This is a genomic window from Candidatus Tisiphia endosymbiont of Ditula angustiorana (assembly GCF_964026425.1).
Classification (GTDB): Bacteria; Pseudomonadota; Alphaproteobacteria; order Rickettsiales; family Rickettsiaceae; genus Tisiphia.
Genome location: NZ_OZ032143.1, coordinates 230685 through 346027, shown reverse-complemented (window position 1 = coordinate 346027; position 115343 = coordinate 230685). Strand labels below are relative to the sequence as shown.

The 115343-nt window shown below is 32.8% G+C and carries 95 protein-coding genes and 8 pseudogenes (2 of these 103 cut by a window edge); 40 read left to right on the top strand and 63 right to left on the bottom strand.

The annotated features are described in order from the left end of the window. The 7 genes from AAGD29_RS01465 to thrS form a co-directional block, all read right to left on the bottom strand. A protein-coding gene (locus AAGD29_RS01465) for an Rpn family recombination-promoting nuclease/putative transposase (protein ID WP_341758239.1) crosses the window boundary here: on the bottom strand, nt 1-738 show its 5' portion. It extends 150 nt beyond the left edge of the window; the window shows 738 of its 888 coding nt (coding positions 1-738); its start codon is at nt 736-738; the stop codon falls past the left edge of the window. A gap of 80 nt (nt 739-818) precedes the next feature. Beyond that, nucleotides 819-1466 carry a dienelactone hydrolase family protein gene (locus AAGD29_RS01460; protein WP_341758238.1) on the bottom strand — a complete coding sequence of 216 codons (648 nt, stop codon included), beginning with the start codon at nt 1464-1466 and terminating at the stop codon, nt 819-821. A gap of 187 nt (nt 1467-1653) precedes the next feature. Continuing rightward, nucleotides 1654-2721, bottom strand: a complete 1068-nt coding sequence (prfA, locus tag AAGD29_RS01455) for a peptide chain release factor 1 (RefSeq protein ID WP_341758237.1) — start codon at nt 2719-2721, stop codon at nt 1654-1656. Nucleotides 2722-2778: 57 nt separating this feature from the next. Next, nucleotides 2779-4026 carry a pyruvate dehydrogenase complex dihydrolipoamide acetyltransferase gene (locus AAGD29_RS01450; RefSeq protein WP_341758236.1) on the bottom strand — a complete coding sequence of 416 codons (1248 nt, stop codon included), beginning with the start codon at nt 4024-4026 and terminating at the stop codon, nt 2779-2781. An 8-nt stretch (nt 4027-4034) separates the two neighbouring features. After that, nucleotides 4035-4577: a translation initiation factor IF-3 gene (infC, locus tag AAGD29_RS01445; RefSeq protein ID WP_410521220.1), complete on the bottom strand. Its 543-nt coding sequence runs from the start codon at nt 4575-4577 to the stop codon at nt 4035-4037. Between the two features lie 269 nt (nt 4578-4846). Beyond that, nucleotides 4847-5806 carry an IS110 family transposase gene (locus tag AAGD29_RS01440; protein WP_341758234.1) on the bottom strand — a complete coding sequence of 320 codons (960 nt, stop codon included), beginning with the start codon at nt 5804-5806 and terminating at the stop codon, nt 4847-4849. A gap of 346 nt (nt 5807-6152) precedes the next feature. After that, nucleotides 6153-8054, bottom strand: a complete 1902-nt coding sequence (gene thrS / locus AAGD29_RS01435; RefSeq protein WP_341758235.1) for a threonine--tRNA ligase — start codon at nt 8052-8054, stop codon at nt 6153-6155. Nucleotides 8055-8613: 559 nt separating this feature from the next. Here thrS and AAGD29_RS01430 point away from each other — a divergent pair. After that, nucleotides 8614-9573 carry an IS110 family transposase gene (locus AAGD29_RS01430; protein ID WP_341758234.1) on the top strand — a complete coding sequence of 320 codons (960 nt, stop codon included), beginning with the start codon at nt 8614-8616 and terminating at the stop codon, nt 9571-9573. A 223-nt stretch (nt 9574-9796) separates the two neighbouring features. Here the strand turns inward: AAGD29_RS01430 and obgE are convergent, their stop codons facing one another. The 4 genes from obgE to AAGD29_RS01410 all read right to left on the bottom strand — a co-directional run bounded on the left by obgE (nt 9797) and on the right by AAGD29_RS01410 (nt 13653). Continuing rightward, a complete protein-coding gene (gene obgE / locus AAGD29_RS01425) occupies nt 9797-10801 on the bottom strand; it encodes a GTPase ObgE (protein WP_341758233.1) in 1005 nt (334 codons plus the stop codon). A 416-nt stretch (nt 10802-11217) separates the two neighbouring features. Continuing rightward, the gene (locus AAGD29_RS01420) at nt 11218-12144 is read right to left on the bottom strand and encodes a S49 family peptidase (RefSeq protein WP_341758232.1); all 927 of its coding nucleotides are present in this window, start codon (nt 12142-12144) and stop codon (nt 11218-11220) included. Between the two features lie 3 nt (nt 12145-12147). Further along, entirely contained in the window at nt 12148-12843 is a 696-nt protein-coding gene (locus AAGD29_RS01415; RefSeq protein ID WP_341758818.1) for a TlpA disulfide reductase family protein, read from the bottom strand. A gap of 183 nt (nt 12844-13026) precedes the next feature. Further along, complete coding sequence (locus AAGD29_RS01410) at nt 13027-13653, bottom strand: dioxygenase (protein ID WP_341758231.1); 627 nt, start codon at nt 13651-13653, stop codon at nt 13027-13029. Nucleotides 13654-14124: 471 nt separating this feature from the next. Here AAGD29_RS01410 and AAGD29_RS01405 point away from each other — a divergent pair, with 471 nt between their 5' ends. From AAGD29_RS01405 to AAGD29_RS01385, 5 genes and pseudogenes are all read left to right on the top strand, one after another. Next, nucleotides 14125-14649, top strand: coding sequence for a DUF3576 domain-containing protein (locus tag AAGD29_RS01405; protein WP_410521163.1), 525 nt, complete (start codon nt 14125-14127; stop codon nt 14647-14649). A 39-nt stretch (nt 14650-14688) separates the two neighbouring features. After that, on the top strand, nt 14689-17259 hold the full coding sequence (gene leuS, locus AAGD29_RS01400; RefSeq protein ID WP_341758230.1) for a leucine--tRNA ligase: 2571 nt from the start codon (nt 14689-14691) through the stop codon (nt 17257-17259). Between the two features lie 6 nt (nt 17260-17265). Continuing rightward, nucleotides 17266-18294 (top strand): DNA cytosine methyltransferase, encoded by a 1029-nt coding sequence (locus tag AAGD29_RS01395; protein WP_341758229.1) that lies wholly within the window; start codon nt 17266-17268, stop codon nt 18292-18294. Continuing rightward, nucleotides 18295-19215 (top strand): annotated as a pseudogene (locus tag AAGD29_RS01390) (HaeIII family restriction endonuclease). Between the two features lie 222 nt (nt 19216-19437). Next, a complete protein-coding gene (locus tag AAGD29_RS01385; protein WP_341758228.1) occupies nt 19438-22404 on the top strand; it encodes a DEAD/DEAH box helicase in 2967 nt (988 codons plus the stop codon). Nucleotides 22405-22441: 37 nt separating this feature from the next. On the opposite strand, the gene AAGD29_RS01380 is transcribed toward AAGD29_RS01385, so the two are convergent. Then, nucleotides 22442-23638, bottom strand: a complete 1197-nt coding sequence (locus tag AAGD29_RS01380) for an MFS transporter (RefSeq protein WP_341758227.1) — start codon at nt 23636-23638, stop codon at nt 22442-22444. Nucleotides 23639-24035: 397 nt separating this feature from the next. Between AAGD29_RS01380 and AAGD29_RS01375 the strand changes: the two genes are divergently transcribed. Then, nucleotides 24036-25484 (top strand): UDP-N-acetylmuramoyl-L-alanyl-D-glutamate--2,6-diaminopimelate ligase, encoded by a 1449-nt coding sequence (locus AAGD29_RS01375; RefSeq protein ID WP_341758816.1) that lies wholly within the window; start codon nt 24036-24038, stop codon nt 25482-25484. Between the two features lie 236 nt (nt 25485-25720). Further along, the gene (locus AAGD29_RS01370; RefSeq protein WP_341758226.1) at nt 25721-25936 is read left to right on the top strand and encodes a hypothetical protein; all 216 of its coding nucleotides are present in this window, start codon (nt 25721-25723) and stop codon (nt 25934-25936) included. A 446-nt stretch (nt 25937-26382) separates the two neighbouring features. Here AAGD29_RS01370 and recF read toward each other — a convergent pair whose 3' ends face one another. The 6 genes and pseudogenes from recF to AAGD29_RS01335 form a co-directional block, all read right to left on the bottom strand. Next, on the bottom strand, nt 26383-27465 hold the full coding sequence (gene recF, locus AAGD29_RS01365; protein WP_341758225.1) for a DNA replication/repair protein RecF: 1083 nt from the start codon (nt 27463-27465) through the stop codon (nt 26383-26385). A gap of 612 nt (nt 27466-28077) precedes the next feature. After that, nucleotides 28078-28896: pseudogene (locus AAGD29_RS01360) on the bottom strand (magnesium chelatase domain-containing protein); the annotation flags it as partial. Further along, nucleotides 28896-29888 (bottom strand): annotated as a pseudogene (locus AAGD29_RS10195) (IS5 family transposase). The pseudogenes AAGD29_RS10195 and AAGD29_RS01360, both read right to left, overlap by 1 nt. Nucleotides 29889-29953: 65 nt before the next feature. After that, a pseudogene (locus tag AAGD29_RS01345) lies at nt 29954-30475 on the bottom strand (AAA family ATPase); the annotation flags it as partial. 231 nt (nt 30476-30706) lie between these two features. Continuing rightward, nucleotides 30707-34087 carry a transcription-repair coupling factor gene (mfd, locus tag AAGD29_RS01340; RefSeq protein ID WP_341758224.1) on the bottom strand — a complete coding sequence of 1127 codons (3381 nt, stop codon included), beginning with the start codon at nt 34085-34087 and terminating at the stop codon, nt 30707-30709. A 12-nt stretch (nt 34088-34099) separates the two neighbouring features. After that, a complete protein-coding gene (locus AAGD29_RS01335; protein ID WP_341758223.1) occupies nt 34100-34396 on the bottom strand; it encodes a succinate dehydrogenase assembly factor 2 in 297 nt (98 codons plus the stop codon). A 144-nt stretch (nt 34397-34540) separates the two neighbouring features. On the opposite strand from AAGD29_RS01335, the gene AAGD29_RS01330 reads away from it, so the two are divergent. From AAGD29_RS01330 to AAGD29_RS01300, 7 genes are all read left to right on the top strand, one after another. Beyond that, nucleotides 34541-34924: a rhodanese-like domain-containing protein gene (locus AAGD29_RS01330; protein WP_341758815.1), complete on the top strand. Its 384-nt coding sequence runs from the start codon at nt 34541-34543 to the stop codon at nt 34922-34924. Further along, nucleotides 34909-36318 carry a chromosomal replication initiator protein DnaA gene (gene dnaA, locus AAGD29_RS01325; RefSeq protein ID WP_410521162.1) on the top strand — a complete coding sequence of 470 codons (1410 nt, stop codon included), beginning with the start codon at nt 34909-34911 and terminating at the stop codon, nt 36316-36318. The genes AAGD29_RS01330 and dnaA overlap by 16 nt, the downstream gene beginning before the upstream one ends. A gap of 375 nt (nt 36319-36693) precedes the next feature. After that, the gene (clpX, locus tag AAGD29_RS01320) at nt 36694-37956 is read left to right on the top strand and encodes an ATP-dependent Clp protease ATP-binding subunit ClpX (RefSeq protein WP_341758222.1); all 1263 of its coding nucleotides are present in this window, start codon (nt 36694-36696) and stop codon (nt 37954-37956) included. A gap of 89 nt (nt 37957-38045) precedes the next feature. Next, entirely contained in the window at nt 38046-38534 is a 489-nt protein-coding gene (locus AAGD29_RS01315) for a hypothetical protein (RefSeq protein ID WP_341758221.1), read from the top strand. Continuing rightward, the gene (locus AAGD29_RS01310; protein ID WP_341758220.1) at nt 38506-38790 is read left to right on the top strand and encodes a hypothetical protein; all 285 of its coding nucleotides are present in this window, start codon (nt 38506-38508) and stop codon (nt 38788-38790) included. Before AAGD29_RS01315 ends, AAGD29_RS01310 begins: the two co-directional genes overlap by 29 nt. 107 nt (nt 38791-38897) lie before the next feature. Beyond that, nucleotides 38898-39188, top strand: coding sequence for a hypothetical protein (locus tag AAGD29_RS01305; protein WP_341758219.1), 291 nt, complete (start codon nt 38898-38900; stop codon nt 39186-39188). A gap of 96 nt (nt 39189-39284) precedes the next feature. Then, nucleotides 39285-39509, top strand: a complete 225-nt coding sequence (locus tag AAGD29_RS01300; protein WP_341758218.1) for a hypothetical protein — start codon at nt 39285-39287, stop codon at nt 39507-39509. Between the two features lie 278 nt (nt 39510-39787). Here AAGD29_RS01300 and AAGD29_RS01295 read toward each other — a convergent pair. The 3 genes and pseudogenes from AAGD29_RS01295 to mutS form a co-directional block, all read right to left on the bottom strand. After that, nucleotides 39788-41133 (bottom strand): annotated as a pseudogene (locus AAGD29_RS01295) (class I SAM-dependent methyltransferase). 66 nt (nt 41134-41199) lie between these two features. After that, a complete protein-coding gene (gene recJ / locus AAGD29_RS01290; RefSeq protein WP_341758217.1) occupies nt 41200-43008 on the bottom strand; it encodes a single-stranded-DNA-specific exonuclease RecJ in 1809 nt (602 codons plus the stop codon). Between the two features lie 374 nt (nt 43009-43382). After that, nucleotides 43383-46046 carry a DNA mismatch repair protein MutS gene (gene mutS / locus AAGD29_RS01285; protein WP_341758216.1) on the bottom strand — a complete coding sequence of 888 codons (2664 nt, stop codon included), beginning with the start codon at nt 46044-46046 and terminating at the stop codon, nt 43383-43385. Nucleotides 46047-46482: 436 nt separating this feature from the next. Here mutS and AAGD29_RS01280 point away from each other — a divergent pair, with 436 nt between their 5' ends. Next, entirely contained in the window at nt 46483-46764 is a 282-nt protein-coding gene (locus AAGD29_RS01280) for a hypothetical protein (protein ID WP_341758215.1), read from the top strand. A 283-nt stretch (nt 46765-47047) separates the two neighbouring features. Here the strand turns inward: AAGD29_RS01280 and AAGD29_RS01275 are convergent, their stop codons facing one another. The 5 genes from AAGD29_RS01275 to AAGD29_RS01255 form a co-directional block, all read right to left on the bottom strand. Next, nucleotides 47048-47275 carry an HU family DNA-binding protein gene (locus AAGD29_RS01275; protein WP_341753631.1) on the bottom strand — a complete coding sequence of 76 codons (228 nt, stop codon included), beginning with the start codon at nt 47273-47275 and terminating at the stop codon, nt 47048-47050. 3 nt (nt 47276-47278) lie between these two features. Next, nucleotides 47279-48193, bottom strand: a complete 915-nt coding sequence (gene sppA / locus AAGD29_RS01270) for a signal peptide peptidase SppA (RefSeq protein ID WP_341758214.1) — start codon at nt 48191-48193, stop codon at nt 47279-47281. A gap of 176 nt (nt 48194-48369) precedes the next feature. After that, on the bottom strand, nt 48370-48828 hold the full coding sequence (smpB, locus tag AAGD29_RS01265) for an SsrA-binding protein SmpB (protein WP_341758213.1): 459 nt from the start codon (nt 48826-48828) through the stop codon (nt 48370-48372). Next, a complete protein-coding gene (gene dapA, locus AAGD29_RS01260) occupies nt 48815-49711 on the bottom strand; it encodes a 4-hydroxy-tetrahydrodipicolinate synthase (protein ID WP_341758212.1) in 897 nt (298 codons plus the stop codon). The genes smpB and dapA overlap by 14 nt, the downstream gene beginning before the upstream one ends. Before the next feature lie 27 nt (nt 49712-49738). Then, nucleotides 49739-50641 carry a branched-chain amino acid transaminase gene (locus tag AAGD29_RS01255; protein WP_341758211.1) on the bottom strand — a complete coding sequence of 301 codons (903 nt, stop codon included), beginning with the start codon at nt 50639-50641 and terminating at the stop codon, nt 49739-49741. Between the two features lie 58 nt (nt 50642-50699). Here AAGD29_RS01255 and AAGD29_RS01250 point away from each other — a divergent pair, with 58 nt between their 5' ends. The 6 genes from AAGD29_RS01250 to AAGD29_RS01225 all read left to right on the top strand — a co-directional run bounded on the left by AAGD29_RS01250 (nt 50700) and on the right by AAGD29_RS01225 (nt 59084). Beyond that, nucleotides 50700-51380, top strand: a complete 681-nt coding sequence (locus tag AAGD29_RS01250; RefSeq protein ID WP_341758210.1) for a response regulator transcription factor — start codon at nt 50700-50702, stop codon at nt 51378-51380. Beyond that, complete coding sequence (locus AAGD29_RS01245; RefSeq protein WP_341753637.1) at nt 51364-52662, top strand: ATP-binding protein; 1299 nt, start codon at nt 51364-51366, stop codon at nt 52660-52662. The genes AAGD29_RS01250 and AAGD29_RS01245 overlap by 17 nt, the downstream gene beginning before the upstream one ends. 658 nt (nt 52663-53320) lie before the next feature. Next, complete coding sequence (locus AAGD29_RS01240; protein ID WP_341758209.1) at nt 53321-55201, top strand: LTA synthase family protein; 1881 nt, start codon at nt 53321-53323, stop codon at nt 55199-55201. 59 nt (nt 55202-55260) lie between these two features. Then, the gene (locus AAGD29_RS01235; RefSeq protein WP_341758208.1) at nt 55261-57276 is read left to right on the top strand and encodes a ComEC/Rec2 family competence protein; all 2016 of its coding nucleotides are present in this window, start codon (nt 55261-55263) and stop codon (nt 57274-57276) included. A 191-nt stretch (nt 57277-57467) separates the two neighbouring features. Next, nucleotides 57468-58340 carry a hypothetical protein gene (locus AAGD29_RS01230; protein WP_341758207.1) on the top strand — a complete coding sequence of 291 codons (873 nt, stop codon included), beginning with the start codon at nt 57468-57470 and terminating at the stop codon, nt 58338-58340. Between the two features lie 153 nt (nt 58341-58493). Continuing rightward, a complete protein-coding gene (locus tag AAGD29_RS01225; protein ID WP_341758813.1) occupies nt 58494-59084 on the top strand; it encodes a ribonuclease HII in 591 nt (196 codons plus the stop codon). Between the two features lie 164 nt (nt 59085-59248). On the opposite strand, the gene AAGD29_RS01220 is transcribed toward AAGD29_RS01225, so the two are convergent. The 3 genes from AAGD29_RS01220 to greA form a co-directional block, all read right to left on the bottom strand. Next, nucleotides 59249-60577, bottom strand: a complete 1329-nt coding sequence (locus AAGD29_RS01220; RefSeq protein WP_341758206.1) for a DUF2748 family protein — start codon at nt 60575-60577, stop codon at nt 59249-59251. Nucleotides 60578-60743: 166 nt separating this feature from the next. Beyond that, the gene (lipB, locus tag AAGD29_RS01215; RefSeq protein ID WP_341758205.1) at nt 60744-61367 is read right to left on the bottom strand and encodes a lipoyl(octanoyl) transferase LipB; all 624 of its coding nucleotides are present in this window, start codon (nt 61365-61367) and stop codon (nt 60744-60746) included. Between the two features lie 538 nt (nt 61368-61905). Continuing rightward, nucleotides 61906-62397, bottom strand: a complete 492-nt coding sequence (gene greA, locus AAGD29_RS01205; protein ID WP_341758812.1) for a transcription elongation factor GreA — start codon at nt 62395-62397, stop codon at nt 61906-61908. 76 nt (nt 62398-62473) lie between these two features. Here greA and AAGD29_RS01200 point away from each other — a divergent pair, with 76 nt between their 5' ends. From AAGD29_RS01200 to rpoD, 3 genes are read left to right on the top strand one after another with little or no spacing between them, the layout of a single operon-like run. Further along, nucleotides 62474-63094 (top strand): diacylglycerol/polyprenol kinase family protein, encoded by a 621-nt coding sequence (locus AAGD29_RS01200; RefSeq protein WP_341758203.1) that lies wholly within the window; start codon nt 62474-62476, stop codon nt 63092-63094. Continuing rightward, complete coding sequence (gene dnaG, locus AAGD29_RS01195; protein ID WP_341758202.1) at nt 63091-64863, top strand: DNA primase; 1773 nt, start codon at nt 63091-63093, stop codon at nt 64861-64863. Before AAGD29_RS01200 ends, dnaG begins: the two co-directional genes overlap by 4 nt. A gap of 17 nt (nt 64864-64880) precedes the next feature. Continuing rightward, nucleotides 64881-66788 carry an RNA polymerase sigma factor RpoD gene (gene rpoD / locus AAGD29_RS01190; RefSeq protein ID WP_341758201.1) on the top strand — a complete coding sequence of 636 codons (1908 nt, stop codon included), beginning with the start codon at nt 64881-64883 and terminating at the stop codon, nt 66786-66788. Between the two features lie 24 nt (nt 66789-66812). Here rpoD and recO read toward each other — a convergent pair whose 3' ends face one another. From recO to AAGD29_RS01150, 8 genes are all read right to left on the bottom strand, one after another. Further along, nucleotides 66813-67538 carry a DNA repair protein RecO gene (gene recO, locus AAGD29_RS01185; protein WP_341758200.1) on the bottom strand — a complete coding sequence of 242 codons (726 nt, stop codon included), beginning with the start codon at nt 67536-67538 and terminating at the stop codon, nt 66813-66815. 2 nt (nt 67539-67540) lie between these two features. Further along, entirely contained in the window at nt 67541-68431 is an 891-nt protein-coding gene (era, locus tag AAGD29_RS01180; protein WP_341758811.1) for a GTPase Era, read from the bottom strand. A 204-nt stretch (nt 68432-68635) separates the two neighbouring features. Then, nucleotides 68636-69349 (bottom strand): ribonuclease III, encoded by a 714-nt coding sequence (gene rnc / locus AAGD29_RS01175; RefSeq protein WP_341753780.1) that lies wholly within the window; start codon nt 69347-69349, stop codon nt 68636-68638. Between the two features lies 1 nt (nt 69350). Continuing rightward, nucleotides 69351-70139, bottom strand: a complete 789-nt coding sequence (gene lepB, locus AAGD29_RS01170) for a signal peptidase I (protein ID WP_341758199.1) — start codon at nt 70137-70139, stop codon at nt 69351-69353. A gap of 311 nt (nt 70140-70450) precedes the next feature. Next, the gene (gene truA, locus AAGD29_RS01165; RefSeq protein WP_341758198.1) at nt 70451-71206 is read right to left on the bottom strand and encodes a tRNA pseudouridine(38-40) synthase TruA; all 756 of its coding nucleotides are present in this window, start codon (nt 71204-71206) and stop codon (nt 70451-70453) included. Nucleotides 71207-71221: 15 nt separating this feature from the next. Further along, a complete protein-coding gene (locus AAGD29_RS01160) occupies nt 71222-71887 on the bottom strand; it encodes an ABC transporter ATP-binding protein (RefSeq protein WP_341758197.1) in 666 nt (221 codons plus the stop codon). Further along, nucleotides 71880-73127, bottom strand: a complete 1248-nt coding sequence (locus AAGD29_RS01155; protein ID WP_341758196.1) for a lipoprotein-releasing ABC transporter permease subunit — start codon at nt 73125-73127, stop codon at nt 71880-71882. The genes AAGD29_RS01160 and AAGD29_RS01155 overlap by 8 nt, the downstream gene beginning before the upstream one ends. Then, the gene (locus tag AAGD29_RS01150; protein WP_341758195.1) at nt 73124-73597 is read right to left on the bottom strand and encodes a hypothetical protein; all 474 of its coding nucleotides are present in this window, start codon (nt 73595-73597) and stop codon (nt 73124-73126) included. The genes AAGD29_RS01155 and AAGD29_RS01150 overlap by 4 nt, the downstream gene beginning before the upstream one ends. Before the next feature lie 82 nt (nt 73598-73679). Here AAGD29_RS01150 and AAGD29_RS01145 point away from each other — a divergent pair. Beyond that, a protein-coding gene (locus AAGD29_RS01145) for an IS5 family transposase (protein WP_341758194.1) occupies nt 73680-74443 on the top strand; the annotation gives its coding sequence in 2 pieces (ribosomal slippage) (nt 73680-74012 and nt 74015-74443; 762 coding nt in all). On the opposite strand, the pseudogene AAGD29_RS01140 reads toward AAGD29_RS01145, so the two are convergent. Continuing rightward, nucleotides 74442-75146: pseudogene (locus tag AAGD29_RS01140) on the bottom strand (MFS transporter); the annotation flags it as partial. The gene AAGD29_RS01145 and the pseudogene AAGD29_RS01140 sit on opposite strands and share 2 nt — an antisense overlap. A gap of 331 nt (nt 75147-75477) precedes the next feature. Between AAGD29_RS01140 and metK the strand changes: the two are divergent. From metK to htpG, 3 genes are read left to right on the top strand one after another with little or no spacing between them, the layout of a single operon-like run. After that, nucleotides 75478-76623: a methionine adenosyltransferase gene (gene metK / locus AAGD29_RS01135; RefSeq protein ID WP_341758193.1), complete on the top strand. Its 1146-nt coding sequence runs from the start codon at nt 75478-75480 to the stop codon at nt 76621-76623. Nucleotides 76624-76645: 22 nt separating this feature from the next. Then, the gene (locus AAGD29_RS01130) at nt 76646-76975 is read left to right on the top strand and encodes a DUF167 family protein (RefSeq protein WP_341758192.1); all 330 of its coding nucleotides are present in this window, start codon (nt 76646-76648) and stop codon (nt 76973-76975) included. 17 nt (nt 76976-76992) lie between these two features. Continuing rightward, complete coding sequence (htpG, locus tag AAGD29_RS01125; protein ID WP_341758191.1) at nt 76993-78852, top strand: molecular chaperone HtpG; 1860 nt, start codon at nt 76993-76995, stop codon at nt 78850-78852. 252 nt (nt 78853-79104) lie between these two features. Here the strand turns inward: htpG and AAGD29_RS01120 are convergent. The 4 genes and pseudogenes from AAGD29_RS01120 to AAGD29_RS01105 all read right to left on the bottom strand — a co-directional run. Further along, nucleotides 79105-79742: pseudogene (locus AAGD29_RS01120) on the bottom strand (IS5 family transposase); the annotation flags it as partial. A gap of 121 nt (nt 79743-79863) precedes the next feature. After that, on the bottom strand, nt 79864-80016 hold the full coding sequence (locus tag AAGD29_RS01115) for a transposase (protein ID WP_410521161.1): 153 nt from the start codon (nt 80014-80016) through the stop codon (nt 79864-79866). 86 nt (nt 80017-80102) lie between these two features. Continuing rightward, entirely contained in the window at nt 80103-80828 is a 726-nt protein-coding gene (locus AAGD29_RS01110; RefSeq protein ID WP_341758190.1) for a class I SAM-dependent methyltransferase, read from the bottom strand. Between the two features lie 36 nt (nt 80829-80864). After that, nucleotides 80865-81794 carry a queuosine precursor transporter gene (locus AAGD29_RS01105; protein WP_341758189.1) on the bottom strand — a complete coding sequence of 310 codons (930 nt, stop codon included), beginning with the start codon at nt 81792-81794 and terminating at the stop codon, nt 80865-80867. A gap of 126 nt (nt 81795-81920) precedes the next feature. Between AAGD29_RS01105 and AAGD29_RS01100 the strand changes: the two genes are divergently transcribed. Continuing rightward, a complete protein-coding gene (locus AAGD29_RS01100) occupies nt 81921-82811 on the top strand; it encodes an IS982 family transposase (RefSeq protein ID WP_341758188.1) in 891 nt (296 codons plus the stop codon). A gap of 382 nt (nt 82812-83193) precedes the next feature. Here AAGD29_RS01100 and AAGD29_RS01095 read toward each other — a convergent pair whose 3' ends face one another. From AAGD29_RS01095 to AAGD29_RS01065, 7 genes are all read right to left on the bottom strand, one after another. Then, nucleotides 83194-84423, bottom strand: coding sequence for a hypothetical protein (locus AAGD29_RS01095; RefSeq protein WP_341758187.1), 1230 nt, complete (start codon nt 84421-84423; stop codon nt 83194-83196). Between the two features lie 37 nt (nt 84424-84460). After that, nucleotides 84461-85432: a hypothetical protein gene (locus AAGD29_RS01090; RefSeq protein ID WP_341758186.1), complete on the bottom strand. Its 972-nt coding sequence runs from the start codon at nt 85430-85432 to the stop codon at nt 84461-84463. A gap of 83 nt (nt 85433-85515) precedes the next feature. Continuing rightward, nucleotides 85516-86295 carry a hypothetical protein gene (locus AAGD29_RS01085; protein ID WP_341758185.1) on the bottom strand — a complete coding sequence of 260 codons (780 nt, stop codon included), beginning with the start codon at nt 86293-86295 and terminating at the stop codon, nt 85516-85518. Then, nucleotides 86289-87194 (bottom strand): recombinase family protein, encoded by a 906-nt coding sequence (locus tag AAGD29_RS01080; protein ID WP_341758810.1) that lies wholly within the window; start codon nt 87192-87194, stop codon nt 86289-86291. Before AAGD29_RS01080 ends, AAGD29_RS01085 begins: the two co-directional genes overlap by 7 nt. A 34-nt stretch (nt 87195-87228) precedes the next feature. After that, nucleotides 87229-87417 carry a hypothetical protein gene (locus tag AAGD29_RS01075; RefSeq protein ID WP_341758184.1) on the bottom strand — a complete coding sequence of 63 codons (189 nt, stop codon included), beginning with the start codon at nt 87415-87417 and terminating at the stop codon, nt 87229-87231. Nucleotides 87418-87707: 290 nt separating this feature from the next. Continuing rightward, entirely contained in the window at nt 87708-87992 is a 285-nt protein-coding gene (locus AAGD29_RS01070) for an ATP-binding protein (protein WP_341758183.1), read from the bottom strand. A 5-nt stretch (nt 87993-87997) separates the two neighbouring features. Beyond that, nucleotides 87998-88900, bottom strand: a complete 903-nt coding sequence (locus AAGD29_RS01065) for an IS110 family transposase (RefSeq protein ID WP_410521160.1) — start codon at nt 88898-88900, stop codon at nt 87998-88000. A gap of 600 nt (nt 88901-89500) precedes the next feature. Between AAGD29_RS01065 and AAGD29_RS01060 the strand changes: the two genes are divergently transcribed. Next, a complete protein-coding gene (locus tag AAGD29_RS01060) occupies nt 89501-89827 on the top strand; it encodes a hypothetical protein (protein ID WP_341758182.1) in 327 nt (108 codons plus the stop codon). A 143-nt stretch (nt 89828-89970) separates the two neighbouring features. Here the strand turns inward: AAGD29_RS01060 and AAGD29_RS01055 are convergent, their stop codons facing one another. Next, a complete protein-coding gene (locus tag AAGD29_RS01055) occupies nt 89971-90888 on the bottom strand; it encodes an Rpn family recombination-promoting nuclease/putative transposase (RefSeq protein ID WP_341758181.1) in 918 nt (305 codons plus the stop codon). Nucleotides 90889-91130: 242 nt separating this feature from the next. Between AAGD29_RS01055 and AAGD29_RS01050 the strand changes: the two genes are divergently transcribed. The 4 genes from AAGD29_RS01050 to AAGD29_RS01035 all read left to right on the top strand — a co-directional run bounded on the left by AAGD29_RS01050 (nt 91131) and on the right by AAGD29_RS01035 (nt 93438). After that, complete coding sequence (locus AAGD29_RS01050; RefSeq protein ID WP_341758180.1) at nt 91131-91994, top strand: hypothetical protein; 864 nt, start codon at nt 91131-91133, stop codon at nt 91992-91994. Nucleotides 91995-92025: 31 nt separating this feature from the next. Next, nucleotides 92026-92553, top strand: a complete 528-nt coding sequence (locus AAGD29_RS01045) for a hypothetical protein (protein ID WP_341758179.1) — start codon at nt 92026-92028, stop codon at nt 92551-92553. Between the two features lie 18 nt (nt 92554-92571). Next, nucleotides 92572-93024: a lysozyme gene (locus AAGD29_RS01040; protein WP_341758178.1), complete on the top strand. Its 453-nt coding sequence runs from the start codon at nt 92572-92574 to the stop codon at nt 93022-93024. Nucleotides 93025-93174: 150 nt separating this feature from the next. Further along, on the top strand, nt 93175-93438 hold the full coding sequence (locus AAGD29_RS01035; RefSeq protein WP_341758177.1) for a hypothetical protein: 264 nt from the start codon (nt 93175-93177) through the stop codon (nt 93436-93438). 56 nt (nt 93439-93494) lie between these two features. On the opposite strand, the gene hemB is transcribed toward AAGD29_RS01035, so the two are convergent. The 7 genes from hemB to AAGD29_RS01000 form a co-directional block, all read right to left on the bottom strand. Then, nucleotides 93495-94475 carry a porphobilinogen synthase gene (gene hemB, locus AAGD29_RS01030; protein WP_341758176.1) on the bottom strand — a complete coding sequence of 327 codons (981 nt, stop codon included), beginning with the start codon at nt 94473-94475 and terminating at the stop codon, nt 93495-93497. Nucleotides 94476-95354: 879 nt separating this feature from the next. Next, nucleotides 95355-95561, bottom strand: coding sequence for a HEPN domain-containing protein (locus AAGD29_RS01025; protein ID WP_341758175.1), 207 nt, complete (start codon nt 95559-95561; stop codon nt 95355-95357). Further along, the gene (locus AAGD29_RS01020; RefSeq protein ID WP_341757979.1) at nt 95562-96602 is read right to left on the bottom strand and encodes an IS630 family transposase; all 1041 of its coding nucleotides are present in this window, start codon (nt 96600-96602) and stop codon (nt 95562-95564) included. It abuts the gene before it with no gap. Between the two features lie 220 nt (nt 96603-96822). Beyond that, nucleotides 96823-97359: a nucleotidyltransferase domain-containing protein gene (locus AAGD29_RS01015; RefSeq protein ID WP_341758174.1), complete on the bottom strand. Its 537-nt coding sequence runs from the start codon at nt 97357-97359 to the stop codon at nt 96823-96825. Nucleotides 97360-97582: 223 nt separating this feature from the next. Then, nucleotides 97583-98566 carry a DNA polymerase III subunit delta gene (gene holA / locus AAGD29_RS01010; RefSeq protein ID WP_341758173.1) on the bottom strand — a complete coding sequence of 328 codons (984 nt, stop codon included), beginning with the start codon at nt 98564-98566 and terminating at the stop codon, nt 97583-97585. A gap of 284 nt (nt 98567-98850) precedes the next feature. Beyond that, a complete protein-coding gene (locus AAGD29_RS01005) occupies nt 98851-99354 on the bottom strand; it encodes a hypothetical protein (RefSeq protein ID WP_341758172.1) in 504 nt (167 codons plus the stop codon). A gap of 16 nt (nt 99355-99370) precedes the next feature. Further along, on the bottom strand, nt 99371-101497 hold the full coding sequence (locus AAGD29_RS01000) for an Rne/Rng family ribonuclease (protein WP_341758171.1): 2127 nt from the start codon (nt 101495-101497) through the stop codon (nt 99371-99373). A gap of 629 nt (nt 101498-102126) precedes the next feature. Here AAGD29_RS01000 and AAGD29_RS00995 point away from each other — a divergent pair. Further along, nucleotides 102127-103284 (top strand): hypothetical protein, encoded by a 1158-nt coding sequence (locus tag AAGD29_RS00995; RefSeq protein ID WP_341758170.1) that lies wholly within the window; start codon nt 102127-102129, stop codon nt 103282-103284. On the opposite strand, the gene AAGD29_RS00990 is transcribed toward AAGD29_RS00995, so the two are convergent. Both AAGD29_RS00990 and nusB read right to left on the bottom strand, forming a co-directional pair. After that, nucleotides 103264-103956: an RlmE family RNA methyltransferase gene (locus tag AAGD29_RS00990; protein ID WP_341758169.1), complete on the bottom strand. Its 693-nt coding sequence runs from the start codon at nt 103954-103956 to the stop codon at nt 103264-103266. The genes AAGD29_RS00995 and AAGD29_RS00990 overlap by 21 nt on opposite strands. Beyond that, complete coding sequence (nusB, locus tag AAGD29_RS00985) at nt 103946-104443, bottom strand: transcription antitermination factor NusB (RefSeq protein ID WP_341758168.1); 498 nt, start codon at nt 104441-104443, stop codon at nt 103946-103948. The genes AAGD29_RS00990 and nusB overlap by 11 nt, the downstream gene beginning before the upstream one ends. 91 nt (nt 104444-104534) lie before the next feature. Between nusB and rseP the strand changes: the two genes are divergently transcribed. Together rseP and bamA are read left to right on the top strand one after the other, a co-directional pair. Further along, nucleotides 104535-105602, top strand: a complete 1068-nt coding sequence (gene rseP, locus AAGD29_RS00980) for an RIP metalloprotease RseP (RefSeq protein WP_341758167.1) — start codon at nt 104535-104537, stop codon at nt 105600-105602. A 65-nt stretch (nt 105603-105667) separates the two neighbouring features. After that, nucleotides 105668-108016 carry an outer membrane protein assembly factor BamA gene (bamA, locus tag AAGD29_RS00975; protein ID WP_341758166.1) on the top strand — a complete coding sequence of 783 codons (2349 nt, stop codon included), beginning with the start codon at nt 105668-105670 and terminating at the stop codon, nt 108014-108016. Nucleotides 108017-108346: 330 nt separating this feature from the next. On the opposite strand, the gene AAGD29_RS00970 is transcribed toward bamA, so the two are convergent. The 4 genes and pseudogenes from AAGD29_RS00970 to AAGD29_RS00955 form a co-directional block, all read right to left on the bottom strand. After that, complete coding sequence (locus tag AAGD29_RS00970; protein ID WP_341757292.1) at nt 108347-109798, bottom strand: IS4 family transposase; 1452 nt, start codon at nt 109796-109798, stop codon at nt 108347-108349. Between the two features lie 268 nt (nt 109799-110066). Next, nucleotides 110067-110676 (bottom strand): annotated as a pseudogene (locus AAGD29_RS00965) (IS982 family transposase); the annotation flags it as partial. A 276-nt stretch (nt 110677-110952) separates the two neighbouring features. Beyond that, nucleotides 110953-111720 (bottom strand): NAD kinase, encoded by a 768-nt coding sequence (locus tag AAGD29_RS00960; protein ID WP_341758809.1) that lies wholly within the window; start codon nt 111718-111720, stop codon nt 110953-110955. Beyond that, a complete protein-coding gene (locus tag AAGD29_RS00955; RefSeq protein WP_341758165.1) occupies nt 111711-112379 on the bottom strand; it encodes a phosphatase PAP2 family protein in 669 nt (222 codons plus the stop codon). Before AAGD29_RS00955 ends, AAGD29_RS00960 begins: the two co-directional genes overlap by 10 nt. Nucleotides 112380-112442: 63 nt before the next feature. Between AAGD29_RS00955 and AAGD29_RS00950 the strand changes: the two genes are divergently transcribed. Further along, a complete protein-coding gene (locus AAGD29_RS00950) occupies nt 112443-114122 on the top strand; it encodes a ribonuclease J (protein WP_341758164.1) in 1680 nt (559 codons plus the stop codon). Nucleotides 114123-114596: 474 nt separating this feature from the next. After that, nucleotides 114597-115343 carry the 5' portion of a hypothetical protein gene (locus AAGD29_RS00945; protein WP_341758163.1) on the top strand. 579 nt of this gene lie beyond the right edge of the window, so the window shows 747 of its 1326 coding nt (coding positions 1-747); it begins with the start codon at nt 114597-114599; its stop codon lies beyond the right edge, outside the window.

Sequence of the window (115343 nt, the reverse complement as noted above, 5' to 3'; positions counted from 1 at the left end):
GCCTTTTTCCAGTTGTTTTTTCAGAGTATTAGCTTCTATACGAAGCCATTTAAGATGGTCTTCATAGGCCTGCCGTTCTTCATCAGTAAAGTTCATAACATTTAGCACTGTTAGAGCTTTTTTTAAGGCAACATTGTCTAATTCTTTGGGTAAATTATCTTTGTTAAGTAGATCATGTCTTGTTAAAAAAGCTATCCACATATCTAGAGAGTTTTTTACTTTTTTCAGTATATCAGGTAATTCCTCATAAGAATTATCAGTAAACTTATTAAGCTCAATAGTATGTAATTCGAGATCCTTGAAATACAACAATCCACTATCTTTTTCTACTATATGAAAAACATTGTGATACTTAGTTACATTCGGAATAGAAGTAAAGTTTAGAATATGAATACCAATGGCTTTGCTTAGGGTAGAATAGTCCTGAGCTACCTTTAATTGCTCGGTATATAATTTAGCCCAGTAATATAAAGCTCGCTTATCATAATCAGCTTCGTCGCTAATTTGAATTTCAATATTGAACCTTTTGCCATCAACAGATTTGGCTTTAACGTCTAATATTGAGAGTTTATCGTTCTTAAAGTTTTTAGGATTATATGGATTAAGCAGCGTTACCTCTGCCACTTGATCCTCTTGTCCAACGATAGAATTAATCAAGGATATCAGCAAGTCCTTATTCTCTTCAACACCAAAGATCTTTTTGAAAGCTAAATCCACGCGAGGAGTTATTTTATCCATATATGTTGCTATTAGTAGTTATCAATTATAAAGCTAGTATAGCACAGAAATTATAAAGCACTAAGTTATAATGCAGAAATTTACTGTACTTTAGTATTTATAAACTTAACAGCAAATTGTAGTCCCCTATCATCAATAGAATGCATAAGATTTGGTATCTTGTAGTTACTATGAACAATATTATATTTCTGTAAATATTCTATTATCTCGTCCATGCTACTTACATCAACCACATCGTCTAATTCGCCATGTATTATGCAAACTGGCGTAGTTTTATTGATACATTCTAGTGGGGCAATTAATTTACCAGAAAAACCTACCATACAAGCAAAAGGCTCTTTTTGTACCAAATTTAAATATAGTCCCATCATAGTGCCTTGTGAAAAACCAATTATGATAGTATCTTTATTAGTTAAATTTAGTTCTGCTTGTTTTGTTTGAATTATCTTTGTAACTAAACCACTATTTTTAGCAACTAATTCCTCTATTACATGAGAGGTACGATCATTTAGACTAAACCATTGTCTACCATACGGTGCATTATCAAATTTTTCAATTCCATGCGGCGAAATAAAATGACAATCTAGCAATTCCTTAGATATAAAGGGAACTAAGCTTATTAAGTCATGCCCATCTGAACCAAGCCCATGTAACAATACAACAAGCTTTTTACATTGGTCATTCAAACTTTTTACTTCTGGGTAAGATAATATTTCATTTTTAATCATTTTTTAAGCTCTTAAAAAGTTTTCACAGGGGTAACACCCCGTTAACCTAGGCGATGCACACAAAATTCTTCAACGTCATTGCGATGAGCAACTTTAGTGGCGACGCGGCAATCCAAATTACTTATTATATTTTTTGTGGATTGCTTCGTTCGCCTTCGGCTCCTCGCAATGATGAGTAAGCTATAATTTAAACTTCTGAAAGTTTTCTTGCTTCATCAGCCGATATCAAAGCTTCAATAAAGTCATCTAATTGCCCGTTTTTTACTATATCCTCTATTCTGTAAAGGGTTAGATTGATTCTATGGTCAGAAACTCGGCCTTGTGGAAAGTTATAGGTGCGAATTCTTTCTGATCTATCACCAGAACCAACTTGGCCTTTGCGTACCTCGGCTCTTTCCATATCCTTTTTATATCGCTCTGCTTCATAAATTCTAGAACGAAGAATTTTCATAGCCTTAGCTTTGTTTTTATGCTGTGATTTTTCATCTTGTAATGCAACGACAATACCAGTTGGTAAATGGGTAATCCTTACCGCTGATTCTGTGGTATTTACGTGTTGTCCGCCGGCTCCCGATGCACGATATGTATCAATTCGTAAATCTTTGTCATCGATCTTAACATCTACATCTTCTGCTTCAGGCAAGACAGCAACAGTAGCTGCAGAAGTATGTATCCTACCACTTGACTCAGTCTCAGGAACTCTTTGCACCCGATGGACGCCTGATTCGAACTTAAGTTTAGAGAATACATCTCGTCCTTTAATTAGTGCTGATGCTTCTTTATATCCGCCAATACCAGTATCAGAGATTGATAATATTTCAAAACGCCAGTTTTTTAATTCTGCGTATCGGTGATACATATTAAATAAAGTTGCAGCAAATAACGCCGCTTCTTCTCCTCCGCTACCAGCTCTTACCTCAATAATAGCATTTTTTGTATCAGCTTCATCTTTTGGCAACAAAGAGAGTTTTACTGCCCTTTCTAATTTAGGCATCAGGATCTCTAAACGATGCACCTCATCATATATCATCGTCTGTGTATCATTGTCCAAATTTGCTTCTTGAGCCATCTCTTTGATGTCGTGCAATTCAGATACATATTTATTATATTCATTAATTGTTTGAACAATAGGCTCTAGCTCGGCATATTCCTTCGATGCTTTTATAAACTCATCTCCGACTATACCAGTGGCCAACTTTTTCGATAATTCTTCATGTTTATTCAAGATTTTTGCTAGATTATCGGAAAAACTCATAATTTATTCTATGATTTAAGTTTTAAGTTATGGTGAGGGTAGGATGCCAATCAAACGTTATATGAGCATTAACGCAGGACTCTCCATAAATTTTTTAAATGAAGCTAAAAATTTAGCTCCAACAGCACCATCAACAACTCTGTGATCAGAAGAAAGAGTAACATCCATGATAGTAGCGACTTTTATCTGATTATTTTCAACTATTGAACGTTTTGAGCTTGCTCCTACTGCTAGGATACAGCTTTGTGGCGGATTTATTATAGCACTAAAGTTCTTAACACCGTACATACCTAAGTTAGAAACGGAAAAACTTCCTCCCTGAAATTCTTCAGGAGTTAGTTTATTATCTCGAGCCTTTTTTATAAGAGTTTGTAATTCTTGCGATAATGTAATTATATCTTTTTGATCGGCATTTCTGACTATAGGCGTTATAAGACCATTATCAATTGCCACAGCAACTGATACATCAACATTATTATAATACCGAATAGCAGACTCATCCCAGCTAACATTTGCTTCCGGTACAGCTTTTAAAGCTTTTGCCACTGCTAAAATAATAAAATCATTAACAGTAATTTTAATTTTACTCTCTTCTATAAGTGATTTATTGATATCTTCTCTAATATCAAGTAACTTATCCATATTACATTCTATTGAGAGATAGAAATGCGGTATGGTTTGTTTAGATTCAAGCAAACGTTTAGCAATAATTTTACGAATATTATTATCGGGAACGCACCTGTACTCTTCTTTATTTCTGTTCACCGCCCTAATCTTACCACTATTTGTGGGTAGCACTAAGTATGATAACACATCTTTTTTTATTATTCTTCCATGAGGTCCACTACCTTGAATATTTGACAGATCGATATTATCAATAGCAGCTAGTCTTTTAGCCAAAGGCGAAGCATATATCCTGCCTAAAGCTTTCACATTCATTGTTTGCGGTTGCTGATCGTACTTAACCGGCTTAGTTTCTTCTATAGATATTATTGGTTCTGTAGATGGTTTAGCAGAATTATCACTACTTGCTATAAAACTATCCAATAAGCTGGCATCTTCACCATCTTCAAGTAATACAGCGATAAGCGAACTCACCGGCACATTGTCTGTACCTTGCGCTACAATTATTTTAGCAAGAATTCCCTCTTCTACAGCTTCCACTTCCATAGTAGCTTTATCTGTTTCTATTTCCGCTATAACATCTCCTGGAACAACTTTATCTCCTTCTTTTTTAAGCCATTTTGCAATATTTCCTTCAGTCATAGTTGGCGATAAAGCTGGCATTAGAATTTTAATTGGCATAAATAGTTCTAATTAGTTGGTATTTTGGTTGGATCAGGACTGACTAACATAATTATCTGTTTACCTTCCATTTTAGGAGCGGAATCAATTTTAGCTAAGCCCTCTAGTTCTAACGATATGCGGTCAAATAACTTCATACCAATATCATTATGAATAATCTCTCTGCCTTTAAACCATAGAGAAATTTTTACTTTGTCACCTTCCTTCAAAAAATCTTTGATCTTGCGAAGTTTCACATTAAAATCACCTTGACTAATGTTTGGCTTAAACTTCATTTCTTTAAGGACAACAACCCTTTGTTTTTTCCTACTGTCTTGGACACGCTTTTTACTCTCATATTTAAATTTACCAAAATCCAAAATCTTACAAACAGGTGGCTCGGCATTTGGTGAAATTTCTACCAAATCTAAAGCAACTTTTTCTGCACGTTCCAAAGCTTCTCTAATATTAACGATGCCAAGCATCTCACCATTTTCATCGACTAAACGAACTTGACTAGCCCTAATTTCCCTATTAGCCTTAGGAAAATTACTATTTTTAAATCCAGAAATAAAACTTCTCCATAATTATTGTTTAAATAAAAATCATCTTTAGCATAACCTTTCCTAGTACTACCTCAGTTTGATGTAATAAATTAATAGTGGCTCAGTATCATAGCCATTAGGGGTGATGTCATCAACTATGATTTTTAAAAAATTAAAAAAAAGTTTAAAATAAAAAACCAAATTGGTTTAGAGAAATAACAAAAAATCTCTAGCTTAACATTCACAGTAAACCACGACTTGATAAAAATTTAAATAAATATAGGTTTAAATTTTTATCAAGTCTTTGCCGATTTTAAATAATAATCTCTAACCCTTGCATTAGCAATGACAATAATTTTATGCATTAAAGCAGTAATGGCAACTATAGGCTTTTTACCTCTAGCAATTAGCTCTCTATAATATTCACCTAACTTGCTCTTTGATTTAGCTGCTGCCATTGCTGCAGTAAATAATTTGGTTCGTACATTTTGTCTACCACCACTAACTGAACGATACCCTTTATATTGTCCACTATCCTTAGGATGTGGGGCTACTCCGACTAAACTAGCTATTTGCCTCCGATCAACCTTACCAATCTCTGGTAAAAATGCTAATAAAACTTTACTAACAACCTTACCAATACCGGTTACTGTCTCCAATACCTCAAGCTGTTCTACAGTCTTTTCATCGGTTGTTAACTCGGCTATCTCTTCTTCTAATTTCTTTATAGCTTTGGATAAACATAACAATAAATCTTCTATACTATCTTTTATCATATCATTATTAGGTCCTGCCATCCTATTTTTCTCTTGAGTCTGCAATTTTACTAAATCATCACGACGAGATAAAAATATTTTTAGCTTGCTCATCTTTTGATCAGGTTTTTGTTGTAAAGATAATTCCTTATGCCTTTCTTGTCCATATTTTACTAAAGCTTGAGCATCTACAGAATCAGTTTTAGCACGAGTACCAAGTGATCTTATAAAGTACTTTACTTTTTGGGCATGTGCTCTATGAACAGCACATTTTTTGCTTAATAAAAAATTTACTAATTCAGTTTCATATCCACCTGTAGTCTCTAATACTATTAGGGAGTCAGTCAAAAAACTTTTATATTGCTTAAAAAATTCCTTAAATCCAATAGTGTTATTAGAAAAAGTCATAATTTTATTATTATTAGATATTGCTACTGCAAAAGTTGATTTTGCTATATCAATACCAATAAAATTGTTATATAATTTATCCGTTGGGGTCATAAAATCCTCGACATATTTACGATTGTAAGCGGGCGTTTCAGCCCAATGAACTATTTAAACGTTCGAGCTTATTAAGTAAGTGGTCTCTTGATGACAATGTTTGTATAAACTCACCCCTGACGAGTGCCACTTACTTTTTTCATTATATCATAGTTTTATCTTACAACCCCTGCGAAAGCAGGGGTCTAAAAATACTCAACAGTACCTCGATCTACTTTTTTTAGATTCCTACCTTCGCAGGGATAACACCCTAGGCTATTAAACCGATGTCTTACATCAAACTGAGGTTAGTACTACAACTGTAGTACTAGGTTTATGCTTTTTTAAATTGCCTTCCTTCTCCTACTTACGTTAAATAGCGGGTATTCTGATCTTTTACAAGCTTTACTAGATTTTGTAGAGAAATAATTTCCTGCTCATTTGATCCTAGTTGTCTTATAGTCACAGTATTATTTGCCAGTTCTTGTTTACCAACAACAGCTATTATAGGTACTTTATTATTAGAAAAACAACGTATTTTATAATTAATCTTTTCAGGTGAAATATCGACATCTGACCGTATTCCTTCACTAATCAACAATTTGTGTACTTCCAGTGCATAGTCATTTAAGTCACTTGTAATGGTGGCAATAGCCACCTGTACAGGGGCTAACCATAAAGGAAAACGTCCAGCATATTCTTCAATTAATATGCCAATAAACCGTTCAAAAGAACCAATTACAGCTCTATGCAACATTACTGGTCTTTTTTTCTCACCGCTTACAGTAATATAATGAGCGTCAAGACGTTCCGGTAAAACAAAATCAACTTGCAGAGTGCCGCACTGCCATTCTCTACCTATTGAATCTTTAAGACAAAAGTCTAGTTTTGGTCCATAAAAAGCACCATCACCCGAATTTAATATGTAAGAATAACCGGCTTCTTTTAGAGCATTTTCTGCTTTATCCCAAACTTCATCGCTGCCAGCCCGTATTTTAGGACGATCTGAGAATTTAATTTTAATATCAGAAAAACCAAAATCTTTATAAACCTCGGTTAAGAGGCTACAAAATTTTACTGTCTCACTATTAATTTGTTCCTCAGTACAAAAAATATGTGCATCATCTTGCCGAAAAGCCTTCACTCTCATCAGACCATGCAATGCACCAGATGCTTCGTTTCTATGACATAAACCAAATTCAGACATACGTAACGGTAAGTCTCGGTAACTCTTGATACCTTGTTTAAAAATTTGCACATGACATGGGCAGTTCATTGGCTTCATAGCTAGTGTTTTATCATCAGCGAGATTTAGAGCAAACATATCTTCCCTAAATTTTTCCCAGTGACCAGAAGCTTCCCACAGGCTTTTATCGACAAGCACAGGAGTTTTTACCTCGATATATCCAGTTTTTCTGATTTTATTTCTGATATATTGCTCGATAATGCGATATATACTCCAACCTTTATCATGCCAAAATACCATACCTTGAGCTTCTTCCTGAAAGTGAAACAATCCAAGCTCTCGACCTAATTTTCTGTGATCACGCTTTTCTGCCTCTTCAATCATATAAAGGTAATTGTCTAACTGTTCTTTTGTTGCCCAAGCTGTCCCATATATTCTTTGTAGCATAGGATTTTTACTATCACCACGCCAATACGCCCCAGCCACTTTCATTAATTTAAAATGTTTGATGAAACCAGTTGACGGAGCATGCGGACCACGGCAAAGATCAATAAAATTACCTTGCCGATATAATGTAATCTCCTCACTTGCCGGAATTTCCGAGATTATCTCGGCTTTATAATGCTCACCAATTGATTTAAAAAATTCTATGGCTTTATCACGATTCCATACTTCTCTAGTAATTTTTTCATTTCTTTTGACAATCTCATGCATCTTTGCTTCTATCTTAAGCAAATCCTCAGATGAAAAAGGTTTATCCTTAGCAAAATCATAAAAAAAGCCATTTTCAATAGCAGGGCCTATGGTAACTTGGATATCTGGGAATAATTCTTTAGCTGCCTCTGCTATTATATGAGCGGCATCATGACGTATTATCTCTAAACATTCAGGATCTTTATGGGTCAGAATCCTTACATTACAATCAGATTCTATAGGTAAACTTAAGTCCTTTAGTTCATTATTTATTTCAATAACCAAGGCATCTTTTGCTAGAGAAGTAGAGATTTTACTGGCTATCTCCAATCCCGTAATATTTTTTTCAAATTGTTTTTGCGTTCTATCTGGAAAAGTAATATTAATCATTTTATTTTATCTAATTTTAGCACCTTCATATTAGCTTGTTAATAGTTTATATTCAACTTAATTTTTAGGTTGTGAAGGTTTCTATTTAATCTCAATTCGATGTAAAACATCAGTTTAATAGCCTAGGGGTGTTATCCCTGCCCCTTAGGATGTCACCCCTGCGAAGGTAGCAGGATCTAAAAAAGTCTAATAGTTTTTTCTTGACTATTTTTTAGATCCCGCACCGAAGCAGGGATGACATATACGATCGAACAACCCCTGCGTAGGCAGGGATCTAAAGAAATAAACAGGAAGGGTGCTTTAGACATTCTAGATTCCCGCCTACGCGGGAATGACATAAAGAGAATCAGGGATACATAATGGCAAGTAGGGATGGCATAATGGCGGCAGGGGTTGTAAGATAAAACTATGATATAATGAAAAAAGTAAGTGGTGCTCGTCAGGGGTGAGTTTATACAAACATTGTCATCAAGAGACCACTTACTTAATAAGCTCGAACGTTTAAATAGTTCATTGGGCTGAAACGCCCGCTTACAATCGTAAATATGTCGAGGATTTTATGACCCCAACGGATAAATTATATAACAATTTTATTGGTATTGATATAGCAAAATCAACTTTTGCAGTAGCAATATCTAATAATAATAAAATTATGACTTTTTCTAATAACACTATTGGATTTAAGGAATTTTTTAAGCAATATAAAAGTTTTTTGACTGACTCCCTAATAGTATTAGAGACTACAGGTGGATATGAAACTGAATTAGTAAATTTTTTATTAAGCAAAAAATGTGCTGTTCATAGAGCACATGCCCAAAAAGTAAAGTACTTTATAAGATCACTTGGTACTCGTGCTAAAACTGATTCTGTAGATGCTCAAGCTTTAGTAAAATATGGACAAGAAAGGCATAAGGAATTATCTTTACAACAAAAACCTGATCAAAAGATGAGCAAGCTAAAAATATTTTTATCTCGTCGTGATGATTTAGTAAAATTGCAGACTCAAGAGAAAAATAGGATGGCAGGACCTAATAATGATATGATAAAAGATAGTATAGAAGATTTATTGTTATGTTTATCCAAAGCTATAAAGAAATTAGAAGAAGAGATAGCCGAGTTAACAACCGATGAAAAGACTGTAGAACAGCTTGAGGTATTGGAGACAGTAACCGGTATTGGTAAGGTTGTTAGTAAAGTTTTATTAGCATTTTTACCAGAGATTGGTAAGGTTGATCGGAGGCAAATAGCTAGTTTAGTCGGAGTAGCCCCACATCCTAAGGATAGTGGACAATATAAAGGGTATCGTTCAGTTAGTGGTGGTAGACAAAATGTACGAACCAAATTATTTACTGCAGCAATGGCAGCAGCTAAATCAAAGAGCAAGTTAGGTGAATATTATAGAGAGCTAATTGCTAGAGGTAAAAAGCCTATAGTTGCCATTACTGCTTTAATGCATAAAATTATTGTCATTGCTAATGCAAGGGTTAGAGATTATTATTTAAAATCGGCAAAGACTTGATAAAAATTTAAACCTATATTTATTTAAATTTTTATCAAGTCGTGGTTTACTGTGAATGTTAAGCTAGAGATTTTTTGTTATTTCTCTAAACCAATTTGGTTTTTTATTTTAAACTTTTTTTTAATTTTTTAAAAATCATAGTTGATGACATCACCCCTAATGGCTATGATACTGAGCCTACTATTAATTTATTACATCGATACTCGAGGTTATATATAATCAATCATGCAAACCTTTGATTTGTGTTTTTTACGTTTTCAAGAGCTTTTTTAATTACCCTATTTAATCCAGTTCTTGTATAGCTAGACACTACAAAAATTTCCTCACTAGTAATTTTTTGCAATTCTGTAATTTTATCTTTAATTTCTTCTTCTAACAAAACATCGCACTTATTCAAACAAATTATTTCGAGCTTATTTTTTAATAAGCTCGAATATGATTCAAGCTCGTTCCTAATAGTTCTATAATCAGCAATCAAATTATCACTTGTTGCTGATATCAAATGAATCAATAAATTACATCTCTCAATATGTTTTAGGAATTTATCACCGAGTCCATGTCCTAAGTGAGCCCCTTCTATTAAACCTGGGATATCAGCTATCACAAATTCTTCATCATCTACATAAACCACACCAAGATTAGGGCTTAGTGTGGTAAATGGATAATCAGCAATTTTAGGTTTTGCTGATGTCGTGGCTGCAAGGAAAGTCGATTTCCCTGCATTAGGTAGACCTATAAGACCAACATCTGAAAGTAGTTTGAGTTGTAAATTTACCCACATCTCTTCTCCCACAACACCTTCAGTCCTACGTCGCGGAGCTTGATTGGTAGATGACTTAAAATGGCTATTACCAAGCCCGCCTTTGCCTCCCTTAAGAATTTCAAAAGTTTGTTCATCGGAAGTGAAATCATATAGTAGAACATCGCCATGTTCTGAGAATATTTGTGTTCCTACTGGTACTTCTAGGAGTAAAGCAGGTTTAGACTTACCACTACGGTTTGAGCCTTTACCATTCTCACCATTTTCTGCTTTAAAATGCAGTTTATATCTAAAATTTACTAAAGTATTAAGATGAGAATTGCACTTAAAAATAATGCTACCACCACGACCACCATCGCCACCATCAGGTCCACCCATATCAATATATTTTTCTCGATGGAAACTAATCGCCCCATCACCACCATTACCGGCTTTTAAGTATATTTTAGCTTCATCGATAAAATTCATAATATATTATTGTAAGTTGAATTAGTATGTCATATATGGACAAAGTCCATGCAATCATACCTATTTCCTCTTATGTCATCCCAGCGTAGGCTGGGATCTAAAAAGGTTTAAATAGTCTTCTAGGCTATTTTTTTAGATCCTCGCCTACGCGAGGATGACATCGATGCAAGGATGATTGCATGGACTTCGTCCATATATGACATCGTTTTTGCCCTTGTTAAGTACCATTACTTATGTTGGCGGTTTTGATCCACGCTGGTATACTGCTATGATTTCAAGAGTTGGGTAGACGAAGGTCAACTTCAAGAAGAGCTAGGAGTGTCAAAGTCGAGCAGCGGAGCGTACATTAGTACGTGAGCAGCACAGATCTTTGACACGACGACGCCAATTCTTGAAGTTCACCGAGTATATTCCCATTACCGTATATTAAACCTATCATAACTAATCTTATTCTCTACCGATTCAATCAATGTATCAGAAAATTCTTGCACGAAATCTTGCCTTACTATACCAACCCTCTTCTTAAGCCACGATTGTTTAGCAGATATATATTTAATAGTTACATCACCATATTTCTGTTTTATGAAACTATACATATCATCTATACCATCAATTAAACCAAAATCAACAGCAGTTTCCCCAGACCAAAATGCTCCATTAAATAAAATATCATCTTCTTGTGTTAACTTACCAATACGACGCTCTTTAACATAATCTATAAAATGCCCGTGAATCTGTTTTTGTATATGCTTAATAATTTCAATATCCTCCTCTTGCACTGGTTGAAATGGATCGAGAATAGATTTATTTTTACCTTCTGCATAAACCCTCCTTTCTACTCCAAGCTTATTAATAGCAACAGGAAAACCAAAACCAGCCGAAACCACCCCTATACTACCAATAATTGAACTCTTAGATGCATATATTTGGTCACCAATGCAAGCAAGCCAATATCCACCAGATGCCGCTACATCTTCTACAAAACTATAAATTGGTATTTTCTTTTCCCCAGCTAATGATCTTATACGTTTGCTAATCAGTTCAGATTGTACAGGTGAACCACCTGGAGAATTGATAGTTAAACATAAAGCTTTAAGATTTTTGATCTCAAAAGCTTTGTCAATTAACTCATTTAGTGACTCAATGCTGAGTCCTGATTTTACTGAACTTACTTTACCTATAATCCCACTAAGTCGAAGAACAGCAATTACCGGCTTTGATGCCTTAGAACCTATTCCAGGTAGTAATGAAAGTAATTGTTCTAACTTACCTATTTGACGTTTAGCAATTACCTGATCAAATTTTGCCTCAGCAATTGAACTTTTATTATGTTCTATGTGCATTAGTTACTCCTTATTATCGTTTTTAGAAGCATTATTTTCCTCATTATTCTGTTGTATTTTTGGTTTTTCATCTTTGTTTTCCTGCTCTTCAGACTTTAACTGTTTATTAACCGGTTGATTAAGCGTTTGTTCCCGATAACTATTTTTAGGTTCTGGGTGGTTTCCAGGAATATTTGACAAAATAATATTGCGAATTTCTTCATCATACCAATTAATAGTACCAACAAAACTTACTAACATTTTTCCATCTGGATTAATTAGAATAGCAGTTGGTAGACCAACTATTGAAAAAGCTTTAAATAGTTGATTCTTAAAATCATGGTAAATTGGCAGATATCTTATATCATAATCTTTATAATATTTTTGGATAATTTCTATTCCTTGGTAGTCTTGTGATACAGGAATTATCGCAAATGGCAGCTTTCTAAAATCTTTTTGCAATACATCTAAATCCGGCATTTCTTTAATACAAGATGCACACCATGTTGCCCAAAATACCAATAATATCGTTTTTCCTTCAAAATTATCAAGAGAATATTTTTCTCCTTTATCATCAAAGAAAACCACCGTATCAGGAACACTAGATAAATCAAGCATTTTAACACCTGATTTGATCTGATCTAATGCAAAACTATTAGTGCTGATCAACAAATATGTTACAATTAAAAAAAATCGTTTACTATATTTTCTAATATGCATATAAATAACAAATATATTTCCAATTAATTTATTTATCATCATGAAAAACAATATTTTTTTATCTCTAATATTATTAAGCTGCTTAATCTTAACTTCTTGTGGATTAAAAAAACCATTAGAAAACCCACCTTCAGAAAATCCAGTTGCAGAAGATTGTTGCGGAGGGTGTGAACACTCAAAACATTAATATCTTTTGAAAGTTCGTCCCGGCATTACTACATCAAATTCATACGTTTTAATGCCATCTAGTGCAGTGGACAAAGCATGACTAACTTCTCCGCAATTTTCTAAATTAGCCCTTGAATTAGATAAATATAGCTTTGTTTGTAGCTGTCCAAGATATAGGTGACCGACTCTAATGTTTACATTAGGCGTTTCACGCGAAACTCCACTAGGATATATAGTAATAAAATAAAATTCCCCTTTATTATTAGTAGTAGCGATGCCAGATCCGGTAAAACTTGATTTACTTACAAGGTTTAGCATTTTTTTATTGATACGAGTACGAAGTGGTATGTATGGATATTTTCCGTCACTTCCAACCTGCCATAAATATATTTTTGCATCTGCTACTGGAACGCAATCTTGGTCTAATAATCTACCCTTTACTATAATTTTTATACCACGATAGACTGCTTGTTGTCCTGTCTTTCTAAGTAAGTTATTGGATAATTGGAATTCTTCCGGTTCGTAATCATTCATTGCACTCTTAGTGATCTTACAACAATTAAGCTTATTAGGATAAAACTTAGATTCACTGGCTATAGCAATAGTGGAATACAAACAGATTAAAAATAACAAGTTTTTCATTTTTTACCATTTATGTTTAATAACTTCTATTAGAAGATGGATATTCTACATTTTCTTATAGAGATTTAAATTATCGTATCCTTTATTCTTTTACAACTATATTATATTTATTTTGTTAATTAAAGAACGGGGCTATCCTTTACATCACATGGTTCTTATGGTACACTGAAGCTAAACTACTTGAAATAATACCATTTCCCATTATTAACTACGCTATTTAGTGCTACAGTTGTAGTACTAATGTCAAAACGATGTCATCCCAGCGAAAGCTGGGATCTAATAATGTTTAATAGTCTTTTAGGCTATTTTTTTAGATTCCGCTACCTGTGCGGGAATGACAGCTCTGGGTAGTAACTACAACTGTAGTATTAGCGTAGTTAATAATGGGAAATGGTATAACACGAATTCGGGATAAGAATTAGTTAATTCTTATCCCGAATTGGGGTAAATAGTAAAAAAATAAAATCATTTATGAAAACACACTTAAAACAAACTATTATTGGCATAATGTTAGCTTTATTTCTTTTTCCAACTTCTACAATTGCAAAGAATGGAGACTATCCCAAAACTGTGCAAGAAAGAAATATGGATGAAATGGGGTCGATAGTTGGAGGAGAAGGTTTGGTGTTTAGACCAAGTAGAATCAAAAATGAATCTACCAAAACTGTAGGCTGTAACGTTAATAAATATTTATGGCAAGCTTCTATAGAAACTTTAAGTTTTGTGCCTCTTGCTTCAACCGATTCAGCCGGCGGGGTCATTATTACTGAATGGTATAGTCCAAAAGGACAAACAAATTTTCGATTTAAAATAAATATTTTTATTAAAGATAACGTTATTAGCCCGGATGCCATCCAAGTAAAAATATTTGAACAAACACTTAAAAATGGTAATTGGCTAGACAATCATACTACTTCGGACCTAGCTAATAGCATAGAAGATAAAATTTTAAGAAAATCTAGAGAATTATATATTAGTGCTGAAAGAAAAGAATGATATACTTGCTACAATAAGGATAGTTTACAATACAAATTTATGAGAGATATTGAAAAGAAATGGCAAAAAATTTGGCTTGAGGAAAAAGCTTTTGCTGTAACAAACGATAGCGACAAGCCTAAATATTACGTACTTGAAATGTTACCCTACCCTTCTGGGAAGATTCATGTTGGACATTTACGTAACTATTCTATCGGAGATTGCATAGCTCGTTTTATGAAATCACAGGGCTATAACGTATTACACCCTATGGGTTGGGATGCTTTCGGCTTGCCAGCAGAGAATGCTGCCATCAATAATAACTCTAACCCTAAGGACTGGACTTACTCAAATATCGCAACTATGCGAGATCAGCTAAAATTAATTGGTTTTTCATATGATTGGTCGAGAGAAATAACAACTTGTAATCCGGATTATTATAAGCATGAACAGAAATTCTTTTTAGAACTTTATGAGAGAGGTTTAGCATACCAAAAAGAATCTTTAGTCAATTGGGATCCTGTAGATAACACTGTTTTAGCTAACGAACAAGTAGTAGATGGTCGTGGATGGCGTTCGGGTGCTTTAGTTGAAAAACGACAGCTAAAACAATGGTTTTTAAAAATCACTAATTACGCTGAAGAACTGTTAAATGAAATTGCAAAACTGGACTCTTGGCCTGATTCTGTTAAATCTATGCAGGAGAAATGGATAGGCAAATCAGAAGGAGTAAATTTTAGTTTTAAAATACGCTCCTCCTTATGTCATCCTCACGAAGGCGAGGATCTAGATTCCCGCCTCAGCTCGAATGACAGTGCGATAGAAGTGTTTTCTACTAGACCAGAAACTATCTTTGGAGCAAGCTTTGTTGCGATAGCCTATAACCACCCAATAATTGGGCAATTAGTAGATAAAAATGATGCTATAATATCTTTTATTGAAAAATGTTCGCAATTAGACACTAATGTTGTCGTAGATAAAGCTGAAAAAGAAGGGGTATGTACTAACCTTTTGGCCATTCATCCATTTGATCCTAGCATTACTATCCCTGTTATAATAACAAATTTCGTACTAATGGATTACGGTACTGGAGCGGTCTTTGGATGCCCAGCACATGATGAAAGAGATCATGAATTAGCCAAACAAATGGCATTACCAATAAAGCAGGTAGTAATTAATGAGGATATTCAAATAGACGTATGCTTAGGTGCTTATACAGGTGATGGCATCATGATCAATTCAGACTTTCTGAATGGTCTTGCTGTCCAAGATGCCAAGCAAAAATCTATAGAAGAACTTGAGAAACGTGGTTTAGGCAAACGTACCATTAACTACCGCTTGAAGGACTGGGGGGTGTCTAGACAAAGATATTGGGGCTGTCCTATTCCAATAATCCATTGTTTGACTTGTGGGATCACACCAGTACCTAAAGAACAATTACCAATAACCCTACCAAACGATGTTACATTTGATGGGCATGGCAATCCTCTTGATTCACACCCTACTTGGAAACATACTAATTGTCCAAAATGTCAGAAACCAGCTATTCGTGAAACTGACACGTTAGATACATTTTTTGAGTCTTCTTGGTATTTCACCCGCTATTGTAATGTAGATGCAAAAGATATGACTGACAAACAAGCCTGTGATTATTGGTTACCTGTTGATCAGTATATTGGTGGAATTGAACATGCAGTAATGCATCTTCTTTATGCAAGGTTTTTCACTAAAGTAATGAACGAACAAGGCTATCTTAATATTCGTGAACCCTTTACTAGTTTGCTGACTCAAGGTATGGTATTACATGCTACTTATAAAGATGCCAATAATAATTGGTTGTACCCAAATGAGGTAACAAAACAATCTAATAAATGGGTTCATAAAAATACAGGAGAAGAAGTATTTCAAGGACGAATAGAAAAAATGAGTAAATCCAAAAAGAATGTCGTGGATTTAGAATCAATATTAGCAAACCATAGTGCAGATGCTATCCGGCTATTTGTACTCTCTGATAGCCCACCGGAGAAAGATTGTGAATGGTCAGCAAATGGTCTTGAAGGGTGCAGCCGTTTTATTAGTAAGTTAGAAAATATGGCTGAAGTACTAATTAATAGTGAAATAACAGAAACTCCTAGAAATAGACTGAATAAACTAACAAAGCTTACTCATCACACTATTAAGCATGTTACCAGCGAGATAAGGGAGTTTAAGATAAATAAAGCCATAGCAAGGATGCGGGAACTATTTAATGCGTTGTCAGATGAAATATCTAAGGACAAGGAAGCTGATATTGATAGCATTAAAGAGGGTTTCAGCATCTTGATTATATTACTTAACCCATTTATTCCACATATTACAGAGGAAATTTGGCAAAAATTAGGTAAAAAGCAAAGATTATATCAAACCCCTTGGTCTTCTTTCAACGAATCATTTTTAGAACTAGAATCTTATACTATGACCATCCAAGTTAATGGTAGGCTGAGAGCTACGCATGAATTCGCTGTTGTGGCGAGCAATATTGAAATTCAGAACACAGTAATGCAATTACCCGAGGTGCAAAAATACCTAAGCGGTAAAGAACCCAAAAGAATTATCATAATACCCTCAAAAATAGTAAATATTGTGGTGTGAATAAGGATGAAAGACAATGTCAATAAAAATACTACAGTTAAAACAGCAAAACAAAAAGAATCTGCCTCAAACATTACTCTTATTTCATTATTTGCCGGTGCAGGTGGTATGGATATTGGTTTTGAAAAAGCTGGGTTCAAGACAATTTGGGCAAACGAGTATGATAAAACAATTGCCCCTTCTTATCAAAACTACTTTCCTGAATCAAAGTTTGATGGGCGTTCTATTTTGGATATTCCAGATGAAGATATTCCACTTGGTGCAACAGGTGTTATTGGTGGACCGCCATGTCAATCATGGTCAGAAGCTGGTGCCAAGCGTGGACTTGATGACTTAAGAGGTCAATTATTCCACGAATATATCAGGGTTATTAGGCATGTACAGCCAAAGTTTTGTGTTGCAGAAAATGTTCATGGAATAATCCATTCAAGAAATATTGAATCCTTTATGAATATCATAGATATGTTCAAAAAAGAAGACTATGAGGTTAGTTGGAAGTTGTTAAAAGCAAGTGACTACGGTGTAGCCCAAGATCGCGAGCGAGTTTTTATAATTGGTTATCACAAATCTTTGAACAAAAAATTTGAATTTCCTAAACCTTTGGGAAGCAAAACCACTTTAAAACAAGTGATAGGTGACCTAGCTAATCTAAAAGTTGGAACAACTAGAGAAGTTAAAAATCATGAGCTAATTGATTCAGGCTATTCCCCAATTTTTATGTCGAGAAATCGGGTGCGAGGTTGGGATGAACAATCATTTACTATTTTGGCAACAGATAGACATATTCCATTCCATCCACAAGCTCCTAAAATGATAAAAGTTGATGGACAAGAGTTAAGAAAATTCGCTCCTGGTCATGAAAACAAATATCGAAGATTAACAGTCCGAGAATGTGCACGAATTCAGACGTTTCCAGATGATTATGAGTTCATTTATACCAATATCAGAAACGGCTATAAAATGATTGGTAATGCTGTACCAGTAAATTTGGCGTACTGGGTAGCCAAATCAATTAGAAAGGACTTGGGGGTATAAATGGCTACGCAAACAAATAATGGCAGAGCTTTTGAGTGGGCGGTAGGCTTAGTACTTAAATTACAAACAAATATGTCAATTGAAGAAAATGCCTATTCAGAAATTAATGAGAAAGCATTTTATGAAATAGCAGATAGGGACAAATCTGATTTCCTGAATGCAGCTACTATCGCCATCAAACATATTATGTTGAAAGAAAAGGTCTTCTTTGAATCCGGTAACAATGGATTAATTTCATTTAATAGTGATACTGCAGGTAAGCAGGGTGATGTACGAGATGTGTTGATAACAATAAATGGCAAAACATTCGGCATATCTTGTAAAAATAATCACAAAGCCTTAAAACACCCAAGGTTATCAAGAACAGTTAACTTTATTAAAGAATGGAGTATTGATGACTCTGGCTGTAGTGATGAATATTGGCTCATTGTCACAACAATCTTTGATGAGTTAGCTAAAATTAAAAACGATTCTAATGGAACTGCATTATGGAGGGATGTTATTAATAAACCATCTCGCTTTTATTGACCGATATTGGATGCGTGGAGCAATGAAATAAGTAGAGTGTGTGCCATCAGCGAGATAAAAGAGATTGAACTTTGCAAGACAATTATATCTTTTATCGTTGGACGTTTTGATTTTTACAAAATCATTAGAGAAGGAAAAAAACGGGTTATTGTACAAGGGTTTAATTTAAATAACACCTTATCTATCAAACGTACAAAGCACCCAACATGTATTAATGCAATAAGCAATAAGAATGGTGGTCAATATTCAAAAACCATCGTATTTAACCGTGGTTATAGCATCAACTTTAGAATCCACAATGCAGAAAGCAAAGTAACTCCATCTCTTAAATTTGATATAACTGCTATAGGTTTACCAGCAAATGAAATTTACCAGCAAACCTTTGATTTATAATTATATTACAGGAGAACTTTGGCAAAAAGGAAAGATTATCATAATACCCTCAAAAATAGTAAATATTGTGGTATGAGACTATTAAGTTACAATCATAAGGAATAATTATAAAGTTTTTCAACCAAACTTTATAATAATTATTATTTTACACGAGTTGCAATATACTCTCTTAAAATGCATGCTTAAAGGGCAAACTTCTTAGAACATTAAATTGCTAATAAAATGAAAAAATTAACTACACAAGAAGCATGTGACGTTTTATCAGCTTGGACTGTCTTGGAAATATTAACGCCTCAATCATTTAATAAACCAGAAGACCTAGTAGGAGGAAATAAAGAATTAGTTGTTTTATTAGATAATATACTACCTTGGGAGAATGGCGGCGAAAAATTGCCTTCTTATCTCCAATTATTCTATCAAATAATAATAGGTTCAATTAATCTTAAGAATGTATTTTCCGCTCTAACTAAAAAATATGGTGACACAAATGTAGAAGCAAAATATGTATCAGGGGAAGCCATTATGGGTGTAATTATTGTAGATCAATATGGCCATCTTATTAAAAACGATAGTTCTGTTAATATTTCAAGTTTTGCATGGGGTGCTCCTCAAGCTTTAAAAGGAAATCTTAAAAACTTAGGTAAATGGTCATCAACTGAAAAAAATACCGAAATAGCTCTTGAAACAATCTTGTGTAAAAGAGATAAAAATGGTCAAACGCTTCCTTTGAATAAAATAGTAATAGATGAGGCTCATAATTACCTTACTAATACTTTTGAGATACCAGCAGAAATGCTAATAAATAAACAATTTGCTATCAAAAGTTATGAATCAAGTAAAAAAGATACCCCTACTAAAACTTTACTACTTAACAGCTTTTACCTAAATGATCTAATTAAAGCTAGTAATTTAATTCAAAAGCCAAATGTTCAAACAAACCTCTTGCAGTATTTAGGTGTGAATATCCCATTAAAGCGTTATAATATCCTAGATCCTTCTGTTTTACAAAACATTCCTACAGCAAGATGGCCTGGATTAGGACGACATCCTTTAGTATTACTTCAACAGGCTGTAGTTAATTTATCCATGACTGAACTAAAAGACAGTGGAATTCTTGCAATTAATGGACCACCAGGAACAGGAAAAACAACTTTATTACGTGATATTGTTGCAAAATTAGTCACAGAGCGAGCAGAAGCGTTACTGAAGTTTGCTGATCCTGAAAAAGCTTTTACCGATTCAGGACACAAAATAAAAACGGGACAGAGTTGGTTAAATCTCTATAAATTAGATAAGAGTCTAAAAGGTTTTGAAATATTAATTGCATCCTCTAACAATAAGGCTGTTGAAAATATTAGTGCTGAGTTACCTAGTTTAAAAGCTATTGCAAACGATGCGAATGATTTGCGTTATTTTACAGTTCTATCTGATTTAGTATTTGGATGCAAAAGTTGGGGTTTGATTTCAGCAGTACTTGGAAATATTGCTAATTGTAATAATTTTAGTAAAAATTTTTGGTGGAATAATGATTTTGGGTTTTTAACATATTTAGCAGAAGCAAGCGGAATGCCACAGATATTTGAAATTAAAGATCCAAAAACCGGCAAAATCCTTGAACGTAGAAAACCGAGAATTATTGAAGAAAGTGATCCCCCACATAATCACAGTGATGCTTTAAAACGTTGGAGACAAGCCAGTACAGATTTTAAACATGTATTACAAGCAAGCCAAACTAGACTCTCTGAATTACAAGAAATAAAAAATCTAGTTCAAGATTTAGCAAATCTAGAAAGTGGATCAGAACAGGGGCGAACGTTAGAAGAGCTTTTATTAGAACATTATAAATCAAAACCACATGTTATTTGGCGTATTCTAAATACTCCTTCATTTCGTGCTTGGCAAAAAGAAGGGCAAAGGATTGCCCATAAAGAAAGCCAAAAACTTGTTCATTTTGATTATGTAAAAAGAATTGTACCTACATTTGCTAACAAACTTGGATCTCATTTTATTGATAATAATTTATTTTCAAAATCCCATGAAGAAAGGCATATAGTTTCCCCATGGTGTGACACGCAAACACAATCCTTACGCGATGAGGTATTTATTTCTGCTATAAAGCTGCATAAAGCTTTTATAGACGCAGCAGCAAAACCTTTACGTCACAATCTTGGAGTTCTGATGAGAAATTTTGGTGGCTCTTCTAGTGAAATAGATAAAAAAACCGTAGAACTTTTGCCAGATTTATGGTCATCTTTTTTCCTTGTAGTACCTAGTGTATCAACAACTTTTGCATCTATAGGAAGAATGTTAAAAGATCTCCCTACAAATTCTCTTGGATGGCTTCTTATTGACGAAGCTGGACAGGCTCTGCCGCAAGCTGCTGTAGGAGCTATAATGAGAACAAAACGCGCTATAGTTACAGGTGATCCTTTACAGATAGAACCAGTGGTTACGTTGCCTAACAATTTAACAAAAAGTATCTGTGAACAATTTTTGGTAGACCCAAATCGTTTTAATGCACCAGAAGCATCAGTTCAAACCCTATCAGATTCTGTAACTTCATATTTTTCTGAATTTAATACCAAAGACGGAAGTCGTTTAGTCGGTGTACCTTTATTGGTTCATAGGCGTTGTGCAGATCCTATGTTTAGTATTTCCAATGCAATTGCCTACGAAAATTTAATGGTACAAGCAAAGAGCCCCAACAATTCTCCAATACGTAACTGTCTTGGACCTTCTATGTGGTTTGATGTTCAAGGTCAAGCACTAGATACATGGTGTCTAGAAGAAGGAAAAAAGGTAGTTGAACTATTATATAAATTAAAGAGTGCCTCGATATTCCCAAATCTATATATTGTAAGCCCTTTTAAACTTGTTGCAGGTAATTTACGCAAAATTATAAAAGATCATTATGTTTTAGATTCTTGGATAACTACGGATACGAATCTTTGGCTTAATGAACGAATTGGAACAATACACACTGTACAAGGACGAGAAGCTGAAGCGGTAATTCTAGTATTAGGGGCTCAAGCACCAAACCAAAATAAAACTCGGATATGGGCAGGTAAATCTCCTAATATCTTAAATGTAGCAGTTACACGTGCTAAAGAAGTTATCTATGTTATAGGAAATAAGAGCTTATGGAAAGAAACAGGAGTATTCAGAGAACTAGACTGTAGAATAGATTGATATTTATTATTTAGTAGTACTTCTCCAATTCTTTAAATCATTTGAGTATACTCTTCACCGCCCATATGGTAACTAAAGTAATCATTGCAATATAAACTCCTATGGCTATAGAAGAGCCAGTAAAATGCCAAAGAGCTATGCACACTGCAGGGGTACATCGTCCAAATATTGAAGTACCTAAAGCATCACCAATACTGACCAGCATATATTTATCTGAACTACGGAATAAGCTATTAAGCCAATAATTTAGTGGACATGCAAAAGTTACCCCTAACGTAATAATCCATAAACGAACAAAATTAATATACCATACAGAAGCCTCAGTCATATATAACCATAACGGTACTATGCTAATAAACAAAATGCTAGTACTGATGATCATTACATTTGCAGGGCGATATTTTTTAATAAAATGCCCTACTAATGGAACCATTGCTGCATCTATGATTAATAAAATAGTATTAACACTCATCATCGCCTCCAAAGATATAGGAGTGATAAGAGGGACAAAACTATTCATCACGACAAAAGGTATGACATATGTCATATAGGAAAAACCGCTAACTATAGATACACGTAGAATATTGCACTTATTATTCAATATCACATTTGATGTAGAGTATTTCTGTTCTATTGCTCTTTGAGACGTATTAGAATAACGTCTAAGATAAACCCCTACAATCCCTGTACTCCCTCCTAATATAAAACATAAACGCCAATATTCATGGTAATTAGAACTAATTAGAAGGTTACTTACAAAAGAGGCAATAATAATGCCAAACATTGTTGATAACTCGTATAGATAAGATGCTTGCACCCCTTGAATCTGCGTCTTATTTTCTACAATATGTAATTTGGCAATACAGTGTTCTCCTTCACCAAAAATTGCTAACATCATTCGAATAATGAGCAACATCAATGGTGAAAACCAGCCAATCATTTGATAAGTTGGTATAAATCCTATTGACATAGTAGTAATAGCAACACCTATTAATGAATAGGATAGAGCCAGAGTTGCCCCTCGTTTTTTGACAATTATACTGAAAATTATCGAGCCAACTGGTCTAGTAATGATTGAAGTTGTTAGCACACTATAGGTTAAGATTAAAGCAACTATAGGATCATCTTTGGGAAAAAAGATCATTGATAAAATTGGAGCAAGAAAACTATAAATAGCCGTATCAAAATGATCTAGAGCATTACCTATTAGAATTGATATATCTTTTTTTTGCATAAGAAACCCTAAATTTCTTGTTAACAAATTATCTACTAACTTTACATGGGCTACTATATACTGCTATGATTTCAAGAGTTGGTAGACGATAATATACTCAAATGATTTGAGTATATACGTGGTAAACATCATAGTACCCTACATTTTTCTATAATCGTCATCGCGAGGCATCTTTAGATGCCGTGGCGATCTAGGTAAACAGCGAAGCTGTTTTTTCTAGTACGCTTCGCGTATCCTAGATTGCCGCATCGCCGCTTTCAGCGACTCCTCGCTAATAGATGATCAGCAGCCATTTTAATAGTGGTTATATAAAAAATGTAGGGTACTATGGGTAAACATACACATAAAAACTAATTAGGCTATATTTAAATTGCAAAAATTATTTGACTATTTAACAATTACCTCTCAGATTGAGCCTAGAACTTTATGTTGCGACTCTAGACTAGTTAAATCAACTAGTCTATTCTTCGCCATTAAAGGAGCAAGTTCGGATGGTAATAAGTTTATTGATGATGTAATAAACAAAGGAGTAAAATTCATTGTTACCGATGATGCTGAAAGTTTGAAAAACCCTAACATTATCGCTAATGGTGTACATATAACGCTTGTGAGTGATGCACGGGTGGCACTAAGCCAAGCTGCTAATATTCTCTACCCTTTATTACCACAATATATGGTAGCTGCTACTGGTACTAACGGTAAAACCTCGGTAGTATCCTATTGCAGACAGCTATACACATTGCTAGGAGCATCCAGCTGTTCTATTGGTACTATCGGTATAGAATGTCCTGAAAATTTCGATTTAACACCCATCCAAGAGATTTTAGATAACTCCCCTGCCCTCACTACCCTTGATCCTGTAACTTTCAGACATATTTTACATAATCTAGCTGAGAATAATATAAGATATGTAGCTTTTGAAGCTTCCAGCCATGGTCTAGATCAAGAAAGATTACATGGTATAAAAGTAGATGCTGCCTGCTTTACTAGTTTTAGTCAAGATCATCTTGACTATCATAAAAATATGGATAATTATCTTTTAGCCAAGCTAAAATTATTTACAGATAATTTATCGCAGGCAGGAGTTGCTGTATTAAACTCGGAAATAGAACAATTAGATTATATCAAAAGTTATTTACAAGAACGTAATATAAAATTTTTAACCGTTGGTATGAATGGTGATCTGAAAATTATCGACAGCACAATTTGTACTTATAACGGGCAGAAATATAATTTTACTACCGATATAGTTGGTAGTTTTCAAGCAACCAATTTGCTGATTGCCGTTATGATGGTGCATTTGACTGGCTTTCCTTTTGAACAAATTATATCGAAATTACCACAAATTAAAGCAGTTAAAGGATGTTTAGAGAGAGTAGCTAATAGCAATATTTTTATTGACTACTCTCACACTCCAGATGCCTTAGAAAAAAGCTTGCTAGAACTAAAAAAAATAAAATCAGAAATATACTCAAATAGGGGTTCATTAAAAGTAATTTTTGGCTGTGGGGGTAATAGAGATAGTGGCAAAAGACCATTAATGGGACAAGTTGCTGCAAAAATTGCAGATAGAGTTATTATCACTGACGATAATCCAAGGAATGAAGACCCAAAATTCATACGGCAGCAAATTATACAAGGTATTATAGCTATCACTAATAGATATATAGAAATAAATAATAGAAAAATTGCAATTACTGAAACAATAAATAATTTACAAGAAGATGATATTTTGCTAATTGCCGGCAAAGGTCACGAAAATTATCAAATAATCGGTAATAAAAAACTACCATTTAGCGACTTCGATATAGCCAAGGAAGCTCTACAAAATAGAAAAAGATTTTGAATTAAAAAATATCAACTAATAATAAAATTATATGCAAGTTTCTAGAATATTATTAGCCCCCTTCTATGTGATTCTACCATCCTTATTAACTATACATTTTGTATATGCCACCCCATTTAACCATCCAGAAACATGGAAAAAAGTTGATATCTCAAAATTGCTTAAAACATCTACAATACACCATATAGAACCTATGAGAAAATTTCTCACGGAGAAAGGTAAAAAAGTGGAATTCAATGGAGAAGTTTTTTTTAGTTACTTTAGATGATCAGGTAAAAGCTGTTTTTAAAAAATTAGACTTACCTATTCTTAGAAAGATTTTTACAGCAGCAAAAGGTTCTGATTTTTTAAATAATTCTTACCTTAATGCTATATTAGAACGCCGTGATCAAGTTTTAAGGCATTGCCTTAAAATTAACCGGAAGTTTGATGTAACTTACCTCAAGTATTGATGTAAGACATCGGTTTAATAGCCTAGGGACATATACGATGAAACGATGTCATTCCTGCGAAGGCAGGAATCTAAAGAAATAGACAAAAATGGTGCTTTAAACATTTTAGATCCCAGCTTTCGCTGGGATGACATAATGGCGGTGACATCACCCCTAATAGGGATGATTACTTGAGCCTACTATTAATTTATTACATCAATATTTGAGGTTAACTTGTTACATCGAACTTGCGGGATATATATAGTGAAGCCCATAGGATTAGGTGACAAAGAACATAACAATTCTAAATTGTCATTCCCGCGTAGGCGGGAATCTAGACACCTGCTTTCGCAGGTATGACACAAAATTTGTATCACCTAATTCAATAGGTTTCACTATATAGAAACAATCAGGTTTGAAGCGGCTGCCCACCTGATTGTTAAATATTAAATAAGAGAAATTTCATCCTATAATTTTATTAATTCTGCTTTTTTTGTTAAAGATTCTATGCCATTTAAGTCAGTTGCAGTCACCCATAGCTGTAATCCTAATTCTAGGAAGAAATCAATTAAGTACTGCCTCCTTTTGTTATCAAGATGTACAAAAACCTCATCTAACAGTAAAATAGGCATAGCAATGTTTTCTTTAATAGAATAATTAACTTGGGCAAGTATTATGGCAATGAGCATAGCCTTCTGTTCACCGGTGGAACAGTGTTTAACTAAGGCATTTTTTTCTTTATGAATAACTACAAAATCACTTTTATGCACTCCAAAATTAGTTCTATTAGATATCTTATCACGAACACGAGACACCACTAACTCATTTTTTATAAAATCAATATCTATTTCAGAATTTCTTAATATTATATCTTCTATAACCCCATTAATCGATAAAATAGCTTTAGGAAAATCATTATCCAAATCATTGATAGCTTTTTGCATATGTTCTAAAATTTTTAGCCTATTAATAGCGATCTCAATTGATAATTCCGCCATTTTTTCTTCAACCACTCTTAGCCAATTTGTATCCACTTGGTCTTGTGCTAGTATTTTGCTACGTTCATACATGTAATATTCGTATTTACTAACTATTCCTGCATGCGATGGATTAAAGTTATAAACAATCCTGTCAAAAAATTTACGCCTATCGCTAATACCGGAAGAAAAAATACCTTCCATTTGGGGTGTAAGCCAAATCATAGCAGAGAACTTACTTAGTTCATTATTTTGTATTTTAACACCGTTAAATTCCGTAAAACGTCTATTAGATTCACGCTTTAAATTCGTTGAAATTTCAACTAAGCCAAGTTTACTGTGTAATAATGCATAAGCTAAGCAATTATCTGCTCCCCTTTGACAAATATCATCTAATTTGGCTGATCTCAAACCTTTACCAGGTGAAAATAGTGATATTGATTCTAGAATGTTAGTTTTTCCACTACCATTCCCCCCTATTAGTATAACAGGATTATTACCAGCACTAATATCTAAATTCTGAAAATTACGATAATTTAGTAATTTTAATTTTTGTAGGTAAATATTATGCATAACTTATTTAAAATAGTGAGAGAAAAACCAAATCAACCCAATTAATACTACAGTTGTAGTACTAACGTCAAAACGATGTCATCCCAGCTTAATAGTCTTGTAGGCTATTTTTTTAGATTCCGCACCGAAGCGGGAATGACATCTTCTCGACTTCTTTTCATGACTTTTAAACTGCCATGAATTATATAACTCAATAAAAACTTGATTATCAAGTTTAAAATGCATTCGTAAAACCGCTTTAAGAATGCATTTTTCCTTATATTAAAGCCATTAATTCGATGTAAGACATCGGTTTAATAGCCTAGGGTGGTCCCTCTGCTCCTTCGAATGTAACCCCTGCTAAGGTAGCGGGGTCTAAAAAAATAGCATAGAAGGTATGTTATACATTTTTAGACCCCGCACTGAAGCAGGGGTGACATAATGGCGGCAGGGGTGACATCACCCCTAATGGCGATGATTACTTGAGCCTACTCTTCTGCTTTGAAGAATTGTCTTTTGAAAATATCAGGAACTCGCGTACTCATGTGCTAAATGTACACTCCGCTTACTCGCCCCTCATTTTCAAATCCAATTCGTAGGATCATTCAAGTATACCTCTACTCTGAATTTTAACTATATCAACTCTTTCAATTCTTTTATATTACTAATTGGGCAAATTAGGTTATTACTTAACTTTTCAAGTTTGGAGCAAATTAATTTATTGAATCCTAATTTCGTTGCTTCTTTTATTCTCATTTCTGCTGCATTGACTTTTCTTATTTCACCAGATAAACCAATTTCTCCAAAAAAAACACTATGTTCTAGCACAGCTTTATTATTTGCTGCAGAAATTAAAGCAGCTGCAACAGCTAAGTCTGAAGCTGGTTCTGAAATTTTAAGCCCACCAGCAACAGTTAAATATACTTCCTTAGAAGTTAAGTTAAGACCAAACCGTACATTAAGTACAGCTATTATCATTGATAATCTATTTAAATCCCATCCTACAACCGAACGTCTTGGCATTGGCATATTGGAAGGAGCAATTAATGCCTGAATCTCAATTAATAACGGTCTAGACCCTTCAATTCCAGCAAATACCGTTGTTCCGCTAACATTTTTATCCCTTTTCATCAGAAATAGCTCGGAAGGGCTAGAGACTTCCTTAAGACCACTAGCAGTCATCTCAAAAACACCGATTTCCCCTATTCCACCAAATCGATTTTTAATAGAACGCAAAATACGAAAATGACTATTATGATCACCTTCAAAATATAGTACGGTATCAACAAGATGTTCGAGTAACTTAGGACCAGCTAATTGCCCATCTTTTGTCACATGACAACTAAGTAAAATAATAATATTATTTTGCTTAGCATAGCTAACCAATTCATTAGCACAGGTCCGAATCTGCGAAATAGTGCCAGGTGGTGATGATAGTGTGCGAGTTACCATTAGACCTCATTCGAAACTGGTTGACGTAGTTCAAAATTATAAATGCCAGAGATCAAATTAAATCTAAGACCAAATCTTTTACGTCTATTTCGATATTTGTCAGCAATAATTTTGAACCGTTTTAGCATACCAATAACGTTTTCATTTAGAACTCTTTCTCCTGCTAACCTACGATTATTCTTTTTATCATTTTTAGTTAAAGGATTTTTCTTGCTTTTTTTCTTTGGTAATTCAGAATTATTGTGAATTTTTTGTATATACTCGATGAAAATCAACAATTGCGTTGTTGTTGTCCAAGACCTGCGGTGCTCACGTACTAATGTACGCTGTGCTCCTCGGCTTGGACACTCCTAGCACTTGTTGATTTTGATCTTCGTCTACCAACTCTTCATTTACGAGCAGTATACCTTGATATCCTGTATCAGTAATCGCTTTAACCTTAGGATGGATAAGAATTTTGGATTCCTTAAATAATCTAAAGTCATGTTTTTTACCGTTAGAAAAATCTGTACATATTACTTGGTGTGTTTTCTTGTCTACCACTATTTGAGTTTTTAGTGTATGCCTTTTCTTCTTTCCTGAATAATAGAATTTTTGTTTTTTTTGGGTCTTTCTATAGGACTCTCAGTAGCATCAATCAAGACTACTTCATAATTCATATCACTCTTCATTAGAGCTTTACGACCTGGAAGAGCAAAGTTTGGGTGTTTAACTAGGGTGTCTTCTACCCATTTAACAGCTTTATATGCTGAACTTTCACTAATCCCATAGTTCTGACCTATATGGAAATAAGTACGGTATTCTCTAAGGTATTCTAAGACCATCAGCAACTGTTCCTCCAAATTGAGCTTATTTTTACGCCCACCTTTTGATTTCTTAAGACCATCAGCTTGCCTCAAAATATCCACCATCTTTGAGAATGTTCCCTTCTTTACTCCTGTTAATCGACGAAATTTTTCATCCTCTAACTCTTTAATCTGATCGAATTTCATATTATTACTTCAAATCAGATATTTATAACACCATTCTACATCATTGTCTAGTTTCGAAAGAAGCCTATTGTCTGAATTGAATCGATTACTACTAAATCAATATTGTTCTTATCAGCATCAATAGTTGAGATAATATCTTCGATATTAGTGGCAGCTAAGATAGATGTTGTTTCATTATTAAGACCTAATCTTAAGGCTCTTAGCTTTATTTGGTCAATGGATTCCTCACCAGTTACATATAAGCAATTCATTCTAATTTTATCACAAAAAGAACTTGCCACTAAGTGTAATAATAAAGTTGATTTACCAATACCAGGATCACCACCAATTAAAATTGCTGAAGAGGAAACCAACCCGCCACCCAACACCCTATTTAATTCATTTATAGGTGTAGGAGTACGTAATGATTCCACAACAACACCATCAAGTTTTTGTATTTGTTGTTTATTGCCTAACCTAACTTGTACTTGACTAATTACCTCTTCCTCAATCGCTCCCCATAAGCCACAATCAAAACATTGTCCCGCCCATTTTGATGTACTATTACCACAATTTGTACATATATATTGCTTTTTAATTTTACTCACTTTCCTAATTTTTATTCCTAGTTAACCTAGTACTACAGTTGTAGTACTAACGTCAAAACGATGTCATCCCAGCGAAAGCTGGGATCTAAAAATGTTTAAGCACCTAATCCTCGCTACTTCTTTAGACCCCTGCCTACGCAGAGGTAACATCCGAAGGGGCAGGGATCACAACTTTCAACAGTTATGGACATTAACCCTAGCAGGAATGACATAATGACATCCTATATGGTATTATGCCACCAATAATTGCTCCAACAGACTATTTGCTTCCTCTATAATATCCTTTCCTACCAATGTTTTGGTAAATACTAACTTAGTATCCGGTTTTATTTTGGTTTGCTGAGGATATTTTATAACAAAATTTCTAATCTTATCAGCTATATCTGATTCTTTATAAAATTTTAAAACAAATCCTCGATCACCAGAGTCTAAATTTTCAATATTAAGCTTACTGCATTTATGCTTTATTTTTACTATATTAAGTAGATTATTAAACTCGGATGGGATAGGACCAAAACGATCAACCATTTCGTCCTTAAAATTTTCAATATCTATATCATCAATTAAATTTCCAACTCTTCTGTACAAACTTAGTTTAAGAGCAGAATCTGCAATATAATTATCGGAAATGAAAACAGGTAATCCCAAATTAATTATTGGAACAAAAGCTTTTGGTTGCTCAATAACTTCATCCTTAAGAATTGCTATTTGTTCATCTAACATCTCCTGATAAAGTTCCACTCCTACTTCTTTAATTTGCCCAGACTGCTCTTCTCCTACCAAATTGCCAAAACCACGTAAATCCATATCATGGCTGGCAATGGTAAAACCAGAACCAAGAGTACAGCTACTCTGCATTATTTCTAGACGTTTTATTGAATGTGCGGTCATTTTCTTATAATTAGCTAAGGTTAAATAGGCATAACCTCTGACTTTACTTCGTCCTATCCTACCCCTGAGCTGATATAACTGACTCAAACCAAGCATATCAGATTTATGAATAATCATTGTATTAGCTTCAGCAATATCTATACCTGACTCAATTATTGTGGTAGAAACGAGTATATCAAACTTACCATCACAAAATTCGCTCATAATCTCATCTACTTTGGCAGCTGGCATTTGGCCATGAGCAACTTTGTATTTTAGTTCAGGTACAACCTCCTGTAAGTATTTCTCTATATCCGGGATGTCCTTAATTCTAGGCACTACATAGAAACTTCTACCACCACGGAAACGTTCTCTAAGTAAAGCATCTCTAATAATCACCGGATCAAACGGCGTAACTGTTGTCCGAACTTCTAGCCTATCAATCGGTGGTGTGGCAATGATACTAAGGTCTTTCAGCCCTACCATAGACATCTGCATTGTACGAGGAATTGGTGTTGCCGAAAGAGATAGAACATGCATTGTAGTTCTTAGTTTCTTTAAATGTTCCTTTTGAGCAACACCAAAATGTTGTTCTTCATCAATTATTAATAATCTGAGGTTACTAAATTCTATATTCTTACTCAGCAAGGCATGTGTACCAATTATTATATTAGCTGTACCATTTTTGATTTGTTCTTTAACAATTTTAGCCTCACTATTGGTAACTAGGCTAGATAATTGTACTATATTCAGCCCTAAATCCTTAAATCTTTTACGAAATCTTAAATAATGCTGCTTACCCAGAATAGTAGTTGGTACGACAATGGCTACTTGAGGAGGGAGGTCACAGTTTGATTTAGCTACCATAAAAGTTGCCCTTATGGCCACTTCAGTTTTTCCAAAACCAACATCACCACAAATTAATCTATCTATTAAAAGACCTGAGTCAAAATCTTTTCTAATATCATTTATAGCATTTAACTGATCTTCAGTTTCGGTATATTTAAATCTCTGACAGAATTTGTCATATTCTTCATGATCAAACTCTATTGGATTAGTTACAGTTAATTTCCTCTTAGCGGCTATTGCTAATAATTGCTCGGCAATTTCTGTAATACGATTCTTGAGCTTAGCCTTACTTCTTTGCCAGCTACTGCTACCTAACTTGGCCAGCTGTGCTTCACTACTACCATATTTTTTAATTAGCTCTATATTCTCAACAGGAATATATAATTTATCATTATTCTCATATAAAATTTTTAGGAAATCATGAGCTTTGCCTTTAACATCTAGTGTTTCAACATTAAGAAATTGACCGATACCATGATCCTTATGAACAACTAACTCTCCTTCACCTAAATTATCTAATTCCATTAGAATGTTTTTAAGCTTACGTTTAGCACCTTGCTGACGAACGTTTACCGCACTTTTTCCTAAAATATCGTGAGCTGCAATAAACAAATATTTATCACTATAAAATCCTTGACTAAGCTGAACATATGCAAGATTTATCACAGCAATTTTTGCCTGTTGTAGATTGTCTATCTCGATATATTCTCGAGAGTAGCTATTTATCAAGCTCTTCAGTCTTTCCAAATTACTTTTAGACTGACAAAAAATAATTGGTATTTTAGTATTATTGTTCTCTATAATTTCAAATAGTTTATCAAAAACTGTCTTATCCTCAATAAAACTAGTTGCAATAATTTTTTCTAATGAATATGCATAAGATGAATTTTCAGGACTAATTAAAATATTCTTATCCTGTTCTAGTAAAGTTTGTATTTCCTGACTGGTAAAGTAAATCTGCTCAGGAGGCAATGCAGGATAGAATGTGTTTAATTTTATTTTATTAGACTCAATGCGGGATCTGTAAAGATCTGTATAATTATTCTCCTGCTCAAGAATTGATTGTAACGACAAATTATCATAAATAATAATAGGATCATCTAAATAATTAATTAAACTACTGAAAGAATTATAGAATAAAGGAGATAAATGTTCATATCCTTGAAATTTTTTTCCTTCAATTACTGATTCATATAAAGGGCTATTCACGTAATTAACACCAAAAGCTTTTAGGTAATTATCTCTAAAATTCTTTATTGTTTCTAGATTTAATATTACCTCACTGGCAGAATTAATTATTAGCTCCGTACAGCTATTAGTAGAAATTTGGCTATCAATATCAAATTCTCTTATTGACTCTATGTGATCCCAACTAAAATTAATACGATAGGCTTTATACCCTGGCAAAACTATATCTACTATCTCTCCTCTTACTGAAAATTCACCACTATCAATGCTACTACTACTCCTTGTAAAACCATTATGTACTAGGAACTCAGCGAGCTTGCCCGCTGAAAGCTTCATTGTATTATGTAATTTCAGAAAAGACTTAACTAGGAATTCCGAAGGCGGTAATTTGCTCAGTAAATTCACAGAATTAGTAACTACCAATTTTTTTTCATTATTAGTTGCTAAATAACTTAGTGCATTAGCTCTTTCTGATAAAATGTTAGACTGTGGTGAAATGCGATCATATGGTATAGTATCAAAACTAGGAAAATATAATATATTACTAGTCTTAATGCTTTGTGCAAAAAATAATAACTGTTTATGGCTATTAATTGCATCATCTTCACTGGCAAAAATAAGTAAAATATTCTTGGTTGGTTTATTTGAGAAATACTCATTAGCAAAAAAACTTTTTGCACTGAGTGGCAGCGGTTGTTGTATCATTGTTTATTAAGCTTATAGGCGGTTAATATCAAAATTAAGTATTTGTAACATCACTTTTGAATTTAAGTGAACAGGAGGAGTTGTTTTATTAGTAATCCAATCATAAATATCTATATCATTTTGATTAAGTATTAAAGCAAAATCTGTTAAACTATCTATATCCATATTAGCAAGAAATTGTTCAGCAAATTTACCTAATATTAACCCGGTTTCTTTGCAACCACGATTTTTGCTTTGGTGTAGTAATTTTTTAGCTAGGAATGCTTTTTTAAAATAGTCCATATTGATAATCTTACAAAAAAATATCATAATATGATTCAGATAGTTTGACAATTACCAAATATAAAATATAAAATGTAAACTGTATATAACTAGTATATACTCAAATTTAATTAGTCTAAATCTTGTCCTTATTCAATAAATTTTAATATATTCAAAAAAATGCAGAAGCCTATAAGTATCAAAAATATATCTTCCTTAAAAGCTTATAAGTTGCTAGAAATGGATGAGTGTACCATTGTTGTTGATGTTAGAACTGCTGAAGAATGGCAGAAAATAGGTATTCCAAAGCTTGATAAAGATCAAGTACTTTTTCTTAGCTGGCGTTTATTGCCTGATATGTCATTAAATCGTGAATTTAACAACCAGTTCATGTCGAAAGTCAGTAATAAAAATAATGTATTATTCCTTTGCCGTTCAGGTACACGATCTCATGAAGCGGCCTTGTGTGCTGGTGGTTTAGGTTATACAAACTGCTACAACATCATTGATGGTTTTGAAGGAGGAACTAATGGAGCTGGTTGGAAACAAAATAATTTACCATGGCAAGTTCTGTGAATACTAACCAAAATCAATTGACTGTAGGAAAGGAAGTAGCTCATTATAGAGATATTTGGCAGCATGTTTGTTCTGATCTTAATAAATATTACGGTGAGTCTTTGTATAAAAGTTGGTTCAGTAAGATTAACTTTCTAGAAGCTTCTACTACTACTGTTATACTTTCTACACCAACAAATTTTATCCGAGATTGGATAAAATCAAGATATGCACGTGCTATATTGCAATCTTGGCAGTCCTATGACAAAGATATTAAATCAATTGAGATAGTTACTAAAGAATTACTAGAACAAAATCCAAATATACCTGAATATTTAGCAAAAATTCCATCAATAAAAGAAGGAATGGATCTCAATTCCGAAGGCATTTTTTCAGCATTAGACTTACGATTTACTTTTGAAAATTTTGTAGTTGGTGGACCAAATGAGTTAGCATATGCAGCCTCTAGAGCAGTTGCTGAATCAGAAAGTGCCGTAGCTGAATCTAACCCCTTATTTTTGTATGGGGGTGTTGGTCTTGGTAAGACACACTTAATGCATGCTATTGCTTGGTATATAAGACATAATAACCCGACTCGCAAAGTAATTTACATGTCGGCAGAAAAGTTTATGTATCAATTCATCAAAGCACTTCGTAATAAAGATGTTATGTCCTTTAAAGAAGAGTTTCGTTCAGTTGATGTGCTAATGATCGATGATATTCAATTTATATCCGGTAAAGATAGTACTCAAGAAGAGTTTTTCCATACTTTCAATGCTTTGATTGATAATAATCGTCAAATGGTTATATCATGTGACCGTTCACCGTCAGATTTAGATAATATTGAAGATCGAATTAAGTCCAGGCTTGGTTGGGGATTGGTTGCAGATGTTCACAGTACTACTTATGAACTAAGATTGGGTATCTTAGAATCTAAGCTTGAACAGATGAATATTCACATACCTAAAAATGTTGTAGAATTCTTGGCATCAAAAATAACATCAAATGTCAGAGAGTTAGAGGGAGCTCTTAATAAAGTTATCGCTCATTCAACTTTAGTTGGTAGGGAGATAACTTTAGAAAATACCCAAAATATCTTACGTGACTTACTACGTTCCAATGAAAGAATTATAACGATTGAAGATATTCAAAGAAAAGTAGCTGATCGTTATAATATTAAATTTTCTGATATGTCTTCTCCTAGACGTATTCGCTCAATAGCTAGACCAAGGCAAGTAGCTATGTATTTAAGTAAAACATTAACCCCAAAAAGCCTTACTGATATCGGTAAGAAATTTGGTAAGAAAGATCATACTACAATAATGCATGCCATCAAAAAAGTAGAAGAATTATGTGAAATTGATGCAGAATTTCGTGAGGAACTTAGTCTGTTAATGAAGATACTGCAAAACTAGATTACTATGAACTTAAAGAAAATCACGTTTCCCATAATAGAAGTATTGCCTTACCCCAATTCGGGATAAGAATTAGTTAATTCTTATCCCGAATTCGCGTGCCTTGAAAATATATTAGACTTACTTAAATAACTTATCTATATTAATTAGATGTATATAAGTAATCTGAGTTTGATATAAAACATTAATTTAATAGCCTAGGTGTCCGTCCCTACTTGCCATTATGTCATCCCTGCTTCGGTGCGGGAATGACATTAACCTTAGCAGGGGTGACATAGTAGATGGGTAAGGGGAGAGAGACTATTAAATCGATGTCTTACATCGAATTGAGGTTATATAAGCTATATTAAACTCATAAATTAAAAAAGTGGAATCATGTCAGGGGAAGTTGAAAAAAAAGAATTAAACTGTTCTTTTTGTGGTAAAAATCAATATGAAGTAATAAAATTAATTGCTGGACCAACAGTATTTATTTGTAATGAATGTATTGAACTTTGCCGTGATATTATAAAAGAAGAGACTAAAGTAACTCTTAAACAAGTTGCCTCTTCAATTCCAACACCACAAAGAATTTTTTCTACTCTTAATGATTACGTAATTGGTCAGGATCAAGCAAAAAAAGTCTTATCAGTTGCGGTATATAATCACTATAAACGATTAGAATATATCGAGTCAGGTAATAATGATGTCGAATTAAATAAATCAAATATCCTAATTATTGGATCTACTGGCTCTGGTAAAACCCTTTTGGCACAAACCTTAGCAAAAATTCTTGATGTACCTTTCACTATGGCAGACGCCACTTCTTTAACCGAAGCTGGCTATGTTGGTGAAGACGTTGAAAATATCTTGCTAAGATTATTACAAGCAGCAGACTTTAATATAGCTAAAGCCCAACGAGGCATTGTTTATATAGATGAAGTAGATAAAATAGCTAGAAAATCTGAAAACCCTTCCATAACAAGAGATGTATCGGGAGAAGGAGTCCAACAAGCATTACTTAAAATCATGGAAGGAACTATTGCTTCTGTTCCCCCCCAAGGCGGCAGAAAACACCCGCAGCAAGATTTTGTTCAAGTAGATACTTCCAATATTTTGTTCATATGCGGTGGAGCTTTCATGGGGATAGATAATATCATTAATGCCCGTACTGCTCAAAGTTCGATTGGTTTTGCAGCAAATGTCCAATCAAAACAAGAAAAAAACCACAGTGAAATACTCAAGTCATTAGAAATTGAAGATCTAGTAAAGTTTGGGTTAATTCCAGAATTCATCGGTAGGCTTCCAGTAATAGCAACTTTAGATGATCTAGATAAAGCCTCTTTGGTGGCAATTTTAACTCAACCAAAAAATGCTGTTATCAAGCAATATCATAAACTATTTGAGCTAGACGATGTTGAACTATCAATTGATCATGATGCTTTAGAAGGAATAGCCGAGAAAGCACTGGCACGAAAAACCGGAGCTAGGGGGCTTAGATCGATAATTGAGACACTGCTACTTGACAGCATGTATAATGTTACCAATCTGAAAAAAATGCATGTACATATTTCAAAAGATGTCATAGATGGCAAAGCTACCCCCATAGTTACAGCAAAAAACTACGGAAAAGCTACTAAAAAACGTATGGCGGTTTAGAAGGATAGTAATTTTTGGTATTAATAAAGATTTATAATTGTATTTTCTTGATAAATATTTAATGACTTAAAAATTAGAGGATTTTATATATGGCAGATTATAATAGAGATAACATTGGTGGCGGTGCTATCAATACCGCATATGACCTATATAATGTTAGTAATGTGTGTTCAGTAACTCTTATAGTACTGAACACTATATCTATAATGCAGAACAATAATGACATTGGTATAGAACTTAGTGATACGGTTAACTTTACTCAAAATGGTCATCACTATAAATTCCAAACACAAGATATTGCAGATTCTACAAAGAATCTAGTCCTAGAAAATGGTTCTACTATTACCTTAATTCTAGCTCCAGGAAAAAAAATTATCTTTACTAAAGATGATATTAGCTATCTTTTTGAAAACTCAGATTTAGAAAGATTCTTCATAAAAGATATAATTTCATTTACAAATACTTGTCAACTCCTAAACACTATCGTCACAAATCCTGAAGAAACAATTGCGATTGATCTTGGTAAAGCAGCACCATATTTAAGAACTTATGAAAATATGGATAAGTTTATTTGCTGAGCAAAATAATATGATTTTTGATCCTAAGAAAGTAGAGTTGTTTATAAAAAAGTATTTTTTTGAATTAGCTGGTATTGCTTGTCAACTAACAGTTGACTTTGGCTCAAAGAGTACTACCACTAACTTAACATCTCTTCCTAAGGAAATGTTAGACGAAATTTGTTCTCATTTAAGGATATCTGATGTTAAGATGATAGGGGAGCATGACGGTCATCACCCTACACTATTAGGAGATGGAGTGCATCCTACAGAGTAATCCACATTCCCCATACAAGAATTGTTGATTAATAAAAATTTATACTGTGTTTTTTTGATAAATATTATATAATGTCCCTTTAACAATTATAATATGAAATTTTATATATGATTAGTAGTAATAATGATATTGGTAACACAGTTAATAATGTCATTAACAGAGAGCCTTTGCCCCATATAAACAATATTAACCCAAAGCTTTTAAAGGCAGCAGCTGTGTTACTCTCTCAAGCCCATAATGCTAATGTTAGTAATACACTTATTGAGGTTGGAACATCATCATCGCAGGACAACAATGTAACGATACCCAATACAACACTTTTAATACCTACCTCTATTACCTATATTGATAATCATCCTTCTCTATTGGGTGAATATCTTGAACCTCCTACAGAGTAATTCTATAGACTTGTCAACAGAACCTAATTAACAGTTGATATTATTTGCATAATGTGTATAATCTTCCTCTGAAAAATTAATAAAGGACGATTATATATGCCCCTGTACAACAGCAAGATTTCAAATAACTTCGATATTAAGAATAATGATTTTAGTAATTTAAATCCTAACAACCACATTATTGGCAAAAATATTACCTTACAGCTTACTACCTTACAGTCTCCCGTAATTACGTTTAGTTCAAATGCTACCTTACGGTTCACTGATGAGCAGGATGTTCGACCAATATTAGGAGACGACAGCGAAGGCTCTGAAGGATAAACCACAAACCTACCATTTCAAAAACTGTTTTTACACTCGATAATCAAGTTTTTTTCTGAAGGCTACAATTCATGGCAGTTTATGTCATCCCAGCGTAGGCTGGTATCTAAAAAAGTTTAAATAGTCTTTTAGGTCATTTTTTTAGATTCCCGCCTACGCGGGAATGACATCTTCTTGGTTTCTTTTCATGATTTTCAAACTGCCATGAATTATATAACTTAATAAAAACTTGATTATCGAGTTACAGCTTTTGAAGTTAGCTATAAATGTCAAATTAGTTAAAAAAGCTTTACTGCTTTGTCATGAAGTAACATAATTCCCGTAGAAAAAAATGGGGCGAATATATTCTTTACTTCCAATAATAAGGATTCATTACTAATTTCTTGTTGTAAATCTTCTCTGATTAAATCAAAGATTTCCTGTAAACTTTTACCACCATCTATCATTTGTTTAAAAACACATTTGGTATAATTAGAAATTGGTATAGTAATATTGATATCCTTTAATAATGAATTATTTAATGTAAAGTTAACAATATTGCCAGCTACTAAAGCATTAGTTTCTATATGATCATAAATTTGTTTAGAAATAGTCTCAGTAATACCATAAAAATATGGTATATTATCCAAATTATCAAGACTAGCAATAGTATCTTTTTGATTAGAAACAAAAAAACTGTGTTTAATAATATTTCCAACAATTAATTCACAAATTGCTTGCTGTGTTATGATATCCATCCTCTTAATTTTCTGTAGAAGAGAAAAGTCACTAATATAATTTTCGATCCTTAGAGCTACTTTTTCGCTAACATCAGAAAATTCCACAAAATTTAAAGCTGCATTATGAATAAATTCATATAATTCGGGAATAGAATAAGCCCTATCCTGTTTATGCAAAAACATGTCATATAAACCTACATCACCAAAATTAATATGATCTCTTAATAGTTCTTGCCCACGTATATACCAATTAGTTGCAGGGAAACCAGCCATAACAGCCTTGGCATTCATTATTTCCTCTACTCTATTGCTAACACCATGGTTTACCATTTTCATGATATCTTGTACCTGATATAATCCAGTACGACCATATTTAGCATAAACCATTATGTTAATTGCTCCCTGATCAGAGAGAGAATCCTTTAAGATCTTTAAACCATTGGGAGGGTTTTTTAAATGGTGCAATACTCCTATACAATTAATATAATCAAACTTACCTAAATTAAGCTTTGGAATATTTAAGATAGAATCATATACCCATTTAATATTGGTAAGACTTCAGCACGTTTTTGGGCAATTTCCATGCTAGGCTTGCTAAAATCTAAATACACCACTTCAGCATTTTTATCTTTTAGTTGCTCTGCCATATATATAGCAGAATCACCAGTACCACCACCTGCAATTAGTACCCGAAAACCTGAATTAAAATCCTCTTTACCTTTATATAAATAATGATTTAACTCACCCAAAAATTCACCGCTAATTACCAGTAATCTTTTTGTTTCATCTTCAGGATTTCTATAAGGATAGGGATAATCTTGATAATGCTCTTGAACTACAGCCAAATCACCAGTTTCCTCAATGGGAACATGGCTATTTGTTTTAACTTGTTTAGATTTTGACATAGGAAATTTACATTATACTTGGAGTTGATAAAAAACTTATAATCATAGCAAAATAGCTAACAAATATCATATTATCAAGTCCTTTATTTGTAATTGAATAGTATTAGATTCTTTCCAGCTATTCATTTTTAATGAACCAATTACAGAAATATTATGTGACTTAATATTAAGTAAAATATTTTCTATAGGACTAGATACACTATTAAACGCAATAGCAGGAAGTGCTTTAGAGCCAAAAGCTTCCTTAGAAGGAGCAAGCAAACATCTTATATGTTTACCACCGACTATGTCAGCTTTTAACACAAAAAGATTAGAGAATTTAAATATTGGCTCATGATTTCCTTGACCAAATGGTTCGAGTTTACTCAGCTCATCCATTAGCGGCAAATTTACACTACTTGTAGTAAGTTCCGCATCATATTCTTCATAGGCAATGTCATTTTGATTACTAATATCAATCTTAAAGGCGTGATTTAAGAATTCTTGTAACTCTTGTAATTTCTCTTCCAATACTGTAAATCCAGCTGCCATTGCATGTCCCCCGCCAGCTATAATTAAATTTTTAGCCTTGGCATTGATAATTTTACTACCAAAATCAACATTTCTGACAGAACGGCAAGAAGCCTTACCGATTGCATCATTTAAAGCTATAACTGCAACTGGTTTATTAAATTTTTCCTTTAATCTGCCAGCGACAATGCCGATAACACCCGGATGCCAGCCTTTACCAACTATAAATAATGAACTATCATTTTCTTGGGTTAAAGCTATTTGAGTAGCTTCCTCTATCATTATCAGCTCTATTACTTTTCGCTCATTATTATGTTTCTCCAACTCCTGTGCAAGTAGATTGGCTTCTATTGCACATTCGGTAGATAAAAGACTAGCGCCCAAGGATGATTTACCAACTCTTCCACCAGCATTGATCCTAGGCCCCAACACAAATCCCAAATGATAACAGTTTGGTTTTTCATTTAAACCAGCAACATCACATAAAGTCTTCATACCTAAATTTTTTCTTTGACCAAGGATTTTTAATCCTTGAGCAACAAAAGCACGATTTAAGTGAATAAGCTTCATTACATCGCATACTGTTCCAAGTGCGACTAAGTCTAAATATTGCATTAAATTGGGTAGAGTATTGCATTTTAAATATACACTATTTTGTATCGAGCACGAAGCTATATCGGCAAAGAAATTTTGTTTTTTTAACTCGGATAATAAGGCGGTAGCAAATAAAAATGATACTCCTACAGCTGCTAGGTACTTATATCTACTCGTTTCATCGATACGATTCGGGTTAACAACAGCAACAGCGTCAGGCAATATATCACTACTAATGTGATGATCGATAACTATTACATCAAGCTTTACTTGCGATGCATATTTTAGAGCCTCATGTGCCATTGCTCCACAATCAACAGTAATAAGTAGCTCAGTAGCATTATCCTTAATTTTCTGCATAGCAGCTGGGGTCGGTCCATACCCTTCAGCAATTCGGTCTGGAACATAAATATCAGCTTCTTGCCCCAAATCTCTAAATACATTCTTAAGTAGTGATGAAGATGTAGCCCCGTCAACGTCATAATCAGCAAATATACAGATTTTCTGTTTATTTATAATAGCTTCTATAGTCCTATCTACTGCTTTTTGCATATCAAGTAAATGAAAAGGATCTGGCAGTAAATTCTTGAGCTTAGGTGATAAAAAATCTATAGCTTGTGACAAGTTCTCTAAGCGAGGGAATAGAACCCGTGCTAGAAAATCACTGATTCCTACAGAACGACAAAGTTCTGAAACATCACCTTCGTTTACTGATCGCTGTTGCCAAATTTTTCCATTTACTGAACGTTTGGGTTCTAGTGGTACTATCATGTAAGGCAACCCTATTTAAAAAATTAAAGCCCATTAATTAACCTCAACTATCGATGTAACAAGTTAATATTAGGCTCAAGTAATCATCGCCATTAGGGGTGATGTTACCGCCATTATGTCATCTGCTTTCCTTTATGTCCCTGCTTTGGTGCGGGATCTAGAATATCTAAAGCATCCTTCCTGTCTATTTCTTTAGATTCCGCACCGAAGCAGGAATGACATCGTTTCATCGTATATGTCATCCCAGCGAAAGCTGGGATCTAAAAATGTTTAAGCACCTAATCCTCGCTACTTCTTTAGACCCCTGCCTACGCAGGGGTGACACCCTATGCTATTAAACAGATGTCTTACATCAATATTCGAGGTTATATTACTCAAAAAATTAGTTCCTTTAATTTATAAACCAACTCCAAGGCTTGTTTAGGGGAGAGCTGATCAGGATCGATTTTATTAATTTCTTCTTCTAACTTATTGAATTTTATCTCTTTTTTGCTCTCTACTGGTAAGCTAAATAAACTTAAATTGTTTGATTCGGTATTTAATATATTCTTATTTTTGTACGTTGCGGTTTTTTCTAGTTTTGTTAAAATGTCGTTCGCCCTAATTATAACAGATTTTGGTAGGCCCGCTAAGTAGGCTACATGAATTCCATAAGATTTATCAGCCGTCCCTGCTATAATATTATGCAAAAATAATATTTCTTTCCCTAATTCCTCAATAGCCACCGTATAATTTTGCAAGGCTGGCAAAAAGTTACTCATACTGGTTAATTCGTGATAATGCGATGCAAATAAACACCTACATTTGAGATTATCATGAATATATTCAAGCACTGACCAAGCAATTGATACACCATCATAGGTGGAAGTTCCGCGGCCAACCTCATCTAATATGACTAAAGAATTTTTAGTAGATTGTGCTAAAATAGCTGATGTTTCAAGCATTTCCACCATAAAAGTCGACTGTCCTGCTTGTAAATCATCCCCTGCCCCTATCCTACTAAATATCTTGTCTACAATACCTATTTTGGCACTTTTAGCCGGCACAAAACTACCAATTTGAGCTAATATAGCTATTAGGGCATTTTGCCGTAAAAAAGTACTTTTACCTGACATATTAGGTCCAGTAATTAACCAAATTCTATTAGCTTCCGATAAAGTACAGTTATTGTGAATAAAGCTTTTTTTATCATTTGATAAACTTTGTTCAACGACTGGGTGACGCCCTTCAATAATCTCAAAACTCAAATCATTGCTTAAGCTAGGCTTGACATAATTATATTCATCAGCAATATAAGCAAAATTACAAAATACATCAAGCTGACTCAAGGAACAGCTAAGTAATCGTAAGAATATAGCTTTATCAATAACTTGCTGGCATATTTTATTATATAATTCTAGTTCAAGACTAACCGCTAAACTCCTGCTATTAACCATATCGCTTTCTAACTTTTGTAATTCAATAGTAGTATAGCGACTAGCATTAGAAGTTGTTTGTCGGTGAATAAATTTTGATTCGTACATCTTATCACTATGTCTTAGGGTAACTTCAATAAATAACCCAAGGACATTATTATGCGATATTTTTAGAGTGTCGATGCCAGTATCAAGGCGATATACATTTTTTAATTTTTCTACATGTGCTTTGCCATTGTTAATTAAGTCATATAATTCTTGTATTTTAGGATGATAATGATGATTTATTATCCCGCCTTCATTGATAGTATTAGGTGCATCCTCTCTAATTGCTTGATCTATTAAGGAATATAACTGTTCATCTCCGGATAGTGGTTTAATTAAGTTCTCTATATAATCTAGTAAATTTAGCCCATAATGGCAAATAAACTCTCCTTTTATTTCCAGTGCAGCATTTAACGTATATTTAATATTTAGCAGATCTCGCCCGCAGCCACGATTCATGGTAATTCTAGCCAAGCAACGTTCTAAATCCCCAGTTTTCTTGAGTAACTTTTTAATATTTCCTACTAGTTCAATATTTGAATAAAAAAATTCTGTGATATTTTGTCGATAATTTATTTCATCAATATCTATTAGTGGTGTAGATAAAAAGTGATATAGTAAACGACTACCAGCCTTAGTAACTGTGTGATCAATAGTGGTCAGCATACTACCCTTGGTTTTTCCTAATAAATTATTAGTAATTTCCAAATTCCGCCGAGTCGCCGAATCAATAATCATAAAATTATGGTAATTGACCAACAAGGGCAAAGGTAGCGAAGGTATATTTTGCTTTTGCGTTAAAGATAAATACTCTAAGATACTACCAATACTACTTATTTGACATTCAGATATTTCCCCTATGCCTTTTAGATCATTGATTTTGTAAAAATCTAAAATAATTTTATGGCATTTTTTAGGAGCAAAAAAACTATCAACTTGATACGAGACACGGAAATGTAATTGGTGCTGAATACTATTAGCTAATTGCTCTCCCTGTAAATTTTCGCTAAGTAAAATCTCTTTAGGCTTAAGACGTGATAGTTCATTTAGAATCTCATCCTGCGGAATCTCTATAACTGAAATTTCTGAAGTAGAAAGATCAACATAACAAATTGACGCCCTGTTTTTTAGCAAAACTAAGCTTGCCAAATAATTAGGTTCGCATGACGAAATTAAAGATTCCTCGGTAATAGTACCTGGGGTGATAATACGCGTTACATCCCTATTTACTACAGCTTTATAGCCACCGCGTTTCTTTGCCTCTTCCGGCGTCTCTAATTGATCGCAAATAGCAACTTTGTAATTTTCTTCAATTAATTTATTTAAATAGGTCTCAAGAGCATGATGAGGGACACCACACATAGCAATCTCATAGTCTCCATTAGACCCTCTTTTGGTAAGAGCAATACCTAAAACTTGGCTGGCAAGAATTGCATCCTCAAAAAACATTTCATAAAAATCACCCATCCTAAATAATAGAAGACAATCAAGATTAGCAAATTTGATGTCTAAATATTGTTGCATCATCTTTGTTGATTGATCATAATTATATTTATGGCGAAATTCTTCTAAAGTCATGGATATATTAGTTGTTTGAATTAGATTTGAGTATATACTCAGGTAGAACTTCAAGAATTAAGGTCATCGTATCCTAAATATCTCAACGCACAGCTAGCTTGACTTTGCTACTGTTAACTCTTCTTGAAGTTATACTATTGTCCACCCACTCTTGAAATTATAGCAGTATATGTTTAGATTCAAAAGAGCTTTTGATTTTAATTTAACCTCAACTATCGATGTAAGAATAATTATTATTCTCTGCACGCTCGATGTTATCCCTGCGAAGGCAGGGATCTAAAAATGTTTAAGCACTTAATCCTTGCTACTTCTTTAGACCCCTGCCTACGCAGGGGTGACATCCCCCACAATAGAGATGATACTGGGTCTAGTATTAACTTGTTACATCGAACTGAGGTTTAATTTACTAATTTGAGTAAGTAAAAAGTCAAAAAATATGCCAAATCCAATAACTTACACAATAGAAAACTTAAGCGATGCACGAGAGTTCTTATCCAAATTCCATGAGCCGGTTATTTTAACTAACAAAAGTGGTAGCACGAGATATTACGGTATGCTAGTGTGGGATTATATTTTTAAAAAACTAATTGAAGAATTTCCCCAAATTGTAAAAATTATTGTTAATGTAGGAAACGATCACGCAGCTTTATTTACCGCTATCAAACTTAATTACCAAAATATAGTTTATACTGGTAAATCAGCAGAGGCTAGGAAGTAACCCCAATTCGGGATAAGAATTAGTTAATTCTTATCCCGAATTGGCTTTAATATAACCTCGAGTATCGATGTAAGAATAATTATTATTCTCTGCACGCTCGATGTCATCCCTACGAAAGCAGGGATCTAAAAATGTTTAAGCACTTAATCCTTGCTACTTCTTTAGACCCCTGCCTTCGCAGGGGTAACATCCCCCACAATAGAGATGATACTAGGTCTAGTATTAACTTGTTACATCAAACTGAGGCTAAAGTATATAATTATTCCCTCCCTTTTCCAAAAGTCTAGCGATGTCCACGATAATAGACAGTTTTATATGACTGCTCACTATTGGGAAATTTCCGCTCCCTAATTGAGAAGCTACCGAAGCCCCTAATTTCAATACGATTTTGCTCAGCGAGGCTAGACTGTAAATAATCAAATACCAAATCTATAGAATCTTTTATATCTTCCTTAGAAAGATAATTAAGTTCCTTAGATATTTTATCCACTAAATCAGACTTTCTTGCCATAAATTAAAAAATTGCTTTTATTCCTTGAAATTTATTTTTAAAAAAACTTGGTAAAACACTATCAAAATCCTCCATAATAATTTCAAGAAATTTTGATTTCGGTTTTATTTTAAATTCTTTTACCTTCAAATCTTTATCAATTTTTTTGACTTCCTGTAACCATTTAATCGCATCATCCTCAGAACCCACAGCATCAACAAGTTTTAGTTTCAAAGCTTGGCGACCAGAATATATCCGACCATCAGCTATTTTTTTAACTTCTTCAATTGCTAATCCCCTTCTTAAAGCAACGAGTTCAATAAAATAATCATATGTATCCTGTACATTAGACATTATAGCCTGACGAACAGCTTCTGTAACTTTCTCAGTAGGATTAGGAGCGGCTTTTAATTCCCCAGATTTAAAATTATTGAAGGTAATACCTAGTGTCTTTGCTAAATCTGTGACTTCTAGAGTTTGGAAAATCACACCAATTGAGCCAGTAATCGTTCCATTATGACTAATTATGTAATCCCCTCCTAATGATATCAAATATCCTCCACTCGCTGCCAATGTACCCATAACAATCACTACCGGTTTTTTTGCTGATATTTTTCTGAGTATATTGTAAATTTTCTCTGATCCAACCACAGTTCCACCAGGAGAATTGATATTAACAATTAGAGCATTAATCTTATCATCATCAATGATTTTCTCCAATCTTTTATCACGTTTTGTATCCTCAAAAATTATATCTTCTATTGAAACTGTAGCTATATAGTTACTATTAGTAGTTACATATTCAGAACTTGGAAAATCAAATTTCTTAATCATCATAACAATTAAAACTATAAACATTAAAATTGCTGCTAACTTCCACAGCCTTAATTTTAATTTATTTTGCTTTCTTTCAATTATGTAGTCAGGAGTTATTGTCATTAACTTTACCTATTTGTTTATATGGAAGTATAATGGGTGCTTTAGTCTCTAAGAAGCCAAGGTACTGTGCTAGTTTTTGGTAAGTCTCCCAAAGAACTGGGTAATAAATTTTGATATTCTCAAACACTTTTCTTACATCTTGCCATTATGTAAACATACGATGTATTATTTTCACCCTACTTCGCACGCATAATCCGCCCCTGATCCCTCTTCCAATCTTGTTCTTTAATAGACTGTCTTTTATCATGTAATTTTTTACCTTTTGCTATGCCTAACTCAACTTTTACTTTATTTTTTTTATTGAAATATAAAGAAAGAGCAACAAGAGTGTAGCCTTTTAGGCGAATTTTACCAATTATTTTCTTTATTTCACTAGAATTAAGAAGCAACTTACGGGTCCTTCTAGTCGAATGATTAAATCTGTTAGCTTTGTCATATTCCGCAATATGGCAATTATATAAAAACACTTCATTTGCCGAATTTTCTGCATGACTATCTTCTATACTAGCTTTTCCTTGACGCAGTGATTTAACTTCACTCCCAGTTAATATTATGCCAGCTTCAATTTTTTCTTCAATAAAGTAATTGAAATATGCTTTTTTATTTTGTGCTATTATTTTCTTATATTCCGACATAGTCCATAGCTTTATAGTCCATAGCTTTATTTACTTTTTCCTCGGTAACTTTCAACGCTGAAGTTAAAGGAAGCCTTAACTCATTAGAACATAGCCCTAATCTGCACGCTGCATATTTCACTGATATTGGATTTGTTTCTGCAAATAATGCTTTATATAAGGGTAGTAACTGCTGCTCTATTCGTAGAGCTTCTTTATAATTACCAGCATGACAATTATCCTGTAATTTCTTGCACAAACTAGGTGCTATATTAGAGGCAACAGAAACGCACCCTACTCCCGAGTGAGCATTATAAGATAAAGCTATTCCATCATTACCACACAATAAGTTAAAATCTTTGCTTACAGCATCCTTAATTCTCAAAGGACGTTCTAAATCAGTACCTGCATCTTTAAAAGCTACAATACGTGGTAGTTTACTGAGCCTAACTATCGTGTCATCTGAAAAGTCAACCACAGTTCTACTAGGTACTGAATACAGCATTATGGGCAAATTACTTACATTATGTATAGCTTCAAAATGTAAATAAATTCCTTCTTGCATAGGTTTTACGTAAGAAGGAATACTACACATAAACCCATCAACAGGAATTTTTGTACATATTTTTATCATATCTATGGCTATACTGGTAGTAATAGCACTGCAACCTGCTATTACTTGGGTACGGTTTTTAGTAATTTCTACAGCCATTTCTAACAAAGATTGATATTCCTGTAAACTTAAGCTAGCCCCCTCACCAGTAGAACCAGCAATCACTACTCCATCAACTTTATTATCAATTTGATAGTTAAGTATTTTCTCCAAAGAAACAAAATCTAATTTATTATCCTTAAAAGGGGTTATAATGGCTGTAATAAGCCCTTTAAATATATTATTGTTCATCTTGCATCAGTCCCATTATATCACTATTTACCTACGCACTAAGCTATTATATTCTTTTTTTAACAAATTAGTAATTTTACTATCTTCAAAGATAATATTTTGATCACCACGGTTAATCGATTTAATCCCCTTAACTTCTGCAGCTGTACCAGTCATAAAACATTCATTAAACTCCCCTAACCTATCTAGAGTTATGTACTCTTCCTTAACCTCAAGATTTAACTCTTTAGCAAGTTTTATAACTGTTTGACGCGTTATGCCATTTAAAAAACTATCAGCTATCGGTGTAAATAATTGCTCTCCTTTAACAAAAAAGATATTTGTAGTAGTACATTCAGCAATAAATCCTCGCCAATCTAATAGAATTGCATCATTATAACCCAAAGACTTAGCTTCTTTTTGGCATACTATCATCATATTGTAATGTCCTGACGATTTACACTGCGGCGGCAGCGAGTTTGGATGGCATTTCCGCCAACGTGCAATATGTAAACTTAAAGCATCAGAAGGTCTAGGAGTTGATGGAATAGCAGCAATTAATAAATTAACTGATAAATTTACATTAGTTAGATTAAGAGATTCACTACCATACCAAATTAAAGGACGAACATACGCATCTTTAATATTATTTTTTTCTATAAGTAAGTGATGGGCTTTTATAATGTCTTCAAAACTATATGGCATTTCCATAGCTAAAGTTTGTGCCGATTCTATCAAACGCTGCGTATGTTCTTCTAATTTAAAAATTTTTCCATCATAGGCTTTTTCTCCTTCAAAAACTCCACCAGAATAATGTAAACTATGAGTAAGAACATCTACTTTAGCTTCCTGCCAAGCAATAAAATTACCGTTAATCCAGATATAACCTGATAATTGTTTAAGGTTTCTATGCCGCTCTTCTACAATTAGATTTTCTTGTGTTATTATCATTGTCAACCTTCCATTATTCAGTTAGTATAACCTAACCTCAAATACCAAAACTTTATTTATGCAAAGTCCTAAGCCCCACATTCTTGTAGTCGATGATGATACTCGAATACAAAAACTTTTAAAACAGTTTTTGTATAAAAACGACTTTTTAGTATCAACAGCAGCTTCCGTCCAAGAAGCTGAGGAACTATTAAAATCCTCTATTTATGACTTAATTATTCTAGACGTTATGTTGCCGAATGTTACAGGGCTTGATTTTGCCCATACTATAAGATCAAGTAAAAACCTTATACCAATTGTTATGCTAACTGCACTATCACAACCAAGTGATCGTATCAAGGGATTAGAATCCGGTGCATCTGATTATCTGACCAAACCTTTCGAACCGAAAGAATTATTACTCAGGATTAATAACCTATTAAATAGCTATAATAATTATAAAAAACAAGATAAAATCAAGCGATTAGGCAATAATTATTATAACTTAGAATCAAAGGAATTTATAAAAAATAATCAACTTGTACAATTGAGTTCTACAGAACAAAAATTGCTAGAAGTATTATTAAAACACAATGGACAAGAAATGAAACGTGATGAGTTGTCAAAAATAATGGGAGGACTTAGCCCTCGCTCTATCGACGTACAAATTGTCAGAATAAGAAGTAAGATTGAAGATGACCCTAAAGAACCAAAATATCTAAAAACCATTCGGAATAGCGGTTATGCTATCTATACATAAACTTATACCACAAACTTTACTGGCTAGATTTGTTCTCATCATTATTGTTCCAACATTAATAGGACAAATTCTAGCAGTGTTTTTGTTCTATGATCGTCACTGGTATAATGTCTCTTACTATACTAGCAATATTATTGCTAATGAAATTATTTCCCTTCTTGAACAAGACGACAATAATTTATTAGAAAAAAATACAACAGAAACAAATTATTTAAATTTGTCGTATCAGTTTCATCAAGAATTAAACTTGCCACGCAAACAACCTAGAATTAGTGAAGAATTAGAGATTTTTAAAAATATTATTAACGTAAAAATTAATAAGAAAAATATAGTAAAGATTAATGATTCAAAAAGAATTGAAGTATTATTCCAATTAACCGATGGTTTACTAAAAATAACTTTCCCTGCAAAATTATTGATGAATCCAACGGCTTACATTTTTGTTCTATGGTTAATCTTCTTAACTATTTTACTACTTTCTGTTTCCTTAATCTTCTCTAAAAAGCAAATTAACTCCATTTTAACTCTTGCAGATGCTGCTGATCAATTCGGACAAGGAATCACAAGATTACCAACATTTAAACCTTCTGGTGCAAAAGAAATTAAAAAAGCTGGTATTGCTTTTCTGAAAATGAAAGAACGAATTGAACAACAAATTTCTAAAAGAACTAGAATGCTGGCACAGATTTCGCATGACTTATGTACTCCCCTAACTAGAATGAAGTTACAACTGGAGTTAATGAAAGAATCTGAGGAAACAGAAGGTCTTAAGGAAGATATACTTACCATGCAACAAATGATAAAATCATACCTTGACTTTGCTAAGGGTGAAAATGGTGAAGAAGCTCAAATAATTGAATTATCTTCTTGGCTATCTACTATCATAAATAAATGGCCTGTTGCCAATATTGAGCTGCTTGCAACAAAGCAGATAACAGCACAAATCAAGCCTATCAACTTTGAACGTGCAATATCTAACGTAATAAGTAATGCTATAAAATATTCTACAAAAATAAAAATTACTGTATGCTCTACCTCTACTAACGTAATAATAAAAATTGAAGATAACGGTATTGGCATAAAGGATGCAGAGAAATTATTAGTGTTTAAAGCATTTTATCGTTCAGATAAGTCACGACCACTTAATAATTCAGGTAATGTTGGACTTGGTCTTGCTATTACTAAAGAAATAATCATTGATCATAATGGAACAATATCCTTGCAGGATAGTAAAATTCTAGGTGGTTTATTGGTTGAAATTTCACTACCTCTAATAACATGAATTCTATGATCAAAGGTTTTACTTCACGGTATAATTGTATACTATTTAGTCTTTTACTCGATAATCAAGTTTTTATTGAGTTATATAATTCAGGACAGTGTAAAAGTCATGAAAAGAAGTCGAGAAGATGTCATTCTCAGCAACGGCGGGAATCTAAAAATACAAAAACACCTTAGACTTGAAGGCTTTTGAGATCCCTGCCGTAGCTCGGATGACATAAACTGCCATGAATTGTAGCCTTCAGAAAAAAACTTGATTATCGAGTATATACCCCAATTCGGGATAAGAATTAGTTAATTCTTATCCCGAATTCGCGTATGAAGATATTGTTTAACCGATTTTTCTTGGATTGCTTCGTCGGTCTTACGACCTCCTCGCAATGACGTTAATTTAACCTGAATTCGATGTAACTTGTTACATCGAATTCAGTGTTATATATAGAAACAATCAGGTTTGAAGCGGTTCTACACCTAATTGTTAAAATATAACACTCCATTCAATATGTGATTTTAATTATTAAAATCACATATTGAATGATGAAAAAAGTTAAAATGCACTCGCGTCAGCCGCTTCAAGAGTGCATTTTTCCTTATAACAAAGCCAGTTCGATATAAGAATTATTAATTCTTATATCGAACTGAGGTTAATTTAGATATATATGATAAAAACACTACTACATTTTCCTATTGTTAGAATTTACCTAATGTTTCAGTTTATTACTCGTATTCTATTAAGCTCATATGCTTTATGGCAACAACAAATAACCATATCTGATCTAGTATCAACTTTTGTTATTGGTACATTCAATGATCTAATATCTCTTTGTTATTTTTTACCAGTAATGTCGCTTGTTATCATTGGCTTCTACAAGTTATTGGTTCGGTATAAATTTTTGTATGTAAGCTGCTCTTTTATCGCTTATTTTTGTACTATTGCACTACTAATATTTATTGCCATCGCAGAGATTACTTTTTGGGATGAGTTCGGCGTTAGATTTAATTTTATTGCTGTAGATTATCTAATTTATACTCATGAAATCATTGGTACTGTAAAAGAGTCTTTGCCCTATATAGAAATATTACTAGGCATTATAATTATTACACTACTGATTGTTTTTTTCTTAAGAAAATACATAATTAATCAAGCAAGTACTCTAAATGGCAAGAAACATATTTTTTGTGTGATAATGCTATTTTTGTTTAGCCTACTTGTTTTTAATTTTTATAACCCCAATAAAATTGCTTTTAATTATAATAAATATGCTATCGAGCTTGCTAAAAACGGTCCATATGAGTTCTGCTCTGCCTATTTTAATAATAGCTTGGACTATAATAGTTTTTATCCAGTAATTGATAAAAAGCGGGCTTTAGATATTGTCCGCTCCAATTTATCGAAAGATAAACAAATATTTTTAAACGATGCTACTATAGAACGAAATATCAGAGCTAATTCTTCTAATAATAAAAAATATAATATTATTTTTATTACCGTCGAAAGTCTGAGTAGCGAATTCATGGGTAAATTTGGCAATCAACAAAATATTACTCCAAATTTAGATAGATTAGCTGATGAAAGCATATTTTTTACCAATCTATATGCAGTAGGAACTAGAACAGTAAGAGGTTTGGAAGCTATTACTTTATCAGTACCACCAACTCCTGGTTCTTCCATTATTCGTAGACCTGATAACCAATCGCTATTTAATATAGGTACTATTTTTAAGAATGAAGGTTATGTTATTAACTTCGTATTTGGTGGCTATAGTTACTTTGATAATTTTGCAAATTATTTTCATGGTAATGGTTATAATATAGTTGATCGAGGTAATCTGAAATCAAATGAAATAAGTTTCTCCAATATTTGGGGAGTAGCTGATGAGGATATACTAATAAAATCACTAGAGTTAGCCGATCAAAGTCATAAGGAAGGCAAACCCTTCTTCTCATTAATTATGACTGTCTCTAACCATCGTCCTTATACTTTCACCGAAGGTAGAATTGATTTGCCATCTGGTAGTGGACGTAATGCAGCTGTTAAATACACTGACTATGCTATTGGTAAGTTTCTTGAATTAGCAAAAACTCGCCCTTGGTTTAATAATACTATCTTTGTTATTACTGCTGATCATTGTGCATCAAGTGCTGGTAAAACTGATTTGCCTATTAACAAATATCATATACCTCTATTAATATATGCTCCTAATATATTAAAACCACAGATAATTGATAGTTTAGCAAGTCAAATTGACATTGCTCCTACTATTTTTGGATTATTAAATTTCTCGTATAACAGTAAGTTCTTCGGTCAAGATATGTTAAACATACCGGCAAAAAGAGCATTTATCAGCACTTACCAATTACTTGGTTTTATGAAAGATAATCACTTAGTTATCTTAAGCCCACAAGGGCAGCCAAAAACTTATAAATTAGTTGGTAAAGATAAAATAGAGACTGAAAATATTCCTAACTTAGTAGAAGAAGCTATTAGTTTTTATCAGATAGCTCATGGTTTATATATTCAGGGTGAAATGAGGGAATAGATTTCTTGAATTACATCTAATAGTAGCTTATTTTAAATAAAAATCTACTGTTAGATGTAATGACCCTAAGAGATTATAAATTAATTTTTAAGCTTGCCAAAAGCATTTTAGAACAAGAATATCACAATCTCAGCCTTTGGTATTTCGTTAGTTTCATTTATGGTATCGTTATTTATTTTACTTTAAGTAACGAACCTTCCTTTATATCTATTCTAGCTATTTTCACAATTTCTTTATCACTAATAATCTTAAGAAATAACATATTTGGGCGATTTATTTCGGGCATAATTATCGCTTTTTCATGTGGTATGTTAGTGGGCAAATATCGTATATCAAATTTACATGTTGTTAGCATTAAAAAGCCGATAATTTCACAAATAGGTGGCACTATAGAATCGATGAAACCGACTACTCATGGTATGCAGGTTATATTATATCAGGTAAAAATTCAAAAACTTAAGCAGGTTTTACAAAAAGTAAGGATAAGCATGCCAGCAAAATATGCTCAAGAAATTAATATTAACGATAGCATTAACCTAGTGGCTCAGCTTTATAAGCCTCAAAGTAGTATCCTACCAGGTGGTTATGACTTTGGCTTTTATGCATATTTGGCGGATATCAACGCCACTGGCTATGCACTATCACCCCCCCAAATTATAGCACATAGTAATCTCTACACTAATAGTTTTATCTATAAAATTAAAAAAAATATTTACAACCGCCTAATCCAAATACTCGGTCCTATTAAAGGTAATTTCGCCGCAGCAATATTACTAGGAGAAACCAAAGCCATCGATAGAAAATTAATGAAAGAAATGAGACAAAGCGGTATATCTCACATACTTTGCGTCTCCGGTTTACATTTGTCATTGGTAGCTATGCTGTTTTTCATATCAGCAAGATTCTTATTAAATCTATCAAATTATATTGCTTATAATTACAACATAAAGTCAATTGCAGCAATTTGTTCTTTAATAGGCAGTTATGGTTATTTGCAGCTAAGTGGCATGCAAATTGCTGCCACAAGGGCATTCATTATGACGACAATTTTTATTTATGCAGTTATGATAGGACGGAAGCCCTACCCCCTAAGATCGCTCGCGATTGCGGCTTTCATAATATTATCGGTAAATCCCGAATATATATTTCATCCAAGCTTCCAATTATCTTTTGTGGCAGTATTATCGCTAACTGCTGGTTATGAATTTTATATAAAAAATCAATGGATTTTAGGTGAAAGCAAGGGCATCTTTTCTTCCATAAAATTTTATATTGCCTCTAATATTTATTCAAGCTTCCTTGCAAGTATAGTAACCGCTCCTGTGGTAATAAACCAATTTTATACATTTCCTACTTATTCTATTCCCATGAACCTTATTGCTGTACCGATAATGTCTTTCTTTCTGATGCCGTTATCTATTATCTCATTATTCTTAATGATATTTGGTATAGATCAATATTGTTTAAAATTAATAGGTTTTTTCATTAATATAATTATTGCAGCAGTGAAATTTACTAATACCTTACCATTATCAGTATGGTATTTTGGTTATATAACCAAAATTAGTTTAATTACTTTCTTATTTGGATTTTTTTGGACTTGTTTATGGAGAACAAAATGGCATTTTTTAGGTCTGATTATAATGATTATATCTGTAATCTTAATGCTAAATTCTCCTAAACCTAATTTCATATTTGATATAAATTTAAATGCTATTGGTATAAAAAATAACAATGGTGAACTTGACATTTATGTGAATGAGATACCAGAGTTTAAGCGTATATATTGGGCCAACTGGTTTGGTCAACAGGATGCTAAAATATTCCCTATAGAAAAAAATATTTTTACTTCCGATGGATACACAATTTTGATAAACTATAAGCCAATTGCTCCAAATAAAATATGTGAAAATGTCGATATATATATTAACATGTCAAGTAGAAACCAATGTAAAGGTAACAAAATTACTATTACTAGAGAATTTTTAAGAGAGTTTGAAGTAATAATGATATTTTGTAATCAGCATGAATGTACAATTGAAACAAATAATAAAAAAAGATTTAGTTTTCAATAAAATTATTACAAACTACTATAATGTTGGTTATTATGGGTATATACTCGAATGATCCTACGAATTGGATTTGAAAATGAGGGGCGAGCGAACTAGGTGTACATTTAGTACATGAGTACGCAAGTTCCTAATATTTTCAAAAAACAATTCTTCAAATCATTCGAGTATCCCCTCATTCCTAGCTAAAAGCGGGAATGACATCAAACGTAATTAAAGATATTTTTATGCCCAAATTAGAGAAGTTTAAATCAGATATAGCTAATATTATTGGTGAACCAAAGGAAGGCTTTGTAAAGGATATAGATAGGTTCAAAAGTCTACTCAACTTTAGCTTTGATTCGAAATATACTCCTGAACTTGCTGAAGCTATGGAAAGCATGGGAATAGAGAAAGAAGTAAAAATACAGGTGTCGTTGGATGATGACACAACAAATGTACTTTCACAAACTGTTGAAGCTACCGGTCAGAAATTTGGTGAATTTAAAGGCAATATTAGCACCACCCTTAATGCTCATGGTGAACTTGCTAAAGGATATTCTGCCGAATATGTTAAAGGACAACCTAATTTAGATAAATTTGGCCAACAAGCTAAACAAATGGATACATTGATAGAAGAGTTTCCACATAAATCCTTACAGGAAACTGAACAAATTGAGACAATTGCAACTATAGGAGCTGGTACAGAAAAAATGTATTCGGCATTGGAATTTTCACCGGCTGATCCAATGCATGTTAGAACCATTACAGATTTAGGTACAAAACTGAGGCATTATATTAAATCATTTGCTAAATCACCTGAGGAACAGAAAGAGGCTTTTATTGAAAATGGTGCTGAGACAATCCAAGCTATTGATAAAGCAAATAGAAGTGATGGATTGCAAACTAGTAAGACTGCATTAGAAAAGATATTAAGCAAACTTGAGAGTACAGCCGGATCTCAAATATATCACCGTCTAAGAAAAACTCTCAATAAAAACGATATATCTATGGGAAATGGTAGTAGTACTATTAAACCCAATACTACCCCTTCTAACACAAAGCATTCTAATAAAGATAAAGGACGGTAGATTCTCGCCTACGCGGGAATGACAGCTCTAGGTAGTAACTACAACTGTAGTATTAGCGTAGTTAATAATGGGAAATGGTATTACTACAGTAACAATAGATGATAGCGATGATGAAAAACTATATATAAGGTGAAATACATAAAGTGTCATTTTATGGGAAGCGTGATGTTTAAATTAGAACAAAAATATTCAGGATTAGTAGCTGGAGTAGATGAAGCTGGCAGAGGACCACTAGTTGGTCCTGTAGTAGCTGCATCTGTTATCATTGACCAAACAAAAATCATACATGGTATCAAAGATTCCAAAAAACTTACTAAAACAATGAGGGAGTTGTTATATAAACAAATAACCCAAAATTATATTTGGTCTGTTGGTATAGTGCATCACGATGAGATAGATATAATTAATATCCTTGAAGCAACTAAAAAAGCTTGTACTATATCAGTAGCAAATCTTGCTGTTAAACCGGATACGGTATTAATAGACGGTAACATGAAATTTCACGACCCAAGATTTATTAGTATAATAAATGGCGATAATTTATCAATTTCTATTGGAGCAGCATCTATTATTGCGAAAGTTACTAGAGATCGCTTAATGCTTGAATATGCCAAAGAATTTCCGGAATATATGTGGCACAAAAACTCCGGTTATGGTACTAAAGAACATCTAAATGCTATAAGCCTTCACGGTCTTTCACCTTATCATAGAAAAAGTTTTAAGATAAGAAGTTCTACATTATAGGCTATAGAAGGCAGGGTAATTTAAAAGTCATAACCATTAGTTGCTATAGATGCAAATTTAACCGCTACCGATGTCATCTCTACGAAGGCAGGGGTCTAAAAAATTTTAACAAATCCTCTCGGTTTATTTTTCTAGATCCCTGCCTACACAGGAATGACATAAACCTATACTTCTCTGACTTGTTTAAATACTAACTTTTTTTTACTAAATATATTTATTTTACGAAAAAAATTAGTTAGAGACCTTGGCTTTGACATATCACGTTTATAGCTTTGCTTAGTCATTAATACATAGTTAGAAATTAAGGAAGGTATAACTTCGGAATAATATACTTTATATAATCCTTTCATTGTTGCCATAGTCGTTAAATATCCCCATTTCATCACCTGTTGGGGGACTCTTGCTAGAGCCTCTATACAGGCAATTGTTTCTTCGATCTCAGGGTTACTATTTTTATAAACATCTGCAACTGGTGCTAAATTAAACTTCATATCTTCAATCATAGCTCTAATCATCAGCCCCATATATTGCTCTTTTATGAATCTCTTAATAAAAAATAATTTTCTTCTATTAACGGAAAATAAAAATTTCTGTTTATATATAAAGCCAAGTAATCTTGCCCAATAAGCCCTTATACCCCGTACCTTGTTTTTATTATAAAATTTTACCTTTTCTTCATAAATAATCATTTGCCTCATCCCTATAGAGAGAAGCTTGGCTAATAGTTTATCACAATTAATAATATCATCTATTCTAGCCTGTCTTACATGGGGTGTTGCTTTTGTTCCAGAAAAATTTGCTGAATGACGACTAATTTGACGGCCACTTGCATCTCTTTTAATATCAGCAAAATGCCCAAGTTCTTGCCCAGCTATAATTTGCAATCTAGCAACTGCTGCCCATCCATCACCATAAGTTGGGTGATTTTTATCATTTTCAGCAAATGGATTTCCACCGCAGGAAACAAAGACTGCTACATTCTTACCGTCAGTACTTTGCATACCACTATTAGAACCCGAACGTTGCCAATCAACTATATCCATCATATCACCGATATTATGGGAATAAGTAATAAATACTTGGACCTTATCATGCAATAACCACCTAATAACTATAGGATGGGCTGACTGAACAAAAAGCCTTGTTAATTTTTCAGTAACGGATTGGTCAACTGGTTGTAATTTTTGAATTTGTTTTTTCAGATCTGTATAAATCGATGCCAGTTTTTTATCTGATATAGAAGATTTGTATAGAGATCTAAATAACTGATTAGTTTGTTCAATTAAATTTGGCTCAGTTATTTCCTCTTTACTTACCATCAAACTAATATTGAACTTTGGATCAGAAAATCTTGCAAAATTACAACTATTATCGGTATCTATCCTAAGTTTTCCTGATTTGATTAATTGTTGAGCTAATTGTTCATATTCTATTTGCATGTCCTCAGGATAAATAGCAGGAATCTTATCAAGTATATGATAAATTGAACTCATAGGGGTATATACTACTCGTAAATGAAGAGTTGGTAGACGAAGATCAAAATCAACAAGTGCTAGGAGTGTCCAAGCCGAGGAGCACAGCGTACATTAGTACGTGAGCACCGCAGGTCTTGGACAATGACACCGCAATTGTTGATTTTCATCGAGTATACTGAATATTTTAAAAAACCTCAAAGAATTTATCCTTAATAACTTCATCAAACTGATCTAACGTTATATCAACACCAAGTTTCTTAAACGAGGTCACAGGCATATCTCTCAGACCACAAGCAATAATTCCGGAGAACATATCAAGATTTGTTGAAATATTTACAGCAACACCATGATATGTAACCCATTTTTTAACTCTAATACCTATTGATGCAATCTTTGCAGGTACACCGTTTTCTTCTACCCATATCCCCACTATACCACTTATAGTAAAAGCTTTAATCCCAAAATATAAAAGGCTATTTATAATCCATTCTTCTAATAGTTTAATATATAGTTTTAAATCCTTTTGCCTTCGTTCTGAGACTAAATCAAGAATGGGGTATATTACTCTTTGTCCGCTACCATGGTAGGTAAGCTTCCCTCCCCTACCAGTATAAATTACCGGTATATCTCTAGGATTTAACAATTCATTTGCCTTAAAACTAGTACCTGCGGTATAAATATCCTTATATTCAACTAAATAAACAATCTCTTGTGAAGATTTATTGATTAAACTTGCAACCTTATCTTCCATTAATTTTACTGTGTCTTCATATTCTGAAAAGCCTGATAAGGTAACAAATTGAACCATAATATTAACTAGGGGGTGACATCAATTCTATTATTATGCCTAAAACCTTCTCACGCGAATGCGGGATAAGAATTAACTAATTCTTATCCCGCATTGAGGTTTCTCGGGTTAGCTATAAGGAGTATTATAATAGACTTCTTTCGAAACTCTACTTCTGCTGGTGATTTGTACGTCGATCCGGTACTCGAATCACAGCTGTCGAAAGTTAGAAGAGGAAGCGGTTTTAGAAGTCATAATGACAGTTTAAAAGTTGTCGGCTTATAACCGCTGTCATTGCGAGAAGGCGTAAGCCGACGAAGCAATCCACTTATGGTTACTTTTTTGGATTGCTTCGTCGACCTACGGTCTTCCTCGCAATGACGTTACCCTATTTAAAACCCCTTCCTCTTCTAACTTTCGACAGTTGTGGTACTCGAATCCTCACGTACATTCAAGTACGCTGCGGTTCTGCGTTCCGTGTCTCCTTCAAATCCCTCAGCACAAGTGAGTTTCGAAAGAAGTCTAATATATAAATAGGCTAGCACTAATAGTTAATATCTTAAATATCTACTAATTCTTGATAAGATACTTCTAAAACCTCATAAGATTTTGAACCTTTAGGAGTGGTTACTTCTACTACATCTCCAACCCCTTTACCGATGAGAGCCTTAGCAATTGGCGATACTATGGATACCCTCTTTTTGGTTATATCTGCTTCATACTCTCCAACAATATGATACATCACTATTTCCTCTGTTTCGTCATCGATCAACTTAACTAACGCCCCAAATTTTACGGTATCACCGGAGAGTTTTGAGGTGTCAATAATTTTAGCTCTTGCTATTTTATCTTCAAGATCCAAAATGCGACCTTCAATAAAACTTTGTTTTTCCCGTGCTGCATGGTATTCTGCATTCTCAGATAAATCTCCAAAATCTCTAGCTGTTGCTATAGCTTCAATTACTTTTGGTCGTTCTATATGTTTAAGATGTTTAATTTCTTTTTCTAAACTATCAAACCCTTTATGTGTAATAGGAAAATCTGCCATAATAATATGTCTTGTCTAAGTTAAGTTTTCTAGTATATTTGTTGTGTCAAACTTTGTCAAATAGGCCTTTTAGGTTATTATGCAAACTAAACTCTTTAATTTTGAAATACAACGTAAAACTTTCCACTTATACAGCTTGATTATACCACTTTTTTATTTATTTTCATCTAAATTAGTTGTTACTACACTATTACTTCTACTTATAGTATGTGTATTATATATAGATATTACAAGGCATTATAATTTATATGTTAAGAAATTGACAGATAAATTTCTTGGAAAGTTTATGAGACCTGAAGAACAGAGTGGTTTATTCAGACTAAGTGGTAGCAGTTTTATGGTGGTTGGATTTTTCTTAACTGCTCTTTTATTTTCAAAAGGTTTAGCGATTTCATCTTGGCTTATATTGATAATAGCTGATTGTCTTGCTGCGTTAGTGGGTACAAAAATAGGTACGCCTCTAAAAAATGGCAAATCATTGGAAGGTTCCATTGCCTTTCTAATTTCTGCAATTTTTATTAGTATATTAGTGTATTTTTTCATCGGCTATCACACTAGTTTTACTGTTATCATAATTAGTTCTATAGTTGCTACTATTAGTGAATTCTACTCAAAAGAGTTATCAATAAACGATAATTTGTTAATACCTCTTAGCTACTGCTTCTCTACAATCATATTCACCTTTATTGTAAGTTTATGAGAATTCCATTAGAATTTTATGAACTTCTTAGAACTCGGATTAATTTATCAGATGTTGTTAGACAAAAAGTAGTCTTAACTAAAAAATCTGGAAATTACTTGGGACTATGTCCTTTCCATGTTGAAAAATCTCCATCATTCACTGTAAATGATGCCAAGAAGTTTTATTATTGCTTTGGCTGCACTGTTCACGGGGATGTTATAAAGTTTGTTTCCAACTTTAGCGGTTTATCTTATAAGGAAGCAGCCATTAAACTTGCTAATGATTATGGCATTGAATTGCCTAAATTAACAGCAGCACAACAAAAACTCTATGAAGAATCGGATGAACTATTTGATATCTTAGAGATGGCTGAAAGATTTTTTACATCACAATTGTCACAAGAAGTATGTAGCTACTTACATGACCGCGGTATTAGTAAAGAAGCAATTAAGGAATTCTCCATCGGTTTTGCTCCTCCATCTAAAGCATTACAGAAATTTTTTGAAAAAAAATCAATATCTTTGATAAAACTTCAAAAAGCAGGCTTAGTGGGCAAGCGAGATGATGGTACAATATATGAGATATTTTATAATCGGATAATCTTTCCGATTAAAAATGTTTATAATAAAGTAGTTGGTTTTGGGGGGCGAGTGCTTGGTGATGGGTTACCTAAATATTTAAATTCTCCGGAAACCATATTATTTCAAAAAAATGAAACATTATATGGGGAGAATAATGCGATTAGTGTTGCCTATAAGAAAAATCATTCAATCTTAGTTGAAGGGTACTTGGATGTTATTGCCTTGCACCAAGCTGGTTTTAAAGAGGCAATGGCAAGTCTTGGTACTTCGGTTACAGAGAATCACCTACAAAAATTATGGCGTGCCGGAGATGAAATAGTACTCTGTTTAGATGGTGATATAGCAGGAATAAAAGCCACCCATCGGGTAATTAATCTAGTACTACCTCTGATAAATGGTAATAAGAAAATTTCCTTTGTGATGTTACCTAGCGGAAGTGACCCTGATGATATGATAAATAAAGATGGTGCGGGAAGTTTCACACAAATTTTTGATAAAAGAATTAATCTGTCTGAAATGATTTGGCGTTCCGAATATGAAGGTAAGACTTTCTCAACTCCAGAAGACAAAGCTATTTTGGAAAGAAATCTTGAAGATTATTGTAAACAAATAAAAGATAAGCTACTTAGCCATAATTATTATAGATATTTTAAAGATCAAATATGGCAAAATTTAATTAAACGTCAAAGTAAAGTAGCTGTAAAAAATTCAAATATAACATTTTCAGCTCCGTATTATTCAGAAATTGAGATGTTAGAACAAGTCTTTTGTATAATGTTAGTAAAGTGTCCAAAGATAATCAAAAAGCAAGAAATAAAGGATTTCTTATTAACGTTAAATTTCCAAAATAAAATGCTTGAAGCTTTTCGTGATTGGTATTTTGCAGAAATTATTAGCAACAATATATTAGATCAGGAAAATATTATTAGTTTGGCAGAAAAAACTGGATTTTATAACACTTTTTCAGTATTGTCAAAATCCAATAATCCATATCTAGATTTGTTATTTAATATGGATGACATAGACTTTGACTTACTTTACCAATGGTTTCATAAAGCACATTACCTAGTACTATTAAAACAAGAATATAGCTCAATTATGCAAAATGGCTCAGACGAAGAGCTAAAAAAAGTTATATTATATCGAGAAGAAATTTTGAAAATCTCTAAAGAGATTTATAATCTAAACGAATCTTTTACTAATTGACCCAAGGTTTATAAATTATGACAGAAGCAAAAGAGAAAATAGATGTAAAAGGTACTGCAGTTGATAACCTAGTTAAAACAGCTAAAGAAAAAGGCACTGCAGTCACTTACTATGATCTAAATAAAGTCATTCCAATGACTAATAATATATCAGTAAACGATCTAGAAAAGGTAATATCAAAGTTTTCTGAGGCTGGAGTTGATATTATAGAAGGTGATGATGACGAGATCAAACTTGATATTAATGTAGATGATGAATTTAAACTGTCTAATAATGTTGATCGTGAGCCTGAAGACGAAAGTGAAGAAGAAAATTTAGGTACGACCGATGATCCAGTAAGGTTATATTTACGAGATATGGGAGGAGTTGGACTTTTTTCTCGTGAGACTGAAATAGAAGTAGCCCAAGATATTGAAGAAGGCAAAGAGATAATGGTTAAGTCACTTTGTGAAAATCCAATATCGATGAAATTCTTTATAAAATGGCATGAAGATTTAGTTAATGAAAAAATACTACTCCGAGATTTGATTGATCTAGAAGCTAATATGGTCAACGGGGATGATAGTAATTCTGAAGAGAGTCAAAATAATTATATAGAATCAGATCATGAAGAAGCTAGCAATTTATCAATAGCTACTATTGAGTTACAGTTATTACCTAGTGTTGTCAAGCGTATGGCAAAAGTTTCTAAGCTTTCTGAAGAGTTGTTAATTGAAGCAAAAAAACATTACACCCGTTATCCTCAACCTAAGGGATTGCATGATAACAAAAAATATGCCAAGAATCTACAATTACTAATTATTGAAATTTCTAGTATCCATTTCCACTCTAAAAGGACAGAAGAAATTCTTAATAGAATATATAGTTTAAATAGAGAATTAGTAACTAAAGAAGGGAGCTTCCTTAAATTAGCTGAAAAATATGGCATAAGTCGTCAAAACTTCCTAAATGAATATATGGGAGCAGTAATTGATGAAAGCTGGAAAAGGCAAATGCAAAAAAATAAGCAATCTAATTGGAAGAATTTCCTTGCTAAAGAATCTGATGCTATTGATCAAGTGATTAGTGAATTAAAAACCATGGAAATGACTATTGGTTTGCCAATTATTGAATTTAAAAAGTTAGTGCATACAATACAAAAGGGTGAAAGACAAGTCCTTAGGGCAAAAAAAGCTATGATAGAGGCTAATCTGCGTCTAGTTATCTCAATTGCTAAAAAGTATGCAAATCGTGGATTACAGTTTTTAGATTTAATTCAGGAAGGAAATATTGGGTTAATGAAGGCTGTTGATAAATTTGACTATCGTAGGGGATATAAATTTTCCACTTATGCTACTTGGTGGATTAGGCAAGCTATTACTAGAGCTATAGCTGATCAAGCTAGAACCATACGTATTCCCGTGCATATGATTGAAACGATCAATAAAATTATTCGTACCTCTAGGCAGATGCTTAACGAGCTAGGTTATGAACCGACTCCGGCAGAAATTGCCGCTCGCCTTTCTATGCCAGTTGATAAAGTACGAAAAGTAATGAAAATAGCTAAAGAGCCAATTAGCTTAGAAAATCCAATAGGCGATGATGATGGTAGTTATCTTGGAGACTTTATTGAAGACAAAAATGCTATATTACCGCTTGACGCAGCAATTCAATCGAATTTACGAGAGGTCACAACTAGAGTTTTAGCAACTCTTACTCCTCGTGAAGAAAGAGTTCTAAGAATGAGATTTGGTATAGGAATGAGTACTGATCATACACTAGAAGAAGTTGGACAACAATTCAACGTTACTAGGGAACGTATTAGGCAAATAGAGTCCAAAGCACTACGCAAATTGAAGCATCCGACTAGATCTAAAAAACTTAGTAGTTTCCGGGGTGGTTCTAGAAAGCAAAACAATTCTTCAGAGTCTGCTTTTGGAGGCTGATTTTCTATAGACTTTATTTTATTTTTACAGTGTGAGTGTTGCGAATCGAATAATATATTCTATGAAATTCTCTCGTGCATATAGTTGTTGTTGGTTGTGAAAGAAATACCGGTTAAAAAAATATGTAGTTAAATTAAAAGCTTGTTTTTTATCATTATTAGTAATTTGGCTATTAGTGGAGGTTAGGAATTGTGGTAAGATTAGAAGCCTGTCTTGATATGGTAACCCCTCTGATAAGCATACAGCTCTTCCAGATTTTGGCGAGACGTAAGCTAGATTCTCTCTACTACCTGTTACCGCACATTTATGCAGATCAAGACCATAGCCTGATTCTTGGAGTATAGCTAATTCAAATTTAATATATTCCTCAAAAATAAAATCATTTGCTAGACTACTTAAATATTTTACAAAAATTGGAAAAAATTTATTGTGATTTTCTCTTTCATGAAATGCCATCTTAATAAGGCTAATAATTGAATTAAAAGCGTAGAGCTTAATTTTATTAGTTATTAAAAGACCAGCGTAAGATTTTATTAATTCGCATTTAGCCATTCCTAGATGCTCGTGTAATCTAGCTTGCCAAAGAAAATCAACAATATTACCTTGTTGATTTACAGAGCCAAATTTTTTAGATGTTTCTCGTATTACACCAGAATATAAGCCATGATTTTCAGTAAAAACTGTAATAATAGCCGTATTTTCTTTTAGTGGTTTTTTGGCAATTATTATACCTATATCTTTAAAATTCATATTTAAACTTGTTGCAATCTCATATGGCTATATGAGTGAGGATCATTTTCCCAAAACTCACGTACTTTCACAAAAAGGAAAAGGTGAATTTTACAATCAAAAGCTAGCTGCATCTCTATTCTTGCCTTAGATCCTATTTCTTTAATTTTACAACCATTTTTTCCTAAAATAATAGTCTTATAAGAATTCTTTGAAACCACTATTACCTGATGAATTTTGATAGACTTATCATTATTTTCCTGCCACATTTCAGTTTGAACGGTTAAATTATAAGGTAATTCTTGGTGAAGATTCAAGAATAATTGTTCCCTAGTTATCTCAGCTGCTAAAAAGCGCATAGGTAGGTTAGTAACATCATCTTCTTCGTATAGCCAAGACGACAGTCCTGCTTGGCTTTGTATGTAGCTTAGTAAATTATTAATATTTTCGCCGTTTAAAACGGATATTTTAAATATATTAGCATCTAGGAACTGAGACCTTATAATATTTTCTATTTCTTCTATATATTTAGAAGGAATATCGATCTTATTTAACAGAAATATTAAATTTATTTTAAGGTTTTGTAATTTTTTCAGTATTTGTAAAGTAAATTGGTCTATAGGTTTCGTACTATCTATTATCAATAAAACTAAATCTACACCATGTAAACTTGACCATGCACACCGTACCATTGCTTTTTCCAGCTGTTTCTTTGGCTCGAATATACCTGGCGTATCTAATATTATCAGCTGCGTATCTTTTATGGTAACTATTCCAGTTATAATGGAGCGAGTAGTTTGAACTTTATTCGTTACTATGGAGATTTTTTGTCCAATAAGTTTGTTTAATAATGATGATTTACCAGCATTTGGTTTACCGATTATACATAGAGTTATTGTTTTCTGAGAATATATTTCCACGGATTAAACCTTACAACTATTACCAAGTGTGCAAGTTTTGTTAACTTAAACAGCCCCGATATCATCCCTGCGTAGGCAGGGATCTAAAATATCTAACAACATTATCTATGCTATTTTTTTAGACCCCTGCCTTCGCAGGGGTGACACCAGCCCTTAGAGAGGGCTATTATAACTATTAAAAACTTGCACACTTGGTAACTATTTCAAATTTTTGAAATAGTTCATTAATTTTCGAGCAGCAACTTTTTCTGCTTCTTTAACTGAATGACCAGTTCCAGTTTGTTGGTATGCTTCCATTTTTACTAATACAGTGAAGATAGATGCGTGTGGTGATCCTTCTCTTTTTATCACTTCATACACGGGTCTTGCAATTCCCTTTCTTTGTGCTAATTCCTGAAGAGTAGTTTTAGGATCATAATCAGCTAAATCAGTAATAGATATAAACTCATACCACAAATCATATACTATTTTTTGGGTCGTATCAATATTACTATCAAGATAAATGGCAGCAATTAATGCTTCCATAGTATTCTCAATATTATTAGGATTTTGCCTTCCCCCTAATACTTCTTCACCATGGGTCATAATAATATAGTCTGACAAATTGATTTTTGCAGCTACTTTGCAAAGCGATTCTTTACAGACTAGATATGCTCTAATTTTTGCTAATTTCCCCTCATCATAGGTAGAGAAATTCTTAAATATAATTTCAGTAATGATAAAATTAATTATTGCATCACCAAGTAATTCTAAACGTTCATAGTTTTTTTGAATTCCATGCTTTAGGATATGTTGCTTAAGGGAAGGATGACTTAACGCTTCAAGTAAAAGATCTTTATTATTAAAATTATATCCTATATCTTGTTCAAGCTTTTCTGGAGCAGAAAGAGCTGATTCTTTACTTGTTATCATTTTATATTTTATCTGTATAAAGGGACGTAAATATTCTGTTAAATCTAATAGATGCCAGCCAAGTACCCACACGGAGTATTTGATTAATTATCCCAATATCACTTTGCCATAATTCTTCTTTTGTAGAAAAAATAATAAATTGTCCTTTGGCAATAAAGTTTTTAAACGGTACAAATCCTAGATCTATCCTACTATCATTTGATTCATCTCTGTTATCTCCAAGGAAGAAATACTTACCTTCTGGTACATAAAAGCTTTCCGTATTACCATATTTATTTACTAGTGAATGATTATTTTGTTTTAATTTATAAGAAAAATAACTTACACCATTAGGTAATATTTCCTTATATTTTATATAATTTTTTCCTTCTTCACTTGTATATGTACCAATTTCAGTGCGTTCTATGGCTTTATCATTTATATACACTACGTCATTGATTAATTGTACTTTATCTCCAGGTAGCCCAATTAGTCTTTTTATAAATCGAATATCCATATTATTTGGTGGGCAAAAAACTATTACATCTCCTCTTTGTGGCTGTGACGCCAACATTCTCCCATTCAAAATATTAGGACTAAAAGGAAAAGAATAATTACTATATCCATAAGAATATTTTGTTGAAAAAATATAATCATTCTCCAGCACGGTTGCTTTCATTGAACCTGTTGGCACAAAAAAAAGTTCCATGATAAAAAATCTTATCATCAGTGCCAAAAATATTGTAAAGATAAAAGACGTATATTCTTTAATTTGTGTTTTTTTGTTGGTAACCGCAGCTGTTGTTTGCATAATTATTATTTAATAACGAACTAAATTCAGTTTATAATACCTTATTACTATGTTTAAATCCAGCAATTTTTGAATCGCTCCTAGCAGGGTAATTTAAAAGTCGGGCTGCAAGCCTAATAGATAAAGGAAAAAGTGCTTAATATGCACTCGATGTCATTCTGAGCAACGGCGGGAATCTAAAAAAATAAGCCTGAAAGACTATTAAGTAATATAGATCCCGCACCGAAGCAGGGATGACATCGATAGCGGTTAAATTTGCATCTATATCAACTAATGGTTGTGACTTTTAAATTACCCTAACCCCTAGTATCTTAATAGTCAACTCTAAGAAAATACAACCCACATGCTGGAGCTTTTGCACCTGCTGCCTCTCTTTTTTTAGCATCCAAAGCTTTTTGTATATCACCTTCCTGCCATATATTGCGTCCAACTAATACTAAACTACCAACAATATTTCGAACCATATGATGTAAAAAAGATCGAGCAGAAACATATATTTTTATATCGTTGTTTTCTTGTGTAATAACTAACTTAGATAAGGTTTTTATAGGTGACTTTGCTTGGCAATATTTACCTCTAAATGAGCTAAAATCATGATTTCCTATGAGATAGAAAGCCCCATATTTCATTGCTTCAACATCAAGAGGTTGTTTTATCCACCAAGCACGATTTAAATCTATTATAACTTGACCAGACCTATTAATAATTCTATATACATAATGACGTTCTACAGCAGAAAATCTTGCATGAAAATCTTTGTCTACTAGAACACAATCAATTATCCCTATATTATGAGATCTTACAAAATAGTTAATAGCCTGCATAACTTTATAGGGCTGCATATATTTCACTAAATCGAAATGTGCTACTTGCCCTAAAGCATGAACCCCTGCATCAGTCCTGCCAGCTCCATGAACCACTACTTTTTCACCAGTAAATTTGTAGATTCCTTCTTCCAATATTTGTTGAATAGATATAGCATTACACTGCCTCTGCCAGCCAACAAAAGCAGTGCCTAAATATTCAATGGTAATCTTATATCTATAAAAATCAAGTATTTGATTCATCAATTTATTTACCGCCTATTTCAGCTCCCCATACTGCAATTCATACACTCTATGCATCTTATGTGCCATTTCATGATTATGAGTTACCACAATAATAGAGGTATTTTGTTGTTTGGCGGTTTTAAGCAATAAGTTAAAAACCTCATTAGCAGTATTAGGATCTAGATTACCAGTAGGTTCATCAGCTAAAATAATTTGAGGATTATTAATTAAGCTACGAGCGATAGCTACTCTTTGTTGCTCACCACCAGATAGCTCACCCGGTACATTATGTATTTTATTAGCTAGCCCTAACTCTGCTAATAGCTCTTCTGCCTTCTTAAGAGCTAATTTATAACTATCACCAGCAATTAATTTTGGCATTGCTACATTCTCTAAGGCAGTAAAATCTTTGAGTAAATGATGTTGTTGATAGACAAAACCTATATTACGCAGTCTTATTATATGAGCGTGATTTTGGCAATAGTTTGTTGACTCTATCTGCACCTCTCCACTATTTGGGGTATCAAGTAGACCAGCTATATGCAGTAAAGTTGATTTTCCGCTACCAGAAGAGCCTATTATGGCAACTAGTTCTCCTTGCATTACAGTTAAGTTAACATTACTTAATACTTCAATAATAGATTTTCCCTGCTTATATTTTTTAGAAATATTTTTTAACATTAATACAGCTTTATTCATAACGCAAGGCATCCACAGGATTCAACTTAGCAGCTTTATATGAAGGATAAATTGTTGCACAAAAACATAGAACTATAGAGATAGTTGATACTAATATAACATCTTCTAATCTTACCTCTGATGGTAGAGTGTATAAAAAATAAATCGCTGCTTCAAAAATTTTAGTACCAGTGACTTTCTCCAAGATATTTCTAATAGACTGGATATTATAAGCAAAGCTTGTACCCAATATGATACCTAAAATCGTACCGAGCAAACCTATAAACATGCCATTACAAATAAAAATAAGCATAATCTGCCTAGTACTTGCACCAATGGTACGAAGCACTGCAATATCCGAAGTCTTGTCTTTAACTAACATAAATAAGCTAGACACGATGTTAAAGGCTGCTACCATAATAATCAAAGAGAGAATAGTAAACATTGCTATCCTTTCAACAGCTAAAGCATTTAGAAACTGTAAATGTGATTTCTGCCAACTTGTCACTCGTAATTTTGATCCTAAAAGATTTTGTATCTCCCAAGCATAAATTCCCGCGTTACTCGGTTCTATCGTTATTATTTCGACTAGATTAATAACTTCCTTGAAAGACAGAAAATTTTGGGCAGCAATAAGTGGCATTAAAATAGTTGCTGAATCATAATCATACATACCGCTAGTGAAAGTAGCCACAACCCTGAATTCCTTAGATCTAGGCATACTACCAAAAGCAGTAGAAATTGAATTGGGAGAAATTAATTTTATTTTTGCACCTGCTTGAACTCCTAGGTTATGAGCCAATTCATTACCGATTGCCACAACATCTTTGCCAAAAAAATCGGTAAAATCTCCAGTATTAACATTTTGTAAAATCTGATTTTTATATTTGAGTTCAGTTAAATCTATACCTTTAATTATAGCACCACTATTCATTCTTTTACCTAGTGCAAGAGCTTGACCGACAATGCTTGGAGAAATATGTTTTATATAATTCTGACTAATTAATTTTTTGTTAATTTCATCATAATTTGCGATAAAACGTGATACTGGTGTTATGCTAATGTCACCATTAAGACCAATAATGTTTTTAGTCAGTTCATAATGAAAACCGTTCATAACGGACATAACCACTATCAATGCAGCAACACCGATAGTTACACCCATCAAAGAAAAACCAGCAATAATAGAAACAAATCGCTCATTCTTCTTAGCTCTAAAATATCGGACTGCTACTTTTAGAATAAAATTATCTTTTATCATTTAGGTTCATCAAATATTCTATCTAATTGCAATAATTTATAACAACCAATCAATGCTATAACTATAGTGATGCACATAACAATTGCTAATGGCTTAAAAGTACCCTGATAAAAATAACTAACCAACTGCAAACATAAAGTGGTAACAATCAATCTTCCTGATACAAATATAGCAGTAATCCTGCCTTTAGCATTTGGTATACTCTCTAACGCCAAAGGCCATAAAATATTACAAGGGAATATCATGCCAATAGCCACTAATTGTGTTACTATTGTTATGGTTAATGGGTCATTAGTCTTGCATATCACCAAAACTATAGCGGCAATTATAAAAGCCACAAGCATTAAAATACTAAAGAAAAAACATTTTTTTTGTCCAAAATTCTTCAATAAATAACCACTGCTAAAACTTACAGCCGAGAATACTGCAGCCATTGCTCCCTGATAAAAACCAAACTGTTGAATAGACACTCCTAGGGCGTGTCATCAATTAAGTTGACAGGAGTGTTCGTTTGTTGTGTAATAGAGAGAAAATTAAGGATAAATCTTCTCTATGCGTCGATATGCTCTACGTGACGATCAATGGGATCGGATTAAAGATAACCTACCTGGAAGGAAAGAGTCTGTTGGTGTAACAGCCAAGGATAATCGCCTATTTGTAGAAGCAGTCTTGTATCGATATAGGGCTGGTATACCTTGGAGAGACCTATCTGAACGTTTTGGAGATTTTCGAGTGATTCACCTACGTCATTCAAGGTGGAGCAAGACAGGTGTGTGGAAAAAGGTTTTTGAGATGCTGGCTGAAGATGCTGATAACGAGTATGCCATGATTGATTCAACCATTGTTAGGGCTCATCAACATAGTGCCGGTGCTAAAAAAAAGAGTTAGATGATGACCAAGCAATTGGACGAGGTAAAGGGGGGCTGAGTACTAAAATCCATGCCACATGTGACGCTCTAGGGAATCCAACGGGATTCCATCTTACCCCGGGTCAAGCTCATGATTTGCAAGGATCTGATGTTTTGATGAATGAATTGACGAAAGCGGATGCTGTACTTGCTGATAAGGCTTATGATGCCGATGCACGTATGCGAGATAAGCTGAAAGATAAGGGATGTATAGCTGTGATTCCCCCAAAGAAGAATCGTGTGAATCCAGCTAATTATGATAAAGACCTCTATAAAGCTAGGCATTTGATTGAGAACTTTTTTGCAAAATTGAAGCAATATAGAGCTATTGCAACACGATTTGACAAAACATCTCAGAACTTTTTGGGTGCTGTTTATATGGCTTCCATGGTAATTTGGCTCAATTGATGACACACCCTAGATCTCGCATGTACAAGATGGGAGCGATACCAATAAAAACCCAATAAGCTTGAAAAAGCATTAATGAGGTTATTATATAATAAATAGCTTTTCTCGATTTAAAGACCAAGCCATACTCTTTTAGGGATATTTTAACATTATAATTTACCTGTCCTTTTGGGATAAATAATACACCGATTATTAAACAAAATAGCCCGAATATTAACAGTATAGCAAAATTACCTCGCCAACTAAGCAAAAAATTTACATAACTTCCTACTACCGGTGCAAAAGCCATGGCTAAACTAATTGCACCATTTAAAGCTCCCATCATTCTTTGTTGTTGCTTAACCGAATATAAATCAGCCAGTACTACATAGCCTAATACTGCTACCCCAGATATACCTACCCCTTGCAGAAACCTACCAGATAGTAACATGTAATAATTGAGAGCAAAAGTACAAAAGCTACTACCAACAATAAATATTATAAGACCTATAATGATAATTAACTTCCTGCCAAACCTGTCCCCTAAATTTCCTACTATCAAGGAAGTAACACAGTGGGCTATGAGATTTATTCCTAGTAAGAATTCGACCTTAAAAGTAGAAAGATTAAAGCTATCTTGTAAATCTGGAAAACTAGGGACAAATAAATCCACTTCAGCCCCAGCTAAAACTTCCATAATTAAAATAGTAATAAACAAATTCATAAAAAAATATATACTTCTTGCAAATGAAGAGTTGATAAACAACAACAAGGCAATCAGATTTGAGACGGCTCTGCATCTGATTGTTAAATTAATATTTTGCTAAAAACATGATTTTAATCTTTTAAAATCATGTTTTTAGCTTTAGAAAGGTTTAAAATGCATTCGCGTTAGCCGCTTTAAGAATGCATTTTTCCTTACATTAAAGCCAATTTGGGATAAGAATTAACTATTTCTTATCCCAAATTGGGGTATTATATACTTAAACTTCACAATTTGTAATACATACTCTATAACTCCTTAATGCTCAATACTAAATTTAGGAAATAATATTATGACGAATTATCATTTATTTACTTCTGAGTCTGTCTCTGAGGGACATCCAGATAAGATGGCTGACCAAATTTCAGATTCTATACTGGATGCAATTCTTAAAGAGGATCCAAAAAAGAGTCGGGTAGCATGCGAAACACTTATAAAAACTGGACTAGTATTTATAGCTGGAGAAATTACAACAGATGCTTGGGTTAACATTGATCAAATAGTACGCAATATTATAAGAAAGATAGGCTATACTAGCTCTGATATAGGTTTTGACGCAGACTCTTGTAGTGTGATTACTTCAATAAGCAATCAATCTCCGGATATTGCATTAGGTGTAGATAATCGTGAAGATCATGAAATAGGTGCTGGTGATCAAGGTTTGGTGTTTGGGTACGCAACGAATGAGACTCCTACATTTATGCCTGCACCAATTATCTATGCTCATAAATTAGTTATGAGACAAGCTGAACTCAGAAAAAAGGGCATCTTGCCTTGGTTAAGACCAGATGCTAAAAGCCAAGTCACTTTTAAATATGTTGAGAATAAACCAGTTGGTATAGACACCGTTGTGCTTTCTACGCAGCATCACCCTGATATTTCTCATGCTGATTTAGTAGAAGCAGTAATTGAAGAAATCATTAAGCCTGTGTTACCAGATGAATGGATTGATAAAAATACTAAATATCTTGTGAACCCAACAGGAAGGTTCGTAATTGGAGGGCCTTTAGGAGACTGTGGACTTACAGGAAGAAAAATAATAGTTGATACTTATGGCGGAATGGCACGCCACGGTGGCGGATGTTTTTCTGGTAAGGATCCAACAAAAATCGATAGATCTGCATCTTATGCAGCAAGATATATAGCAAAAAATATTGTAGCAGCAGGTGTTGCACAGCGTTGTGAGATTCAAATTTCTTATGCTATTGGAGTTGCCCAGCCAGTGTCTATAAGTATTGAAACGTTTGGGACTAGCAAAATGAGTGAATCAGCAATAATTGAATTAATAAAGAATAATTTTGATTTAAGCCCAGGCGGTATTATAAAAAAACTATCTTTATATAATCCAATTTATCTTAAAACAGCATCATATGGGCATTTTGGACGGGAAGATCAAGATTTTCCTTGGGAAAGAATAGATAATATAATGGGACTATAAAATAAGTTGATAATGCAATATAATGAGTAAGATTTTTAACTATAACCCCAATAAGAAATTAGCCATTATTGCTCTTAAGGTTAAAGCTAACGCAAAGACAAATAAGATAGGCGAGTTTGTCATAATTAATAATCAATATCATCTAAAATTATCTATAAAAGCAGTTCCAGAGGATGGTAAGGCTAACGATGCTATTGTCAATTTTTTATCCAAAAAATGGAAAATTTGTAAAAATAATTTTGAGATAATATTAGGTCACTCTAATAGTTTAAAACTCTTAGCAATAAAAAATATTGAATTAGACTATTTAAATTTACATTTAAAGCATTATATACATAACATCGAAGTATAGTATTTTATAGGACTTATATGACCCAAGAAAAAAAGAAGTTTGACGCTGAAGTTGGTAAGATTTTAAACTTAATGATTCATTCTCTTTATAGTAATAAAGAGATTTTTATGCGTGAATTAATATCTAATTCTTCTGATGCTTGTGATAGATTAAGATATTTATCACAAAGTGACGCAAAGCTTATTGCAGATGATCCTCACTTTAAAATTACTGTCAGAATTGATAAAGATAAAAGGCAGATTATTGTTAGAGATAACGGTATTGGTATGAACCGAGAAGATTTGATTGATAATCTAGGAACTATCGCAAGGTCTGGTACAGGAAATTTCTTAAACAATCTGTCTGGAGATGCTAAAAAAGACAGTATGTTAATAGGACAGTTCGGGGTTGGGTTTTATTCAGCTTTTATGATTGCTGATAGCATCACCGTTACCTCAAGAAAAGCAGGAGAAACAAAATCTTATGTTTGGCAGTCAGATGGTCTTGGAGAATATACTGTAGATGATCTAGACCATGATTTTACAAGGGGAACTGAGGTAGTTATTCACGTCAAGCAAGATGAAGATAGTTATATTGATCATTTTAGATTGAAGCATATAGTTAAAAGTTATTCTGATCATATAGCCATACCTATATATTTTATTGATGAGTCAACTGCTAATGAAATACAGCTTAATTCAGCTTCAGCATTGTGGACAAGACCTAAATCTGATTTGACTTTTGAGCAATATAAAGAATTTTATAAAACTCTGTCTTATTCACTTGATGATCCTTGGTTAACTATTCATAATAAAAATGAGGGTACAGTTGAATTTACTAATTTGTTATTTATTCCGTCAACCAAGACTTTTGATTTATTCCACCCTGACCGTAAAAGAAGAGTAAAATTATACATCAAAAGAGTTTTTATTTCTGATGAAAATATAGATTTAATACCTTCTTACCTAAGATTTTTAAGAGGAGTAGTAGATTCAGAAGATTTACCTCTAAATATTAGTCGTGAATCTTTGCAGCATAATAGTACTTTAGAAAAGATTAAAGCAGCTATAACTAAAAGAGTCTTGAGTGAACTTAAAAAGAAAAAAGACGAATCTATAGAGGAATACAGCAAATTTTGGTCCAATTTTGGAGCTGCTTTAAAAGAAGGACTGTGTGAAGCAACTAGTGATCATGACAAATTACTTGAAACATGTATATTTAGCAGCAGCCTTTTAAATAAGATGATTAGCCTTGATGACTATATTAGCAACTTTAAAGAAGGGCAAGACACTATATATTATCTTAGTGGTGATGATCCAGCAAAATTACTGTCTAGTCCTCAAATAGAAGGATTTTTAAGTAAAAACATAGATGTACTTCTTTTTACTGATACAGTTGATGATTTTTGGGTTAATGTCAATAGTAGCTACAAGAGTTATGCCATTAAATCAGTTACTAGAAGTGATATTGATTTAGAGAAATCTAAGCAGAAAATAGAAGATGTAAAAGACGAAAATGATGAATATATAAAATTAACGGAATATTTTAAAGAAATATTAGGTGATTTAGTAAAAGATGTAAGGATTTCTAAAAAACTTACTTCAAGCCCAGCTTGTCTCGCCGTTGGAGACGGAGCTATGGATATTCGTATGGAAAGGTTCTTAATTGAACGAAAACAATTAATAGCAGCCTCTGCTAAAATATTTGAGCTAAACCCTAAGCATAAAATTATTGAGAAAATTAACGCTGATGTAATCTCAAATAATAAGGACTATGCTAATGAAGAATTGGTTAGATTAATGTATGACCAAGCCTGTATTGTAGAAGGTGAGCCAGTCAATGATACTGGCGGATTTGCAAAAAGACTTAATGATATTATGCAAAAAGCTATCTTATAAACTTAATTTGGGAATTGACACTAACAACCGCCAAAAAAAGTACGGTAAAGAAACTATAAGAATGTTACAAATGGAATAATTTTTAGTAATTTTATTGTCAAAATTTGAAGGCTAATTCTTCAAAGTTGTTAATTGCCGACTAACCTGTGCATCTAATTGTTCTACAAAATTATCTTGTGCTTCATTGGATTGCTTGTTTAACTCTTGGTATAATTGTTATTTGCTTAAACTCCTCTTTTCTAGGGTGTGTCATCAATTGAGCCAAATTACCATGGAAGCCATATAAACAGCACCCAAAAAGTTCTGAGATGTTTTGTCATATCGTGTTGCAATAGCTCTATATTGCTTCAATTTTGCAAAAAAGTTCTCAATCAAATGCCTAGCTTTATATAGATCCTTATCATACTTAGCTGGATTCACACGATTCTTCTTTGGGGGAATCACAGCTATACATCCCTTATCTTTCAGCTTATCTCGCATACGTACATCGGCATCATAAGCCTTATCAGCAAGTACAGCATCCGCTTTCGTCAATTCATTCATCAAAACATCAGATCCTTGCAAATCATGAGCTTGACCCGGGGTAAGATGGAATCCCGTTGGATTCCCTAGAGCGTCACATGTGGCATGGATTTTAGTACTCAGCCCCCCTTTACCTCGTCCAATTGCTTGGTCATCATCTAACTCTTTTTTTTAGCACCGGCACTATGTTGATGAGCCCTAACAATGGTTGAATCAATCATGGCATACTCGTTATCAGCATCTTCAGCCAGCATCTCAAAAACCTTTTTCCACACACCTGTCTTGCTCCACCTTGAATGACGTAGGTGAATCACTCGAAAATCTCCAAAACGTTCAGGTAGGTCTCTCCAAGGTATACTCGATGAAAATCAACAATTGCGTTGTTGTTGTCCAAGACCTGCGGTGCTCACGTACTAATGTACGCTGTGCTCCTCGGCTTGGACACTCCTAGCACTTGTTGATTTTGATCTTCGTCTACCAACTCTTCATTTACGAGCAGTATATACCAGCCCTATATCGATACAAGACTGCTTCTACAAATAGGCGATTATCCTTGGCTGTTACACCAACAGACTCTTTCCTTCCAGGTAGGTTATCTTTAATCCGATCCCATTGATCGTCACGTAGAGCATATCGACGCATAGAGAAGATTTATCCTTAATTTTCTCTCTATTACACAACAAACAAACACTCCTGTCAACTTAATTGATGACACGCCCTAGTATACTTTAGGAAACCTCAGTAAGTTTTTTAGCTATGTATATAGTACATGGAGATTTCTCTTTTTCATTTACCCAAGCATATCCATCTGAATCTTTACCAATTGGGTTATGAGTGTGTACTATAGTTAATCCAGCCTTAGTTATTACTTCACAATAATCTTCATCACTCCAAAAATAGTCATATATAGTTAAGTCAATTTCTTTAAACCGTATTTTAACAATAGAACCACTATTTAAGCCTTTATTTTCCTCAAACTGAGTATTTTCTGATAACCAATCATTATTGTAAGTATCCTTATTACACAAAACAGTTATAAAAGTACCACCTACTTTTAATATCCTAGCAACTTCTTGAGTAATTTTAAGTAGCTCTTGTTTACTACTAACCTCCATTAATACCCAACTTGAAAAGACTAAATCATAATACTTATCCTGAATTGGTATCTCAGCACTGTTAATAACTTTATATTTTCCTATAGGATCTAAATCTTTAGCACGATTTATCATATCTTCGTTAATATCAACACCATCAACATTCAGGCCAAGTGATTTTAAATATAATGATGATTTCCCTGCACCACTACCATAATCCAAAGTGGTAGTACCTAATACATACTGCTTTATTAATTGTGGTATATCCCTAAATGCTAAAAACTGCGTTCCACTTATAGACAAACGAGAATAGTACTCAGCGTACAAAGAGGCATTATTTCTATAATCTACTAGAGTCATAATTTAACAATACGTTTATATTTACAATTTTATAAATTACTTCAAAAAATTTGGTATCAACTGTTTAAAAGATGGTTTTTCAAAAACATCACTTCTATCTGCTCTTTTTAGAAAAGCAACAAATTTAACTGTTATAGGTAATGTTAATATCTCATAAAGTACTTTTATAACAGTCAATAAATATATCATTTTCATTAATTCTGCTGATGGAATTCTGCCAAAAAAAGCAATATAACCAAATATTGTACTTTCTATAAATGCACCAATAAAAGTACTCAAAATAGCTCTTAAAGCAAACATTCGTCCATTGAATTTTATTTTTAATGAAGCTATTATTATTGCATTGATCAATTCACCAATAAAGTAACTTAAAACTGAAGCTGTAACTATCCGTGGTGATATATAAAAAATTGTCTCAAATGCTTGCTGATCTTGCCAATATTGTGAGGCAGGTAATAAAGCAATAATATATAAGAAAATACTAAATATTATGTTAAAACAGAGTGCTAACCATATTGCTCTTCTAGCGGCTAAAAATCCGTAAACCTCTGTTAAAACATCATTTAAAATATATAATAATGGAAAAATTATTGTACCAGCCCCTATCGTATAACCAAAAAAATCACACATTTTTATTTCAGCAATATTTGATAACAATAGGCATACTACAAATGTTACAGTTAGAAGATTATAATACTTTTTATTACTGCTTAGCTCCGGCACGAGAGGTTTCTTTTTTGAATATGCTTTAGACAATAATATTATATCGTTAGAATTAAAAAATTGTAGCTTATTTTCTTGAAAAATGTCTTTTAATTTAAATTTTATATCTGCCCCATTTTTAATTACTTCACATACTACTTCAGTATAATCAGATTTTTCTAGTAAAGAGTTAACCTTATATTTAATATTTGAAAAAAGAAATAAAGTATCCTTTAACTGGGAAGAAAAAGATATTAGAAACATCTACTTTTACCTATTTACGTTAATTCGGGATAAGGTAAGAGAGAATAGTTGATATATAATAGGGGTTGCAAGGATTTTAAGCCTGTGCTAAATAGTTTATTTGAAAAGAAATAAATAAACACAGGCATGAAAAAAGATATCACAGAATTATACAGTTTCATAGATGATTTTTGTAAAATTTATCTTGAATATGAAAAAAGAAAATTATTACCATCAAATAAGCAGAGGAATCGTCCTTGTAGTATGAGTTTAAGTGAGATGTTAACCATAATAATTATGTATCATACATCTTATGCCAAGAACTTTAAATTTTTCTACAAAATTTATATGGAACATCTACATAAGGATGATTTCCCTAAAGCCTTAAGTTATAACCGGTTTATTGAATTAACACCTAGATTATTCATGCCATTAAATATTTTGATTCATTTATTATTTGGTCAAGAAACAGGTGTTTATTTTATTGACGCTACAACAATTAAAGCATGTCATAATAAAAGGCGTTCCAGTAATAAAGTTTTCAAAGGATTAGCCAAACATAGCAAATCCTCTATGGGCTATTTTTATGGATTTAAATTACATTTGATAATTAACAATAAAGGAGAGCTTATGGCATTAAAAGTGACCAAGGGCAATGTAGATGATAGAGTTCCCGTACTGGAATTAACAAAAGGATTGACTGGAATTATGGCTGCTGATAAAGGTTACATCAAGCAAAATTTGTTCTTAAATTTATACGAAAGAGGATTAAAAATGATTCATGGAATTAAGAAGAATATGGCAAATAAATTAATGGATTTAAAAGAGAAAATCTTACTTCGAAAGCGAAATTTAATCGAGACAGTTTTTGATTTTCTAAAGAATAAAATGAATCTTGAGCATACAAGGCATAGGTCTGCTATAAATGCTTTTGTACACATATTATCAACCCTTATCGCTTATTCACTAAAGAAAAATAAGCCTTCAACAAAACTTGACTTTAATATGCATATCCACAACGTCCTTATCCCGAATTAACGTTATTTATATCTAATAAACAAAAATTAAATATTTTTATCTGTATTTTATATAAATAAAAAATATTATTGATTAACAACAAATAAGCGTTTTTGTTGAATAAGGAGACCCTTCAAAAGTAGGGGCAAAGCTAAATTTGAATAGAAATCTACGCCAAATCATTGGACTTATATCTTTAAGATGTACTTTAAATTGGTAAATCTTAGTATTGTCAGACATATAAAAGCAATTTATCAGTTACATCAAATAGGGTAAAATATGTTTCAGGTGTTATAGATTCATTTTGTAATATATTTTTAGCACAATTTAGCTTTACCCCTACTTTTGAATGGTCTTCCTCCGTATCAATTAATACATGTAACTGGAAATGGGGTACTCGACTTTATTTTGGCTTTACATAATAATGATAAGGAGTTAATAGAGTATATTTATTATTTTTATAATATCTATGCAATATAATAAAAGCTTCATAAGATGATTTTGGGGCATTATAACTTCTCTTGGTCATTTTTACACACAGATGCAGCATTTCAGGGATAAAACTCTTATTTTTAAATTTATTGTAACTATCAATACTTGAATGACAAAAATAATCCGCTTTATTAGAAAGATTTGTCTTGAAAAAAGACCATTCTTTTTTAGCTAGTTCTTTAGCTTCTTTTGTTAAAAATTCCCCATAATTATTTAGATCAAAATTTTCTAGATCCTGGTCATCCCACCAATTCTCACTATTCATACTCAATTCTGTTAAATTTAGATTTTTTTGATAATAAAAATTGTTGCGCCATAAATATGGTTTGATAAATATATTTAAACCAGGAGAACTCATTATAATCATGTGAGCTAATTTCTGTTTAACTTCTAAATTTTTCTCAGATAAAAATCCATTAATAAGATCATTTAATTCTGGATTTAATTTTACCAAAAGAGAAGATATATTTTCTGCTTGTGACATTTGTCCCAATAATATATAGCGTGTCCAAGCACTACTAATTAGGCGTTTCTTTAACCATTCTGGTATATTACAATCTAGGGCTTCAGTAAGCATTTTAGTAGGGACATTTTCAATTAGATTGTTGCTTTGTTCTATTACATCCATAATTTTTTCTGATGAATCCTCTTGATATAAATTATTATAGATATTATATAGTACAGGTTGTACTATATAAGTTAAATATTCCTGATAATTTTTGGCGGTATAGGAACGTAAATAATGGAATAAATTTACTTCATAAGGTGTTAAATTAGGGATTTTTAAAACTTTTGCTGTAATATTATCCAATAGTTTGTAATTTTTTTCAGATAAGGCAAGTTTGGCTAAATAATATTGAGTTAATATGTACCCTTGTGTATTTTCAGTAATTTCTTGTGCTTTTTTGATAACTTCTTGAGCTTCCTGCGATTTAATATCTGATAATTTGATCTTTTTTAAAGATAGTATCAGCCAAGGTAATGAATTATAGTTTTGCCATTTTTTATATATATTTAAAAAATTATTTTCAGTATAAAAATAATTTGCCCATTCTAAAAATGGGTGGCTAGTAATAAAACCATATTTTATAGTATACTGCTCGTAAATGAAGAGTTGGTAGACGAAGATCAAAATCAACAAGTGCTAGGAGTGTCCAAGCCGAGGAGCACAGCGTACATTAGTACGTGAGCACCGCAGGTCTTGGACAACAACAACGCAATTGTTGATTTTCATCGAGTATACAATCGTTATAATCTGATACTAAATATCTAAAATCATTATAACCTTCTGAACTTATCTCTTTGGAGATTAATTCTTCAGTGAGTTGTGTTACTTCTTTATTTATATCTTGTTTGATTAGAAAATATTTTAATAATTTATCTATTTCAGTTTTAAAAGGTGATGTATTAATTACAGGCTGTAATTTTTTATATAATGCAAAAAAATCATTATTATCTTTATTTTGGTATTTTATTTGTCTAAAAAGAGAACGAAATATTAAATAAAGAGCTAAATCTTTATATTGCGAATCACTCTCTGAGATTTTGGTAAATAATTCACTACTAGTATCATAATGCATAGCATAAAAATAAGCTGAAGCAAGTTGGTAGTTATAATCATCTAATTCTTCTTTTGTTGCATTTTCTGACAAAAGAGTAGGTAATATTAATACGTTCTGATCACAGTTATTAAATACTTTGTTTTGGTTAGATACCCATTGTTTTATTTGAGAATCATTATATTTCTTGCTTTTATCATTAAATAATTCTACAGCAAAGGCAAAAGCGTTGTTCAAGCAATTCTCAAAATAGAAACTAGTTTGCACCTGATTTTCTTCGTTGCTAACTGATTTATATGATGAAAAATTGTTTTTCTCATCCACTATTTTATAGCTATTTTCCTGCCATATATTTTTTGAGTCAATTCCTTTATTTATTGGTTTAGATAAATTATCTAGGTTTTCTGTAGTAAGTGGATTATTTGATAAATAACGATATGCTAGAATTAGTCCTAGTAAATTAGTCCTGTCAGGCAATATTGCTATGGAACCTCTAGCAAAGCTGTTGAACACTCCTTCTTGTTTTAAAGGTAGAGTAATATCAAAATGATCTTCTTCATGAGGAAAAGACCTTATTTCGATTGAACTCATACAAGCTAAGCTAATATGCATGAAAAAGGTAATTAATGTTAGAGTTCCTGCATAAATCAATTTAATTGGTGTGTTTTTAGATTTCATGATTGAATATTTTTTGTTATTTTATAATATGTTTCTTTATTCCATTTATCTTTATTAAATAAAAAGATATTAAAGTTTGTTGGTACAATAATAACATCATCTGTCATAAGACCAATATAATTTTGACATTTTTTGCTACGCCAATTTTTATTATCAGTAAAAAATTTTTTTACTCGTCTTATATCTTGATTTTCTCTTCTACCTTGATACACCATTGGCACGGCATATTCTATTGAAAGTTTATCTATCCAATTATCAAACATACACCATGAAGATAAGGCAGTAATAGAAATTTTTCTATTGTTTTTTACTAATGTTTCAATTAGTTGAGAGTAAATTTTTCTTTGATTGTAAGTGGCATCAAAATCTAATTGTATCAATTGTCTAGGTTTAGATGCAGATAAAATAATATTGCTTAAATCAGTTAAACTTTTTGCGTTTAGTTTTCCTTTTGCTTTCATTTCTAAACGAAAAACTGGGATAATAAAACTATTAGCTGGGGTTGTAAGAGTATTTGTTCTTGGTATAATTTTTATCTTATCTAGGTCTATATAGATGGTAGCTATTAAGGATGCAATGGCTGTATTATTATCAATAAATAATAAGTCATCTGATCTATGCCAACTCCATAGTGTTAGATTAGGTGTTTTATCGTGTGTAAGAAAAGAAATTGTACAATATAAAGCCATAGTTAGTGGTACTATTAAAATAATTATCAAGTTTTTATATGATAAACTTGGTATATATCGAGCTATAAGTTCTAATGCTCTTAGCATAGCCATTCTTCGATTTTAGTACATTTTACGAATGCGTCAAACGGTGGACGTAGTATAAAGTCTAGCTTTCCGTCTTTTAATTCTAGGTTACCAAACACTAAATTTATCAATTTACGTTTTCTCTCAATAGTAGAACCTTTGAAGGCTACGAACGCTCCAGAAGCCAGTTCTACTAGGTTAATCAGGAGTTCTGAAAATTTATCATCAGCATTATTATGGCTTTCTATTGCTCTCACGATATCTTTACGTTTTTGTATTAATTGTTTATGTTTTTCTTCATAAGTATTTTTGTCAATATCACCATCTAAAAATAAATCAGTCAATTTATCCGCACGTGTCGTAATCTTCGCATGTTCACAATTAAGTTCCTTAATACGTTGTTGATAATATTCTTGCTCCGCATTGGCACCGCTTTTAATATGTGATATCACATTAGCTAACATCTGTGGTTTCAAATGCATAGATTCAAAGACTTTTTCTACTTCTTCTAATATTGTTTCTTCTTTTACGTATATTGCCCTACTAGAGTTAGTGGAATCCCAAGTTCGTAAATATGTCCATTCTCCAATCTGACCATTAATGTAGGTTTTCTTTTTAGTAGCAGCAGTAACCACTCGACCAGTAACAGCACATTTTATCAATCCTCTAAATATATATTCTTTTTCTCCATATTTAAACGGTTTTTTATTCCAACTAAGGCATACTGCTTGACAAGCATCAAATAACTCCTTACTAATGATTGGTGAATAAATATGCGGGTATTCTTTTTTAGTTTTTAGGACTCGCATTACTCCGTAATAAAATGGATTTGTAATAATAGAATAAAGATGAGAGAGGCATAAATAACCTTGATTACCTCTTGAATTATATAATCCCCATTCTTTGGTTTTCTTTAGTATCTCAGGTAGAGTATAACTGCCTTTAGCATATGTTTCAAATATTTTTTAAAGGACCACGGTCAGGATCAACTATTATTTTCCCCTTACCTCGATCTCTACTATTGCCACTTGTTACATGCAAGTAACCAATGGGAGCAGTACTGACCCACTCTCCTTGGCGTAGTTTTTGGGCAATAGCACGGTTTACGTTATCTTTAAGACTGTCAACGTAATTTTGAGCCATCATTACAAACATATTCCATACCATCCTATCTTGCGAAGTAGAATGCTTATGGATAATACAATTTTCCGTGTAAAAATGTAGTGCGATTTTTGCTCTTTCAATTAGATCATTTAGTAGAGGTGTTTCTTTATAACTGTAAATTGTAACGAACTATTGACCCAGCAAACCATACTAAAAAATAAAATGAATTATAGTTTTTTGATCAGATTTTAACCATTATTAAAATTCAGATTCAGATAATATTTAACTATACTCAGTTGATGATTTTTTTATCACAATATTGCTCTTTACTAATTTACATCTTTCCCTCCTCTAAAACTTTTATTACCAGTTTCTATGATTTGACAATGATGTGTTAATCTATCGATAATTACTTTTGTTGCCTTAGCATTACCAAACATATCACCCCATTCTTCAAATCTCAAATGGGTAGTAATGATCACTGAAGTCTGCTCATATAATTTAGCAAATAGCTCAAATAACAGGAATCTAGCCTCAGTTTTTATTGGTACATAGCCTAATTCATCTACTACAATCAGATGAAATCTCTTAACTGAATCCTTAGTACAGGACAAAGAGATTAACAAGGTGATAATCGGAGTAAAGATGGTATCATTGGCTTAATAAATACACCAGTCATATTATATAGTTCTTGTTGAAGATTAAATTTAGGTTTGTGTTTAGATTTTCTTGCATTATCTTTTATTACTTCATTGCCCTTCGGTTCAAAACTTTTATAATATTTCTCTATTTCTATATCAAGTTCTCCAATTTTTTGTAAATAATACGTATATAATTCAAATTCCTGCTTTAATATAAACAAATCTTCCTGACGATAATTACCTTGCAACGACTTAGCTATTGTCTCTTCACTACTCTTAACCTTGGGGTCTCTCAGTTTTGCCAATTTCACTGGATCGCGTTCTCCATTTATAATAGCACTAATAATTGCTGTACCCGTCATTCCTGTAATGTCAGTAATTACATTACGTAGCTGAATATTCATTTCAGTTAAAACTTTTTGCATCCGCAATACATGTGTTGTAGAGCTTTGAACTAAACACTCTCTTTGCCTTATATAACTTCTTAACCTACAAGTGCTATCTTCAGGTCTAAATGATGCATGTAATAAACCACAACTATGCAATTTTTGTAGCCATTGAGAATCTTGTACATCCGTTTTACGACCAGGAACATTTTTTACATATTTAGCATTCACTAAATACACTTCAAATCCCCTTTGTTCAAGTATTTGAAATACTGGTATCCAATACACGCCAGTTGACTCCATAGCTATAGTTTTAACACCGCATTTCTTTAGCCAATCTGCCATTTTATGTAAGTCATCAGTAAAACTGCTAAATTTTCTTACATATTCTTTATCACGATCTTGAGGAACACAAACATAATGTGTCCTTGATCCTATATCAATTCCAGCTGCATTAGGATTGATAACTTGTAATGTATTATCATCATTGTTCATAATAAAACCCTCCTTGTAGCATAGTTGCACATTAATCTTCGTTGTGAACCTGCTACAAGTCAGAGGGGGATAAAAATTATACTCTTCCAAACGAGGTATCAATATCTGATCCATCAATGTACAAACCACCATCCTCCAAAGTCACGCTCCTAATCGGGTACTAAAGACGCTATTGAGCAGTCCGATCATAACTCTTATCACAACCACAATCTCAAATTGTAGAGGATTAATTTTGTTTCTTCAATTGTGAACTTGATAGCAGAGCTTCAGTGGAGCTTCAAAAAACAGGGTCGTAATTTATTCTATCTTCAGCCGGCTCTATGTGGTTTCCATGACTGTCATAACTTGAATTGGTAGAAAAAAGAATGCCCATAATAATTGAAAAGTATTAATTGTAGAGCTAATGCAAGGAAAAATGCAGAAGAGGTTTTGATTAGGAATTATGAATAAAATACAAGGGTTGTATATGTATATATAGCTCCATTTATTTGTTTGTTCAATATTATGCTTGCAAAACTCTTAAAAAAATAGTTTCCTATTACTTGTAATAATGTTGATATCATTTTTCTATTCCTTAAAGAAATTAAAAATATAAGTACTATGTTTGGTTTTTTAGAAGTAGGTAGAGGAATCCAAATACTCTATGAATACGCAAAAGCAGAGATATTAGAATCAGATTTTTTTGATCTCCAGCCTAAAGACTATCAAAAATTGGAAGAATCTGAGCGAGACCAAAAATGGTATATGCTTAATCCCGAAAAGCTTAACAAAAAGTATTTTGAGGAAAAGGCTGCTTTTGTTGTAAATGAAAGAGAAAAATATATTTTGCTAAGAGCCGTCCACTTTATTAATAAAACTACTGCAACAATGCCGGTGGAGTCCTCGTTTTTAGAAAGGTTGCTTTATACCTTCATGTTTTTTCTCTAGTAAACCAAAAACAATAAATAACGATTCTCGCATTATACAACTATATGACAAAGTCTAAATTGAATTTTATAGTTTCAATTTAACAAATATTGATTACTTGCCAAATAGCTCCTCTTCCTCTGAAGCATTTTTTATTGTTTCTATTATTCCGGACTTTCTCCTTGAATATCCATTTTTAATAGCTCGTTAATTTTACTGATAGGTAAGCCAGTCATTGTAGCGATTTCATTAACAGACCTTCCTTTACTCATTAACATTCTTATTAATTTAGCTTCTCCTCTAGCTTCTCCTATTTGTTCCCAATGTTGTGCCAAACTACCCATAAGCCTTGTACCTGTTTCCTGATTTAACTTACTTGTTAATAGCTTTTCTAATTCTAGTTTATCCTCTTTATTTATTCTTGTCAACGTATAGTATAGTAGCAGCTCTATGTAGTTATAGCCAATACTTACCTTGACTAGTTCAGGTAACATATAGGCTATTTCTTGCCATCTTTTAAGTAGATCGCGTTCTCTTATATGTTTTGCAAAAAACTCAAATATCCCAGACCACACCCTTTGCTTTAACTGCTCATCAGGAATATCATTAACATTAACTATTTGATAATCATTTGTCCAAATCTCTTTAGCTAGTAGGTTATCTTCAAAAAGTTCCCACAAATTACGAGAGGCATTATAGTCCCCTATACCATTAAAAAATATTAGCGGATATATTAATGGCAAAGACTTTGCCTTAGGATTTGCAGTTAAATATCTATCACAGATATTTAACATATATCGTAACAAACGGAATGCCATAAAATGATCAGCCGAACTTTGATGCTCAATGAGTAGAAACAGATAACCGTCCTTACCATCAAACTTAGCAGAAAATAACACATCAGAGATAGAATCTCTTAGATTTTGCTCTATAAAACTGGTGTTTTCAAATTTTAAACTAGGAAAATCTATCAGAGCTTTAATATGTTTAGGCAAATGAGCGTTTAAGAATTCATGTGCTACTAGTGGATTTTCCATTACTTTGCGAAAAATTTGGTCATGCTTCAAACGTTTAGTAGTCATTTTACCTACCTAATTTTAGAGAGTTCCTTTAATGTGTTTTGACATAAAAACTTTTAACAGGCAACAGTTTTTTCGTTTTGTTATATACTTTTTGAGTAACAAATATTTGCCAAATTAAGTTGAAAAACAATTTAACTTATATTAGTGAAAATATGATGTAAAAATATCACAAAACTTGATGCAAATTGTGATTTTTTATGATATAATAACTCCCCTACAATACAGATACTACAGGGGATTATATGCGAAGAATTGTTGTCAAATTTAACAAGTCAAAAGATATCGAAAATCTTAAAAAAATCATGAAAAATGTTCACGCAAGTAATAGTGATCATTTACCGGATATCGCTAAATTTCACTTAGGCGATAAGATTTTTATACCAAATCAAGTAGAAAAAGCAGAGTTGCACATAATAACTGCGAGCGGCACTGAAATTATAACATTTTCTAAAGCTACACTAAGCTTTTATTTGGGTACTGAGCATCCTTTCACCAAAATAGCCATGAGTTCTGAGGATGAGGGTAATTATATCGTCCTGCCTTGGAACTTAGGTAGCCGAGTTGGTAGAGATAATCTGAAGAACCTAATAAACAGGATTACTAATAATGTTAGAGAGCTAAAATACATCATCTATGTTAATAGTTCTGACAACCTAAATAGCCTTAGTCTTGAGAGCAGTAAAGATTTAAGCCAAAGCCTAACCTCGCTAGCTAGTTTACACCTATCAGATATTGCGGCAGAAGATGAAACCGAAAACTTGCTTAACAAAATAGGTGATTTAGAAGAACGCCTAAGAGCAAGAGATAATGTTGTTAATCAAAAACAAGCTCAGATTAGTAGTTTAACTACGCAAGTCGCTAATTTACAAACTCAAGCACAATCTGTTGCGACCTCTCAGACTTGGAGTATAGTTTTATCAAATCCCGTAAGATATAATGTCAATGCACCAACCTCTAGTTTGTCTTTTGATGGTGTTAAAGCAAATCTATCAGGCTGGAAATCTTATGCTAACATTAGCAATGTTGCTGGTGAGGTTATTATTGATCTTGTTAATAAGAAACTGACTATTGGCGGTAATAGTTATGGTACTATTACTGCCCAATAGGTCTAATATTTAATAACTTTTAGAGATTTATATGATAGCGATATTAAGTGCCTTTATAGGATTTTTCAGTAGTTTTATACCGGAGATTTTGCATTTCCTTAAGGATAAGAAGGACAAAGAACATGAACTTAAATTAATTGATTTACAATTAAAAGCTTTAAAGACTGGTCATAGTGCTAGACTTGAGGAAATCCAAATTAAGGCTGATAATGATGAGAGTAAATATCTGTACCAATATGCTGGCATGCAAATAGCCAATAACAGCAATAATAATTGGGTGGATTTTTTAGCTACCACTGTTAGACCAATGATTACTTATATATTTTTTCTGCTCTATGTAGCATTAAAATTAACCATCTTCATAAAATTTGGTGCATCAGACACCATATGGAGTAGTGAGGATCAAGGAATATTTTGTGCAGTTATTGGTTTTTGGTTTGGTCATCGGGCTTTTGGCAGATCTAGAGTGAATGGTTATGGTAACAATAAAGGTTATCTCTATGGTAATGGCAGTGGTTACACCTATGTCAATGGTAGTGGCAATGGTAAGGTTTGGTAACGGCAGCAGGTAAGGTTAATGGCTACTAATATTACTACTAATAGTAAAGCAGAATATATCATTAAAATCTTTGAAGGGTTGAGACTACAACCATATTACTGCCCAGCTGGTTTAAAAACTATTGGCTGGGGGCATGTGATCAAAGAGTACGAACAACAACAAATGTCTGATGGCATATCGCAAGAACACGCTAACTACTTGCTAGAGCAGGATATAGAACAAGCCAAATATGCCATTTATCGACATTGTCGCGTACCATTAAACTGCTCACAAGAAGGGGCTTTGATATCATTTATCTTCAACTGCGGAGCTGGTGCATTTCAAGCTTCCAGTTTACGACAAAAATTGCTACGAGGTGAATATTTATCGGCTGCCGATGAATTTCCTAAATGGGTTTATGCTAGAGGTATCAAGCTTAAAGGTTTAGTTAGAAGACGATTATTAGAGAGAGAAATATTTTTGCAAAACTAGATATGACAGGTAATTTTGTCGTGTTACTCCGTCTATTAGCGAGGAGACCGTAGGTCAACGAAGCAATCTATATGACAAGCTTCATGGATTGCCACGCTCACGTACGTTCGCTCGCAATGACGGTTTAAATCATATAACAAGGATAAAAAAATGAAAGCCGCAAGGATCAAAATAGAAAGAAATCAAGATCAGTATCAAAACATTGTTAGCCAAAATGTTGTTAATTTGAGCAAAAAGAAAAATAAACCTCAAGAAGTTGTGATAAACGATACTATAAAACAGACTTCCAATCCCTACTTCCCTTTATGTCATCCCTGCGAAGGCAGGGATCTAGATTCCCGCCTTCGCGGGAATAACATTAACCCTAGCAGAGGTGACATCCCAAGGTGCTGGGATGACATCAAGAGCATTTAAACTTATGTTTATATCAACTACTAATCGTGATTTTTTAAATTACCTCTTAGATGATGTTATGCATTCAATATTTGTGCTACTTCTAATGCAGCGTATGTAACAATGCTACTAGCACCAGCACGCTTAAAACATAATAATGATTCTATTATGCTTGCTTGCCAATTTAAGGCATTGGCATCTGCCGCAAATCTTAACATAGAATATTCACCACTTACCTGATAGGCAAATATAGTAGTATTAAAGTTATTGGCCGCTTGTGCTATGACGTCCAAAAACATCATACCAGGTTTAATCATAATCATATCTGCACCTTCGGCAAGATCATGTTCTATCTCTAACATAGCTTCCCTGCTATTACGTACATCCATTTGGTAGGTCGCTTTATTTAGATAAGCTGTCTTATTATTGTTCAATGCATCTCTGAATGGGGCATAAAAACTTGAAGCATATTTTGCCGCATAAGATAGTATATTAACGTTAATAAACCCTTCTGAATCTAGTATTTGACGTATGCCCATAATCCTACCATCCATCATATCAGATGGTGCTACAATATCTACCCCAGCTTTTGCTAAAACTAGAGCTTGGTTGCACAAAGCTTTAACAGTTTTATCATTATCTACATCCCCATTATGTAGAATACCATCATGTGCATGGGTAGTGTAAGGATCTAGGGCAACATCGCATATTATACCAATATCGATATTGGCATTTTTTATACTTCGTATAGTTCTACACATTAAATTGTCTAGATTATATGCCTCATCAGCATTATCGCTTTTTAATTTTGCATCTATACAAGGGAAGAGTATTATAGCATTTATGCCATTTTCATAAGCTTGCCTAGCCGTCAACACTACTTGATCAATAGATAATCTATATACGCCAGGCATAGTTTTGATCTCTTGACGCTGGTTCTCGCCCTCAACCACAAATAATGCTAGCACCAAATCATTTACGCTAAGCCTATTCTCCGCTACTAATTCTCTTAGCCACCGCGTTTTTCTATTTCTTCTTAATCGTACTGTTGGATACATCACTTTTCCACGTTTTTTTGTTTAATAGCACTAGTCTATTATTTTTCATTCAAAGCCGCAAGTAGGTTTTTAACAGGGCAATTTAAAAGTCTGGTTGTAAGGCTAATAGATAAGGGAAAAAGTGCTTAATATGTACTCGATGTCATTCCCGCTTCGGTCAGGAATCTAAAAAAACAGCCTAAAAGACTATTAAGTAATATAGATCCCTGCCTTCGCAGGGATGACATCTGTAGTAGTTAAACTTGCATCTATAACAACTAATGACTGTGACTTTTAAATTACCTTGGTTTTTAATTACCCTGTCTAGTGTTTAATAGCTTCTAATTACTACTTATATCACAATTAATACACCCACTAAGCAATATTTAACATTTAATCGATAAAAATTATCATTCTCTTCACTTAACACTGATAATTCAGTTATTTTTAGTCTTTAAAGACTCTCCTGCTCTTAATTGCTTTGTTTTTATTATATAGTGAAACCTATTGAATTAGGTGATATAAATTTTGTGTCATACCTGCGAAAGCAGGTATCTAGATTCCCGCCTACGCGGGAATGACAATTTACAATTGTTATGTTCTTTGTCACCTAATCCTATGGGCTTCACTATAGTAAGATTAAGCCAAATCACGTTACTTCTTTTCCACTAATCCTTTCAAGGTAATTTAAAAGTCACACTCTGGAGTTGAAATAAGTAATTATTAAGAACATCAAACGTCATTGCGAGAAGGCGTGAAGTGCCGACGAAGCAATCCGGGAAACGAAAAAAATAAATTATCGTATTTTTGCTGGATTGCTTCGTCGGTTGCAGCAAGCAACCTTCTCGCAATGACGTTTGTAAGCACATATCTACCTAAAATTGCTTCAGTTTTTCAACTTTAAAGCGTGACTTTTAAATTGCCCTGAATCCTTTCTAGACAGATTTTTTTTGTCACTGTTTTTAACTTCTTTACTCTATCAATAAGGTAAAGTAGCTGTTCTTTAGTTATCTTATAATCTTTGTTATAGCGAGCTTCAATATAAGCCTGTTCAAGTAATCTAAAACATTGCCTTTGCTCAACGCTAGAATGAGGTAATATACTCAATTAACCTGAAGAGTTGCAGAAATGGTTAACGGTAATAGTTTGGAAATTATCGTTTATTAAGGTACGTAACCTATCTTTATAATCACCGATGTTGCTAAAAAATTTGTTTATTGCTTCCGAAAATTGTTCAAAATTATGATAAAATTTATTATTAGTTGTAATACGGTGCATAAACTTCCATAATCTCTCAATTGGGTTCAGATTTGGACTATATGATGGCAAAAATACTAGCTCTATTTTCGTATTTACTAGGTATTCCTTGACTTTCTTGGATTTGTGGTAACTAGCATTGTCACAGATTAAATATATTCTCTCCTTGTCACTATTCTCCTCTTCTAACTTTTGTAAAAAATTAACTATCTGCTCCCCATTTATTTTGGGGTTCTCTGTACTTACTAACTGCAAATCGGCTAGGTTAATAGCACCAATCATGTGCTTTCTTTTCCAGCCACTGAATGTTGGTAAGGTTTTATCTTGGTTCTTTCTTATCCAACCACACCTTGCCCTTGCTTGATACTGAGGATGAACACCATCCATAAAATATATAGCTTCCTTATCTCTGAGATTCCCTTTTAGCAAACTGTAGTTTAACTTAAATAATTCTTGCTTGTCAAAATCCAGCTTAGCCGGTACTATTTTCGGCTTCTTGTAAACAAATCCCAGTTTGTATAGTAATTTTGTTACTCCCGTTATCGTATATGTCACACCATATTTGTTCTCAATGTGATGCATAATATCTTTCGCATAAACATAATTATTTGCTTCTAGGTGAGTCACTAATTCTGTCTTCTCACCATCACTTAATTTGCTTGCACTACCCCCATTGTCGGTATTAAGCTTATTGGCTTTTTGATAATCAACAATATGTTTTCTTATCGCTTCGTGGCTCAAGAGTAGTACCTTAGCAATCTCTACATTACTATACCCATCGTCATACATCAAAACTGCCTTAATACGATCACGTATGCGTCCGTCTCGTTCTGTCTTATGACGTTCCTTCAACTTTTCTCTTTGTTCTTCTGTCAATACATTCTTACTCATAATGTCCTAAACTTTATAATATCTCTCCTATCTTTGCAACTCTTCATTTATGAGTAGTATAGCTGCCATAATTCTTCATTGTAATTTCCTGCTATACTACCTAATTTTCTTATATCGTGTAGTTTAGGTTTATAGCCAGAAAAGACTAACAGGATAGCATTATAAAAACTTTCGGTAGCTTGGTGTAACTCAAAAGCAGACAAAGCAAAGTCTTTTCTTGTTAGTTGATATTTACAAGCAAGAAAAAACCTGTGCCTCTTGCAAACCAGTATTCATAATCTTCTTTAGCTATCTCTCTTCTTTCTCCCCAGGGTAAGTTTTTAGCTTCCGCCAGCTGAAACTCACCACTATCATATAAAAGAATTCCTTCTTTTTTTATATCAGAAAAGAAATAATGCCCCTTCTCTAACTGACTATTTACCGTCTTGATTGATTCTAGCACCAAAGTTACCCATAACTCAAAAGGACTTCTTAATGATTTTTTTTCCAACCTTTTTTCTATTTTATCTTCTATGCATAAGGCGGCAAGACCGGCATGTTTGCCTTTCTTCATCACCAACATAAGATCGAGATCACTTTGATAACTATAAGTAATGTGTCCTTTTTTATATTCATCTTGTACCCAATCTCCCCTAGCATAAGAACCAAATAAAATAATCATCGCTATCTTATCTTTTCCAACTGCTAAGATTTCTTTTACAATCTCATCAAGCTTTTCTTGAATTATCATAGAACGGCTAGGTAAGGTAGTTTTCATATACATTTATCGTCATATTTTGAGAATATATTATATAATTTTACCGAATTTGGGATAAGAATTTGCCAATTCTTATCCCGTATTCGCGTAATTATAGTGAAACATATTGAATTAGGTGATACAAATTTTGTGTCATACCTGCGAAAGCAGGTATCTAGATTCCCGCCTATGCGGGAATGACAATCTACAATCGTTATGTTCTTTGTCACCTAATCCTATGGACTTAACTATAGTATGTTTTAACATAAACTTGTTGATATATATCAAAGCCAGCTGGATTTAGCTTATAATCAATTTCTGCTTGCTCTAAATGTTTCAATGTTTTAATGCAATTTTCTAAGTTAACCTTATTTAGAGCTTGCTTAAAACTTGGCACATATTTATAGAAAATTGGTGGAGATAGTGATTTTATAGCCATATCTATATTAACACCCATTGCTAATTTATTCAATACGGTGTATAGATTTAGATAATACCTGATTAATGCTCTGATAATTAGCACTTCATTAATATTTTGTTGTTTTAGTTTGGTAAATTCTTGTAAAAAATTATCAAGATTTCCTGAGGAAAAATAAACGCATAAATTATCCCCATTCCCTGTAAAATCATCACTAACTACAGCTAGTGCGTCATCCAAGGTGATTTGATCTTTATCAAATGTAAAATATATTAACTTATTGATTTCATTAACTAGTGTTTGATGGTCACCTTTTAAACGAGCTGTTAAATAGTTAACAGTATCTTCACTTATAACCTTACCAATACTGTTACATTTTTGTAAAATTATCTTAGTAATTTTGTGTTCATCATCGTGATAGCAAGCTAGAGAAGCCAAATAAGTTTCAGTTTCAAAAAACTTACGTATACTAGAAGCAGCTGATAATTCATCAGCAATAAAAACTAAGAAATGCAATGAGTCTTTACCAAGAGCCAGTTTTAAAGATTTATCTATAGACTCGCCAACTGACCTTACTATAATCAATTGTTTTTGCATAAAGAAATTTTGGGTATTAACTAACGTCTCGAGCGATCGATTTTTAATTTCAGAATATTCTATAGAGGTTTTTAGTAAGTCAAATTTCTTCACTAAAGTCTTACAAACTTTATCAATATACCCTTTATCTGGACCATAAAGCAACAGAGCCTTAATTTGTCCATTTTCTACCTTATCAAGTAGCTGAATGATTTGTGATAGATAAAGCTTCATCTTTAATTCTATTTTGTTAAAACGAACTGATTCTTTTTGGTAATTTTGTCGTCAAAATTTGCTTCCGTTCCTCACATACATATAAGTATGCTGCGGTATACTCGATGAAAATCAATAATTGCGTTGTCGTTGTCCAAGACCTGCGGTACTCACGTACTAATGTACGCTGTGCTCCTCGGCTTGGACACTCCTAGCACTTGTTGATTTTGATCTTCGTCTACCAACTCTTCATTTACGAGCAGTATACTCAGCTACATTTTTCCTAAAAATTCCTCAAAAATTATTCAGTTCGTAGGCACTCTCTTAAAATATAAAATTAATCTTGCTAGGATCTCATCTGCCCCTTGTTTTGTAAGATCTTTCAATGCTACCTCTTCATCTATATAGCTATGATATGGTAAAGAAGCTGTACTATAAGAGGTTATATGACTAAATGTTCCTGTTGTCACTTCTCGATTAGTAACAATATCAACTAACCTATATTGAATAGTTTGACTGACTGTTTCTCTTAACACATCAGAATTCTTTTGAAGAATAAGTGGTAAAGTTTTGTTGGTAAATTTTACCTTTAATAAATATTTTGTTGTGGCTGTTGTAGACCTTGGTAAAATACTCGATAAATAGTAACAAAATTCTGCACCTTCAATAGATGCTATTGGCTCAATTTCAATGCTACTTAATTGGCTTAATTCCTGCGTGCTATATTTATTACTATATACAGGTTTTAAACTACAAGAGGTACATAAAAATAAGTAAGCAAGAGCTAATAATAAATTTGAACGTACCATATCATATTTACCATTTTCAACTATTAGCTACCTCCTGAGATTGTCCACTATCATTGTCATCTACCTTACGTTTATTATAGTTACGTACTCTAGAGGGGCGAGAATAATTTGATTTTTTCTCAATATATTTACGGTTTGACTTATTGGTGTCAAGGTCATTATCTCTGTTATCCGATTCATTTACCACTACTGGTTTATTAGTTTCTTGAATAGAATCAATTACCTCTTTATCAATTTTTTCTATACCTTTATTTGATTCACTACTAGTTTCTAATTTATCAGGTATTTTCCATTTTTGCTTCTTCTTGTTAGGAGCAGGAGTCTCTTTAGTACTCTTTTCTTCTTGATAATTAGAGGACTGATTCTGAATTAATGGCTTATTACCAGCTTCTATATGGCTAGATTTCTTCGGCAATTTTATTTTTTCAATTGAATAATTATCAGAAGTGGCAGAAGGATCAACGTGGAATTTTAACTTTAAATTATATTTTTCTTCAATTAGAGATATTTCTGACCGTTTATTATTCAGTAAATAGATAACTGAATGAATATTAGCAAAAATATTTACTAAATCAATATTTTCATTAAAAATCTCATTTTCTACCGTACGTAGAATCAACATAGCATTTGATTCATCTGCCCTAACAAGACCCTTACCGTTACAATATGAACAAATCGATGAATTTGATTCCAAAAATGATGGTCTTAATCTTTGACGAGACATCTCAAGCAAACCAAATTGGCTAATATGAGCAGTTTGAATTCTTGCACGATCTCTACTTAGAAATTCCTTAAAAGACCTCTCGACAATCCTACGATTTCTAGCCTCATACATATCGATAAAATCAATAACCACTAAGCCTGATAAATCTCTTAATTTAATTTGCCTAGCAATTTCTCTAGCAGCTTCTAAGTTGGTCTTTAATGCCGTTTCTTCAATATTTTTTTCAGAAGTTGCTTTTCCTGAATTAACATCAATTGAAATAAGTGCTTCTGTTGGATTTATCACTATATAACCACCAGAAGGTAAAGCAAAAACTGGTTGGTATAGTTTTGCTAGTTGTTCCTCAACAGCAAATTTTGTAAAAATTGGCACCTTATTTTTGTATTCTTTGAGCTTAGCCAAATCAATAGGTAATATATCCTTCATGAATTTCACAGCATTTTGATAAGCCCCACTACCTTGTATTATCAACTCTTTAACAGTATGATCACACATATCTCTTATGACTTTTTGAATTAGACCATCTTCTTCATGTATAAAACAGGGAGCTACAGATTTAAGAGTACTCTCCCTAATTTTATTCCATAATCTTGCTAAATAATCATAATCTCTTTTTATGTCTAAAGTAGTACAGCCAGCACCAGCTGTACGAATTATGATACTTGACCCACTACTGTTATTATTTGCAGTTATGTTACTGACTATATTCTTAAGCCTTTTTCGCTCATCAGCATTGGATATCTTACGCGATACACCATTCTGCAATGGAGTATTAGCCATCAGAACGCAATACTTTCCCGCAAGAGATATAAAGGTTGTAAATGATGCACCTTTATTAGCTCTTTCCTCCTTTGTAACTTGAACAAGCATAACTTGTCCTTTTTTTATTACTTCTTGAATTTTGTATTGCTTTTGTTTATTGTCTTCTTCTCTATCACTTTTGTCTACACTTATTGTTTCAATGTCATTATCTAGGACATCCAAATTAAATTCCACCTGAATTTTTTCGTCCACTAATCTTTCTATGGCATTTAAATCAATTTCTTCACTATCTATTATCGGATTATAATCCCTCTTTGTTTCAGATTCTACAAAATCATCTTGGGTAATATCTAAAAGAGAAATTTCTTGTAATTTATTTATAGAAGTCAAAGATTTAAGGTCAGATACTGGTATATTATAATAATATGGATGAATTTCATTGAAAGGTAAAAATCCGCTTTTGTCCGGACCATAATCTATAAAGGCAGCCTGCAACGCTGGCTCAACTCTTATAACTTTTGCAAGATATATATTACCTTTGATTTGTTGTTTTATGGCTGTTTCATATTCAATATCCTCGATATTGTTACTATGATTCAGTAAAACCACCCTTGTTTCATTAGGGAAGTTAGCATCAACTATAATTTTTTTACTCATTAATTTTTTACTCGTAAATTTCTAGGTATATCTCTAAGCTCCGTAAATTAGCAATATTAGAGAATATTATAACAAATTTAAAACTTAATATTAAGTTTTTATGAGAAAACATTTAACAAGTACATTAACCTAACAAATAACTAAAAAACTCTACTTAACCTAAATTCGATATAACATAATACTACTATGGTACTTACAGGATCAAAAACGATGTCATTCCTAGCTAAAGGCGGGAATCCAAAAAATAACCTGCAAAGGTTTTATATATTATAGATTCCGCTACCTGTGCGGGAATGACATACTAGTGATCCATAGACGTATCGGTGTCAACTTAACCAATCTAGGTAGCATCCCAATCAGGGGTGATGGCATTCCTAGCTAAAAGCGAAAATCCATGATACCTAACAGTCATTCAGGCTGTTTTTTGGATTCTGCAGCGAAGCGGGGATGACATCGAGAACTAATTATACCTACTTGGTTATATAATATTTTATTAATGGTCAAAATAATAAATTAATTAGACAAATCATAATGAGTGATATAATGTACTGGTTATATAAAAACCTCTTAAACGCCTCTCAACTAACAAATTTATATACGATGTAATCTAGTTTAGCAAACAATTATTTATGACCCAAAATAATCATTTAAAAACAGTTTTGCTATTGTTTTTTAGCGTATTTCTTTTTGCATGTATCACTTACATCAATGCACTTATAATGCCAAGTTTTCTGCTAAGTAAAGGCTTATCAGGGGAGCAACTAGACCATATCGAATCAATCGAAATGTTAGGTTATATAATAGCCGGTTTATTCTTAACCCCATTAATTAACAAAATCAGCGATAACAAAACTACTATTGTTAGCTTAATCTTACTTATAATAGGCATGTTAAACCTAATTATGATTAAGGATTACACCCTTCTTAAAATCAATTTTATTGTAATGGCATCTGCCTACTACACTTACATAACCACAACTATCATCAAAATAGTAGAGTTAACCAATAACTATAAATATTATAAATATTCTGCTCTTATTATCTTTTCTTTGTTATGGATAGCTGGACAGTTTACCGTTGATTTACTAACTGTATTTCTAGAATCAGCTATAAATGGGTTATTATTATGCACATTACTTTATAGCTTCATTATTATAACTTGCTTACAAAGAGAGAATATTAATAAAAATACAACTTTAGTTTCTAGATTTTCATTCTTAATTGAGAATATAGAATTACAGGTCCTAACAGGCTTTATGGTATCTTATATTACTTTCGATATATTGTGGTATTATGAAGAATTTGCCTTAGAGAAAAACTTTCCTGTATCAAAGATAGACACTATTACTCATTATACTCTTATAAGTATATTTTTCTTGATATCACCTGTTATTTTATCATTAAAAATAATCAATAAATATCTTGCGAACTTAATATTGATAATTATCCTCCTAGCCAGTTTTATTCTTTTACCATATTATGGAGTCACTTTAATAGGTAACATCTATCTCCTTTCTATAATTGGTGTATGTTTATGTGCTATTTTTATTTGTAATATATTAATATTATCCGGTAAATTTGAAGCACAAGATTTGAGAACCGCACTGGCAATATATTTCACTATGTGTGCTATTGGTATTTATTCTGGAGCTTTATCTTCTTATATATCCCATGGACTCTATGATGGGCAGGGTTTTCTATTTTCTACATATAGTGTTGTTGGAACTTTTGTACTTTATTATTCTTGGTATTTTTTTAAACGAAAGTTATACAGATTTCCTACTTAAAGCGATTAAATAAACCTCTACTGACTCTTTACGACTAGAAGATGGTTTAAAATGCTTGACCTTATGAAAATTAAGTTTAACTCTGTTTAGCACATTATTCTCCGTACCACCTCGAAAAATTTTAGCAATAAAATGCCCCCCCGGCCTTAAAATTTTTAAGGCAAAGTCAATCGCATGCTCACATAAGTCAAGAGTCCGAATATGGTCAGTTGTTGCATGACCCGTCGTGTTAGCAGCCATATCACTCATTACCACATCAGCACTACCATCAAGCATCTTTATAATAATCTCTTTGGTATCTTCAGCATAAAAGTCTTTTTGTAAGCAATGTACACCAATAATTGGTTCGATATCAAGCAAATCAACTGCAATTATCGTGCTATTATTACCACTTGACTCATCAGATTTAATAATTTTGCTAGCTACTTGACTCCATCCACCTGGTGCAGCACCTAAATCGACTAATTTCATCCCTGGTTTTAACAGATTAAATTTTTCATGGATTTCCAGCAACTTATAAGCTGACCTAGATCTATAACCATCAAGCTTTGCTTTAGAAACATATGGATCATTTAATTGACGCGAGAGCCACTGTTTTGACGAATTTTTACGCTTTTTTGTAGTTTTAATGGCAACAAATTTACCTCTAAACCCTAATATATTAGATGTCATGACACATGATCTCGCTAGATTTTTTAGCAATTCTATCCAATACAGAATTAACAAAACCAACTTCGTTCTCATTCAACATATCACTTGTAATGTCGGTGAATTCATTAATTACCACTTTACTTGGAACATTTGGAAGAAATTGTAATTCACAAATTGCCACACGCAAGAGAGCAAGAAGCAGAATAGATAAGCTGGTAATTTGCCATTCCGATGTCAAATGCCTTGATATCATCTTATCAATTTGAGGTAAATTTACAACTACAGACTTTACTAACAATTCAAAATAACTTATACTTAACTTCACTTTTATTGGTTTATTGAAATTGGTTGTTAAATCATTAGCTACTCGTTCATCTTGATAGAATTGAACAATTTGCTGCATAATCCGGTCTATGTTTTGATCAGGACTCTCCGGTTTATACTGATAAATTGCCTGCACCGCAGCAATACGTGCTATCGTTTTGGTACTAATCTTGGTTGAGGTCATAAAAACTTTGATCTATTGGTAACATATTTAATCTATTAGCTATAGCAAAAAAGCATAATTTAGTAAACCTATTTAAAAAATAATGAGTTGTATGTTATCAATATTCGGATTTATTCTAACAATCAACTTATTAGTCTTTATTCATGAGTTTGGTCATTATTACATAGCTAAAATATTTGGAGTAAAGGTTGAGGAATTCTCGATAGGTTTTGGTAAGGAACTCTTCTCTAAAATAGACAAAGATGGCGTAAAATGGAAAATTTGTACCCTACCCTTCGGTGGTTACGTTAAAATTTATGGATTTGACTCTGCAACACTTAAAAATATCCAAGATAATAGACCTCTAGCTTTTCTTAGCAAGCCTCTATGGGTTCAATTCTTAATTATAGCTGCTGGACCTATAGCTAATTACTTGTTAGCCATCATCATATTCACAACTATTTATTGTTTTCATGACCAAGTAGAGATACCTCCTATAATTGGTGAAGTGGTGGCTAATTCACCCGCTGAATTAGCTGGGCTTAGAGAAAATGATAAAGTTATTATGATTGGCACTAATAAAATTAATAGTTTTGTCGATTTACAGAGAAATATATTCATGAGCGGAACTAAACCCATCAATCTTTTAGTTGAAAGGCATGATGAGATTATTGATATTGTTATAACTCCAAAGGAGATTAGTCAAAAACTGGATAATCAACCTGAGATAAAAAGACCTTATATAGGAGTTATTGCTAAGAATGAACCTATTTTTATAAAAATGAATATTTTTCAAAGTATCTATCAAGGATCAAAAGATGTTATTTATATTTCCAACTTAATTTTAAGAAACTTTGGACAAATGCTGATGGGTACAAGATCTTTAAATGAGATGGGAGGACCAATTGCTATTGCTAAGGAGTCAGGGAAATCTTTAGAACAAGGGGTAGCAAATTTTGCACTATTTGTAGCCATGATATCAATTAATCTAGGTTTACTTAATTTGTTACCGATTCCAGTTCTTGATGGTGGACATTTAATGTTCATAATATATCAAATAATTTTTGGAAAAACACTTAGTGGGGCAATAAAAAATGTTATACTAAGACTAGGTATGGGGATAATTATTTTTCTTATTGTAATTTCCCTGTCAAATGATATAAAAAACTTAGTATTTTAAATAATTAAGTTAACCGAGATTTATTTCTTGGCCTAGTAGAAATAGGTAATTTATTCCTGTTCAGTATGACTTATAAAACCAAACAAAAGAAGGTTCTTGTGAAAACAAACGTCAAATCAACTATTAAACTAGCTATTTTGGCAACAACTGTTTTATATAATACATCAGCTTTATCGGCTGAGTATATTAAAAAAATAACTATTCAAGGTAATAAAATAATCGAAAACTCGACTATTGAAAATTACTTAAAGCTTCAAGTAGGAGAAGAATATACTTCATCCAAAGGAGATGAAGCAATCAAAAATCTTTACTCAACGTCTTTGTTTGAAAATATAAGTATTACACTAGTCAATGGTGGCAATTTGATAGTTACTGTATTAGAAACTCCGTTTATTACTAAAATAGTGTTTACAGGTAATTCTAAAATCAAAACATCTTCATTATCGAAAGAATTGCTTACCAGGTCTGGTGAATCAATGAGTTTAGCATCAATCCAACTAGATGTGGAAAAAATTAAAGAACTCTACAAACGTTCAGGTCGTTTCTCTACAACCGTAACGCCAAAAATTGAGAGGCTTGAGAATGACAGAGTAAAAGTTACTTTTGATATTGCAGAAGGACCTAAAACAACTGTTAAACAAATCTATTTCAGTGGAAATAATAATTACCGTAGTACAGAACTACAATCTGTTATCCTAACAAAACAGTCAAAATGGTTTAACTTTTTAGAAACAAATGATACCTACGATCCAGACCGCTTAGAGTATGATAAAGAATTGTTAAAGGAATTCTATCAGTCAGTAGGATTTGCCGATTTTCGTGTTATTTCTGTTACAGCAGAACTCAATCCAACCAAAGAATATTTTACCATCACTTACTCTATTGAAGAAGGGGCAAAATATAATTTTGGCAACATTACTATTGACAATAAATTACCTAATATTGACATAAATGAAATTAAAAAATATATTAATGTTAAGTCGGGTGATACATTTAATATTAATAGTTTGAATAAAATAGCAAATAAAATCTCTTCACATTTTGCAAGTAAAGGTTATCCAGGAATTAATGTTTACCCTGATATAAGTAGTAAAAACCCTAATCATACTGCCGATATTAAATTCGTTATAGATAAGGCAGAAAAAGTATTTATTAATCAAATTAATATTACGAATAATCTAAAAACTGAAGATAAAGTTATTAGACGAGAATTTAAAATTTCTGAAGGAGATATATTTAACCGTTCTTATATAGAAAAAGGTAATCAGAATTTACGCAATTTGGATTATTTTGAAAAAGTACTTATTAGTGTTACACCAACAACACGAAAAGACAAATATGATATTAATATTGATGTTGAGGAAAAATCAACATCTTCAATTAGTTTTGATGCTGGCTATAACACAGCGGGAGGACCATTTGGACGTATATCATTTTTAGAACGCAATTTTATTGGTACTGGAAAAGTATTAAATGCTGGAGTACAAGTAGGAAAAAAGAGTATTAGTTACTATGGTGGCATAACCGAACCTCATTTTCTTGATAAAGATTTATCGCTAGGTTTTAATGTTTTCAATAATTATAGCGGTCGTGGGACTTCATTTCTTTCACAAGTAGATCAAAATTATACGTTAAAATCTATAGGACTCAAAACTTCTCTTGGTTATGATATTGCGGAAGACTTAAGTCATGAAATTGACTATACTATTAAGAGAGATGTATTAAGCTCTCCAGGCAATTCAAGTTCTATATTCTTAACTGAACAGATGGGAAAATTTATCACATCCGCCATCGGACATACTATCACTTATGATCAGCTTGATAGTAGGATTATTCCTAAAAATGGTTATGTTATTAGCGGCACTCAGGAATTTGCTGGTGTTGGGGGTAATAATAAATATTTAAAACATGAACTAGACGGTAAATATTTTAAATCTTTTGTCAATAATAAACTCACTTTAAAACTTTCAAGTAGTGTCGGTGATATTATGGGTGTAGGAGGTAAAACTGTAAGAATTTCTGATCGGTTTAATTTGGGTGATTATAGCCTTAGAGGATTTGCTGCTAGTGGAATAGGTCCTAGAGAAAAAACAACAAATGAAGGTCTTGGCGGAGAAAAATATTATACATTTTCAACAGAACTCAACTTTCCAACTGGTTTACCAGAAGATTTTAATTTGACTGGAGCTGTTTTTATGGATGCTGGTAGCCTGTGGGGTGTAGGATTAAATTCTAAAAGTATTTATAAATCTGATAGTTTTTATAATGATAAGTCACTTCGTGCTTCTGTTGGGGTGGGGTTTATATGGGTCACTCGCTTTGCCCCTATCAGAATGGATTGGGCTTGGCCAATTAAAAAGAGACCTTGTGATGAAAAGCAAATTTTTCATCTAAAGTTTTCTACACATTTTTAATATTGTAACCTGAGTTCGATGACATCCGAGGGTACAGGGATGACACCCTAGGCTATTAAACCGATGTCTTACATCGAATTGAGGTTTTCTTAGGAAAGCAAAGACGTGGTGTAATTAAAGAATATATAGAACTCAGGTTAAAGATAGGTATAGTTTGCCCCATAGTACCCTATATTTTTTATATAACCACTATTAAAATGGCTGCTGATCGTCTATTAGCGAGGAGTCGCTGAAAGCGGTGACGCGGCAATCTAGGATACGCGAAGCGTACTAGAAAAAACAGCTTCGCTGTTTACCTAGATCGCCACGGCATCTAAAGATGCCTTACTATTACCCACAAATATTAGAGTTAGCTAATTGATAACCTTGAACTAGATCAAATAACCGTTGCCATCCTCTCCACAATACAATAGGACCAGGCTCTAGATCATTTTTTCTTGCTAAATACCCACCCAATTTAGCAACCCATATTATAGCATTTTTTATTGTAGGAATTGTATTATTAGGGGGAGCTGCTTTGTGTATCTTTACATACAAAACTCGCCATTCTTCTTCAGCTAATATTACACTACATGGTAGATTAGGATTAGTTCTGCCAATTAAAGTAATAAAAAAAATTCTCCAAGCAATTATGCTCATGATTGTCAAGTATTTTATTAATCTTTCTCCTGTTGCAAGTCTACATTGTTCAACCCTAAATCCAGATTTTAAAATTTTATGAAAAATTTCAATTCTCCATCTTAAACAATACCATCTTACTTTCTCTATAGCTTCTTCAAAATTATTGATAACTATATTGGTTAGTAACATCCATTCTAATGGTGTTGTTCCACTAGGGGGACGACGCTCAATAACATTGATGGCATATACTGGTAAATTTGGCAATGTTTCTGTTTTATGTCTTACATTGTTTACAGGAGGATTCATTATAAATTTTCCAAATCTAACTTCCAAATGTCTAATCCTATTAGCTTTATTTTCTTGACTAGTATCTTTAACTGCTATTTCTCCAGCACACTGGAAACCCGATACTACCTTCCACAAATATTGTCTATCTTTTTTGGAATATTTTGACTTTTTATTTATTTCTCTATCCTGTGCAGCTCTAACTAAAACTTTAGATTTCTGAGCTTGTGCCAATTCAAAAAAATCATATATATCAGCTTCTCTATCACAAACAGTTATAATTTGGGTATTACTATTATTCGTTGCATTAATAGTGTTCTGTAATGCATTAAGCCACTTCATACTTTCTTTATCTTTAATATGTACCGCATTACCATGACTAGTTTTTTTTAACTGTTGTATTTCTTCAGGCACTGCTGGTCTATTGTGAATCTTTTGATCCAACAACCCAAGTGCTAATCCATTGGTAGCAACCGCAAAGGCAGTATGCATTATCAGACCTTTACATTCAATATTTTTAACATTCTTTCCCTCTTTTCTTGATAACACACCCAATCCAGTAGTTTTTTTATGACTAGTATATGTGATATAACTAGTATCTTGTATAACAAGAACTTTATCATGCTCTTTGATTCTTTCTACTGCTTTAGCAATATGGGCTTCTAATATTTTTGATTCCTTAACATTATCGTTTTTAAAAAAACGATATGCTGCTTTTGTTTCTGCCCAATTTCCACATGCTTGATTAATTGAGCTTTCAGGTATATTTGCAAAATTATCAGCTATCTTTATTAACCTATTTGTCAGCCTTTTATCACCCAAAATAGCTCCACTAAATTCCTCGGTCAAATAATTATTTATTATTTCTTGACTCATACTATACCTTTACAATGTAATATTTTAATTGCAAATCAGTATATTATTTTTACTTCTTTTTCACCATTGTTATTTTGTGGGTAATAGTAAGCTAAAGATGCCTCGCGATAACGATTATAGAAAAATGTAGGGTACTACGTCAATTCGGGATAAGGATATTGAGAACATGTAGATTAAAATCAAATTTTGTTGAAGGTTTATTTTTCTTTAATGAATAAGCAACAAGAGTAGATAATATATGGACAAAGGCATTTATTGGTGATCTATGTCTAGTATGTTCAAGGTTCATTTTATTTTTTAGATAATCAAAAACTGTTTCAATTAAGTTACGCTTTCGAAGTAAGATTTTTTCTTTCAAATCCATTAATTTATTTTCCATATTCTTCTTAATTCCATGAATCATTTTTAAGCCTCTTTCATATAAATTTAAGAACAAATTTTGCTTAATATAACCTTTATCAGCTGCTATAATTCCAGTTAATCTTTTTGTTAACCGGTACTGGAATCCTATCATCTACATTGCCTTTGGTCACTTTTAATGCCATAAACTCCCCTTTATTATTGATTGTTACATGTAATTTAAAACCATAAAAATACCCCATAGAGGATTTACTATGTTTGGCTAATCCTTTAAAAACTTTATTGCTATAACGCCTTTTATTGTGACAAGCTTTAATCGTTGTAGAGTCAATAAAATAAATACCTGTTTCCTCACCAAACAACAAATGAATCAACATATTTAGCGGTATGAGTAATCGTGCCATTAATTCAACAAATCTATTATAACTCAAGGCTTTAGGGAAATCATCCTTATGCATGCACTCTATATAACTTTTATAGAAAAATTTAAAATTCTTAGCATAGGATGTATGAAACATAATTATTATTGTTAACATTTCACTTAAACTCATGCTACAACAGCGATTTCTCTGCTTATTTGATGGTAATAACTTTCTCTGTTCATACTCCAAATAAATTTTACAAAAATCATCTATAAAACTATATAATTCTGTGATATCTTTTTTCATGCCTGTAGTTTGTTTTTTTGTTTAAAAATATAAATACTGCAGGCACTCCTTTTTGACAATCCTTTTATCTATTACTATTTCATCTATATCTTATCCCAAACTGACGTGTACTATGAGTTTGCCCTATTACTCATTAAATTGCTCCTTAATAATTCGATTTTCAAGGCTATTTTTTTTATCAAATAGTAACTTTATCTTCTTGTTTTTTACAGATTTAATTAATACTGACTTAATATTATCAAACTCTTGAAAATCTGCAGCTGCATTTACTGGTCTTTTATTACTTTCTAAGATTTCAAACTTTATAGTAGTAGAAAATGGTAGTAACGCACCATGCCAGCGTCTTGGACGGAAAGGACAAATTGGTGTTAGGCATAATACGTTTGACTCAAGTGGCAAAATAGGACCTCCAGCAGATAAGTTATACGCACTACTACCAGCTGGGGTTGCAACCATTGCCCCATCGGCTACTAATTCACTCATACGCTCAACTTGATCAATTTCGATCCTAAATTTAGCAGCTTGGTTGGTTTTACGAAATATTGATACTTCATTAATAGCTAGGGCAGTATAAATTTTATTGTCTATGCTTTCTGCTTGCATTTTTAAAGGGTATAAATGAGAAATTATAGATTCTTGTAAATTATCCATTAACTTTTCAACAATAACTGGATTCATTAAAAACCCAATATTACCAGAATTAATTCCATAAAAAGAAACATCAAGATGCATATAACGGTGTATCGCATGTAGTAATTCTCCATCCCCTCCAACTACAACAATTATTTCTGCTTCATCTACCTTACAAAACTTATAAACTAGTTCAAGTTGTCTAACTAGTTCTAATGATTTTGTAGAACTATTATAAACAATCGCAATTTTATTTAAATTAATTTTAGTTTTTGCCAACATAAATACAATAAATGATTAATTGTTAATATAACAACACAAGAAGCCAGTACATCACTTAAAAAATGTCCTCCCATTAATATACGACTTAGCCCAACTAATGTACCAAAAATCAATGTGACACTGTAAATTCTTGAGAAAAATATCAAAGGAGCAACATAAGCAAGACTAGTTAAGCTATACCCCATAGCTGCATGGCCTGATGAAAATGAACAATTATGTAAACATTCATTAGAGATTGAGAAGGCTCTAGTAAAATTTTTTGTACCATTAAACTCTTTAATCTGCAGCGGACGAGCCCTACCAAAATTTTCTTTAAATATATAATTTACTAGTAGTCCAGGACCTATTGCTGTAGATAAAATTATATAAAAGCCCCCTGAAATAATAAGCCTATTAAAAGTTTTGTACTTAACAATTAAGTAAAATAGGTATAATAATATTACTATAGTCAGTAGTTTACTTAATATTGGAATAACTTCAAATAATAATTGTACAATATTATTGTTACGATAGATAAATCCATTATTGCTGTCGTAGAATAATTTTGAGAAATCTATATCCAAATTAGGAAATAGTATAGTTAATAATAAAACTATACCAAAGGTGAATATACTAGTATAAACTAAATTAGTATTAATCATAGACTACAAGCCAAAAATAAGTTATAAAAGTATACTCAAACCCTACATAATATAGAAGTTAATATGCCATTCAACATTAAAAACCATAAAAATGATTTACTATTTTTACCACTTGGTGGTGCAAATGAAATAGGCATAAATGTCAATCTATATCATTATCAAGGAAAATGGTTGATGGTTGATTGCGGTAGTGGTTTTCCCGATGAATATTTACCAGGTGTTGATATGATAATTGCTGATATTAGCTTTATTAAAAAACACAAAAAAGATTTGTTGGCTTTAGTGTTAACTCACGCTCATGAAGACCATCTAGGAGCAATCCAATATTTGTGGAGCAGTCTAGAATGCCCAATATATGCCACTACCTTTACAGCCAATTTTCTAAAACTTAGATTAGCAGAATATGATTTTGCTAAAACTATAAAAATTCATGAAGTAAAACCTTCGGCAAAAATAAATCTTGATCCATTCCAACTAGAAATGATACCATTAACCCATTCAGCTCCAGAAATGCAAGCAATTATGATACGTACAGAAGCTGGCAATATTCTTCATACTGGAGACTGGAAATTTGATGATGATCCGGTACTTGGTAAGAAAGCTGATGAAAATCTACTAAAATCTTGCGGTGATGAAGGGGTTTTAGCTTTGGTCTGTGACTCAACTAATGTATTTAATGCAGGAACTTCTGGCTCAGAAGGAGAAGTGCGTAAAAGTTTAGTAGATATTATAGCAGGTTGTCCTCAAATGGTCGTGGTAACAACTTTTGCCTCAAATTTGGCTCGTCTTGAGACTCTAATTCACGCAGGTCAGATGGCAAAAAGAAAAGTAGTCCTATCGGGAAGAAGTTTGCATAGAATTTTGCTTGCAGCACAGGAAAGTGGTTATATGAAAGATATTGCCCCTTTGATCGATGAACGAGATATAGCAAGATTTAAAAGGCAAGAACTTTTAGTTATTGCTACTGGATGTCAAGGTGAACCTCTAGCAGCTACTGCAAAAATGGCAAATAATAGTCACCATAGTATAAAGTTAGCTCCTAAAGATACAATTATATTTTCTTCAAAAATTATTCCTGGCAATGAAAAGAAAATTTTCCGTATGTTTAATATTTTTGTAAGGTCAGGAGTTGAAGTGATAACTGAACGAGATCACTTTGTACATGTTTCTGGACATCCATCAATTGACGAACTCAAACACATGTACTCCCTAATTAGACCCCAGATTTGTGTACCAGTGCATGGTGAGCCGGTACATATACATGAGCAAACAAAATTAGCTCGTAAAAATGGTATAAAACACGCTATTGAGGTAGAAAATGGTAGCTTATTATTACTTGATCCTCATAACCCTCATATTTTATCCAAGGTAACAACAGGCTATTTAGCTGTTGACGGCAATTATCTTTTACCAGCGGAATCATCAATTTTTAGAACTCGTAGACGTATGCGTGATGCTGGTATAGTAGTGGCAAGTTTGGTAATAAATAAAAATGGTAGACTTAGTTGCAACCCTATTTTATCTATGCCGGGTCTTCTTGACCCTGACGATGATGCACAACTAATTAATATGATTAAAGATGATATTACTGAAACAATAGAAATTCAGAGAAAATCAAAAGGTAGCATTCTCAATGAACAGATTGAAAATGCTGTAAGGTCGGCTATTCGTAAAACATTGAAACATGAGATAAATAAATCACCCATTATCATAGTCAATGTAGAAAAAACTATTGAAAACTAGTTTATTACCAACTGTTCAAGTTTTTAGTAATGGTCAATGTCATATATGGACGAAGTTCATGCAATCCCTGCATATATGTCATCCCTGCGAAAGGTCTATGTCATTCCTGCTTCGGTGCGGAATCTAGAAAAATAGACCGAGAGGGTTTGTTAGACTTTTTTAGACCCCGCACCGAAGCAGGAGTGACATTGTGGTGGATAGGGGTGAACATTGTAGGCAGGGTTGACATATACGATAAAACGATGTCATTCCTGCGAAAGCAGGAATCTAAAGAAATAGACAGGAAGGGTGCTTTAGATATTCTAGATCCCGCACCAAAGCAGGGATGACATAAAGGGAAGTTGATGACATAGATTCTCAAGGTGAATAAAACTTGCACATTTGGTAGTTTATTATAACATACGCGAATTCGGGATAAGAATTAATAATTCTTATATCGAACTGAGGTTAACATAAGTTAATTAAGGAGGTATTATGGAATCGCATAGTTTTACATCTGATGATGCTGCACAAAATACAGATAAAGTCTTACAATATATAGCAGAGTCCTTTGATCCTAAATATGACAAAGATTATCGAGAAAATCCTAGATCTAGTGAAAAACAGGTTAACAAGGATATAAACCGCGGTGTCTTTTATCTTGAAACCCAAGATGGAGAGCTAGTAAACTTACTAGCTAAGTGTAAGTTAGGCAAAGATCAGGACTACAAGGTAACTTATCAAGATATGCATGATATGTTAACAAATGATTATCATTTATCAAAAACACAAACAGAATATATTTTAGCTGCAAATCACCAAAGTAGTATAGCTGCTGCTACAGTTGGATTCACTCCACTAAAAATTAAAGCATCTGATATTTATGGATATGATCCTGGGAGTGAATGGCTAAGAAATGGTAGTATGTCCAAGATCACTATAGATAAAGATCGTAACGTATCCTATATCGGCGGACAAAATTTCATGTTTGATTGTAGTATGGATGCTTTCTCCTCATATAGTGACCTTAGGAAGATGATGGGTACGAAATTTAATAGCCAAGATTCTATGGCCATAAATATTACAGCTACGTTAGGAAAAGTAGGAGATCCTGAACCAAAAACGCAGGTAGTAATTGATGTGGCTGGTACTGGTAAGATTGCTGATCAATTGATTAGTGATATACAAGCAATCCAAACAAAGTGTGAGCCAAAAGACCATCAAGCAATTATTGATAGTAAT

Coding starts and splice junctions, on each gene's coding strand:
- AAGD29_RS01460 (WP_341758238.1), bottom strand. CDS start 1,466: ATGATTAAAAATGAAATATTATCTTACCCAGAAGTAAAAAGTTTGAAT.
- prfA (WP_341758237.1), bottom strand. CDS start 2,721: ATGAGTTTTTCCGATAATCTAGCAAAAATCTTGAATAAACATGAAGAA.
- AAGD29_RS01450 (WP_341758236.1), bottom strand. CDS start 4,026: ATGCCAATTAAAATTCTAATGCCAGCTTTATCGCCAACTATGACTGAA.
- AAGD29_RS01440 (WP_341758234.1), bottom strand. CDS start 5,806: ATGACCCCAACGGATAAATTATATAACAATTTTATTGGTATTGATATA.
- thrS (WP_341758235.1), bottom strand. CDS start 8,054: ATGATTAATATTACTTTTCCAGATAGAACGCAAAAACAATTTGAAAAA.
- AAGD29_RS01430 (WP_341758234.1), top strand. CDS start 8,614: ATGACCCCAACGGATAAATTATATAACAATTTTATTGGTATTGATATA.
- obgE (WP_341758233.1), bottom strand. CDS start 10,801: ATGAATTTTATCGATGAAGCTAAAATATACTTAAAAGCCGGTAATGGT.
- AAGD29_RS01420 (WP_341758232.1), bottom strand. CDS start 12,144: ATGCACATAGAACATAATAAAAGTTCAATTGCTGAGGCAAAATTTGAT.
- AAGD29_RS01415 (WP_341758818.1), bottom strand. CDS start 12,843: ATGCATATTAGAAAATATAGTAAACGATTTTTTTTAATTGTAACATAT.
- AAGD29_RS01410 (WP_341758231.1), bottom strand. CDS start 13,653: ATGAAAAACTTGTTATTTTTAATCTGTTTGTATTCCACTATTGCTATA.
- AAGD29_RS01405 (WP_410521163.1), top strand. CDS start 14,125: ATGAAAACACACTTAAAACAAACTATTATTGGCATAATGTTAGCTTTA.
- leuS (WP_341758230.1), top strand. CDS start 14,689: ATGAGAGATATTGAAAAGAAATGGCAAAAAATTTGGCTTGAGGAAAAA.
- AAGD29_RS01395 (WP_341758229.1), top strand. CDS start 17,266: ATGAAAGACAATGTCAATAAAAATACTACAGTTAAAACAGCAAAACAA.
- AAGD29_RS01385 (WP_341758228.1), top strand. CDS start 19,438: ATGAAAAAATTAACTACACAAGAAGCATGTGACGTTTTATCAGCTTGG.
- AAGD29_RS01380 (WP_341758227.1), bottom strand. CDS start 23,638: ATGCAAAAAAAAGATATATCAATTCTAATAGGTAATGCTCTAGATCAT.
- AAGD29_RS01370 (WP_341758226.1), top strand. CDS start 25,721: ATGGAGAAGTTTTTTTTAGTTACTTTAGATGATCAGGTAAAAGCTGTT.
- recF (WP_341758225.1), bottom strand. CDS start 27,465: ATGCATAATATTTACCTACAAAAATTAAAATTACTAAATTATCGTAAT.
- mfd (WP_341758224.1), bottom strand. CDS start 34,087: ATGATACAACAACCGCTGCCACTCAGTGCAAAAAGTTTTTTTGCTAAT.
- AAGD29_RS01335 (WP_341758223.1), bottom strand. CDS start 34,396: ATGATATTTTTTTGTAAGATTATCAATATGGACTATTTTAAAAAAGCA.
- dnaA (WP_410521162.1), top strand. CDS start 34,909: ATGGCAAGTTCTGTGAATACTAACCAAAATCAATTGACTGTAGGAAAG.
- clpX (WP_341758222.1), top strand. CDS start 36,694: ATGTCAGGGGAAGTTGAAAAAAAAGAATTAAACTGTTCTTTTTGTGGT.
- AAGD29_RS01315 (WP_341758221.1), top strand. CDS start 38,046: ATGGCAGATTATAATAGAGATAACATTGGTGGCGGTGCTATCAATACC.
- AAGD29_RS01310 (WP_341758220.1), top strand. CDS start 38,506: ATGAAAATATGGATAAGTTTATTTGCTGAGCAAAATAATATGATTTTT.
- AAGD29_RS01305 (WP_341758219.1), top strand. CDS start 38,898: ATGATTAGTAGTAATAATGATATTGGTAACACAGTTAATAATGTCATT.
- AAGD29_RS01300 (WP_341758218.1), top strand. CDS start 39,285: ATGCCCCTGTACAACAGCAAGATTTCAAATAACTTCGATATTAAGAAT.
- recJ (WP_341758217.1), bottom strand. CDS start 43,008: ATGATAGTACCACTAGAACCCAAACGTTCAGTAAATGGAAAAATTTGG.
- mutS (WP_341758216.1), bottom strand. CDS start 46,046: ATGACTTTAGAAGAATTTCGCCATAAATATAATTATGATCAATCAACA.
- AAGD29_RS01280 (WP_341758215.1), top strand. CDS start 46,483: ATGCCAAATCCAATAACTTACACAATAGAAAACTTAAGCGATGCACGA.
- AAGD29_RS01275 (WP_341753631.1), bottom strand. CDS start 47,275: ATGGCAAGAAAGTCTGATTTAGTGGATAAAATATCTAAGGAACTTAAT.
- sppA (WP_341758214.1), bottom strand. CDS start 48,193: ATGACAATAACTCCTGACTACATAATTGAAAGAAAGCAAAATAAATTA.
- smpB (WP_341758213.1), bottom strand. CDS start 48,828: ATGTCGGAATATAAGAAAATAATAGCACAAAATAAAAAAGCATATTTC.
- dapA (WP_341758212.1), bottom strand. CDS start 49,711: ATGAACAATAATATATTTAAAGGGCTTATTACAGCCATTATAACCCCT.
- AAGD29_RS01255 (WP_341758211.1), bottom strand. CDS start 50,641: ATGATAATAACACAAGAAAATCTAATTGTAGAAGAGCGGCATAGAAAC.
- AAGD29_RS01250 (WP_341758210.1), top strand. CDS start 50,700: ATGCAAAGTCCTAAGCCCCACATTCTTGTAGTCGATGATGATACTCGA.
- AAGD29_RS01245 (WP_341753637.1), top strand. CDS start 51,364: ATGCTATCTATACATAAACTTATACCACAAACTTTACTGGCTAGATTT.
- AAGD29_RS01240 (WP_341758209.1), top strand. CDS start 53,321: ATGATAAAAACACTACTACATTTTCCTATTGTTAGAATTTACCTAATG.
- AAGD29_RS01235 (WP_341758208.1), top strand. CDS start 55,261: ATGACCCTAAGAGATTATAAATTAATTTTTAAGCTTGCCAAAAGCATT.
- AAGD29_RS01230 (WP_341758207.1), top strand. CDS start 57,468: ATGACATCAAACGTAATTAAAGATATTTTTATGCCCAAATTAGAGAAG.
- AAGD29_RS01225 (WP_341758813.1), top strand. CDS start 58,494: ATGGGAAGCGTGATGTTTAAATTAGAACAAAAATATTCAGGATTAGTA.
- AAGD29_RS01220 (WP_341758206.1), bottom strand. CDS start 60,577: ATGAGTTCAATTTATCATATACTTGATAAGATTCCTGCTATTTATCCT.
- lipB (WP_341758205.1), bottom strand. CDS start 61,367: ATGGTTCAATTTGTTACCTTATCAGGCTTTTCAGAATATGAAGACACA.
- AAGD29_RS01200 (WP_341758203.1), top strand. CDS start 62,474: ATGCAAACTAAACTCTTTAATTTTGAAATACAACGTAAAACTTTCCAC.
- dnaG (WP_341758202.1), top strand. CDS start 63,091: ATGAGAATTCCATTAGAATTTTATGAACTTCTTAGAACTCGGATTAAT.
- rpoD (WP_341758201.1), top strand. CDS start 64,881: ATGACAGAAGCAAAAGAGAAAATAGATGTAAAAGGTACTGCAGTTGAT.
- recO (WP_341758200.1), bottom strand. CDS start 67,538: ATGAATTTTAAAGATATAGGTATAATAATTGCCAAAAAACCACTAAAA.
- rnc (WP_341753780.1), bottom strand. CDS start 69,349: ATGATAACAAGTAAAGAATCAGCTCTTTCTGCTCCAGAAAAGCTTGAA.
- lepB (WP_341758199.1), bottom strand. CDS start 70,139: ATGCAAACAACAGCTGCGGTTACCAACAAAAAAACACAAATTAAAGAA.
- truA (WP_341758198.1), bottom strand. CDS start 71,206: ATGAATCAAATACTTGATTTTTATAGATATAAGATTACCATTGAATAT.
- AAGD29_RS01160 (WP_341758197.1), bottom strand. CDS start 71,887: ATGAATAAAGCTGTATTAATGTTAAAAAATATTTCTAAAAAATATAAG.
- AAGD29_RS01155 (WP_341758196.1), bottom strand. CDS start 73,127: ATGATAAAAGATAATTTTATTCTAAAAGTAGCAGTCCGATATTTTAGA.
- metK (WP_341758193.1), top strand. CDS start 75,478: ATGACGAATTATCATTTATTTACTTCTGAGTCTGTCTCTGAGGGACAT.
- AAGD29_RS01130 (WP_341758192.1), top strand. CDS start 76,646: ATGAGTAAGATTTTTAACTATAACCCCAATAAGAAATTAGCCATTATT.
- htpG (WP_341758191.1), top strand. CDS start 76,993: ATGACCCAAGAAAAAAAGAAGTTTGACGCTGAAGTTGGTAAGATTTTA.
- AAGD29_RS01115 (WP_410521161.1), bottom strand. CDS start 80,016: ATGCGTCGATATGCTCTACGTGACGATCAATGGGATCGGATTAAAGAT.
- AAGD29_RS01110 (WP_341758190.1), bottom strand. CDS start 80,828: ATGACTCTAGTAGATTATAGAAATAATGCCTCTTTGTACGCTGAGTAC.
- AAGD29_RS01105 (WP_341758189.1), bottom strand. CDS start 81,794: ATGTTTCTAATATCTTTTTCTTCCCAGTTAAAGGATACTTTATTTCTT.
- AAGD29_RS01100 (WP_341758188.1), top strand. CDS start 81,921: ATGAAAAAAGATATCACAGAATTATACAGTTTCATAGATGATTTTTGT.
- AAGD29_RS01090 (WP_341758186.1), bottom strand. CDS start 85,432: ATGAGTTCAATCGAAATAAGGTCTTTTCCTCATGAAGAAGATCATTTT.
- AAGD29_RS01085 (WP_341758185.1), bottom strand. CDS start 86,295: ATGCTAAGAGCATTAGAACTTATAGCTCGATATATACCAAGTTTATCA.
- AAGD29_RS01075 (WP_341758184.1), bottom strand. CDS start 87,417: ATGGCTCAAAATTACGTTGACAGTCTTAAAGATAACGTAAACCGTGCT.
- AAGD29_RS01065 (WP_410521160.1), bottom strand. CDS start 88,900: ATGAACAATGATGATAATACATTACAAGTTATCAATCCTAATGCAGCT.
- AAGD29_RS01060 (WP_341758182.1), top strand. CDS start 89,501: ATGTTTGGTTTTTTAGAAGTAGGTAGAGGAATCCAAATACTCTATGAA.
- AAGD29_RS01055 (WP_341758181.1), bottom strand. CDS start 90,888: ATGACTACTAAACGTTTGAAGCATGACCAAATTTTTCGCAAAGTAATG.
- AAGD29_RS01050 (WP_341758180.1), top strand. CDS start 91,131: ATGCGAAGAATTGTTGTCAAATTTAACAAGTCAAAAGATATCGAAAAT.
- AAGD29_RS01045 (WP_341758179.1), top strand. CDS start 92,026: ATGATAGCGATATTAAGTGCCTTTATAGGATTTTTCAGTAGTTTTATA.
- AAGD29_RS01040 (WP_341758178.1), top strand. CDS start 92,572: ATGGCTACTAATATTACTACTAATAGTAAAGCAGAATATATCATTAAA.
- AAGD29_RS01035 (WP_341758177.1), top strand. CDS start 93,175: ATGAAAGCCGCAAGGATCAAAATAGAAAGAAATCAAGATCAGTATCAA.
- hemB (WP_341758176.1), bottom strand. CDS start 94,475: ATGTATCCAACAGTACGATTAAGAAGAAATAGAAAAACGCGGTGGCTA.
- AAGD29_RS01020 (WP_341757979.1), bottom strand. CDS start 96,602: ATGAGTAAGAATGTATTGACAGAAGAACAAAGAGAAAAGTTGAAGGAA.
- AAGD29_RS01015 (WP_341758174.1), bottom strand. CDS start 97,359: ATGAAAACTACCTTACCTAGCCGTTCTATGATAATTCAAGAAAAGCTT.
- holA (WP_341758173.1), bottom strand. CDS start 98,566: ATGAAGCTTTATCTATCACAAATCATTCAGCTACTTGATAAGGTAGAA.
- AAGD29_RS01005 (WP_341758172.1), bottom strand. CDS start 99,354: ATGGTACGTTCAAATTTATTATTAGCTCTTGCTTACTTATTTTTATGT.
- AAGD29_RS01000 (WP_341758171.1), bottom strand. CDS start 101,497: ATGAGTAAAAAAATTATAGTTGATGCTAACTTCCCTAATGAAACAAGG.
- AAGD29_RS00995 (WP_341758170.1), top strand. CDS start 102,127: ATGACCCAAAATAATCATTTAAAAACAGTTTTGCTATTGTTTTTTAGC.
- AAGD29_RS00990 (WP_341758169.1), bottom strand. CDS start 103,956: ATGACATCTAATATATTAGGGTTTAGAGGTAAATTTGTTGCCATTAAA.
- nusB (WP_341758168.1), bottom strand. CDS start 104,443: ATGACCTCAACCAAGATTAGTACCAAAACGATAGCACGTATTGCTGCG.
- rseP (WP_341758167.1), top strand. CDS start 104,535: ATGTTATCAATATTCGGATTTATTCTAACAATCAACTTATTAGTCTTT.
- bamA (WP_341758166.1), top strand. CDS start 105,668: ATGACTTATAAAACCAAACAAAAGAAGGTTCTTGTGAAAACAAACGTC.
- AAGD29_RS00970 (WP_341757292.1), bottom strand. CDS start 109,798: ATGAGTCAAGAAATAATAAATAATTATTTGACCGAGGAATTTAGTGGA.
- AAGD29_RS00955 (WP_341758165.1), bottom strand. CDS start 112,379: ATGATTAATACTAATTTAGTTTATACTAGTATATTCACCTTTGGTATA.
- AAGD29_RS00950 (WP_341758164.1), top strand. CDS start 112,443: ATGCCATTCAACATTAAAAACCATAAAAATGATTTACTATTTTTACCA.